This is a genomic window from Dechloromonas sp. TW-R-39-2, assembly GCF_016864195.1.
GTDB lineage: Bacteria > Pseudomonadota > Gammaproteobacteria > Burkholderiales > Rhodocyclaceae > Azonexus.
The window spans coordinates 676,141-790,686 of the sequence record NZ_CP045202.1 but is presented as its reverse complement, the minus strand read 5'-3'; the positions used below and the strand labels follow the sequence as shown (position 1 = coordinate 790,686).

Annotated in this window: 109 protein-coding genes and 4 tRNA genes (2 of these 113 cut by a window edge); 25 read left to right on the top strand and 88 right to left on the bottom strand. The window is 58.7% G+C overall.

From position 1 onward, the window contains the following. From rpsE to ilvD, 39 genes are all read right to left on the bottom strand, one after another. Nucleotides 1-94, bottom strand: partial view of a 30S ribosomal protein S5 gene (rpsE, locus tag GBK02_RS03895; protein WP_203468450.1) — the 5' end (the start) only. Its footprint begins 434 nt before the window's first position; only the first 94 of its 528 coding nucleotides appear in the window; the start codon lies at nt 92-94; its stop codon lies beyond the left edge, outside the window. Nucleotides 95-120: 26 nt separating this feature from the next. After that, complete coding sequence (rplR, locus tag GBK02_RS03890) at nt 121-477, bottom strand: 50S ribosomal protein L18 (RefSeq protein WP_203468449.1); 357 nt, start codon at nt 475-477, stop codon at nt 121-123. A gap of 9 nt (nt 478-486) precedes the next feature. Continuing rightward, a complete protein-coding gene (rplF, locus tag GBK02_RS03885) occupies nt 487-1,017 on the bottom strand; it encodes a 50S ribosomal protein L6 (protein WP_203468448.1) in 531 nt (176 codons plus the stop codon). A gap of 10 nt (nt 1,018-1,027) precedes the next feature. Further along, entirely contained in the window at nt 1,028-1,423 is a 396-nt protein-coding gene (gene rpsH / locus GBK02_RS03880) for a 30S ribosomal protein S8 (RefSeq protein WP_203468447.1), read from the bottom strand. Nucleotides 1,424-1,437: 14 nt separating this feature from the next. Further along, the gene (rpsN, locus tag GBK02_RS03875; RefSeq protein WP_203468446.1) at nt 1,438-1,743 is read right to left on the bottom strand and encodes a 30S ribosomal protein S14; all 306 of its coding nucleotides are present in this window, start codon (nt 1,741-1,743) and stop codon (nt 1,438-1,440) included. A 7-nt stretch (nt 1,744-1,750) separates the two neighbouring features. Then, nucleotides 1,751-2,290: a 50S ribosomal protein L5 gene (rplE, locus tag GBK02_RS03870; protein ID WP_203468445.1), complete on the bottom strand. Its 540-nt coding sequence runs from the start codon at nt 2,288-2,290 to the stop codon at nt 1,751-1,753. 9 nt (nt 2,291-2,299) lie between these two features. Beyond that, nucleotides 2,300-2,620 carry a 50S ribosomal protein L24 gene (rplX, locus tag GBK02_RS03865; protein ID WP_239003248.1) on the bottom strand — a complete coding sequence of 107 codons (321 nt, stop codon included), beginning with the start codon at nt 2,618-2,620 and terminating at the stop codon, nt 2,300-2,302. A gap of 8 nt (nt 2,621-2,628) precedes the next feature. After that, a complete protein-coding gene (gene rplN / locus GBK02_RS03860) occupies nt 2,629-2,997 on the bottom strand; it encodes a 50S ribosomal protein L14 (protein WP_028994194.1) in 369 nt (122 codons plus the stop codon). 152 nt (nt 2,998-3,149) lie between these two features. Continuing rightward, nucleotides 3,150-3,416, bottom strand: coding sequence for a 30S ribosomal protein S17 (rpsQ, locus tag GBK02_RS03855; RefSeq protein WP_203468443.1), 267 nt, complete (start codon nt 3,414-3,416; stop codon nt 3,150-3,152). Next, entirely contained in the window at nt 3,413-3,607 is a 195-nt protein-coding gene (gene rpmC, locus GBK02_RS03850) for a 50S ribosomal protein L29 (RefSeq protein ID WP_203468442.1), read from the bottom strand. The genes rpsQ and rpmC overlap by 4 nt, the downstream gene beginning before the upstream one ends. A 2-nt stretch (nt 3,608-3,609) precedes the next feature. Further along, nucleotides 3,610-4,023 carry a 50S ribosomal protein L16 gene (gene rplP / locus GBK02_RS03845; RefSeq protein ID WP_150429715.1) on the bottom strand — a complete coding sequence of 138 codons (414 nt, stop codon included), beginning with the start codon at nt 4,021-4,023 and terminating at the stop codon, nt 3,610-3,612. Further along, nucleotides 4,024-4,809 (bottom strand): 30S ribosomal protein S3, encoded by a 786-nt coding sequence (rpsC, locus tag GBK02_RS03840; protein ID WP_203468441.1) that lies wholly within the window; start codon nt 4,807-4,809, stop codon nt 4,024-4,026. It lies immediately after the preceding gene. A gap of 9 nt (nt 4,810-4,818) precedes the next feature. Beyond that, nucleotides 4,819-5,148, bottom strand: a complete 330-nt coding sequence (gene rplV / locus GBK02_RS03835) for a 50S ribosomal protein L22 (protein WP_203468440.1) — start codon at nt 5,146-5,148, stop codon at nt 4,819-4,821. 9 nt (nt 5,149-5,157) lie between these two features. Next, nucleotides 5,158-5,433 (bottom strand): 30S ribosomal protein S19, encoded by a 276-nt coding sequence (gene rpsS, locus GBK02_RS03830; protein ID WP_066879986.1) that lies wholly within the window; start codon nt 5,431-5,433, stop codon nt 5,158-5,160. 10 nt (nt 5,434-5,443) lie between these two features. Further along, nucleotides 5,444-6,271 (bottom strand): 50S ribosomal protein L2, encoded by an 828-nt coding sequence (rplB, locus tag GBK02_RS03825; protein WP_203468439.1) that lies wholly within the window; start codon nt 6,269-6,271, stop codon nt 5,444-5,446. Next, nucleotides 6,271-6,573, bottom strand: coding sequence for a 50S ribosomal protein L23 (gene rplW / locus GBK02_RS03820; RefSeq protein ID WP_203468438.1), 303 nt, complete (start codon nt 6,571-6,573; stop codon nt 6,271-6,273). Before rplW ends, rplB begins: the two co-directional genes overlap by 1 nt. Then, entirely contained in the window at nt 6,570-7,193 is a 624-nt protein-coding gene (gene rplD / locus GBK02_RS03815) for a 50S ribosomal protein L4 (protein WP_203468437.1), read from the bottom strand. Before rplD ends, rplW begins: the two co-directional genes overlap by 4 nt. 9 nt (nt 7,194-7,202) lie before the next feature. Beyond that, on the bottom strand, nt 7,203-7,841 hold the full coding sequence (gene rplC, locus GBK02_RS03810) for a 50S ribosomal protein L3 (protein WP_203468436.1): 639 nt from the start codon (nt 7,839-7,841) through the stop codon (nt 7,203-7,205). A gap of 110 nt (nt 7,842-7,951) precedes the next feature. Beyond that, nucleotides 7,952-8,263 (bottom strand): 30S ribosomal protein S10, encoded by a 312-nt coding sequence (rpsJ, locus tag GBK02_RS03805; protein ID WP_027456678.1) that lies wholly within the window; start codon nt 8,261-8,263, stop codon nt 7,952-7,954. A gap of 62 nt (nt 8,264-8,325) precedes the next feature. After that, a complete protein-coding gene (gene tuf, locus GBK02_RS03800) occupies nt 8,326-9,516 on the bottom strand; it encodes an elongation factor Tu (RefSeq protein ID WP_203468425.1) in 1,191 nt (396 codons plus the stop codon). Nucleotides 9,517-9,533: 17 nt separating this feature from the next. Next, entirely contained in the window at nt 9,534-11,627 is a 2,094-nt protein-coding gene (fusA, locus tag GBK02_RS03795) for an elongation factor G (RefSeq protein WP_203468435.1), read from the bottom strand. A gap of 18 nt (nt 11,628-11,645) precedes the next feature. Continuing rightward, nucleotides 11,646-12,116, bottom strand: a complete 471-nt coding sequence (gene rpsG / locus GBK02_RS03790) for a 30S ribosomal protein S7 (RefSeq protein ID WP_203468434.1) — start codon at nt 12,114-12,116, stop codon at nt 11,646-11,648. 111 nt (nt 12,117-12,227) lie between these two features. Continuing rightward, nucleotides 12,228-12,605, bottom strand: a complete 378-nt coding sequence (rpsL, locus tag GBK02_RS03785) for a 30S ribosomal protein S12 (RefSeq protein ID WP_066879509.1) — start codon at nt 12,603-12,605, stop codon at nt 12,228-12,230. Between the two features lie 159 nt (nt 12,606-12,764). Beyond that, entirely contained in the window at nt 12,765-16,976 is a 4,212-nt protein-coding gene (gene rpoC, locus GBK02_RS03780) for a DNA-directed RNA polymerase subunit beta' (protein WP_203468433.1), read from the bottom strand. A 22-nt stretch (nt 16,977-16,998) separates the two neighbouring features. Then, complete coding sequence (gene rpoB / locus GBK02_RS03775; protein WP_203468432.1) at nt 16,999-21,282, bottom strand: DNA-directed RNA polymerase subunit beta; 4,284 nt, start codon at nt 21,280-21,282, stop codon at nt 16,999-17,001. A 207-nt stretch (nt 21,283-21,489) separates the two neighbouring features. After that, nucleotides 21,490-21,861 carry a 50S ribosomal protein L7/L12 gene (rplL, locus tag GBK02_RS03770; protein ID WP_203468431.1) on the bottom strand — a complete coding sequence of 124 codons (372 nt, stop codon included), beginning with the start codon at nt 21,859-21,861 and terminating at the stop codon, nt 21,490-21,492. A 37-nt stretch (nt 21,862-21,898) separates the two neighbouring features. Next, nucleotides 21,899-22,396 (bottom strand): 50S ribosomal protein L10, encoded by a 498-nt coding sequence (rplJ, locus tag GBK02_RS03765; RefSeq protein WP_203468430.1) that lies wholly within the window; start codon nt 22,394-22,396, stop codon nt 21,899-21,901. Between the two features lie 227 nt (nt 22,397-22,623). After that, nucleotides 22,624-23,319 carry a 50S ribosomal protein L1 gene (rplA, locus tag GBK02_RS03760; protein WP_203468429.1) on the bottom strand — a complete coding sequence of 232 codons (696 nt, stop codon included), beginning with the start codon at nt 23,317-23,319 and terminating at the stop codon, nt 22,624-22,626. Nucleotides 23,320-23,321: 2 nt separating this feature from the next. Then, entirely contained in the window at nt 23,322-23,753 is a 432-nt protein-coding gene (gene rplK, locus GBK02_RS03755; RefSeq protein ID WP_203468428.1) for a 50S ribosomal protein L11, read from the bottom strand. Between the two features lie 108 nt (nt 23,754-23,861). Continuing rightward, nucleotides 23,862-24,395 (bottom strand): transcription termination/antitermination protein NusG, encoded by a 534-nt coding sequence (gene nusG / locus GBK02_RS03750; RefSeq protein ID WP_203468427.1) that lies wholly within the window; start codon nt 24,393-24,395, stop codon nt 23,862-23,864. Next, on the bottom strand, nt 24,392-24,745 hold the full coding sequence (secE, locus tag GBK02_RS03745) for a preprotein translocase subunit SecE (RefSeq protein WP_203468426.1): 354 nt from the start codon (nt 24,743-24,745) through the stop codon (nt 24,392-24,394). Before secE ends, nusG begins: the two co-directional genes overlap by 4 nt. Before the next feature lie 24 nt (nt 24,746-24,769). Then, nucleotides 24,770-24,845: transfer RNA gene (locus GBK02_RS03740), tRNA-Trp, on the bottom strand. Nucleotides 24,846-24,907: 62 nt separating this feature from the next. Next, complete coding sequence (tuf, locus tag GBK02_RS03735) at nt 24,908-26,098, bottom strand: elongation factor Tu (RefSeq protein ID WP_203468425.1); 1,191 nt, start codon at nt 26,096-26,098, stop codon at nt 24,908-24,910. Nucleotides 26,099-26,151: 53 nt separating this feature from the next. Beyond that, a tRNA-Thr gene (locus GBK02_RS03730) sits at nt 26,152-26,226 on the bottom strand. Between the two features lie 30 nt (nt 26,227-26,256). Beyond that, nucleotides 26,257-26,330 (bottom strand) — tRNA-Gly (locus GBK02_RS03725). A gap of 41 nt (nt 26,331-26,371) precedes the next feature. Continuing rightward, nucleotides 26,372-26,456, bottom strand: a tRNA-Tyr gene (locus tag GBK02_RS03720). Nucleotides 26,457-26,555: 99 nt separating this feature from the next. Then, entirely contained in the window at nt 26,556-26,864 is a 309-nt protein-coding gene (locus GBK02_RS03715; protein ID WP_203468424.1) for a c-type cytochrome, read from the bottom strand. A 124-nt stretch (nt 26,865-26,988) separates the two neighbouring features. Next, nucleotides 26,989-27,612: a LysE family transporter gene (locus tag GBK02_RS03710; protein WP_203468423.1), complete on the bottom strand. Its 624-nt coding sequence runs from the start codon at nt 27,610-27,612 to the stop codon at nt 26,989-26,991. Continuing rightward, entirely contained in the window at nt 27,609-29,465 is a 1,857-nt protein-coding gene (ilvD, locus tag GBK02_RS03705) for a dihydroxy-acid dehydratase (RefSeq protein ID WP_203468422.1), read from the bottom strand. The genes GBK02_RS03710 and ilvD overlap by 4 nt, the downstream gene beginning before the upstream one ends. A gap of 87 nt (nt 29,466-29,552) precedes the next feature. Between ilvD and lgt the strand changes: the two genes are divergently transcribed. The 3 genes from lgt (at nt 29,553) to GBK02_RS03690 (ending at nt 31,647) form a co-directional block, all read left to right on the top strand. Then, nucleotides 29,553-30,341 carry a prolipoprotein diacylglyceryl transferase gene (lgt, locus tag GBK02_RS03700; RefSeq protein WP_203468421.1) on the top strand — a complete coding sequence of 263 codons (789 nt, stop codon included), beginning with the start codon at nt 29,553-29,555 and terminating at the stop codon, nt 30,339-30,341. Nucleotides 30,342-30,415: 74 nt separating this feature from the next. After that, nucleotides 30,416-30,892, top strand: a complete 477-nt coding sequence (locus GBK02_RS03695; protein WP_203468420.1) for a VOC family protein — start codon at nt 30,416-30,418, stop codon at nt 30,890-30,892. An 8-nt stretch (nt 30,893-30,900) separates the two neighbouring features. Continuing rightward, on the top strand, nt 30,901-31,647 hold the full coding sequence (locus GBK02_RS03690) for a hypothetical protein (protein ID WP_203468419.1): 747 nt from the start codon (nt 30,901-30,903) through the stop codon (nt 31,645-31,647). 23 nt (nt 31,648-31,670) lie between these two features. Here GBK02_RS03690 and GBK02_RS03685 read toward each other — a convergent pair whose 3' ends face one another. The 5 genes from GBK02_RS03685 to htpX are packed head-to-tail and all read right to left on the bottom strand — an operon-like array spanning nt 31,671 to nt 38,426. Then, nucleotides 31,671-32,012: a P-II family nitrogen regulator gene (locus tag GBK02_RS03685; RefSeq protein ID WP_203468418.1), complete on the bottom strand. Its 342-nt coding sequence runs from the start codon at nt 32,010-32,012 to the stop codon at nt 31,671-31,673. After that, nucleotides 32,009-35,119: an efflux RND transporter permease subunit gene (locus GBK02_RS03680; protein WP_203468417.1), complete on the bottom strand. Its 3,111-nt coding sequence runs from the start codon at nt 35,117-35,119 to the stop codon at nt 32,009-32,011. The genes GBK02_RS03685 and GBK02_RS03680 overlap by 4 nt, the downstream gene beginning before the upstream one ends. Further along, nucleotides 35,116-36,255 (bottom strand): efflux RND transporter periplasmic adaptor subunit, encoded by a 1,140-nt coding sequence (locus GBK02_RS03675; RefSeq protein ID WP_203468416.1) that lies wholly within the window; start codon nt 36,253-36,255, stop codon nt 35,116-35,118. The genes GBK02_RS03680 and GBK02_RS03675 overlap by 4 nt, the downstream gene beginning before the upstream one ends. Next, a complete protein-coding gene (locus tag GBK02_RS03670; protein ID WP_203468415.1) occupies nt 36,252-37,490 on the bottom strand; it encodes a TolC family protein in 1,239 nt (412 codons plus the stop codon). The genes GBK02_RS03675 and GBK02_RS03670 overlap by 4 nt, the downstream gene beginning before the upstream one ends. Before the next feature lie 60 nt (nt 37,491-37,550). Continuing rightward, the gene (gene htpX / locus GBK02_RS03665) at nt 37,551-38,426 is read right to left on the bottom strand and encodes a protease HtpX (RefSeq protein ID WP_203468414.1); all 876 of its coding nucleotides are present in this window, start codon (nt 38,424-38,426) and stop codon (nt 37,551-37,553) included. 103 nt (nt 38,427-38,529) lie between these two features. Here htpX and GBK02_RS03660 point away from each other — a divergent pair, with 103 nt between their 5' ends. The 6 genes from GBK02_RS03660 to lipA are packed head-to-tail and all read left to right on the top strand — an operon-like array spanning nt 38,530 to nt 43,349. Continuing rightward, entirely contained in the window at nt 38,530-39,438 is a 909-nt protein-coding gene (locus GBK02_RS03660) for a LysR family transcriptional regulator (protein WP_203468413.1), read from the top strand. 39 nt (nt 39,439-39,477) lie between these two features. Continuing rightward, nucleotides 39,478-40,617 carry a D-alanyl-D-alanine carboxypeptidase family protein gene (locus GBK02_RS03655; protein ID WP_203468412.1) on the top strand — a complete coding sequence of 380 codons (1,140 nt, stop codon included), beginning with the start codon at nt 39,478-39,480 and terminating at the stop codon, nt 40,615-40,617. A 4-nt stretch (nt 40,618-40,621) separates the two neighbouring features. Further along, complete coding sequence (locus tag GBK02_RS03650; protein WP_203468411.1) at nt 40,622-41,497, top strand: D-amino acid aminotransferase; 876 nt, start codon at nt 40,622-40,624, stop codon at nt 41,495-41,497. Between the two features lies 1 nt (nt 41,498). After that, nucleotides 41,499-41,768 carry a YbeD family protein gene (locus tag GBK02_RS03645; RefSeq protein WP_203468410.1) on the top strand — a complete coding sequence of 90 codons (270 nt, stop codon included), beginning with the start codon at nt 41,499-41,501 and terminating at the stop codon, nt 41,766-41,768. A 2-nt stretch (nt 41,769-41,770) separates the two neighbouring features. Continuing rightward, complete coding sequence (lipB, locus tag GBK02_RS03640) at nt 41,771-42,382, top strand: lipoyl(octanoyl) transferase LipB (RefSeq protein ID WP_239003246.1); 612 nt, start codon at nt 41,771-41,773, stop codon at nt 42,380-42,382. After that, nucleotides 42,375-43,349: a lipoyl synthase gene (gene lipA, locus GBK02_RS03635; protein ID WP_203468408.1), complete on the top strand. Its 975-nt coding sequence runs from the start codon at nt 42,375-42,377 to the stop codon at nt 43,347-43,349. The genes lipB and lipA overlap by 8 nt, the downstream gene beginning before the upstream one ends. Before the next feature lie 33 nt (nt 43,350-43,382). Here the strand turns inward: lipA and GBK02_RS03630 are convergent, their stop codons facing one another. The 7 genes from GBK02_RS03630 to GBK02_RS03600 all read right to left on the bottom strand — a co-directional run bounded on the left by GBK02_RS03630 (nt 43,383) and on the right by GBK02_RS03600 (nt 49,374). Continuing rightward, nucleotides 43,383-44,306: a diguanylate cyclase domain-containing protein gene (locus GBK02_RS03630; protein WP_203468407.1), complete on the bottom strand. Its 924-nt coding sequence runs from the start codon at nt 44,304-44,306 to the stop codon at nt 43,383-43,385. A 95-nt stretch (nt 44,307-44,401) separates the two neighbouring features. Continuing rightward, a complete protein-coding gene (locus tag GBK02_RS03625; RefSeq protein WP_239003158.1) occupies nt 44,402-44,968 on the bottom strand; it encodes a YMGG-like glycine zipper-containing protein in 567 nt (188 codons plus the stop codon). A 1-nt stretch (nt 44,969) separates the two neighbouring features. After that, nucleotides 44,970-45,377: a hypothetical protein gene (locus GBK02_RS03620; RefSeq protein ID WP_203468406.1), complete on the bottom strand. Its 408-nt coding sequence runs from the start codon at nt 45,375-45,377 to the stop codon at nt 44,970-44,972. Between the two features lie 145 nt (nt 45,378-45,522). Continuing rightward, nucleotides 45,523-46,818, bottom strand: a complete 1,296-nt coding sequence (locus GBK02_RS03615; RefSeq protein WP_203468405.1) for an acetyl-CoA hydrolase/transferase family protein — start codon at nt 46,816-46,818, stop codon at nt 45,523-45,525. 119 nt (nt 46,819-46,937) lie between these two features. Continuing rightward, nucleotides 46,938-48,083 (bottom strand): class I SAM-dependent RNA methyltransferase, encoded by a 1,146-nt coding sequence (locus GBK02_RS03610; protein ID WP_203469289.1) that lies wholly within the window; start codon nt 48,081-48,083, stop codon nt 46,938-46,940. Further along, nucleotides 48,080-48,496, bottom strand: a complete 417-nt coding sequence (locus GBK02_RS03605) for a CopD family protein (protein WP_203468404.1) — start codon at nt 48,494-48,496, stop codon at nt 48,080-48,082. The genes GBK02_RS03610 and GBK02_RS03605 overlap by 4 nt, the downstream gene beginning before the upstream one ends. Further along, nucleotides 48,490-49,374: an SDR family oxidoreductase gene (locus tag GBK02_RS03600; RefSeq protein WP_203469288.1), complete on the bottom strand. Its 885-nt coding sequence runs from the start codon at nt 49,372-49,374 to the stop codon at nt 48,490-48,492. Before GBK02_RS03600 ends, GBK02_RS03605 begins: the two co-directional genes overlap by 7 nt. A gap of 33 nt (nt 49,375-49,407) precedes the next feature. On the opposite strand from GBK02_RS03600, the gene GBK02_RS03595 reads away from it, so the two are divergent. Then, a complete protein-coding gene (locus GBK02_RS03595) occupies nt 49,408-50,421 on the top strand; it encodes a CDP-6-deoxy-delta-3,4-glucoseen reductase (RefSeq protein ID WP_203468403.1) in 1,014 nt (337 codons plus the stop codon). On the opposite strand, the gene GBK02_RS03590 is transcribed toward GBK02_RS03595, so the two are convergent. The 6 genes from GBK02_RS03590 to GBK02_RS03565 form a co-directional block, all read right to left on the bottom strand. Beyond that, nucleotides 50,422-51,054 (bottom strand): COG3650 family protein, encoded by a 633-nt coding sequence (locus GBK02_RS03590; protein ID WP_203468402.1) that lies wholly within the window; start codon nt 51,052-51,054, stop codon nt 50,422-50,424. It abuts the gene before it with no gap. Between the two features lie 90 nt (nt 51,055-51,144). Beyond that, nucleotides 51,145-51,849 (bottom strand): ABC transporter ATP-binding protein, encoded by a 705-nt coding sequence (locus tag GBK02_RS03585; RefSeq protein ID WP_203468401.1) that lies wholly within the window; start codon nt 51,847-51,849, stop codon nt 51,145-51,147. Beyond that, nucleotides 51,842-52,603 carry an ABC transporter ATP-binding protein gene (locus GBK02_RS03580; protein WP_203469287.1) on the bottom strand — a complete coding sequence of 254 codons (762 nt, stop codon included), beginning with the start codon at nt 52,601-52,603 and terminating at the stop codon, nt 51,842-51,844. The genes GBK02_RS03585 and GBK02_RS03580 overlap by 8 nt, the downstream gene beginning before the upstream one ends. Further along, a complete protein-coding gene (locus GBK02_RS03575) occupies nt 52,603-53,661 on the bottom strand; it encodes an ABC transporter ATP-binding protein (protein WP_203468400.1) in 1,059 nt (352 codons plus the stop codon). Before GBK02_RS03575 ends, GBK02_RS03580 begins: the two co-directional genes overlap by 1 nt. Beyond that, a complete protein-coding gene (locus tag GBK02_RS03570; RefSeq protein WP_203468399.1) occupies nt 53,658-54,581 on the bottom strand; it encodes a branched-chain amino acid ABC transporter permease in 924 nt (307 codons plus the stop codon). Before GBK02_RS03570 ends, GBK02_RS03575 begins: the two co-directional genes overlap by 4 nt. A gap of 70 nt (nt 54,582-54,651) precedes the next feature. Continuing rightward, entirely contained in the window at nt 54,652-56,004 is a 1,353-nt protein-coding gene (locus tag GBK02_RS03565) for a branched-chain amino acid ABC transporter substrate-binding protein (RefSeq protein ID WP_203468398.1), read from the bottom strand. Nucleotides 56,005-56,117: 113 nt separating this feature from the next. Here GBK02_RS03565 and GBK02_RS03560 point away from each other — a divergent pair, with 113 nt between their 5' ends. The 5 genes from GBK02_RS03560 to GBK02_RS03540 all read left to right on the top strand — a co-directional run bounded on the left by GBK02_RS03560 (nt 56,118) and on the right by GBK02_RS03540 (nt 65,884). Continuing rightward, entirely contained in the window at nt 56,118-57,536 is a 1,419-nt protein-coding gene (locus tag GBK02_RS03560) for an FAD-binding oxidoreductase (protein ID WP_203468397.1), read from the top strand. Between the two features lie 30 nt (nt 57,537-57,566). Further along, entirely contained in the window at nt 57,567-59,435 is a 1,869-nt protein-coding gene (locus GBK02_RS03555) for an ATP-binding protein (protein WP_203468396.1), read from the top strand. Nucleotides 59,436-59,533: 98 nt separating this feature from the next. Further along, complete coding sequence (locus GBK02_RS03550) at nt 59,534-63,028, top strand: indolepyruvate ferredoxin oxidoreductase family protein (protein WP_203468395.1); 3,495 nt, start codon at nt 59,534-59,536, stop codon at nt 63,026-63,028. Between the two features lie 24 nt (nt 63,029-63,052). Continuing rightward, nucleotides 63,053-63,787, top strand: a complete 735-nt coding sequence (locus GBK02_RS03545) for a class I SAM-dependent methyltransferase (RefSeq protein WP_239003157.1) — start codon at nt 63,053-63,055, stop codon at nt 63,785-63,787. Nucleotides 63,788-63,793: 6 nt separating this feature from the next. Further along, nucleotides 63,794-65,884, top strand: a complete 2,091-nt coding sequence (locus GBK02_RS03540; RefSeq protein ID WP_203468393.1) for an ATP-binding protein — start codon at nt 63,794-63,796, stop codon at nt 65,882-65,884. Here GBK02_RS03540 and GBK02_RS03535 read toward each other — a convergent pair. Beyond that, nucleotides 65,854-66,516 (bottom strand): response regulator transcription factor, encoded by a 663-nt coding sequence (locus tag GBK02_RS03535; RefSeq protein ID WP_203468392.1) that lies wholly within the window; start codon nt 66,514-66,516, stop codon nt 65,854-65,856. The two genes, GBK02_RS03540 and GBK02_RS03535, sit on opposite strands and share 31 nt — an antisense overlap. Before the next feature lie 89 nt (nt 66,517-66,605). Here GBK02_RS03535 and GBK02_RS03530 point away from each other — a divergent pair, with 89 nt between their 5' ends. Then, nucleotides 66,606-67,061, top strand: a complete 456-nt coding sequence (locus GBK02_RS03530) for a PhaM family polyhydroxyalkanoate granule multifunctional regulatory protein (protein ID WP_203468391.1) — start codon at nt 66,606-66,608, stop codon at nt 67,059-67,061. On the opposite strand, the gene GBK02_RS03525 is transcribed toward GBK02_RS03530, so the two are convergent. The 10 genes from GBK02_RS03525 to GBK02_RS03480 form a co-directional block, all read right to left on the bottom strand. Further along, nucleotides 67,062-67,958, bottom strand: a complete 897-nt coding sequence (locus GBK02_RS03525) for an AEC family transporter (RefSeq protein WP_203468390.1) — start codon at nt 67,956-67,958, stop codon at nt 67,062-67,064. 53 nt (nt 67,959-68,011) lie between these two features. Continuing rightward, nucleotides 68,012-69,169: a CaiB/BaiF CoA-transferase family protein gene (locus GBK02_RS03520; protein ID WP_203468389.1), complete on the bottom strand. Its 1,158-nt coding sequence runs from the start codon at nt 69,167-69,169 to the stop codon at nt 68,012-68,014. Further along, nucleotides 69,166-69,666 carry a hypothetical protein gene (locus tag GBK02_RS03515; RefSeq protein WP_203468388.1) on the bottom strand — a complete coding sequence of 167 codons (501 nt, stop codon included), beginning with the start codon at nt 69,664-69,666 and terminating at the stop codon, nt 69,166-69,168. Before GBK02_RS03515 ends, GBK02_RS03520 begins: the two co-directional genes overlap by 4 nt. A gap of 14 nt (nt 69,667-69,680) precedes the next feature. Further along, complete coding sequence (locus GBK02_RS03510; protein WP_203469286.1) at nt 69,681-70,910, bottom strand: phenylacetate--CoA ligase family protein; 1,230 nt, start codon at nt 70,908-70,910, stop codon at nt 69,681-69,683. 155 nt (nt 70,911-71,065) lie between these two features. Then, nucleotides 71,066-71,896: an ABC transporter ATP-binding protein gene (locus tag GBK02_RS03505; protein ID WP_203468387.1), complete on the bottom strand. Its 831-nt coding sequence runs from the start codon at nt 71,894-71,896 to the stop codon at nt 71,066-71,068. A 69-nt stretch (nt 71,897-71,965) separates the two neighbouring features. Then, nucleotides 71,966-73,288, bottom strand: coding sequence for an ABC transporter substrate-binding protein (locus GBK02_RS03500; RefSeq protein ID WP_203468386.1), 1,323 nt, complete (start codon nt 73,286-73,288; stop codon nt 71,966-71,968). A gap of 45 nt (nt 73,289-73,333) precedes the next feature. Then, on the bottom strand, nt 73,334-74,410 hold the full coding sequence (locus tag GBK02_RS03495) for a branched-chain amino acid ABC transporter permease (protein WP_203468385.1): 1,077 nt from the start codon (nt 74,408-74,410) through the stop codon (nt 73,334-73,336). A 14-nt stretch (nt 74,411-74,424) separates the two neighbouring features. Continuing rightward, the gene (locus GBK02_RS03490) at nt 74,425-75,339 is read right to left on the bottom strand and encodes a branched-chain amino acid ABC transporter permease (RefSeq protein WP_203468384.1); all 915 of its coding nucleotides are present in this window, start codon (nt 75,337-75,339) and stop codon (nt 74,425-74,427) included. Nucleotides 75,340-75,351: 12 nt separating this feature from the next. Further along, complete coding sequence (locus GBK02_RS03485; protein ID WP_203468383.1) at nt 75,352-76,134, bottom strand: ABC transporter ATP-binding protein; 783 nt, start codon at nt 76,132-76,134, stop codon at nt 75,352-75,354. A gap of 1 nt (nt 76,135) precedes the next feature. Then, nucleotides 76,136-78,103: a long-chain fatty acid--CoA ligase gene (locus GBK02_RS03480; protein WP_203468382.1), complete on the bottom strand. Its 1,968-nt coding sequence runs from the start codon at nt 78,101-78,103 to the stop codon at nt 76,136-76,138. Nucleotides 78,104-78,288: 185 nt separating this feature from the next. On the opposite strand from GBK02_RS03480, the gene GBK02_RS03475 reads away from it, so the two are divergent. Further along, nucleotides 78,289-78,963, top strand: a complete 675-nt coding sequence (locus GBK02_RS03475; RefSeq protein WP_203468381.1) for a Crp/Fnr family transcriptional regulator — start codon at nt 78,289-78,291, stop codon at nt 78,961-78,963. 69 nt (nt 78,964-79,032) lie between these two features. Here GBK02_RS03475 and GBK02_RS03470 read toward each other — a convergent pair whose 3' ends face one another. The 3 genes from GBK02_RS03470 to icmF all read right to left on the bottom strand — a co-directional run bounded on the left by GBK02_RS03470 (nt 79,033) and on the right by icmF (nt 87,085). Next, complete coding sequence (locus GBK02_RS03470) at nt 79,033-82,215, bottom strand: cache domain-containing protein (protein ID WP_203468380.1); 3,183 nt, start codon at nt 82,213-82,215, stop codon at nt 79,033-79,035. Nucleotides 82,216-82,362: 147 nt separating this feature from the next. After that, on the bottom strand, nt 82,363-83,706 hold the full coding sequence (locus GBK02_RS03465) for a M48 family metalloprotease (RefSeq protein ID WP_203468379.1): 1,344 nt from the start codon (nt 83,704-83,706) through the stop codon (nt 82,363-82,365). A 115-nt stretch (nt 83,707-83,821) separates the two neighbouring features. Next, nucleotides 83,822-87,085: a fused isobutyryl-CoA mutase/GTPase IcmF gene (icmF, locus tag GBK02_RS03460; protein ID WP_203468378.1), complete on the bottom strand. Its 3,264-nt coding sequence runs from the start codon at nt 87,083-87,085 to the stop codon at nt 83,822-83,824. A gap of 140 nt (nt 87,086-87,225) precedes the next feature. Here icmF and GBK02_RS03455 point away from each other — a divergent pair, with 140 nt between their 5' ends. Further along, nucleotides 87,226-88,293, top strand: coding sequence for an AraC family transcriptional regulator (locus tag GBK02_RS03455; RefSeq protein WP_203468377.1), 1,068 nt, complete (start codon nt 87,226-87,228; stop codon nt 88,291-88,293). Between the two features lie 19 nt (nt 88,294-88,312). On the opposite strand, the gene GBK02_RS03450 is transcribed toward GBK02_RS03455, so the two are convergent. From GBK02_RS03450 to GBK02_RS03435, 4 genes are all read right to left on the bottom strand, one after another. Beyond that, entirely contained in the window at nt 88,313-89,071 is a 759-nt protein-coding gene (locus GBK02_RS03450; RefSeq protein ID WP_203468376.1) for a TerC family protein, read from the bottom strand. A 129-nt stretch (nt 89,072-89,200) separates the two neighbouring features. Further along, the gene (locus GBK02_RS03445; protein ID WP_203469285.1) at nt 89,201-89,953 is read right to left on the bottom strand and encodes an amino acid ABC transporter ATP-binding protein; all 753 of its coding nucleotides are present in this window, start codon (nt 89,951-89,953) and stop codon (nt 89,201-89,203) included. 4 nt (nt 89,954-89,957) lie between these two features. Next, a complete protein-coding gene (locus GBK02_RS03440; protein ID WP_203468375.1) occupies nt 89,958-90,611 on the bottom strand; it encodes an amino acid ABC transporter permease in 654 nt (217 codons plus the stop codon). A gap of 68 nt (nt 90,612-90,679) precedes the next feature. Beyond that, on the bottom strand, nt 90,680-91,477 hold the full coding sequence (locus GBK02_RS03435) for an amino acid ABC transporter substrate-binding protein (protein ID WP_203468374.1): 798 nt from the start codon (nt 91,475-91,477) through the stop codon (nt 90,680-90,682). On the opposite strand from GBK02_RS03435, the gene GBK02_RS03430 reads away from it, so the two are divergent. Further along, complete coding sequence (locus GBK02_RS03430) at nt 91,476-91,655, top strand: hypothetical protein (RefSeq protein WP_203468373.1); 180 nt, start codon at nt 91,476-91,478, stop codon at nt 91,653-91,655. The two genes, GBK02_RS03435 and GBK02_RS03430, sit on opposite strands and share 2 nt — an antisense overlap. A gap of 1 nt (nt 91,656) precedes the next feature. On the opposite strand, the gene gpmI is transcribed toward GBK02_RS03430, so the two are convergent. Next, nucleotides 91,657-93,297, bottom strand: a complete 1,641-nt coding sequence (gene gpmI / locus GBK02_RS03425; protein WP_203468372.1) for a 2,3-bisphosphoglycerate-independent phosphoglycerate mutase — start codon at nt 93,295-93,297, stop codon at nt 91,657-91,659. A gap of 187 nt (nt 93,298-93,484) precedes the next feature. On the opposite strand from gpmI, the gene GBK02_RS03420 reads away from it, so the two are divergent. Further along, complete coding sequence (locus GBK02_RS03420) at nt 93,485-94,309, top strand: ABC transporter substrate-binding protein (RefSeq protein WP_203468371.1); 825 nt, start codon at nt 93,485-93,487, stop codon at nt 94,307-94,309. Between the two features lie 24 nt (nt 94,310-94,333). On the opposite strand, the gene GBK02_RS03415 is transcribed toward GBK02_RS03420, so the two are convergent. Then, nucleotides 94,334-96,319: an ATP-binding protein gene (locus GBK02_RS03415; RefSeq protein ID WP_203468370.1), complete on the bottom strand. Its 1,986-nt coding sequence runs from the start codon at nt 96,317-96,319 to the stop codon at nt 94,334-94,336. Nucleotides 96,320-96,508: 189 nt separating this feature from the next. Between GBK02_RS03415 and minC the strand changes: the two genes are divergently transcribed. The 3 genes from minC to minE are packed head-to-tail and all read left to right on the top strand — an operon-like array spanning nt 96,509 to nt 98,405. Further along, nucleotides 96,509-97,297: a septum site-determining protein MinC gene (minC, locus tag GBK02_RS03410; RefSeq protein ID WP_203468369.1), complete on the top strand. Its 789-nt coding sequence runs from the start codon at nt 96,509-96,511 to the stop codon at nt 97,295-97,297. Nucleotides 97,298-97,330: 33 nt separating this feature from the next. Then, on the top strand, nt 97,331-98,146 hold the full coding sequence (gene minD / locus GBK02_RS03405) for a septum site-determining protein MinD (protein WP_203468368.1): 816 nt from the start codon (nt 97,331-97,333) through the stop codon (nt 98,144-98,146). A gap of 1 nt (nt 98,147) precedes the next feature. After that, nucleotides 98,148-98,405 (top strand): cell division topological specificity factor MinE, encoded by a 258-nt coding sequence (minE, locus tag GBK02_RS03400; protein ID WP_203468367.1) that lies wholly within the window; start codon nt 98,148-98,150, stop codon nt 98,403-98,405. A gap of 60 nt (nt 98,406-98,465) precedes the next feature. Here the strand turns inward: minE and GBK02_RS03395 are convergent, their stop codons facing one another. From GBK02_RS03395 to GBK02_RS03360, 8 genes are all read right to left on the bottom strand, one after another. Beyond that, nucleotides 98,466-99,536 (bottom strand): GGDEF domain-containing protein, encoded by a 1,071-nt coding sequence (locus GBK02_RS03395; RefSeq protein WP_203468366.1) that lies wholly within the window; start codon nt 99,534-99,536, stop codon nt 98,466-98,468. Between the two features lie 189 nt (nt 99,537-99,725). Next, nucleotides 99,726-101,393 carry a cation acetate symporter gene (locus tag GBK02_RS03390; RefSeq protein ID WP_203468365.1) on the bottom strand — a complete coding sequence of 556 codons (1,668 nt, stop codon included), beginning with the start codon at nt 101,391-101,393 and terminating at the stop codon, nt 99,726-99,728. After that, a complete protein-coding gene (locus GBK02_RS03385; protein ID WP_203468364.1) occupies nt 101,390-101,704 on the bottom strand; it encodes a DUF485 domain-containing protein in 315 nt (104 codons plus the stop codon). The genes GBK02_RS03390 and GBK02_RS03385 overlap by 4 nt, the downstream gene beginning before the upstream one ends. A gap of 98 nt (nt 101,705-101,802) precedes the next feature. Further along, nucleotides 101,803-103,446: an electron transfer flavoprotein-ubiquinone oxidoreductase gene (locus GBK02_RS03380; protein ID WP_203468363.1), complete on the bottom strand. Its 1,644-nt coding sequence runs from the start codon at nt 103,444-103,446 to the stop codon at nt 101,803-101,805. Nucleotides 103,447-103,448: 2 nt separating this feature from the next. Beyond that, entirely contained in the window at nt 103,449-105,227 is a 1,779-nt protein-coding gene (locus GBK02_RS03375) for an acyl-CoA dehydrogenase C-terminal domain-containing protein (RefSeq protein ID WP_203468362.1), read from the bottom strand. Nucleotides 105,228-105,252: 25 nt separating this feature from the next. Further along, a complete protein-coding gene (locus GBK02_RS03370; protein WP_203468361.1) occupies nt 105,253-106,182 on the bottom strand; it encodes an electron transfer flavoprotein subunit alpha/FixB family protein in 930 nt (309 codons plus the stop codon). Nucleotides 106,183-106,184: 2 nt separating this feature from the next. Further along, nucleotides 106,185-106,934: an electron transfer flavoprotein subunit beta/FixA family protein gene (locus GBK02_RS03365; RefSeq protein WP_203468360.1), complete on the bottom strand. Its 750-nt coding sequence runs from the start codon at nt 106,932-106,934 to the stop codon at nt 106,185-106,187. A gap of 57 nt (nt 106,935-106,991) precedes the next feature. Continuing rightward, nucleotides 106,992-108,632 carry an acyl-CoA synthetase gene (locus GBK02_RS03360; protein WP_203468359.1) on the bottom strand — a complete coding sequence of 547 codons (1,641 nt, stop codon included), beginning with the start codon at nt 108,630-108,632 and terminating at the stop codon, nt 106,992-106,994. 157 nt (nt 108,633-108,789) lie between these two features. Here GBK02_RS03360 and GBK02_RS03355 point away from each other — a divergent pair, with 157 nt between their 5' ends. After that, nucleotides 108,790-110,811: a PAS-domain containing protein gene (locus tag GBK02_RS03355; protein WP_203468358.1), complete on the top strand. Its 2,022-nt coding sequence runs from the start codon at nt 108,790-108,792 to the stop codon at nt 110,809-110,811. Beyond that, nucleotides 110,808-111,530: a response regulator transcription factor gene (locus tag GBK02_RS03350; RefSeq protein ID WP_203468357.1), complete on the top strand. Its 723-nt coding sequence runs from the start codon at nt 110,808-110,810 to the stop codon at nt 111,528-111,530. The genes GBK02_RS03355 and GBK02_RS03350 overlap by 4 nt, the downstream gene beginning before the upstream one ends. A gap of 21 nt (nt 111,531-111,551) precedes the next feature. Here GBK02_RS03350 and GBK02_RS03345 read toward each other — a convergent pair whose 3' ends face one another. The 3 genes in view from GBK02_RS03345 to GBK02_RS03335 are tightly spaced (at most 4 nt apart) and all read right to left on the bottom strand, a layout consistent with a single transcriptional unit that may run on beyond the window. Then, nucleotides 111,552-113,108, bottom strand: coding sequence for a response regulator (locus GBK02_RS03345; RefSeq protein ID WP_203468356.1), 1,557 nt, complete (start codon nt 113,106-113,108; stop codon nt 111,552-111,554). Continuing rightward, the gene (locus tag GBK02_RS03340; RefSeq protein ID WP_203468355.1) at nt 113,105-114,532 is read right to left on the bottom strand and encodes a hemerythrin domain-containing protein; all 1,428 of its coding nucleotides are present in this window, start codon (nt 114,530-114,532) and stop codon (nt 113,105-113,107) included. The genes GBK02_RS03345 and GBK02_RS03340 overlap by 4 nt, the downstream gene beginning before the upstream one ends. A 4-nt stretch (nt 114,533-114,536) precedes the next feature. Further along, nucleotides 114,537-114,546 carry the 3' portion of an ATP-binding protein gene (locus GBK02_RS03335; protein WP_203468354.1) on the bottom strand. The gene runs 1,520 nt beyond the window's last position, so the window shows 10 of its 1,530 coding nt (coding positions 1,521-1,530); the start codon falls outside the window, past its right edge; the stop codon is at nt 114,537-114,539.

The following is a 114,546-nucleotide window of genomic DNA, read 5'->3' as shown; positions in this document are numbered from 1 at the left end:
TGGTAACGCGATTGACCGCGACCATCTTCTCGCGCATGCCATCATCACGCTCTTCAGCTTGCTGCGGCTTCTTGTTTCTTTCAGGTTTAGCCATTTCTTAACCTATTCCTTTCGCGGCGATCAGAACTGCAGACCGGCTTCACGCGCGGCTTCCGCCAACGCCTGAACACGACCATGGTACTGAAGACCGGAACGATCAAAAGCCACCCGTTCGATACCGGCGGCCTTGGCACGCTCGGCGATCAACTTGCCAACGGAAGTGGCAGCAGCCTTGTTACCGCCGTTCGGGATGTCCTTGCGAACATCGACGTCAAGCGTGGAAGCCGAAGCCAGAACCTTACCGCCGCAAGGCGAAATGATCTGGGCGTAAATGTGGCAGTTCGTGCGATTAACGCACAGGCGCACAGCTTTGAGCTCGGCGATTTTTGCTCGCGTTTGGCGAGCACGGCGCAGACGCGCTTCTTTCCTGTTAAACATATGCCACCCTTACTTCTTCTTGGTTTCCTTGATAACCACCACTTCGTCGGCATAACGCACGCCCTTGCCCTTGTAGGGTTCCGGCTTACGATATGCACGAACTTCGGCGGCGACCTGGCCGACCTGCTGCTTGTCGGAACCCTTGATCAGGATTTCCGTCTGGGTCGGGCACTCAACTTTCACACCGGCCGGCATCTTGTGCGCAACCGGGTGGGAGAAGCCGAGGGACAGATTCAGGATTTCGCCCTGAGCCTGAGCGCGGTAACCCACGCCAACCAACTGCAGCTTCTTTTCAAAACCTTTGGAAACGCCGGTAACCATATTGTTCAGGTTAGCCCGCATGGTGCCCCACATGGCACCACCGGCGGAAGCGCCTTCAACTTTGGATACGACGACATTTTGTCCCTCAACGACCACCTTGACTGCCGGGTGAGCGGCAGCCTTCAGGGAACCCAGCGGGCCCTTGACGATGATTTGCTGGCCAACGGTGACTTCAACACCAGCCGGCAGGACAATCGGATTCTTACCAACACGAGACATGATTTCTCCCTTATGCCACGATGCACAGGACTTCGCCGCCGATCTTGCTGGCGCGAGCCTTGCGATCGGTCATGACACCCTTCGGCGTGGAAACAATCGCCACACCAAGACCGTTCATGACACGGGGAATATCTTCACAGCCCTTGTAGATACGCAGGCCAGGCTTGGAGACACGCTCGATGCGCTCAATAACCGGACGACCGGCGTAATACTTGAGCTCAATTTCGAGAGTGGCTTTGCCGTCGGCTTGACGCACTGCAAAGTTATCTACGTAGCCTTCGTCCTTCAGCACAGCGGCAATAGCCACTTTGACCTTGGAAGACGGCATGGAGACAGACGCCTTTTCAGCGAGCTGGGCGTTGCGGATGCGAGTCAGCATGTCCGCGATCGGATCGCTCATAGCCATTTCTGAATCTCCTCTTACCAGCTGGCCTTAACAACACCCGGAATTTCGCCATTGAAAGCGAGCTCACGGATCTTGTTACGGCACAGACCGAACTTACGGAAAACACCACGCGGACGACCTGTCAGCTGGCAACGATTGCGCAAACGCGACGGGCTGGAGTTGCGCGGAAGAGCCTGAATTTTCAGACGAGCTTCATAACGCTCCGCGTCCGAAAGGCCTTCGTTATTGATAATCGCCTCGAGGGCCGCACGCTTCTTGGCGTACTGCGCGACCAGCTTGCGGCGCTTCTCTTCACGGTTGATCAGAGCAAGTTTTGCCATGATTGCCTCAATTCTTGAACGGGAACTTGAACGCGGCGAGCAGCGCTTTTGCTTCTGCGTCGGTCTTCGCCGTGGTCGTGATGCTGATATTCATACCCCGAAGAGCATCGATCTTGTCATACTCGATTTCCGGGAAAATGATCTGCTCTTTGACACCCATATTGTAGTTACCCTGGCCGTCAAAACCCTTGCCAGAAATACCACGGAAGTCGCGAACACGCGGCAGGGCGATGGTAACCAAGCGATCCAGGAATTCGAACATGCGCGGACCACGCAGAGTAACCATACAACCGATCGGGTAGCCATCACGAATCTTGAAGCCAGCAATAGACTTGCGAGCCTTGGTCGTGACCGGTTTCTGACCTGCGATCTTCTGCATGTCGCCAACGGCGTTCTCGAGAACCTTCTTGTCAGCCACTGCCTCACCGACACCCATATTCAGAGTGATCTTGGTGATACGCGGCACTTCCATCACCGACTTGTAACCAAAGTTCTTGGTCATGTCGCCGACGACGGTTTCCTTGTAAAACTGCTGCAAACGCGCCATGACTGCTCCTTATGCGTTCACCAGTTCGCCGTTCGACTTGAACACGCGAACCTTGCGACCGTCTTCGAGCGACTTGATGCCGACACGGTCAGCCTTTTGAGTCGCAGGATTGAACAGCGCAACATTGGAGAGATGAATCGGCATGTCTTTATCAACAATGCCACCAGCCACACCCTTGACCGGGTTCGGCTTCACATGCTTCTTGGCGCGATTAACACCTTCGACCAGCACGTGATCTTCATCGACACGACGGAGCACGGTACCGCGCTTGCCCTTGTCTTTACCAGTGATAACGACGACTTCGTCGCCTTTACGAATCTTTTCCATCAGTCGCTCCTTTACAGCACTTCAGGCGCCAGGGACACGATCTTCATGAATCGCTCGGTACGCAGTTCGCGAGTTACCGGGCCAAAGATACGAGTGCCAATGGGCTCAAGTTTGTTGTTGAGAAGAACTGCGGCATTGCCATCAAAGCGAACGAGCGAGCCATCCGGACGACGAACACCTTTGGCGGTACGAACCACCACGGCATTGTATACATCACCCTTCTTGACGCGACCACGCGGAGCAGCATCCTTGATGCTGACCTTGATGATGTCGCCAATGCCAGCGTAACGGCGCTTGGATCCACCGAGCACTTTGATACACATTACTGAACGGGCGCCGGTATTATCGGCGACGTCCAGAGTTGTCTGCATCTGAATCATTTAAATTAACTCCAACTTAATCCGCATTGCGGTCAGTCTTGGAACCCGTACGGGTCGAACACCTTTGCATCAGCCAGAATGGCCAATAGCAAAAAAGAAGCCGGATTATACCGGCTTCTTTTAAGCTTGACAAGAACTGTCAAAGAATTTCGTCAAACGACGATAGCCTTTTCCAGAACACTGGTCACAGCCCAGGTCTTTGTACGGGAAACAGGACGGGTTTCGACGATCTCGACGAGATCACCGGTCTTGGCCGTGTTGCCTTCGTTGTGGGCATGGTACTTCTTGGAACGCACCATAACCTTGCCGTACATCGGGTGCTTGACCTTACGTTCGACGAGGACGGTAACCGTCTTCTCCATCTTGTCGCTAACAACGCGACCGACGAGAGTACGCTTGATGCTGGTGGTTTCGCTCATTGCTGCACCGCCTTTTCACGGATAAGCGTGCGAACGCGAGCAATGTCGCGACGCACCTTGGACATTTGGCTGGTATTGGACAACTGCTGGGTAGCAAGTTGCATACGCAGACCGAACTGGGCCCGCAACAGGTCCAGCAATTCCTTGTTGAGCTCGTCCACGCTCTTGGTTCTCAGTTCACTAGCTTTCATGATTACCCCAGATGACGAGTCACAAAGGTGGTAGCGATCGGCAGCTTCGCAGCAGCAAGGGCAAATGCCTCGCGAGCCAGCGCCTCGTTAACACCATCCATTTCGTAGAGCACTTTGCCCGGCTGGATTTCGGCAACCCAATACTCCGGATTACCCTTACCGTTACCCATACGAACTTCGGCCGGCTTCTTGGAAATCGGCTTGTCCGGGAAAATACGGATCCAGATACGGCCACCGCGCTTGATGTGACGGGTCATGGCACGACGAGCAGCTTCGATTTGGCGAGCAGTCAAACGACCACGACCAATGGCCTTGAGACCCCACTCACCGAAGGAAACCTTCGTACCACGGGTCGCCAGACCTTCATTACGGCCCTTGTGTTCCTTACGGAACTTGCGACGATTAGGTTGCAACATTTAGGCACCTGCCTTTCTTACTCGCTTGGCCGGCGCACCTTCGCCTTCAGGCTTCTTCACCGTACGGGTACGGGGCTTTTCGCCATCTGGACGAGCCGGCGCACGACGCGGGCGACGATCATCGGCAACCGGCTCTTCAACCGCCGGTTGTTCGTTGCGATCAAGCATGTCACCCTTGTAAACCCAGACCTTGATACCAATGATGCCGTAGGTGGTCAGTGCTTCCGAGGTTGCGTAATCGATATTGGCACGCAGCGTATGAAGGGGAACGCGACCTTCGCGATACCATTCGCTACGAGCAATTTCAGCACCGTTCAGACGACCTGCACTCATGACCTTGATACCCTGAGCACCCAGGCGCATTGCATTTTGCATTGCACGCTTCATGGCGCGGCGGAACATGATGCGCTTTTCCAGTTGCTGAGCAATGGAGTCGGCGATCAGTTGAGCATCAATTTCCGGCTTGCGAATTTCTTCGATCGAAACATGGACAGGAACGCCCATGATGCGCTGAAGATCGCTGCGAAGCTGCTCAATGTCCTCACCCTTTTTGCCGATAACAACACCCGGGCGAGCCGAGTAAATTGTTACGCGGGCATTTTTGGCCGGACGCTCGATCAGAACGCGACCAACAGATGCATGCGCCAGCTTGCGCTTAAGATACTCGCGGACCTTGATGTCTTCGTTGAGCATACCCGGAAAATCTTTGCTGGTAGCATACCAGCGAGAATTCCAGTTTTTGGTGACGGCCAGACGGAAGCCAGTCGGATGAATTTTCTGTCCCATGGCTCTTCCTTAGTTACCAACGGTCAGATAGATATGGCAGGTCGGCTTGACGATCCGATTGCCACGACCCTTGGCGCGAGCGGTGAAACGCTTGAGCACCATGCCTTTTTCAACGTAGATGATTTTGACCATCAGTTCGTCGATATCAGCGCCGTCATTGTGTTCCGCGTTGGCAATTGCCGACTCGAGAACTTTTTTAACGATACCGGCCCCTTTTTTAGGGGAGAAAGCCAGGATGTTGAGAGCCTGACCAACCGGCTTGCCACGCACCAGATCAGCAACGAGGCGACCTTTTTGCGCAGAGAGGCGTACGCCCCGCAGACTTGCACGAGTTTCCATGTCAGCTCCTTACTTCTTGGCCTTCTTGCCGGCGGTGTGACCCTTGAACGTACGGGTCAGCGAAAACTCGCCGAGCTTGTGACCGACCATATTCTCGGTGACGAACACCGGAATATGCTGCTTGCCGTTGTGAACAGCGATCGTCAAACCGATGAACTCGGGGAGGATCGTCGAACGACGTGACCAGGTCTTGATCGGGCGCTTGTCGCTTGTAGCGCGAACTGCTTCGACTTTGTCGATCAGATACGCATCAACAAACGGGCCCTTTTTCAGAGAACGTCCCATTTCCTACCCCTTAACGCTTGTAACGGCGCTGAACAATCATGCTGTTCGTGCGCTTGTTATTCCGGGTGCGATAACCCTTGGTCGGCTGACCCCAAGGATTGACTGGCACACGACCTTCGCCGGTACGGCCTTCGCCACCACCGTGCGGGTGATCAACCGGGTTCATGGCAACACCACGAACGGTCGGACGGATACCACGCCAACGCTGAGCACCGGCTTTACCGATCTTGCGCAGGCTGTGCTCTTCGTTACCCACTTCACCGATGGTTGCGCGACACTCGACGTGCACACGACGAACCTCACCGGAGCGCAGACGGATCTGAGCGTAGGTACCTTCACGAGCCAGCAACTGGACCGAAGCACCAGCGGAACGAGCCAGCTGAGCACCCTTGCCAGGCAGCATTTCGACACAGCAAATGGTCGTACCAACCGGAATGTTGCGGATCGGCAGAGCGTTACCCGACTTGATCGGCGCTTCTGAACCACTCATGATCGGCTGACCGACAACCATACCCTTGTTGGCAATAATGTAACGACGTTCGCCGTCGGCATAACACAGCAGAGCGATGTTTGCGGTACGGTTCGGGTCGTATTCAAGACGCTCGACTTTGGCCGGAACACCGTCCTTGGTACGCTTGAAATCGATCACGCGGTAGGATTGCTTATGGCCGCCACCTTGGTGACGAACAGTAATACGACCGTTGTTGTTACGGCCAGCCTGGCTGTTCTTGCTCTCGACGAGAGCAGCAAACGGCTTGCCCTTGTGCAGATTGGCATTGACAACCTGAACAACAGCGCGACGACCAGGGGAGGTCGGCTTGACTTTAACGAGCGCCATTAGACATTCCCCCCTTCAACGAAATTAATTTCCTGTCCCGGCTTCAGGCTTACATAAGCCTTTTTCCAGCCCTTGCGACGGCCAACGGCACCCTTGAAGCGCTTGACCTTGCCTTTGACGTTGGCGACCTGAACGGACTCAACTTCAACCTTGAACAGCAGCTCAACCGCAGCCTTGATTTCCGGCTTGGTCGCATCGGTTGCGACGCGGAAGATCACCTGCTCATGCTTTTCAGCAATGTAGGTGGCTTTTTCGGAGATCTGCGGTGCCAGCAGCACCTGCATCAGACGTTCTTGATTCATCCCCACATCTCCTCGAACTTAGCCACAGCAGCCTTGGTGACGAGCACCTTGGTGAAGCGAACCAGAGAAACCGGATCAGCCTCCTGGGCTTCGAGCACCAGGACATTGGGCAGGTTGCGCGACGAGAGGTACAGATTTTCGTTCAGCGCATCGGTGATGACCAACAGATTGCCTTCGAGACCCATGTCCTTCAGCTTCTGAGAGAACAACTTGGTCTTCGGAGCATCAACAGAGATGTCATCAACCACAACCAGACGATCCTGACGGGCCAACTCGGAGAGAATCGCAGCCATACCGGCGCGGAACATCTTCTTGTTAACCTTCTGGCTGTAGTTCTGCTCGGGCGAATTCGGGAAGATCCGACCGCCGCCACGCCACAACGGACTGCCATTCGAACCAGCACGAGCACGACCCGTACCCTTTTGGCGCCACGGCTTGGTGGTTGTGTGACGAACTTCAGAGCGATCCTTCTGCTGACTGTCGCCAGAGCGGGCATTTGCCTGATAAGCAACGACGATCTGGTGAACCAGCGCTTCGTTGAAGTCACGACCAAAAAGCACATCAGAAGCCTGCAGCGTCGCAGCTTCCTGACCTTGCTGATTAATTACCTTAAGTTCCATGTTGCCCCCTTATGCCTTGACTGCCGGACGCACAACGACGTCAGCACCCTTGGCGCCCGGTACGGCACCACGAACCAGAAGAAGCTGGCGCTCGGTATCGACGCGAACAACCGTCAGACCCTGCATCGTGGACTGCACATCACCCAAGTGACCAGCCATGCGCTTACCCGGGAAAACACGACCCGGATCCTGCGCCATACCAATAGAACCCGGCGCGTTATGCGACACCGAGTTACCGTGGGTAGCACGATTGGAACTGAAGTTATGACGCTTGATGCCGCCCTGAAAACCCTTACCGATCGAGGTACCGGTCACGTCAACCTTTTGCCCTTCGGCAAAAATGGTGACAGCAACCTGATCGCCAGCCTTGAAAGTGGCCAGCTGCTCGGAATCAATACGGAATTCCTTGAGGACATGCCCGGCTTCCACGCCCGCCTTGGCCAGATGGCCAGCGAGGGGCTTGGAGACGCGCGAGGCACGGCGCTTGCCGAATGCGACCTGAATGGCTGCGTAGCCATCGATCTCCGGCGTTTTGACTTGGGTCACGCGATTGTTGGACACGTCAAGCACAGTTACCGGAATGGACGCACCATCCTCAGCAAAAATGCGAGTCATGCCAACCTTGCGACCAACAAGGCCTAGACTCATGGTTATTCTCCTCATCGCCGGCTGCGATTGGCCGGTCGATGTAAAACAACAAATGGGCAGCCGAAATTGGCCACCCCCGAAAACAGCGGATTATATCCGCAAAACTACAATTACTGCAACTTGATCTCGACGTCCACACCAGCCGGCAGATCCAGCTTCATCAGTGCATCAACAGTTTTATCAGTCGGATCAACGATATCCATCAGACGCAGATGGGTACGAATTTCCAGCTGATCACGGGAAGCCTTGTTAACGTGCGGCGAACGCAGGATGTCGAAACGCTGCTTGCGGGTCGGCAACGGCACCGGACCACGAACGACAGCGCCGGTACGCTTGGCGGTTTCAACAATTTCCTGAGCCGATTGATCGATCAGGCGATAGTCGAAGGCCTTGAGGCGGATACGGATTTTCTGGTTTTGCATTTTTGGCTTCCAAAGAACGATGAGGCAGGTAATAACCTGCCTCGGATTTCACAAAGAACGAATTACTCGATGATTTTGGCAACGACACCGGCGCCGACGGTACGACCGCCTTCACGGATGGCGAAGCGCAGACCTTCTTCCATGGCGATCGGCGCGATCAGCTTAATGGTCATGGCGATGTTGTCACCCGGCATAACCATTTCAACGCCTTCCGGCAGATCGATTGCACCGGTCACATCGGTCGTGCGGAAGTAGAACTGCGGACGATAGCCGTTGAAGAACGGGGTGTGACGACCACCTTCATCCTTGGACAGGATGTACACTTCAGAGGAGAAGTGGGTGTGCGGCTTCACAGAACCCGGCTTACACAGAACCTGACCGCGCTCGACGTCTTCACGCTTCGTGCCGCGCAGCAGTGCGCCAACGTTGTCGCCAGCCTGACCTTGATCCAGCAGCTTACGGAACATTTCAACACCGGTACAGGTGGTCTTGACGGTCGGACGGATACCAACGATTTCGATTTCTTCGCCAACCTTGACCAGACCACGTTCGATACGACCAGTCACCACAGTACCGCGACCAGAGATCGAGAACACGTCTTCAACCGGCATCAGGAACGGCTGATCAACAGCGCGCTCAGGCGTCGGAATGTAGGAGTCCAGCGCATCTGCCAGGCGGAAGATGGACGGTTCGCCGATTTCCGACTGGTCGCCTTCAAGGGCCTTCAGTGCAGAACCGTGAACGATCGGGGTATCGTCGCCCGGGAAGTCGTACTTGGAGAGCAGCTCGCGCAGCTCCATTTCGACCAGCTCAAGCAGCTCGGCGTCGTCAACCATGTCGCACTTGTTCATGTACACCAGAACGTACGGCACACCAACCTGACGGGCCAGCAGGATGTGTTCGCGGGTCTGCGGCATCGGACCGTCAGCAGCGGAACAAACCAGGATTGCGCCGTCCATCTGGGCAGCACCGGTAATCATGTTCTTGACGTAGTCGGCGTGACCTGGGCAATCAACGTGGGCGTAGTGACGATTGGCGGTTTCGTATTCGACGTGCGCGGTATTGATCGTGATACCACGAGCCTTTTCTTCCGGCGCTGCGTCAATCTGGTCATACGCCTTGGCAGCGCCACCAAACTTGGCTGCCAGCACAGTCGTGATAGCAGCAGTCAGCGTGGTCTTGCCATGGTCAACGTGACCGATGGTGCCGACGTTTACGTGCGGCTTGGTACGGTTGAATTTTTCCTTAGCCATTATCAGTTCTCCAGCAATTACTTCTTGTTAATGACAGCCTCGGCGACGTTCTTCGGCGCTTCGGTGTAGTGTTTGAATTCCATCGAGTAGGTGGCACGACCTTGCGACAGCGAGCGCAGAGAGGTCGAATAACCAAACATCTCAGACAGCGGAACTTCAGCCTTGACGAGCTTGATGCCGCCAACCTGATCTTCCATGCCCTGAACGATGCCACGACGCGACGACAGATCGCCCATCACGTTACCCATGTAATCTTCCGGCGTTTCGACTTCGACAGCCATCATCGGCTCGAGCAGCGTCGGGCTAGCCTTCTTCATGCCTTCCTTGAAAGCCATGGAAGCAGCCATGCGGAACGCGTTTTCGTTCGAGTCAACATCGTGGTACGAACCGTCGAACAGCGTGAACTTGACGTCAACCACCGGGAAGCCAGCCAGAACGCCGCTAGTCACCGCATCGCGCAGACCCTTATCGACTGCCGGAATGAATTCGCGCGGAACCACGCCACCCTTGATGGCATCGACGAATTCGTAACCCTTGCCGGCTTCGTTCGGCTCGATCTTGAGCCAAACGTGACCGAACTGACCGCGACCACCAGACTGCTTGACGAACTTGCCTTCTTGCTCGACAGCCTTCTTGATGCATTCACGGTAAGCAACCTGCGGCGCGCCGACGGATGCTTCAACGTTGAATTCACGACGCATGCGATCGACGATGATTTCCAGGTGCAGTTCGCCCATACCGGAAATAATGGTCTGACCGGATTCTTCATCGGTACGGACACGGAAGGACGGATCTTCCTGAGCCAGACGACCCAGTGCCAGACCCATCTTTTCCTGGTCAGCCTTGGTCTTCGGCTCGACAGCAACGTGAATCACCGGCTCCGGGAAAACCATGCGTTCCAGGGTAATGACCTTTTGCGGATCACACAGCGTATCGCCGGTGGTCGCTTCTTTCAGGCCCACGGCAGCGGCGATGTCACCAGCGCGCACTTCCTTGATTTCTTCACGTTGATTAGCGTGCATCTGCAGAATGCGACCCAGACGCTCCTTACGACCCTTGACCGGGTTGTAAATGGTATCGCCAGAGTTAACCACACCGGAATAGACGCGGAAGAAGATCAGCTGACCCACGAACGGGTCGGTCATGATCTTGAATGCCAAAGCAGAGAATGCTTCGTCATCAGCGGCACGGCGCTCGCCTTCGGTTTCGTTCTCGAGAATACCCTTGACCGGCGGAATATCAACCGGCGACGGGAGCAGTTCGATCACGGCGTCAAGCATGCGCTGCACGCCCTTGTTCTTGAAGGCGGTGCCGCACAGCATCGGCTGGATTTCGCAAGCCAGGGTACGCATACGCAGGCCAAGAATGATGTCGGCTTCCGACAGCTCACCCTCTTCCAGGTACTTGTTCATCAGCTCTTCAGAGGCTTCGGCCGCAGCCTCAACCATCTGTTCGCGCCAGGTCTGTGCGTCATCTGCCAGCTCAGCCGGGATGTCGCGCGCATCGTACTTCATACCCTGGGAAGCTTCATCCCAGTAGATGGCCTTCATGCGAACCAGGTCAACAACGCCTTCGAACTTGTCTTCAGCACCGATAGGAATAACGATCGGCACCGGATTTGCCTTGAGGCGCAGCTTGAGCTGCTCGACGACGCGGAAGAAGTTGGCGCCGGAGCGGTCCATCTTGTTCACGAAGGCCAGACGCGGCACGCCGTACTTGTTGGCTTGACGCCAAACAGTTTCGGACTGCGGCTGCACGCCACCCACGGCGCAATACACCATACAGGCAGCATCCAGAACACGCATGGAACGCTCGACTTCGATGGTGAAGTCAACGTGACCCGGGGTGTCGATGATGTTGATGTGGTGCGACGGGAACTGCTTGTCCATCCCGCTCCAGAAACAGGTGGTAGCAGCCGAGGTAATGGTAATACCACGCTCTTGCTCCTGCTCCATCCAGTCCATGGTGGCGGCGCCGTCATGAACTTCACCGATCTTGTGATTAACACCGGTGTAATAGAGGATGCGTTCGGTCGTCGTCGTTTTACCGGCGTCGATGTGGGCGCTGATACCGATATTGCGGTAGCGCTCGATGGGTGTTTTACGTGCCACGATAGGTACCTTTGAAAATTAGAAGCGGAAGTGAGCAAAAGCCTTGTTGGCTTCAGCCATGCGGTGCACTTCGTCACGCTTCTTGACAGCGCCACCACGATTTTCAGCAGCTTCCATCATCTCGGCAGCCAGACGCTGACCCATGGATTTTTCCGAACGCTTGCGGGCAGACTCACGCAGCCAGCGCATGGCCAGCGCGGCGCGACGGGCCGGACGAACTTCAACCGGCACCTGGTAGTTAGCACCACCAACGCGACGGGACTTCACTTCAACCATTGGCTTGACATTGCCCATGGCAGAACCGAAAACTTCGAGCGGATCCTTGCCAGCCTTGGTGGTGATGATTTCGAAAGCACCGTACACGATGCGTTCAGCGACAGACTTCTTGCCGCTTTGCATGATGGCGTTAACGAACTTGGAAACTTCAACGCTACCGAACTTCGGATCCGGCAGGATGTCACGCTTGGGTACTTCACGACGACGGGGCATATTAACCTCTAAATAAACACGATTCAGTTGAAAAGCCGGGCTAGGGTTTTACCCTCCCGGCCTCTCCCGACCGCCCAAAAGGACGGCCACTTACTTAAGCAACCCAGTGGATCAGGCTGCCTTCGGACGCTTGGCCCCGTACTTGGAACGGGACTGCTTACGATCTTTGACGCCTTGGGTATCCAGGGAGCCACGCACGGTGTGGTAACGCACACCAGGCAAATCCTTGACACGACCACCACGAATCAGGACCACAGAGTGTTCCTGCAGGTTATGGCCTTCACCACCGATATAGGAGATGACTTCAAAGCCATTGGTCAGACGAACCTTGCAAACCTTACGCAGAGCGGAGTTTGGCTTCTTCGGGGTCGTCGTATAAACGCGGGTGCAGACACCACGCTTTTGCGGGCATTTCTCAAGAGCAGGAACCTTGCTCTTGGTAACCTCGGCCACACGCGGCTTGCGCACGAGCTGGTTGATGGTCGGCATATCAAACTTCCTTCAACGGCCGGGCACCGGATTAAAAGGTGCGCGACGGCTATTTTGTTATCCAAAGCAGAGACAATGATTAGCCTCTGCCGACAAAGACCATAGATTTTATGGTTGATCAACCCCCATGTCAACGAGACATGGGAGTCGGGTACAGCATCAGGATGCCTGATCAGCGTCCTGTACAACAGTTTCGACTGCCGGAGCTTCACTGACAGACGATGCAGAAGCATTGCCACCGGCAGACTGAGCCTTGCGACTGCGGTGGTAAGCCAAACCGGTACCTGCCGGAATGAGACGTCCGACGATAACGTTTTCCTTGAGACCACGCAGTTCGTCGCGCTTGCCCATGATGGCAGCCTCGGTAAGAACACGCGTTGTTTCCTGGAACGAAGCGGCAGAAATGAACGAGTCGGTCGACAACGATGCCTTGGTAATACCCAGCAGCATGTTGTCGAACGTAGCCGGCAGGCGACCTTCGGCATTGGCACGGTCATTCTCGGCCAGCAGTTCTGCACGCTCGACCTGCTCGGACTTGATGAACTTGGTATCACCCGGCTCAACGATGGTCACGCGGCGCAGCATCTGACGGACAATCACTTCAATGTGCTTGTCGTTGATCTTCACGCCTTGCAGACGATAAACGTCCTGGACTTCATCGGTGATGTAGCGAGCCAGCGCCTCGATACCCTGCAGACGCAGGATGTCGTGCGGATCCGGTGCGCCTTCGACAACCTTTTCACCCTTGTTGACCACTTGACCATCGTGCACCAGAACATGCTTGTCCTTGGAGATGAGGTTTTCGTGCTGCACACCTTCAAGATCGGTGATCACCAGACGCTGCTTGCCCTTCGTGTCCTTACCAAAGCTGATCGTGCCGGTGACTTCGGCCAGAACCGAAGCATCCTTCGGCGTACGGGCTTCGAACAGCTCCGCAACGCGCGGCAGACCGCCGGTAATGTCGCGGGTCTTGGCAGATTCCTGCGGCATACGAGCCAGCACATCACCCACACCAACCTGCTGACCATCAAGCACGGAAATAATCGAGCCGACCTGGAAAGCGATGGAAACTGGGTGGTCGCTGCCTGCAATCTTGACTTCCTGACCGCTCTGGTCAAGCAGCTTGACGACCGGACGAATGCCCTTGGTTGCAGCCTTGCCACCACGTTTGTTGTCGATAACCACCAGCGTGGACAGACCCGTTACATCATCAACCTGCTTGGCAACGGTAACGCCCTCTTCAACGTTTTCGAAGCGAACGGTACCGGCATATTCGGTGACGATCGGACGGGTGTGCGGATCCCACGTAGCCAGCTTGGCACCGGCCTTGACGGACTTGCCGTCATCAGCAGCCAGCGTTGCACCGTACGGTACCTTGTGACGCTCACGCTCACGACCATGGTCGTCGGTAATCAACACTTCGCCAGAACGGGAAATAACAACCTTCTCGCCCTTGGCGCTGGTGACGTAGCGCATGTTGGCGGTAAAGCGAACCGTACCGGCCGACTTGGACTCAACCTGCGAAGCAACTGCAGCACGGGATGCCGCACCACCGACGTGGAAGGTACGCATGGTCAGCTGGGTACCCGGCTCACCGATCGACTGTGCAGCGATAACGCCGACAGCTTCACCGGCATTGACCATCGTGCCGCGACCGAGGTCACGACCGTAACACTGGGCGCACAGACCGTAGCGGGTATCGCAGGTCAGCGGCGTACGAACCTTGACTTCGTCGATACCGAGCTTGTCTATCAGATCAACCAGGTCTTCGTCGAGCATGGTGCCGCCGAAAATAACGGTTTCCTGCGTTTCCGGGTCAATCAGGTCGTCGACCGTGACACGACCGAGAATACGCTCGCGCAACGGTTCGATAACCTCACCGCCTTCAACCAGTGCCTTGACGGCAAAGCCGTTGGTCGTACCGCAATCATCTTCGGTAATGACCAAATCCTGGGTCACGTCGACCAGACGGCGGGTCAGGTAGCCAGAGTTAGCGGTCTTCAACGCCGTATCGGCCAGACCCTTACGAGCACCGTGGGTCGAGATGAAGTACTGGAGAACGTTCAGACCTTCGCGGAAGTTGGTCGTGATCGGCGTTTCGATAATCGAGCCATCCGGCTTGGCCATCAGGCCGCGCATACCGGCCAGCTGACGAATCTGGGCTGCGGAGCCGCGAGCGCCGGAGTCGGCCATCATGTAGATCGAGTTGAACGAATCCTGCTTAACCTTCTTGCCGTGACGGTCAATGGTTTCCTCGTGGCCGAGTTCGTCCATCATCACCTTGGCGACCTGGTCGCCAGTGCGGCCCCAGATATCGACGACCTTGTTATAGCGTTCGCCGTTGGTCACCAGTCCGTTGGTGTATTGCGTTTCGATCTCCTTCACTTCCGCTTCCGCGGCAGCGATGATTTCGTATTTCTTGGCCGGAACCAGCATGTCGTCGGAACAGAAAGAGATGCCGGCGCGGGTCGCCAGGGCATAACCGTTCTGCATCAACTTGTCGGCGAAGACGACGGTTTCCTTGAGGCCACAACGACGGAAGGATTCGTCGATCAGCTTGGAGATTTCCTTCTTCTTCAGCGCGCGGTCCAACACCTTGAAAGGCAGGCCCTTCGGCAGAATCTTGGACAGCAGGGCACGACCGGCCGTGGTTTCGATCCGGACGATTTTCTCTTCCCATTCGCCGTCGACCGCAGAAATCTCGTATTGCGGCAGACGCACAGAGATGCGCGAGTGAACGTCCAACTCCTTGGCGGCCATGGCACGCTCGATTTCGTTGGTATCGGCGAAGTACATACCCTCGCCCTTACCATTGATCTTTTCGCGGGTGGCGTAGTACAGACCCAACACGATGTCCTGCGACGGCACGATGATCGGCTGGCCGTTGGCAGGCGACAGCACGTTGTTCGAGGCCAACATCAAGGTGCGGGCTTCCATCTGGGCTTCGAGCGACAACGGCACGTGGACGGCCATCTGGTCACCGTCGAAGTCGGCATTGAATGCCGCGCAAACCAGCGGGTGCAACTGGATGGCCTTGCCTTCGATCAGGGTCGGTTCGAATGCCTGGATACCGAGGCGGTGCAGCGTCGGTGCGCGGTTCAGCATGACCGGATGTTCGCGGATGACATCTTCGAGGATGTCCCAAACAACCGGTTCCTGACCTTCGACCATCTTCTTGGCTTGCTTGATGGTGGTGGCGTAACCGAGCACTTCCAGCTTGTGGAAGATGAAGGGCTTGAACAGTTCAAGCGCCATCAACTTCGGCAGGCCGCATTGATGCAATTTGAGCTGCGGACCAACCACGATGACCGAACGGCCCGAGTAGTCGACGCGCTTACCGAGCAAGTTCTGACGGAAACGACCGCCCTTGCCCTTGATCATGTCGGCCAGCGACTTGAGCGGACGCTTGTTGGCGCCGGTCATGGCCTTGCCGCGACGACCGTTGTCGAGCAGCGAGTCGACCGATTCCTGCAGCATGCGCTTTTCGTTGCGCACGATGATTTCCGGAGCCTTCAGCTCAAGCAGGCGCTTGAGACGATTATTCCGGTTGATCACGCGGCGATACAAGTCGTTCAGGTCGGACGTGGCGAAGCGGCCACCGTCGAGCGGAACCAGCGGACGCAGGTCCGGCGGCAGCACCGGCAGGACTTCGAGGATCATCCAGTCCGGCTTGATGCCCGACTTCATGAAACCTTCGAGAATCTTCAGACGCTTGGCCAGCTTCTTGTTCTTGGCTTCGGAACCGGTCACTTCCAGTTCGGCACGCAGCGATTCTACTTCGCTCGGCACGTCCAGATTGCGCAGCAATTCGCGAATACCTTCAGCGCCCATCAGCGCCTGGAATTCGTCGCCATGCTCTTCCATCATGTCCAGATACTGCTCTTCGGTCAGCAACTGGGCACGCTGGAGGCTGCTCACCATGCCAGGATCGCAAACGACATAGGCTTCGAAGTACAGGACGCGTTCGATATCGCGCAGCGTCATGTCGAGCACCATGCCGAGACGGGACGGCAGGGACTTCAGGAACCAGATGTGAGCGGTCGGCGAGGCCAGTTCGATGTGACCCATACGGTCACGACGAACCTTGGCCAGCGTCACTTCAACGCCGCACTTCTCGCAGATCACGCCGCGATGCTTGAGGCGCTTGTACTTGCCGCACAGGCACTCGTAATCCTTGATCGGGCCAAAGATCTTGGCACAGAACAGGCCATCACGCTCCGGCTTGAAGGTACGGTAATTGATCGTTTCCGGCTTCTTGACTTCGCCATACGACCAGGAACGGATCTTTTCGGGCGAGGCGAGACCAATGGTAATCGCGTCGAATTCCTCTTCGGCGGTTACCTGCTTGAATAGATCGAGCAATGCTTTCATCGTTTAACTCCTAAGCCCTGAATCAGTAACGTTCCAGATCGATATCGATCGCCAGCGAACGAATTTCCTTGACCAGCACATTGAAGGATTCCGGCATGCCGGCTTCGATCTTGTGCTCGCCCTTGACGATGTTTTCGTACACCTTGGTACGGCCATTCACATCGTCGGACTTCACGGTCAACATTTCCTGCAGCACATAAGATGCGCCGTAGGCTTCGAGTGCCCACACTTCCATTTCACCGAAGCGCTGACCACCGAACTGCGCCTTGCCGCCCAGCGGCTGCTGGGTAACGAGCGAGTACGGGCCGGTCGAACGAGCGTGCATCTTGTCATCGACCAAGTGATGCAGCTTCAGGTAGTGCATGTAGCCAACCGTCACCTGGCGCTCGAATGCTTCGCCGGTACGGCCATCAAACAGGGTCATCTGACCGGACGAAGGCATGCCAGCCAAAGCCAGCATGGCCTTGATTTCGCTGTCCTTGGCGCCATCGAAAACCGGCGTAGCGAACGGCACACCTGACGTCAGGTTACCGGCCATTTCGACGATTTCACCATCCGTCAGTTCTTCAAGGTTTTCAGCCTTGCCGCTGGCGTTGTAGATCTGATCCAGGAACGGACGCAGTTCCTTGGCGGTCGCCTGGGCACGCAGCATGGCACCGATCTTGTGGCCGAGGCCCTTGGCGGCAAGACCGAGGTGAACTTCGAGAATCTGACCGACGTTCATCCGCGACGGCACGCCAAGCGGGTTCAGCACGATGTCGACCGGACTGCCATCTTCCATGTGCGGCATGTCTTCGACCGGCAGAATGCGGGAAACCACACCCTTGTTACCGTGACGACCGGCCATCTTGTCACCCGGCTGCAGGCGACGCTTGACGGCGACATAGACCTTGACCATTTTCTGGACGCCCGGCGGCAGTTCGTCGCCTTGGGTCAGCTTCTTGCGCTTACCTTCGAAAGCCACGTCGAAGTCCTTGCGAGCCTGCTCGAGGCCTTCCTTGACCTGTTCGAGCTGCTGGGCAACTTCTTCATCGGCAACGCGGATGTCGAACCAGTGGTGCGGGTCCATGCCGTCCAGGTAGGACTGCTCGATCAACGAACCCTTGGCCAGCTTCTTCGGGCCGCCATTGGCCTTCTTGCCAACGATCAGACGACCGACACGCTCGAACGCATCGCGTTCGACAATACGCATCTGGTCAGCCAGGTCGAGCTTGTAGTGACGCAGATGCTCGTCGATGATCGACTGGGCACGCTTGTCACGCTCGATACCTTCGCGGGTGAACACCTGAACGTCGATGACGGTACCGGCGATACCCGACGGCACGCGCAGCGAGGTGTCCTTAACGTCCGAAGCCTTTTCACCGAAGATGGCGCGCAGCAGCTTTTCTTCCGGCGTCAGCTGGGTTTCGCCCTTCGGCGTGACCTTGCCAACCAGCACGTCAGCGGCAACCACTTCAGCACCGATGTAGACGATGCCTGATTCATCCAGGCGGGAGAGCTGGGTTTCACCAAGCGAGGCGATGTCGCGGGTAATTTCTTCAGGACCGAGCTTCGTGTCGCGAGCAACAACCGTCAGTTCCTCGATGTGGATCGAGGTGTAGCGGTCTTCGGCAACGACGCGTTCGGAGATCAGAATCGAGTCTTCGAAGTTGTAGCCGTTCCACGGCATGAAGGCGATCAACATGTTCTGACCCAGAGCCAGCTCGCCCTTGTCAGTCGATGCGCCGTCAGCCACGACATCGCCGCGAGCGATCTTGTCGCCGACGCGGACCAGCGGACGCTGATTGATGTTGGTGTTCTGGTTGGAACGGGTGTACTTGACCAGATTGTAGATGTCGACGCCGACTTCACCAGCAACGGTTTCGTTGTCGTTCACACGGACCACAACACGGCCGGCATCAACGTAATCAACCATACCGCCACGGCGGGCAACGACGGCCGTACCGGAGTCGACCGCAACAGTGCGTTCGATGCCGGTACCGACCAGCGCCTTTTCCGGACGCAGGCAAGGAACAGCCTGACGCTGCATGTTGGCGCCCATCAATGCGCGGTTCGCGTCATCGTGTTCAAGGAACGGAATCAGCGAGGCAGCAACGGAAACGATCTGACCCGGCGCAACGTCCATGTACTGGACGCGTGACGGTTCAGCCAGGATGGTTTCACCCTTTTCACGGCAAGTCACCAGATCATCGTTCAGACAGCCAGCATCATCGAGACCGGCATTGGCCTGGGCAACCACGTAGTTACCTTCTTCAATGGCCGAGAGGTACTCGATTTCGTTGGTCACCTTGGAATCGACCACCTTGCGGTAAGCCGTTTCGATGAAGCCGTAATCATTGACGCGGGCAAAGAGAGCCAGCGAATTGATCAGACCAATGTTCGGACCTTCCGGCGTTTCGATCGGGCAAACACGACCGTAGTGGGTCGGATGCACGTCGCGCACTTCGAAGCCGGCACGCTCACGGGTCAAACCGCCCGGGCCAAGTGCGGAAACACGACGCTTGTGCGTAATTTCCGACAGCGGGTTGGTCTGGTCCATAAACTGCGACAACTGGCTGGAGCCAAAGAATTCCTTGATTGCAGCACTGATCGGCTTGGCATTGATCAGGTCGTGCGGCATCAGGTTGTCGGATTCGGCTTGCGACAGGCGCTCCTTGACGGCGCGCTCAACGCGAACCAGACCGGCGCGGAACTGGTTTTCGGCCAGTTCGCCAACGGAACGGACACGGCGGTTGCCGAGGTGGTCGATGTCGTCGATTTCCCCGCGGCCATTGCGCAGTTCGACCAGGATCTTGATGACTTCAACGATATCGCGCGGCGACAACGTCAGTTGCTCGCGAACCTCGGCATTGGCGCCGAGCGGCTTGATCTTGGCAGCCAATGCATTGGCATCGGCTTCGGTCATGTTTTCGCACAGTGCACGAGCACCGTACGGCATCAGACTGACCAGATCCTGGATCGCCGGCAGCGAGAAGCCCGAGCCTTCGGCCAGGTTTTTCAATGCAGCTTCAGCCTTGGAGGCCAGGCTCTTGACCATGACCTTGAACTCGGTCACATCCTGACGCGACAAGCGGCGATTGAACTTCATCCGGCCGACGCCGGAGAGGTCGTAGCGTTCGTCAGAGTAGAACAAGCCGTTGAAGAGGATTTCGACAGACTCTTCGGTCGGTGGCTCACCCGGACGCATCATGCGGTAGATGGCTACGCGGGCGGCCTGGCGGGAAGCCGTTTCGTCGGCACGCAAGGTGTTGGAAATGAATGCACCGCGGTCGAGTTCGTTCGTGTAGAGCGTCTCAAGCGTGGTGATATCTGCTTCGCGCAGATTGGCCAACAGCGTTTCGGTGATTTCATCGTTGGCATTGGCAACAACTTCGCCGGTTGCCTTGTCGATGATGTTCTTGGCGATGACGCGGCCGAGAATGAACTCTTCCGGGACGGCGATCTGGTTCAGACCTGCTGCAGCGATATCGCGGATGTGCTTGGCGGTAATCCGCTTGTCCTTGGCGACAATGACCTTGCCATCCGGAGCGACGAAATCGAAGCGGGCGATTTCACCACGCAGACGCTCAGGAACGAGCGTGAACTCAACCTTCTCTTTGCCGAGCAGGAAGGTGTCAAAATCAAAGAATTGATCAAGAATTTCTTCCGAGCTCATGCCGATGGCCTTGAGCAGCGTGGTCACAGGCATCTTGCGACGACGGTCAACACGGAAGAACAGTGTGTCCTTCGGGTCGAATTCAAAGTCCAGCCACGAGCCGCGATACGGAATGATCCGTGCAGAGAAAAGCAGCTTGCCGGAACTGTGCGTCTTGCCCCGGTCGTGCTCGAAGAACACGCCTGGTGAACGATGCAACTGGGAAACGATAACGCGTTCCGTACCGTTGATCACGAAAGAGCCATTCGTGGTCATGAGCGGAATTTCGCCCATGTACACTTCCTGCTCCTTCACTTCCTTCACGGTATCAGGTGCCTCGCGATCCATGATGACCAAGCGCACTTTAGCGCGCAACGACGAGGCGTAGGTCAGGCCGCGCTGATGACATTCAGTAACATCGAATGCCGGCTCGCCAAGCATGAAGCTGACGAATTCAAGGCGGGCATTACCGGAATGGGAAACGATCGGGAAAATCGAGGTAAACGCAGCCTGCAGGCCCTCGTTCTTGCGCTTTTCGGCGGGCACGTCGGCTTGCAGGAAAGCAGTGAAGGACTCGAGCTGGGTCGCAAGCAGGAAAGGTACGTCGAGCACGTTGGCGCGCTTGGCGAAGCTTTTGCGGATGCGTTTCTTCTCGGTAAAGGAGTAAGTCATGGTAACTCCGGAAGGAAAAAATCAAAGGTTGAACCTGTCGAAACAGGCAAACGCAAACAGGCTCGCCTCCCTGAACGGGATACGGAGAGCACGGTTTGCGTTTGCCAGTTGGCGTTATTCAAGTTCGTTGCTAGGTTCTATCTGACCTGTAGTACAAAGCACAAAAGGGCTGGCGACATTGTCACCAGCCCACTCGCACTCAGTCGATTACTTAACTTCGACCTTGGCGCCTGCGTCTTCGAGTTGCTTCTTGAGGGCTTCTGCATCAGCCTTGGAAACACCTTCCTTGACCGGCTTCGGAGCACCATCAACCAGATCCTTGGCTTCCTTGAGGCCCAGACCGGTCACTGCGCGAACGACCTTGATGACTTCAACCTTCTTGTCGCCGGCACCAGCCAGGATCACGGTGAATTCGGTCTGCTCTTCAGCAGCGGCAGCAGCACCACCAGCCGGGCCAGCAACGGCGACGGCAGCAGCGGAAACACCAAACTTCTCTTCGAACGCCTTAACCAGGTCGTTCAGTTCCATAACGGTCAGGGCGCCAACGGCTTCCAGAATGTCTTCTTTGTTAATTGCCATTTCAAATAACTCCTAAATCAGTTCGTAAGCGGTACGGTTAAGCAGTGGCTTCTTCGCGCTGTGCAGCCAGTGCTGCCAGGCCACGGACAAAGCCGGCGACCGGAGCTTGCATGACGTACAGCAGCTTGGAGAGCAGCTCTTCGCGGCTCGGGACGGACGCGAGCGCCTGCACACCAGCCTTATCGAGCACTTGGCCAGCGTAAGAGCCAGCCTTGAGCACGAGCTTGTCGTTGGTTTTTGCGAAGTCGTTGAGAACTTTCGCAGCAGCGACCGGATCGGTAGAGACGCTGTAAATCAGCGGCCCGACCATTTGGTCAGCCAGGCCAGCGAACGAAGTGCCCGCGACCGCGCGACGTACCAAGGTATTCTTCAACACACGCAGGTAAACGCCAGATTCGCGTGCCTTTTTACGCAGTACGGTGAGGTCAGTGACCTCGATACCACGGTATTCGGCAATCACGATGGTCTGTGCGTTGGCCACTTGTGCCGACACCTCAGCTACAACCGCTTTTTTGTCGTTCAGATTGAGACCCACAGGTCTTTCCTCCTTTCAAGTCATAACACGACGGGAAAAATTCCCGCCGCACCTACGGCGACCTGAACCAGAAGCTATGCTTTGTGTTGCCACTCAGCAGAAAATCTTGTTCTGGGACACCGTCTGCGCAGGTTGCTTTCGCGATTAAGCACCGGAAACCGGGGCGCCTGCGGTCTTTGACGATCCGCCGACCCTGCCAAAGCAGGAATCAGCGGCCCAAAGTACTTTTAGCCAGCCAGCGTGGCCTGGTCGACGCGAACGCCGGGACCCATCGTGGAAGCAACGGCCACCTTGCGCAGGTATTGACCCTTGGAGGAGGCCGGCTTGGCCTTCGTCAGGGCTTCAACCAATGCCTTCAAGTTACGCTCGAGATCTTCAACAGCGAAGGAAGCGCGACCGATGGTAGCGTGAATGATACCGGCCTTGTCGGTGCGGTACTGCACCTGACCAGCCTTGGCGTTCTTGACGGCGGTAGTGACATCCATCGTCACGGTACCCACCTTCGGATTCGGCATCAAGCCGCGCGGACCAAGGATCTGGCCGAGTTGACCGACGATGCGCATTGCATCCGGCGTAGCGATGACGATATCGAAATCCATCTTGCCAGCCTTGATGTCGGCAGCCAGATCATCGAAACCGACGACTTCGGCACCAGCAGCCTTGGCGGCTTCAGCCTTTTCGCCCTGGGCAAAAACAGCAACGCGAACCGACTTACCGGTACCGGCCGGCAGAACGACGGAACCACGAACAACCTGATCGGATTTACGTGCATCAACGCCAAGGTTGACCGCGACGTCGATCGACTCGTCGAACTTGGCAGTTGCTGTTTCCTTGGCCAGCGTCAGCGCTTCCTGAACCGGATACGCCTTCTGGGCAACGATCTTGCCCTGCAGGGCTTTTTGTTTTTTGGTGAGCTTTGCCATGATTACAGACCCTCTACGGTGATACCCATCGAGCGGGCGGAACCAGCAATCGTGCGCACCGCTGCATCCATATCGGAAGCAGTCAGATCGGGCAACTTGGCCTTGGCGATGTCTTCAGCCTGGGCACGGGTGATTTTGCCAACCTTGTCGGTATGCGGCTTGGCCGAACCGGACTTGATACCGGCAGCCTTCTTGATCAGGATCGTTGCCGGCGGGGTCTTCATCACGAATGTGAAAGACTTGTCGGCAAACGCGGTGATCACAACCGGAATCGGCAGACCCGGCTCAACACCTTGAGTCTGGGCATTGAATGCCTTGCAGAACTCCATGATGTTCAGACCGCGCTGACCCAGGGCAGGACCAATCGGGGGTGACGGATTTGCTTTGCCGGCTGGCACTTGCAACTTGATGTAGCCAATAATTTTCTTGGCCATAGTAGCTCCTCAATGATGAGTATTAACGCGCCTTCGGAGGCCTAAGCGCCCTACCAACACTCCTCTTGCCGAAAAAATGGGTTTTCGGCTAACCCTTGAAACTCAAGCTCAGGCTTTTTCGACCTGGGCAAACTCCAGCTCAACCGGCGTTGCACGACCGAAGATGGTCACAGAAACGCGCAGGCGATTTTTTTCATAATTGACGTCTTCGACAGCACCATGAAAGTCGGTAAACGGACCTTCCTTGACACGAACCACCTCGCCAACTTCAAACAGCACTTTCGGACGCGGCTTTTCAACGCCCTCTTGCATTTGCTGCATGATTTTTTCGACTTCCTTTTCAGAAATCGGCGTCGGACGATTTGCCGTACCACCAACAAATCCCGTCACTTTCGGCGTGTTCTTGACAAGGTGCCAAGAGTCATCATCCATTTCCATTTCGCACAGGACATAGCCCGGGAAAAACTTGCGCTCGGAAATAGCCTTCTGACCACCCTTCATTTCAACCACTTCTTCGACCGGCACCAGAATGCGACCGAATTTTTCTTCCATCCCCAAACGCGTAATACGCTCCATGATGGCGCGCATTACACTTTTCTCGAAGCCGGAATAGGCATGTACGACGTACCAGCGTTTGCTCATGATTTCTTCCAGCCCAGCACGATATCGTAGAGAAGCCACTCAAGGCTCTTATCGGTCAAATAAAGGAAAATCGCCATAACCACAACAAACGCAAAAACAGCAGCGGTGGTTTGAACGGTTTCCTTGCGGGTCGGCCAAACAACTTTCTTGGCCTCAATCACCGCCTCATTTGCAAACGCAAAAAAGCGCTGACCCGGCTCAGTTTTCCAAGCCACAGTCACCGCAAGCGCAAACCCGACGAGAACCGCCAGGACACGCAAAATCATTGCCTGCTCGGATAGCAGGTAAAAACCAGCCACACCAGACACCAGAATCAGCAGTGCCAGCGTGAACTTGACCTTGTCAGCCATGACGTTCGCGATCTTTAAAGAGAGTGGCAGGGGCGGAGGGAATCGAACCCCCGACCTTCGGTTTTGGAAACCGGCGCTCTACCAATTGAGCTACACCCCTGCGGCAGAAACATCAAGGCGCCTCGGTTGCCCGCGGCGCCCCAACTACAAAACTACTTTCGATTACTCGATGATTTTGGCAACGACACCGGCGCCGACGGTACGACCGCCTTCACGGATGGCGAAGCGCAGACCTTCTTCCATGGCGATCGGTGCGATCAGCTTGATGGTCATGGCGATGTTGTCGCCCGGCATAACCATTTCAACGCCTTCCGGCAGATCGATTGCACCGGTCACGTCGGTCGTGCGGAAATAGAACTGCGGACGATAGCCGTTGAAGAACGGGGTGTGACGACCACCTTCATCCTTGGACAGGATGTACACTTCAGAGGAGAAGTGGGTGTGCGGCTTCACAGAACCCGGCTTACACAGAACCTGACCGCGCTCGACGTCTTCACGCTTCGTGCCGCGCAGCAGTGCGCCAACGTTGTCGCCAGCCTGACCTTGATCCAGCAGCTTACGGAACATTTCAACACCGGTACAGGTGGTCTTGACGGTCGGACGGATACCAACGATTTCGATTTCTTCGCCAACCTTGACCAGACCACGTTCGATACGACCAGTCACCACAGTACCGCGACCAGAGATCGAGAACACGTCTTCAACCGGCATCAGGAACGGCTGATCAACAGCGCGCTCAGGCGTCGGAATGTAGGAGTCCAGCGCATCTGCCAGGCGGAAGATGGACGGTTCGCCGATTTCCGACTGATCGCCTTCAAGGGCCTTCAGTGCGGAACCGTGAACGATCGGGGTGTCGTCGCCCGGGAAGTCGTACTTGGAGAGCAGCTCGCGCAGCTCCATTTCGACCAGCTCAAGCAGCTCGGCGTCGTCAACCATGTCGCACTTGTTCATGTACACCAGAACGTACGGCACACCAACCTGACGGGCCAGCAGGATGTGTTCGCGGGTCTGCGGCATCGGGCCGTCAGCAGCGGAACAAACCAGGATTGCGCCGTCCATCTGGGCAGCACCGGTAATCATGTTCTTGACGTAGTCGGCGTGACCCGGGCAATCAACGTGGGCGTAGTGACGATTGGCGGTTTCGTATTCGACGTGCGCGGTATTGATCGTGATACCACGAGCCTTTTCCTCCGGCGCCGCGTCAATCTGGTCATACGCCTTGGCAGCGCCACCAAACTTGGCTGCCAGCACAGTCGTGATGGCAGCAGTCAGCGTGGTCTTGCCATGGTCAACGTGACCGATGGTGCCGACGTTTACGTGCGGCTTGGTACGGTTGAATTTTTCCTTAGCCATTCCAGTTCCTCAATAATCAAATAAGCAAAAAAGCCAGAATCCAAGCTAATCGGTGGTGCCCATGGGCAGGATCGAACTGCCGACCTCTCCCTTACCAAGGGAGTGCTCTACCACTGAGCCACATGGGCCTACCTTAAAACTTCAGCCGTACCGCGTCGTGGAGCGGGTGAAGGGAATCGAACCCTCGTCTTAAGCTTGGAAGGCTTCAGCTCTACCATTGAGCTACACCCGCTTAACCCTTGCCCGCAGCACAGGCCGCTACAGCATTAAATCTGGTGGAGGGGGAAGGATTCGAACCTTCGAAGGCAGAGCCGACAGATTTACAGTCTGTTCCCGTTGACCGCTTGGGTACCCCTCCGGGAGAACGCAGGATTATCCACACTCCAAAGCAGACTGTCAACACCCTGACAAAGAAAAAGCCGACCAAAGTCGGCTTTTCTGTGCGGCAGCCAGCGAATTACTTCTGGGCCAGAATCCAGGCAACCAGTTTCTTGGCTTCGTCATCGGTGACATTGTTCGGCGGCATCGGGATTTCGCCCCAAGCGCCCTTGCCACCAGCCTTGACCTTTGCGGCAAGCATGGCCGGAGCCTTGGCATCGCCCTTGTACTTTGCAGCTACATCCTTATAAGCCGGGCCAACTACTTTTTTGTCGATGGTATGGCAGGCCATGCAATTCTTGGCCTTGGCAAGGGCTTCATCAGCCTGGGCCTGGCCGGCCATCACAATACCTGCAGCAGCCATCATGGCAACATAAACAGCTTTCATTATCTCGCTCCATTACGGGTTAGTGGACACATCAACGACAGATGATAAGACCGTTTTTCGTCGCACGCAAACGGCGGCCACGGGAAAAGCAAACGCACCGGCACTCCTTGCTGCAAGCGCCAAGTCATCTTGTCACACGGGAAGCAAAAGCCAGCAAGCCTCCCGCACAAACAAATAACGCGCCAAACAGTCGATTTTGATGCCGAAGCGCCCCGGGATCCTGCATCCAGCCACCCAGCCTGGCCGCCGCGATGGCATAAGCTGACATCACAAGAACATCTGTCAGGCACAGGGTCGCTGCAATCGTCAGATACTGGGGCAACTGCGCACTCGCCGGATCAATAAACTGGGGAACCAGTGCTCCGACAAAAATAACCGCTTTCGGGTTGGTCAAATTGACCAGCAACCCCTGCAGGAAGAGCCTGTCACCCCGAACATACTGCGCCATTTGGCCGACCGGCGCCGGTGGTGCGCGCCATTTCTGCACACCTAGCCAAACGAGATAGCCCGCCCCGACACTTTTGACCAGCCCGAACGCCAGTTCCGAACCTGCCAGCAGGGCACCAACACCAACAGCAATGACGGCAATATGCGTCAGGATCGCTACCTGCAAACCCAGAATCACAAGCAGCGCCCGCCGATACCCCAAAAGCATTCCCGTACTCATGCTGATCACAGCACCGGGGCCGGGCGTGACGGCGATCAGTATCGCCGCCAGCAAAAAACCGATCCAGACAGCGAAAGTCACTTCCGGCGCTGAATCTGTGTTACGTCACGCACCGCCCCCTTGTCGGCCGAGGTTGCCATCAGCGCATACGCCTGCAATGCAGCCGATACAACGCGCTGGCGGTCAGCCGGCTTCCAGGCAGCTTCGCCCCTGGCTTCCATTGCAGCACGACGCTCAGCCAACTCGCCATCGGAAACGAGCAACTGAATACGCCGATTCGGAATATCGATCTCGATGCGATCACCTTCCTCAACCAGGCCAATCGCACCACCATCCGCCGCTTCCGGCGAGGCATGGCCAATCGACAGACCTGACGTACCGCCAGAGAAACGACCATCAGTGAGCAATGCGCATTCCTTGCCCAACCCCATCGACTTCAGATAGGAGGTCGGGTAAAGCATTTCCTGCATACCCGGACCACCCTTGGGGCCTTCGTAGCGAATCACCACGACATCGCCGGCCACCACTTTGCCGGCCAGAATGTTGTCGACCGCGGCATCCTGGCTTTCAAAAACCCGTGCCCGACCATTGAATTTCCAGATCGATTCATCGACCCCTGCTGTTTTGACGATGCAGCCGTCCACTGCAATATTGCCGTAGAGCACCGCCAGGCCGCCATCTTGCGAATAGGCATTGGCCTTGTTGCGAATACAGCCCTTGGTCCGGTCCAGATCCAGCTCGTTGAAACGTCGATCCTGCGAAAAAGCCGTCTGGGTAGGAACGCCACCAGGCGCAGCCTTGAAAAACTCATGCACCTTGACATCGTGTTCGCGCACTACATCCCAGCGATCAATCGCCTCACCCAGCGTACGCGCATGGACATTCGGCACATCGCGATGAATCAGACCGGCACGGTCGAGCTCACCGAGAATCCCCATGATGCCACCGGCCCGATGCACATCTTCGATATGGTATTTATCCGTCATCGGCGCGACCTTGCACAAACAAGGCACGGAGCGGGAAATGCGATCAATGTCGGCCATCGTGAAATCGACGCCCGCTTCCTGTGCTGCGGCCAGGATATGTAACACGGTGTTGGTCGACCCGCCCATCGCCACATCAAGGGTCATGGCATTCTCAAAGGCGGCCTTCGGAGCGATCGAACGCGGCAGGACCGAAGCATCGTCCTGTTCGTAGTAGCGCTTGCACAACTCGACGATCTGACGACCGGCACGCAGGAACAGTTGTTTGCGATCGGCATGGGTAGCGACCACCGTGCCGTTGCCCGGCAGGCTGAAGCCCAGTGCCTCGGTCAGGCAATTCATCGAATTGGCAGTAAACATGCCGGAGCACGAACCGCAAGTCGGGCAAGCAGAGCGCTCGATCTCATCCAGATCGGCCTGGGACACGGAGCTGTCGGCAGCCTTGACCATGGCATCAACCAGATCAAGGTGAACCACCTGACCCTGCAGCTTGGTCTTGCCGGCTTCCATCGGGCCGCCGGACACGAAAATCACCGGAATATTGAGGCGCATGGCAGCCATCAGCATGCCCGGGGTAATCTTGTCGCAGTTGGAAATGCAAACCATCGCGTCGGCACAGTGGGCGTTAACCATGTACTCGACCGAGTCGGCGATCAAATCGCGGCTCGGCAGCGAGTAAAGCATGCCGCTGTGGCCCATGGCGATACCGTCGTCGATCGCAATGGTATTGAATTCCTTGGCCACGCCGCCCGCTGCTTCGATTTCGCGAGCCACCAGCTGCCCCATATCCTTCAGATGGACGTGACCCGGAACGAACTGGGTAAAGCTGTTGACCACGGCAATGATCGGCTTGCCGAAGTCACCGTCTTTCATGCCGGTTGCGCGCCACAGCGAGCGGGCACCAGCCATGTTGCGGCCGTGGGTGGAAGTGCGGGAACGATACTGGGGCATGAATCTCTCCGTCTAAAACTGTGCGCTGACTCGATGTCATGGCGCGCGAACTATAATCAGCTAATTCTAGCCCACTCTGCGCCTTCGATGCTTCTCCATCCCCAGTTCGACCCCGTCGCTTTTTCACTTGGGCCGCTCTCGGTACGCTGGTACGGTTTGATGTACCTCGTCGCCTTCGTTCAATTTATTTTGCTCGGTCGCTACCGAATCGGCACCCGTCGCTCGATTCTCACGGTCGACCAGCTCGACGACCTGCTTTTCTACGGCATGCTCGGCGTCATTCTGGGCGGCAGGCTCGGACAAGTCCTGTTTTACGAGCCGGGTTACTATTTTTCACACCCGCTTGAAATCATCGCCGTCTGGAAAGGTGGCATGAGTTTTCATGGTGGCTTCCTCGGCGTCGTCATCGCCCTGGGCTTATGGGCCCGCAAAAACTCGCTGGCCTGGCTGGCCGTGACCGACTTTGTCGCGCCCCTCGTCCCGCTCGGCCTCGCTGCGGGGCGCGTCGGCAATTTCATCAACGGCGAGCTTTGGGGCCGGGTGGCCGACCAAAGTCTGCCGTGGGCCATGGCCTTTCCACAATCCGGCGACTTGCAGCCCCGCCATCCCTCGCAGCTCTATCACGTGGGCCTGGAAGGCCTGGCACTCTTCATCATCCTGTGGGTCTTTGCCCGGCACGAACGGCCACGCGGCGCCCTGACCGGTGCAGGCCTGGCCGGCTACGGCTTTTTCCGTTTTATTACCGAATATTTCCGCGAACCGGATGCCGGCATCTTTGGCCAGTCCTACACCATCAGCATGGGCCAGTGGTTGTCGTTGCCGATGCTGGCCGTCGGCCTGCTCCTGCTTTGGAGCGCCTACCGCCGACGCACCTGAGGGGTGCGCAAGCATCCTGCGAAGGCTTTATAATTATGAATTACCTCGCTTAATCAATGACAGGAATCACGCTCATGCAACGTCCCTTCAAGGTTCTCGGTATTCAGCAAATCGCCATCGGCGGCCCATCCAAGGAAAAGCTGCGCACCCTGTGGGTCGAGAAATTCGGCCTCGAAATCACCAGCACCTTCGTCTCCGAACGCGAAAATGTGGACGAAGACATCTGCGCCATGGGCACCGGCCCGTTCAAGGTCGAAGTCGACCTGATGCAGCCGCTCGACCCGGAAAAGAAACCTGCTGTACACACCACGCCGCTCAACCACGTCGGCCTGTGGATCGACGACCTGCCCAAGGCGGTCGAATGGCTTTCAGCCAACGGCGTACGTTTTGCCCCGGGCGGCATCCGCAAGGGCGCCGCCGGTTTTGACATCACTTTCCTGCACCCGAAGGGCAATGAAGAATTTCCGATCGGTGGCGAGGGCGTGCTGATCGAACTGGTGCAAGCCCCGCCGGAAGTCGTTTCGGCTTTTGCAAAACTGGCTGCCCAGTAAGGTAGACCGTGGCGGACAACCCGGACGACAGTCTCGAGGAAACACGGGCAGCGCTTGCCCCGACACTGGATGCAACTGCTGCCATCCTGCCCTTGCTTGTCCGCCCGAAACCGCCACGCTTCGACCCCGGCCTGAACGAACGCTGGCAAGCCGCCTGCAAACGGCTGAGCAGCGCCTGGTCCGAGCGCCACACGGGCGACATGGATGCCATCCGCTCAGCCATCTTCTCACTGCTCGCAATTGCGCTCGAAAGCAAAGACACCAACGTTCTACGCCTGAGCGAAGCTCTGGCCAGCGCCTGCGACCGCCTTGAAGACCCAACGCCGCCCTTGCGCACGATTGCTGCCTTGAGCGCCTGCATCGAGTGCCTGGGGGACTACGGCGGACTGGAGCACGATGCCTTCATGGAGCGTGCCGCTCATTTCGCCGGACGCCTCGAGGCCAGTGCCGCAGCGGCGGTGTACACCCGCTCGGCCATCCTTGACCGGCTTTTTGTCAGCGAAGCCCGCGACAAGATCGAGCGCCTGCATGATGCGCTCTCAGCTTTACCGCCCGACGCCTACGCCCTGAAGACAGAAACCGAAGATCTGATCCAGCAGGCGGAGCATCTCGAACTATGGGGCATCGTGCAAATGGGCCACCAACTGCTGCGCCTGGTTACCGAACATAACGACCTGGACAATGATCAGACGCGTGCAGCAATCCTCGATCTGCTGCACGCACTCGACACGGCGATTGATGCGGTCGACGTCTGAAAACAGCGATATTCGATGCTGGATCAGGCGTCCGTCCCGGGCGTCGTCTTAAAAACAAACGCCGCCCGTTCGACATCGCAGACCCAGACCAGGCCATCGCCGTAATGCCCGGTTCTGGCCACTTCGGTAATGCAGTTGAACAAGCTTTCGGCAACCTCGTCGGGGGCCACGATTTCGACCCTGACCTTCGATGTGTAATCGGTCAGCTCATCCCGGATCTTGACCCGGGCCGAGACATGGCGGACCGGTGCGCTGCACCCTTCCACCTTGGTCACCGTCATGCCGGGAAAGCCGGGCATGGCCATCAGCGCATCGCGCAAAGCCGCCAGTTTATTGGGGCGAATCACCGCCTTGATCTCTTTCATGCTTCGATTTTCTCCTCGTCAAACCAGCGGTAAATGGTTGGCAGGACCAGCAAGGTCAGCAACGTACAGGTAATCAGGCCACCAATCACGACAATGGCCAGCGGCCGCTGAACTTCCGAGCCCGGCCCGCTCGAGAACAGGAAGGGAATCAGGCCGAGCATGGCGACGGTCGCCGTCATCATGACCGGACGGAAACGCAAGGTCGCCCCTTCGATCACGGCTTCCTGCACCGTTCGCCCGTCTTCCCGCAAACCGCGGATGTACGAAACCAGGACGACGCCGTTCAGCACGGCAATGCCCCACAGCGCAATAAAACCGACCGATGCCGGCACCGACAGGTACTCACCGGAAAGGAACAGGCCGATGATCCCGCCGATTGACGCAAAGGGCAGCACGGTGATGATCAGCGTGGCAAAGCGCAGCGAATTGAACAGCAGGAACAGCAGGAAGAAGATGGCAGCGATGGTGATCGGAATAATCACCGTCAAATGGCCGAGCGCCCGCTCCATGTTCTGGAACTGCCCACCCCATTCAAGGTAATAACCTTCCGGCAACTTGATCTGGGCCTCGACCTTCTGCTGCAACTCGGCCACAAAACTGCCCAGGTCGCGATCCTTGACGTTCACACCGATCACGATGCGACGCTTGCCCAACTCACGCGAGATCTGCGCCGGACCATCCTGGACCCGAATCCGGGCAACATCTGTGAGGCGCACCTGCGCGCCGTTCGGCGAGGTAATCAGAACATTCGAGATCGCTTCGACATTGTTGCGGAAACGCTCAGGCAAACGAACCACGCCGGGAAAACGTCGTTCTCCTTCAAAAATCTCGGTCACCACCTTGCCGCCGATGGCTGTTTCCAGCACATCGTTCACATCGGACACATTCAAGCCAAGCCGGGCAATCGCCTGGCGATCGATATCAACCGACAAATATTGCTGGCCGCTGACCCGCTCGATACGCAAATCCTGAGCGCCCTGCAAGGTCTGGGCAACCTTGCCGATCTGTCCGGCGACTTTCTTGAGTTGATCCAGGTCATCGCCAAAAACCTTGACGGCAATATCCGAACGTACCCCGGTGACCATTTCATCGACCCGGTCCGAAATCGGCTGGGCCATGACCACCTGCACACCGGGCAACACCTTCAGCTTTTCACGCATCGCATCCTGGATATCGTCCTGCGACCAGCCAGACGGCCACTCGCTGCGCGGCTTCAAACTGACAATCGGCGTCGACTCATTCGGCCCCTGCGGATCAGCCGGCGATTCGCCGCGCCCGACACCCGACACGGCCGATTTGACGCCAGGCACTTGCATGACCAGACGCATCGCCTCCATTTCCATCTTGATCGACTCTTCAAGCGAAATATTGGGAACGCGATTGATCCCCGGCACAACCGAACCTTCCTTCATTTCCGGAATAAATGCCGTACCGAGAAAAGGCAGGGTCGCCACCGTCAGGCCGAAGGCAACAACGGCCGCCGCAACGGTCTTGCGCTCATTGGCCAGCGTCCAGTGCAGCATTTTCAGATAGCGCTGCTTCATCGCGGCAATCAGACGAGTGTCATGGTCGCCATCATGGGCTGGCGGCTTGAGCAAGTAGGTCGACATGACCGGCGTCAACGTCAGCGACAGAACCAGCGAAATAGCCAGCGCAATCGCGATCGTATAAGCCAGCGGGGCAAACATCTTGCCTTCCATGCCCTGCAAGGTCATCAGCGGCAGGAACACCAGGATGATGATGCCAACGCCGAAAATAACCGGCGTCGCCACCTCGACCACAGCATGCAGAATGATGCGCAACTGGCTTTCTCCTGTCTTGGCCTTGCGGCCAAGTTGGAGGAAGGCGTTTTCGACAACGACCACGGAACCGTCCACCATCAAGCCGATGGCGATAGCCAAACCCCCGAGCGACATCAGGTTGGCCGAAATACCCAGCTTGTTCATCGCCACGAAGGTAAGCAACGGCGTCAGCACCAGTGTCGCGACAACAATCAGCGAAGAGCGCACATCGCCGAGAAACAGGAAAAGCACGACGACAACCAGCAACACGCCTTCGAGCAGCACCTTTGTCACGGTCCACAGTGCGGCATCGACCAATTCCGAACGATCATAGTAATCGACGATCTTCAGGCCATCCGGCAACATGCCCTTGGCGTTGATTTCAGCCACTCGCTCCTTGATCTTGCCGACGACCGCCTTGGCGTTTCCGCCGGAGAGCATCATCACTACGCCACCGACAGCCTCCGTCGTGCCGTTCTTGATCACCGCCCCCTGCCGTACCTCGTGCCCGATCTGAACTTCAGCCACATCACGCACGTAGACCGGGACACCGTCCTTCTCGCGCAAGACGATGACGCGCAAGTCTTCCAGATCCTTGACCAGACCGACACCGCGAATCAGATACTGCTCGGCATACTGCGGCAGCACGCCGCCGCCGGCATTGGCATTGTTGCGCCCGACCGCCTGATAAACATCGGCAATGCTCAAGCCGAAATGACGCAGCCGGTCAGGATTGACCAACACTTGATACTGTTTGGCAAAACCGCCCTGCGAATTGATCTCGGCAACCCCGGGAATCGAGCGCAACAGCGGACGTACGACCCAATCCTGAGCCGTCCGGCGCTGCATCAACTCTTCCTCGGTCAACGCCCGGTCACCATCATCGGGGCGCTCAAGCGTGTATTGGTAGACCTCGCCCAAGCCCGTCGATACCGGGCCCAACACCGGTGAAATACCGGGCGGCAAGCGCGTACCGACTTCAAGCAAGCGCTCCATGACCAGCTGGCGGGCAAAATACAAATCGGTCTTGTCAGTAAAAACCAGGGTAATCAGCGACAAACCCGGCTTGTTCAGCGAACGCATTTCCTCCAGGCCGGGCAAGCCCGTCATCGCCACTTCCAGCGGCACCGTGGCAAAACGTTCGACTTCCTCCGGCGAACGGCCCGGCGCTTCGGTAGCGATCTGAACCTGGATATTGGTCACATCCGGAAAAGCATCGACCGACAACTTGCGTGCCGCATCAAGGCCGAAAAACAGCATGACAGCCGCAATGACTGCCACAACCAGGCGCTGAGCCAGCGCTCCACGAACCAGGGATTCGATCACGAGCCCTCCATTTCCTTGCGATTACGCTCGTTGTTGAGGTGGAAGGCGCCATCGACGACGACTTTCTCCTCCCCCTTCAGGCCGGACGAAACAACTCGCTGGCCACCCTGTTCCGGGCCCAGTTTGACCTTGAGCAAGCGGAATGCGGCGTTGCCCTCGGCGACAAAGACATGATCCTCATCGTTTTCGCGCACAACGGCGCTGGCCGGCACAACAAGACGCTCAACCGACTTGGCTTCGATCAGCATGGTTGCCAGCATCGCCGGCTTCAAACGCCCATCCCGGTTATCCAGTTCGGTGCGAACCAGCACGGTGCGCGTTTCCGGGTTGATCGTCTGACCGACATAAATCAGCTTGCCAACCAGTTTTTCATTACCTAGCGCCGGCACTTCAATACTCACCGACTGACCTTCCCTGACCTGGCTGACCTGCTGTTCGGGCACCTGGGCCACTGCCCACAAGCGCGACAGATCGGCGACGACAAACAGGGCATCGGCCGGTTGCACCACCTGCCCCTGTGCCAGCTTGCGTTCAACCACCACGCCATTGAGCGTCGCCACGACAGGCGTCAGCGAGTTGACCGCGCCCTGCTTGCCAAGCCGGTCGATGGCTGCAGCCGTCACACCCAGCAACTGCAACTGGTCGGATGCCGCGCGCGTTTCGGCGACGGAAATCTGATATTCGCTTTCACGACGCTGCAACTCGGCCGCACCAATCACGTCGGCTTCGTAAAGCGCCTTGGCCCGCTCGGCATTGCGCCGATTCAGTTCCAGTTGCGCCCGCGCCCGGAGATAGGCCAGTTGCTGCGTGGACAATTCGCTGCTATTCAGGCGAGCCAGCACATCGCCCTTGCGGACAGTCTGCCCCAGCATTGCATCGATATCCGTCACCCGACCGGTGATGGTCGCACCAATACGCGCCAGACGCTGCTCATCAAAATCGATCCGCCCGGCCACACGCAGGGTTTCCGCCACAGGCTGCCGTTTCACCGGCTCAATCTTGAGCTGGGCCAGCAGTTCGCTGGCTGGAGAGACCAGCGCCGGATCGGCCGATGACTGAACAACCGCCTTGTCGCTTTCTTTATTGCAGCCGGCGAGCAATGCCGCGGTCAACAACAGACACAATACTTTTTTCATTCCTTGTTCCCTCCGGGAGCAGCCCGCAGTCGTTCAATATCCACCCAGGCCGCCGCCAGTTCATAGCGGGCCGCAATCAGTTCAGCCCGTGCCGCCCGAAAAACGCGCTGAGCATCGAGGACCTCAAGGAAGCCACGTTCTCCGAAGCGATAAGCCGCCTCGGCCACTTTCAAAGCCGCCTCGGACTGGCGGACGATGCCTGATTCAAGCGCCGTCACCTGCGTCAGCGCAATTTCATACTGCTGATAAGCAATCTCCAGCCCCTGCGACAGGGAAAACTGTTGCGCCTCAAGCTCGTTTTTTGCCCGTGCAAGCTGAGCTGCCGCTTCGCCAACCGGCCCGGAACGACGATCCCAAAGGGGAATCGACACGACCAGCCCCAACTTGGAAACACGTGTATCCGGGTCTTCATCCATGCCGGCCTTCAGGGCCAGGCCAGGCCAGCGCTGGGCACGCTCAAGCGCCAGTTGCCGTTCGGCTCGCACCACTTCAGCGCGTGAGCGCGCCAAATCGGGGCTGCCGCCATCCATTTGCTGACGCACGCTATCGAGCGGAATCAAGGCCGGTACGTCGCGCAAACGACTGGTCAGCTTGAATTCAGCCGGCAATGCCGCACCGACCACCTGCCGGAGCAGGGTTCGCGCCTGCTCAACCCGAAAACCGGCAGCCTGCGCTGTTTTCTGGGCATTCAGTGTCTCGGCTTCCGACTTGATCAATTCGAAACGGGCCGCTTCACCGGTCTGGACACGCAGGGCAATGCGCGAGCGCACACCTTCCATCAGCGCCGCATCTTCACGCGCATTCTTCAGTTCAGCCTCGCGCCTCAGCACATCGAAATAGCGCAGGCGCAGGCGGGCCAGCAAATCAGCCTCGAACATCCGCGATCCGGCAACCGCCGCATCCAGCCCGGCCTCCGCCGCACCGATCCGGGCCGAACGGCGCCACGGCAGATCGATCGGCTGAGTCAGCGCCACACTGCGCGCATCGCCGGGATTCCCGGCGGGACCGCGCGCCCGAGCCGTTCCGCTCAGATATTCAAGCTCAGGATTCGGGAAGGCAGCCGCACCGTCCACCGCGTAACGAGCGGCATTGACCTGCTCACGGGCCGCCTGAACAGAGCGACTCGATGACATGGCCAGGCTTTCCAGCGTCGGCAAGTCGAACTCGGGCTGGGCGAAGGCCAAAGTGGCACTCAAACCCAGGCCGAGAAAGGCAATTTTATGTAGTCGTATCATGGATATGATTCAGCAAAGGCCATGCCACGGAAATTTTGGACAATTCCCGTGGCACCGCGGTCAACGTCCGGCCAGGGCCGCAATTCGTTCTTCAAGCGGCGGATGTGATGAGAACAGGGCCATCCAGCCTTGTCCGCCGGCAATCCCGGAGGCTGCCATGGCTTGCGGCAGCGGTTCGGTATGCAGGCTTCCCAGGCGACGTAAGGCGTTCTGCATCGGCAGAGGCGAACGCATCAACTGGGCGGCACCGGCATCGGCCTTGAATTCACGCTGACGCGAGAACCACGCAACGATAATGCTGGCCAGCACGCCAAAGGCAATTTCACAAACGATGCTGGTAGCCATGTAGGCCATGCCCGGACCGCTCGATTCTTCATCGCCTTTTTTCAGGAAACTATCAACGGCATAGGCGATGACGCGCGACAGGAAGACGACGAAGGTATTGACCACACCCTGGATCAGCGTCAGCGTCACCATATCGCCATTGGCAATGTGGGCCACTTCATGCGCCAGCACGGCCTCGACCTCTTCACGCGTCATGCTCTGCAACAGACCGGTCGATACGGCCACCAGCGAACTGTTCTTGCTGGCCCCCGTGGCAAAAGCGTTCGGCTCGCCATCGTAGATCGCCACTTCCGGCATCGGCAGCGCAGCGCGTTCGGCCAGACGGGCCACCGTATCAACCAGCCAGACCTCGGTGGATGAACTCGGCGCCTCGATAACGCGGGCACCTGTACTCCATTTGGCCATTGGCTTGGACATGAGCAGCGAAATGAAGGCGCCACCGAAACCGATTACGCCGGCAAAGGCCAGCAACATGCCGAGATTCAGACCGTTGGCGGTGAGGAATTTATTGACCCCGAGCAGGCTGGTCACCAGCCCAAGCACAAACATGACCGCCAGGTTGGTCGCAAGGAAAAGCAGCACGCGTTTCATGATTAACTCCATGAGTTGAAAACGGCGCGAGTATATGGCCTTGTACAAATCAGAAAAACAGGAGCAAAATTGACCAATACTTCGGTTTTTTCTGAAAGATGACATGAGCACGCTGAATTACAAGCACCTTCATTATTTCTGGGTTGTTGCGCAGGAAGGCAGCATCACGCGAGCGGCCGAGCGGCTTGATGTCGCCGTCCAGACGATCAGCGGGCAACTTTCGCTGCTTGAACGACAACTCGGCAAGGCGTTGTTCAACAGCCAGGGACGCGGCCTGGTCCTGAGCGACGCAGGACGGCTGGCGCTCGGCTATGCCGACCAGATTTTCCAGCTCGGCGACGCCCTGGTCGACGCACTGGAAAGCAGCGACAGCGAATCAACCTTGCGTCTGCGGGCCGGCATTACCGACGGCATTCCGAAACTGCTGGCCTATCGTTTGTTGTCATCGGTCACCAGCATGCCAGCCGAAGTCCGGCTGATCTGCGAAGAAGGCGAATTCGAGCCATTGCTGGCCGATCTCGCACTGCATCGTCTCGATATCGTCCTGACCGACCGAGCCGCCCCCGTCGGCGGCAACCTCAAGGTTTTCAGCACTCGCCTGGGCGATTTCGAGACCGGGCTGTTCGGCAATTCCGCCTTGGTCGAGCGCTACAAGCAGGATTTTCCACACAGCCTGAACGGCGCACCGATGCTGCTGCCCACCCGGCACAATGCCCTGCGCGGACGCATCGATCGCTGGCTGGAACAAGGCAATATCCGGCCCAAAATCGTTGCCGAATTTGAAGACAGCGCACTGCTCACGACCTTTGGTCGCGGCGGCCTGGGCTTGTTTCCTGCCCCGCTGGCGCTAGCCGAACAGGTTGCCAGCCAGCTCGATGCCATACCGCTCGGTGCCATGCCCGGTGTCAGCGAACAAATCTACGCTATTTCGAATGAGCGCCGGATTCGTCACCCGGCCATCGAAGTCCTGTGCAATGCATCGCCGCAAGGCGCCGCAGAGCCAAGGGTATAATCCCGCCTCCCCAACGCCCATAAAAAAAGTATCCATTCCATGTTGCCGTTTCGCTATTTGCTTCTTTCCCTGCTGAGCCTGTTGATCGCCACCCAGGCCCTGGCCCAGCAACTTCCCGTCCCGCCAGCCCTGGCGGCGAAATCCTGGCTGCTGCTCGAAATGGGCTCCGGCCAAGTGTTGACCGCGGAAAAGCCGGACGATCGCCTCGAACCCGCCTCGCTGACCAAGCTGATGACGGCTTACCTGACTTTCAAGGCGATTCGCCAGAAAACCATCGGCTTGAACCAGCCTTTGCCGGTTTCGCAAAAAGCCTGGAAAACCGGTGGTTCGAAAATGTTCATCAAGGTCGACACGCAAGTGCCGGTTGAAGACCTGATCAAGGGCATGATTGTGCAATCCGGCAACGACGCCTGCGTTACGCTGGCCGAAGGCATCGCCGGCAGCGAGGAAAGCTTCGCCCAGTTGATGAACCGCGAAGCCCAGCGTCTCGGCATGAAATCGTCGAGCTTCCGCAACTCGACCGGCCTGCCGGACCCGGAACATTTCACCACGGCGCGCGATCTGTCGATTCTCGCTTCGGCCCTGATCCGCGACTTCCCCGAGGAATACAAGAAGTATTACTCGATGAAGGAGTTCCGCTACAACAACATCACCCAGCCGAATCGCAACCGCCTGCTGTTCATCGATGCCACGGTCGACGGCGTCAAGACCGGCCATACCGATGCCGCCGGTTACTGCCTGATTTCCTCGGCCCTGCGCGACAAGCGCCGCCTGCTTTCCGTGGTCCTCGGCACCGCCTCCGACTCGGCACGTGCCACCGAATCGCTCAAGCTGCTCAACTGGGGTTTCCTCTCTTACGACGCCGTGCCTCTGTTCAGCGCCAACCAGGCGGTCTCCACCTTGCGCGTCTGGAAGGGCAGCCAGAATCAGGTCAAGGCCGGCTTTACCGCCGATCTGAGCATTGCCGTGCCGCGCGGTTACAGCGACAAGGTGATGACCCAGTTCTTCCCGCAGGGACGCCTGATTGCACCGATCCAGGCCGGCCAGCACCTGGGTATGCTGAAAGTCACGGTCGACGGCAAACTTTATGGCGAATATCCCGTCGCCGCTCTTGAAACTGTCGAAATCGCCGGCATCTTTGGTCGTGCCATCGACACCGTCAAACTCTGGTTCAACTAAGCCCATGTCCCCCTACGTCGCCGATCCCGTTTACCTGAACGGCCAGTTCCTGCCTCTTGCCGAGGCCGGCATCTCGCCGCTCGACCGCGGGTTTCTCTACGGCGACGGGGTTTATGAACTGATCCCGGTCTATTCGCGACGCGCTTTCCGCATCGACGAACACCTGAACCGACTGGCCGCCACGCTGGCAGGCATCAAGCTGGCCAATCCGCTCGACCAGGCCGGCTGGAAAGCTGTCGTCGAAAAATTGATCGCCGATGCGCCGTGGGACGACCAGTCGATTTACCTGCAGGTGACGCGTGGCGCCGACAACAAGCGCGACCACGCCTTTCCGACAACGCCCGTACCGGCGACGGCCTTTGCCTTCGCCGGGCCGCTGGTCACTACGCCGCCCGATGTCCGGGCGCGTGGCGTCAGTGCGATCAGCGTCGCCGACCAGCGCTGGGCGCGCTGCGACCTCAAGGTGATTTCCCTGCTGGCCAACGTGCTGGCTCGCCAGCAGGCGGTCGAGGATGGTTGCGCCGAAGCGCTGTTGATCCGTGACGGCTGGCTCAAGGAAGGGGCCGCCTCGAATATTTTCGTCGTCAAGAACGGCGTGCTGCTGGCGCCGCCCAAGACGCAGCTGATGCTGCCCGGCATCACTTACGACATCATTCTCGAATTGGCCGAATCCCGCGGTCTACCGCTCGAAATCCGCGAAATTCACGAAACTGAACTTCGCAGCGCCGACGAGGTCTGGATGACCTCATCGACCAAGGAAGTCCTGGCGATCACGCAGATTGACGGCCAGCCTGTCGGCAATGGGCAACCCGGCCCGGTCGGCGAACAGATGTGGCAGTGGTACCAGGACTTCAAGCAATCCGTTATGCGCAAAGGCTGACATGGCTTCATACAAGGACACCCTCCTCGAATTTCCCTGCGATTTCCCGCTCAAGATCATGGGCAAGGCGGAAGAAACGCTGACTCAGGTCGTCGTTGAAATCGTCACCCGTCACGCGCCGGATTTCGACAGTGCAACCATGGAAATGCGCGCCAGTTCGGGCGGCAACTACCTGAGCCTGACGTGCACCGTGATCGCCACCTCGAAGCCGCAGCTCGATGCGCTCTATACCGACCTGAGTGGTCACCCGCTGATCAAAGTCGTGCTGTGAACCTGCACGTCAAACGTCTCGGCCGGGTCGAATACGAACCGACCTGGCAGGCCATGCAGGACTTCACTGCCGGCCGAACCCCGGATACGGCCGATGAAATCTGGATCGTCGAGCACCCGCCGGTGTTCACGCTCGGCCAGGCTGGCAAACCGGAACACCTGCTCAACGATGTCGGCATCCCTGTCGTCAAGATCGATCGCGGCGGCCAGGTCACCTACCACGGCCCCGGCCAGGTCGTGATCTACCTGCTGCTCGACCTGCATCGCCTGAAGATCAAGGTACGCGAACTGGTCACCACGATCGAGCAAGCCGTGATCGATGCACTGGCCGACTACGGCGTCAATGCCGAGCGGCACAGCGGCGCACCCGGTGTTTATGTCGGCGATGCCAAGATCGCCGCACTCGGCCTCAAGATCAAGAACGGCTGCAGCTACCACGGGCTGTCGCTCAATGTCGATATGGATCTTTCCCCCTTTGCCGCGATCAATCCCTGCGGCTATGCTGGCCTGAAAGTGATCCAGACCAAGGATCTGAACATTCCGCTCACCGCCCACGAGGCCGGCGAGCATCTCTGCAAACACTTGCTGCAGCAACTGGACAAACAACATGGCTGACAACGCGAACACCGCTGGCGCAAAGCAAAAAGGCGTCAAACAAAAGGGCGAACTGAAAACGGCGCGCATTCCAATCAAGATCGTGCCGGTCGACACCCCGCTCAAGAAACCGGACTGGATTCGCGTCAAGGCCGGCAACAGTGCCGGCCGCTTCGGCGAAATCAAGTCGATGCTGCGTGAAAAGAAGCTGCACACCGTCTGTGAAGAAGCGACCTGCCCGAACATCGGCGAATGCTTCGGTCGCGGCACGGCCACCTTCATGATCCTCGGCGACATCTGCACCCGCCGCTGCCCATTCTGCGACGTCGGCCACGGCCAGCCGCTGCCGCCCAATCCGGATGAGCCGCGCGAACTGGCCGACTCCGTGGCGGCCCTCAAGCTGCGTTATGTCGTGATTACCAGCGTTGACCGCGACGATCTACGCGACGGCGGTGCCCAGCATTTTGTCGATGTGATTGGCGCCGTTCGCGCATCGTCACCGACGACGACCATCGAGACACTGGTTCCCGACTTCCGCGGCCGCATGGATGTGGCGCTTGACGTGCTCGGACAAGCCCTGCCGGACGTCCTCAACCACAATATGGAAACCGTGCCGCGTCTCTACAAGCAGGCCCGCCCGGGTGCCGACTACGCGCATTCGCTTGAATTCCTCAAGCAATTCAAGCTGCGTTATCCGAAGGTTTCAAGCAAGTCCGGCCTGATGGTCGGCCTGGGCGAAACCGATGAGGAAATCCTCGAAGTGATGCGCGACCTGCGCGCCCACGGCGTCGAGATGCTGACCATCGGCCAGTATCTGGCACCGAGCGGCCACCATCTGCCGGTCTCGCGCTACGTTCATCCGGACACTTTCAAGATGTACGAGGAAGAAGCCAAGAAAATGGGCTTCAGCGGCGCGGCCTGTGCGCCGATGGTACGTTCCAGCTACTGGGCCGACCAGCAGGCCCACGCTGCCGGCGTCGAATCCTGAGTCGACTCAACCGCCTTTGACTGGCCGGACGGCTCAGTCAAAGGCCAGTTGATTGCGACCGGCTTCCTTGGCCCGATAGAGGGCAACGTCGGCCTGGCGGAACAGGGAAACGATCTTGCCGCTTGCCGATTTTTGCCAGGCTCCACCGACCGAAATCGTCACCACACCCCAGTCGGCATTCCGCTCATGCGGAATCTGCCGATGGCGAACAGCCTCGACCAGAACCTGAGCTATCGTCTGGCAGCTTGCCGCGTCGATGCCCGGCAGGACCAGCGCAAATTCCTCCCCGCCGTAACGGGCAAGAATGGCATCCGGACCGAGTTCATCACAGACCTCGCTCAGCGCCGCCGCGACCGAACGCAGGCAATCGTCGCCAGACTGATGGCCATAGTGATCGTTGTATTTTTTGAAATTATCGACATCGAGCATCAGCAATCCGAAGGCATGCCCCGAACGAATCGCCTCTTCCCAGGCAACGTCAGTCCGCAAATCCATGTGCCGCCGATTGAACAAGCCCGTCAAGCCATCACGGTTGGCCATTTCTTCAAGCTTGCGATTGGCCAGGGCAAGGCGCGCCCGCAATAGCGCAATCCGGCTGAGTGCCTTCATTTTGGCTTGCAGCACCGTTTCCGGAACGGTTTTGGCCAGAAAATCATCGCCCCCGGCCTCGATGGCGGTAACGATGTTTTCTGGCGTATCAGACGCCGTCAGGAAGATGATCGGCGTCCAGGCCCATTGCTGGGTGCTTTCAAATGCGCGGATACGGTTCGTCGCTTCAAACCCGTTCATCACCGGCATTTCGATATCCATCAGGACCAGATCAGGCGGTGCAGCCTGATACATCTCAACGGCAACCTGACCATTTTCGGCCAGCTGGACATCGTAACCAAACGCACTTAGCCGTGCTGCCATCAAGGCAGCCACGGCCTTGGCATCCTCCACCAGCAATATCTTCATCGAACCCCGCCCTCAAGAATCAAGTCACTATTACTTTAGGGATACGATAAGCGAGAACGACTCCGGCAGGAAGCTCAACGGGGTGAAAATGCCGATTATTTTGCCGATGGCGGTGGTGGCGGCGGAGAACCGGGCGGTGGCGGCGGAGGGGTACCCGGAGGAGGCGGCGGAATCCCCACATCGCTGTGCCTGACCGCCTTGCTCTGGGCCGTTGCCATACTAGCCGGCACAGGGACGCGATGCCCCTTGGCATACATGCACTGGATGAAAGCATCGTCGTATTGACGCTGCGTCCCGATACGCGAGGAACGTGCGCTGCCACTACCGGCTGCTGAACCAACAAGCAGTCCGGCGCCGGCACCGACCGCAGCGCCTTCGCGCCCACCGCCGATTGCCGCACCGGCGACAGCCCCGATGGCGGTCCCCACGGCGGCACTCGTTGCCAGAGACTCTCCCGAAGCCTGGCCCGGGGTTTTGCCACCAATCTGGATCAGCGAGAAATCACGGCAATAAGCATCATCCTGACGAAAACGCTCAATACTCTGCCCGGTCCCGGGCAAAACCATAACGCTGGGCCCGGTTGGCACGATGGCACACGCCCCCAGGGCCAGTGCCCCGACCAGAACACTCAGGCGCCGGAGAGAAAAATTTACCTTCGACATGTCATTTCCCCGGCGGCACAGGCAGCACTTTCTGCCAGCCACCCGGACATTCCTTGATATAGGGGTAATAGCCTTTGGCACTGGCGCAGAAATACCAGTACTGCTGGGCCGGAGCAGCTTGCGGCGCGGACTGTGGCGCAGAAGCGGGCTGGGGAGCCGGTTCTACCGGGACATCGGCTTGTTCGATATAAACCTGCGGCTCAGGCGGCGGCACGACGATGACCTGCGGCGGGTAATACACCGGTGGCGGGTAATAGTAGGGCGGCGGATAGTAATAACGATGCGATGGGTAGTAGCGCGGCCCCCAGACGGGTCCGACATAAACATCGAAATGGCCACCGGCCCAGACGTTGCCCAGGCCCGAGAAGAGCAGGACAAGTACTGCCAGTAATGTTTTTTTCAAATTCATGGGAAGCCATCCTGCAGAAGTGCACGGCCACCACGATAACGAAAAACCAGCCGCTTCGGCGCAGGAAATTGCTACAAGATGTAAGCCGAAACGGCACCCTGCACTGCTCCCCAAAAAACGAGGGGCAATGCAGGGAGTGAAGTGCTTAGAGGATACGCATCTTCTTGGCGGCTTCACGCAGCTCGCCACGGAAATTCGGGTGGGCGATGTTGATCAGCGCTTCGGCACGCTGTTTCGCCGTCTTGCCACGCAACTGGGCAACACCGAACTCAGTAACCACATAGTTGATGTCGTTCTTGCTGGTCGACACATGCGTTCCTGCGGTCAACGTCGGCACGATGCGCGAAATCGTGTCGTCCTTGGCAGTCGACGGCAACACGATGAACGCCTTGCCACCATTCGAACGGTTGGCCGCCCGAACGAAGTCGGATTGGCCGCCGGTCCCGGAGTACGGCGAGAAGCCCAGGCTTTCAGAACCGCACTGGCCCATGAAGTCGATCTGCATCGTTGCGTTGATCGCGTGCAGATTGTCGTTCTGACCCGCCAGATACGGGTCATTCGTGAAGTCGACCGGATGCATTTCGAGCGAGGGATTGCGATCCATGAACTGATACAGTTTTTTGGAGCCCAGTGCGAAAGTGGCCACCATCTTGCCCGGCAGGTAATTTTTCTTGCGGTTGGTCACCACGCCGGCTTCGACCAGCGTCATGATGCCGTCGCCGACCATCTCGGTGTGAATCCCCAGATCGTGTTTGTCGGTCAGTTGCATCACGACTGCATCGGGAATGCCGCCGTAGCCGATCTGCAAGGTTGCGCCATCGGGAATCATTTCGGCAACGTACTTGCCGATGGCCTGCTGCACAGGACCGATCTTCGGCAGACCGACTTCAAGAATCGGATCGTTGCTTTCGGTCAGTGCGGCAACCTGGGAAACGTGGATGTGGCAATTGCCATTGGCAAACGGCACGTTCGGGTTGACCTCAAGCACGACGGCGCGGGCCTTGGCGATCGCAGCCATGGTGTAGTCGGGACCGAGGGACAGCGAGAAGAAACCGTGGCTGTCCATCGGTGAAGCCATGGCAAAAACAATATCAGCCGGCGTCTGGCCGCGCTGGATCAGCACAGGCAGCTCGGAGAAGTAGGCCGGCACGAAATCGATCCAGCCTTCCTGACCGCCAGGACGCGTTGCGCCGCCGAAGAAATAGGCGGTGTGACGGACATTCTCGGTCGTTTCCGGATCGATGTAGCCGTATTTGCGCAAGGGAAGAATCTGCGAGATCTGGACACCGCGATATTCGCGGCGCACATCGGACAGCGCGGTAAGCAGCGCCGGCGGTTCACCCACACCCGTGGGAACCACGATGGTGTCGCCATTCTTGACGACACGAATGGCATCCAGTGGTGCCATTTTCTTCTGTTGATACAAGGCCTGTACTGACATTGCTTTCTCCTCTGACAATTTATTGTTTATAAAAAATCGGATGCTCTCATATTGGTCAGACCAAAAGGCTGACCGAGATCAAAAGACCATGCTTATTGCATTGCAGCAAAATCGGGGATTTACGGCTTGCGATTGCTCCCGGCCACCATCCGAATCTCGAACAGGCGGCACTCCAGCGGGCCGTTGAATAGCGGTGTTTTGCGACTTGGGCGCAAACCGACCAGCTTGGGCAGGCGCAGATCGGCGGTGAAGAAGAAACAATTCCAGCCCGCCCAGTTTTTCTTGAGGGCAGAACCCAGTTGCGGATAGAACTCGGCCAGTTCGTCCTGTTCGCCAATCCGCTCGCCATACGGCGGATTGGTCACCAGAATGCCATGTTCGGTCAGCGGCTCGGTTTCCAGCATATCGGCGCGGTCGACCGTGACAATGCCGCCAAAACCGGCTTCCTGCAGATTTTTGCGGGTTGCCCGCACGGCCTTGTCATCAATGTCGTAACCACGGATTTCAAGCGGCTCCGGGTCCTTGCAACGCGCTTCGGCGGCCTGCCGGATCTGCGCCCAGTTCATCGCTTCGAACTTGGCCAGCAGCTCAAAGGCAAAGCCGCGATCGAGACCCGGAGCACGATCAAGCGCCACCTGGATGGCCTCAAGGAGGAAGGTTCCGCTGCCGCACATCGGGTCGACCAGCGACATGCCTGGCTGCCAGCCGGAAAGCTTGAGAATGCCGGCGGCCAGATTTTCCTTGAGCGGCGCATCCACGCTGGCCTTGCGAAAACCGCGCTGCCACAACGGCTGACCGGAAGTGTCGAGATACAGCGTGCATTCGTTCTCAGTCAGGAAAACATGCACGCTGACATCGGGATTGCGCGTTTCGATATTCGGGCGCTCGCCGAGATCCTCGCGGAAACGGTCGCAGACGGCATCCTTGACGCGCAGCGTGACGAAATCGAGCGACTTGAGCGGACACTTGATCGCCGTTGTCACGACCCGCATGGTGCGCGAAACAGAAAAGTGATTCGGCCAGAGCTGACGCACGGCCAGTCGATAAATATCCTCTTCCTTCTGGTAAGGCCCCTTGACGATATGCCAGAGGATGCGCGTCGCGATGCGCGACTCCAGGTTGGCGCGGTAGCAGGTACTCCAGTCGCCGGAAAAGAAGACCCCGCCAGAAATCGGTTTGACCTCATCGGCACCGATGGCATTCAGTTCGTCAGCCAGCAGGGGTTCGAGGCCGCGTGGGCAAATAGCAAAATATTTATTCATCAGAAGGGCTTCAGGACAACGAGAAAGACCACGGCAAACAGAACCAGCACCGGCATTTCATTATAAAAACGGAACCAGACGTGGCTGCGCAGATTACCGCCCGTCTGAAAGGCTTTGAGCACCCGGCCACAGTGCCAGTGATAGGCAACCAGCAGCGCAACCAGCGTCGTCTTGGCATGCAGCCAGCCGCCGCTGAAACCATAACCCAACCACAGCCAGAGGCCAAGCAGGACGGCGAGTATGCCGAGCGGGGTCATGAAACGGAATAGCTTGTGCGCCATCAACAGCAGGCGCTCGCGCTCGGCCACGCTGTCAGCCGGCACCATGGCCAGATTGACGAAAATGCGCGGCAAATAGAACAGCCCGGCAAACCAGGCGACAACCAGCGAGATATGCAGGGCCTTGATGACTAGCATGCGTAACTTCCTTTCAGTGCGGCGCGAATACCGTCATCCACCGAAGGATAGGCCAGGCGCAGCTTGAGTTCTTGTTTCAGACGACGATTGCCGATGCGCCGCGACTCGCGCATGAAGGACATCTGCATCGGTGACAGGCGTTGCTCGGCCTCGGCCCGTGAAATCCGGGGCGGACGCGGCAAGGCAAAGGCATCGGCTACGCGGTCGAAATAATCGGCCATGCGCAGATCGGAATCATCGACCACATTGTAGGCGCGGTTGGCTGCACCATGCGTCATCGCAGCAACGCAGGCGGCCGCCAGATCATCGGCATGAATGTGGTTGGTAAACACATCGTCAGCTTCATTCAGGGCCGGCATGCCGCGTTGCAAACGTTCGACCGGCAGTCGATCCGCCGCATAAATGCCAGGCGCTCGCAGAATCGAGATGGCAACGCCGGTCTGTTTGCCCCAGGCGCGCAGAGACTGCTCGGCATCGACCCGACGCGCGGCACGCGGGCTTTCCGCGGCAAGATGGCGAGTCTCATCGATTTGCCGCCCCTGACAATCGCCATAAACGCCTGTCGTACTAACGTAAATCAGGCGCCGTGGTAGACTTTTGCCCTTGCCCAAAGCAGCCAGCAAATGGCGGGTTCGGGTGTCGAACTGCCCTTCGCCGGGCGGCGGCGCAAGGTGCAGGACGACATCGGCCAGACCGGCCAGGCGATCCAGACTAGCCCGATCATCGAGATCGGCGAGCAATGGAATCGCCCCGGCCTCGCGCCATTGCCCGGCACGACTGGCATCGCGCAGCAAGGCGTAGACGCGGTAGCGGCGGGCAAGACGGGAGAGGATGCGGCGGGCGACGTCCCCGCTGCCGACGATCAGTATATTTTGCACGGCGGCATTGTAGCCGACGATGAAGGGGAACTCATGAGCCACCAGATTACAGTCCAGCCGAGCGGCCGCCAATTTGCGGCTGAAACCGGCGAAACCATTCTCGATGCCGCACTGCGCCAGGGCCTGACGCTGCCCTATGGCTGCAAGGATGGCGCCTGTGGCGCCTGCAAGGGAAAAGTGCTGTGCGGCGAGGTCGACCACGGCAAAGCCCTGCCCCACGCTTTGAAAGACGAAGAGAAGGCTGGCGGACTCACGCTTTATTGCTGCGCAACGGCGCTCTCCGATCTGAGCATCGAATGCAAGCAGCTCGGCGCCATCACCGACATTCCGGTCAAGACGCTGCCTTCCCGGATCGAGAAACTCGAACGCCTGGCGCCCGACGTCATCGAACTCCAGTTGCGCCTGCCGGCCAACGAACGCCTGCAATTCCTGGCTGGTCAATACATCGACATCCTGCTCAAGGATGGCAAGAAACGTAGTTTCTCGCTGGCCAATGCACCACACGATGATGCCCTGCTGCAGTTGCATATCAGGCATGTCCCGGGCGGCGTGTTTACCGACCAGGTGTTCTCAAGCATGAAAGTGCGCGACATCCTGCGCTTCAATGGCCCGCACGGCAGCTTCTATCTGCGTGAAGAATCGAGCAAACCGATGATCCTGCTGGCCGGCGGAACCGGCTTTGCGCCGATCAAGGCCATCGTCGAGCACGCGCTGGCGACGAACAACCAGCGACCGATATACATCTATTGGGGAGCCAAGGCACGCGTCGACCTGTATCAACATGCCTTGCCGGCGCAATGGGCGGCCGAGCACCAGCATATTCATTACACACCCGTGCTTTCCGAAGCGGCAGCAGGTGACGAATGGCTCGGCCGAACGGGGCTGGTTCATCAGGCTGTCACGGTCGACTTCCCGAATCTGGCCGATTTCGAAGTTTACGCTTGCGGTTCGCCCGGCATGATCGAGGCCGCGAAACGTGACTTCATCAGCGCCGGCCTGCCCGAAGAAGCATTTTTTGCCGACGCTTTCACATTTGCAGCCCAGTAATCAACGCTGCCAGGCACACCCTTTCAGCACCTGACCGTTGCTGGTCACCGTGGCGCGCCAACCGAAAACCGAATCGGCCACTGCGTCACGGCACAAGCCCTGCTCGAAGCGCAGACTGAGCTTCTGGTTATCCTTGCTGACTTCGTAGCTGGCCACGCCCCCTTCGGCCTTGACCGGTGCTGCCGGTAAAATCACATCCGGCTTGCCTTGGCGCTTGAGCACGACATGCTCGTTGCCGACCGCCAGCAGCCAGCCCGGCTCCTTGCCTGCGGCACGCCAGCTTTCCTCGCTGCCACCAGGTAGCTGACAGCGTCCTTCGGTATGCGCCATGTTCAGGGCCGAAGCCTTGAGCATGCCATTCTCGATATAGCCGACCAGCTCGACATAAAGCTTTTTGCCACTATCCAGGCCGACCATGGACAGCGCCTTGCCGACGCCACGATCCGGCGAGACATCCTCGACCATCGCATAACTGCGGTCGCGACAAGGAGCGAAAACAAGCTTGTCGCCTTGTTTCATCATCTGGCCAAAGGTCAGCTTCGGCGTGGTATCGACCGGCTTGGCTTCCTGAGCGTTAGCACCTGCAACCGAAAAACCGGCAAGCAGCGCAAGGAGGGAGATCGTTTTTTTCATGGCCGGACACATTCGCTAGACGATAAGGACTGCATTCTCGCTGCCTGCCGGCACAAAGAGTTTGATGCAGTTGAAAAAGCGGGCAAGTATTCACTCACCCAGATAGGCCGCCCGCACCTTGGGATCATCCAGCAACTTGGCCGCTTCGCCATTCAGCGTAATCACGCCGCTCTCCATGACATAAGCACGCTGGCTGCTTTCGAGTGCCAGCTTGGCATTCTGCTCGATCAGCAAGATGGTCATGCCTTCCGCCGCCACGGCACGAATCACTTCGAAAATCTTCTGGACCATGATCGGGGCCAGGCCCATCGAAGGCTCATCCAGCAACAGCAACTTGGGACGGCTCATCAATGCCCGGCCAATCGCCAGCATCTGCTGTTCGCCACCGGACAAGGTCCCGGCCAACTGCGTCTCGCGCTCCTTGAGACGTGGGAAGTAGGCGTAGATCTTGGCCAGATCGGTGGCAATTTCAGGCTTGTCGTTGCGCAGGAAGGCACCCATGGCAAGATTCTCGGCCACGGTCAGGCGCGGAAAAACGCCGCGCCCTTCCGGCACCAGGGCAATGCCCTTGGAGATCATGTCGTGCGGTGCAATACGGGTAATTTTCTCGCCGCAAAAATGCACATCTCCCCCAGCCGCGTCGATGACCCGTGAAATCGCTTTCAGGGTGCTGGTCTTGCCGGCGCCGTTGGCACCGATCAGGGCGACCATTTCGCCTTCGTTGACGTGGAAGGTAATGCTGCGTACAGCCTGAATGCCGCCATAAGCGACGCGGAGTCCGGTAACTTCAAGCACCTAGGTATGCCTCAATAACGCGTTGATCTTTCTGGACGATGGCCGGTACATCTTCGATGACCAGCGCACCGTAATCGAGCACGGCGACGCGGTCGCACAAGCCCATCACCAGCTTTACATCATGCTCGATCAGCAGGATGGTCGTGCCGTCGGCCCGAATCCCCTCGATCAGCTCGCGCAAGCCTTCGGTTTCGGTGGCATTCATCCCGGCAGCCGGTTCGTCGAGACAAAGCAGTTTCGGATTGGTTGCCAGTGCCCGGGCAATTTCCAGGCGACGCTGATCGCCGTAGGAAAGATTGCGCGCCAGATCGTCGGCCCGCTCTTCGATACGAACGTAGTGCAGCAAATCAATCGCACGCTGGCGAATCGCCGCTTCTTCCGCCCGGGTGGCCCGGGTCTGCAGGACGGCGCCCAGCACGCCGGCTTTTGTCCGGACATGACAACCGACCATCACATTTTCCAGCGCCGTCATGTTGGAAAACAGACGAATGTTCTGGAATGTCCGGGCGATGCCGCGCTCGGCAGCCTGGTGCGGCGCATCGGCAACCAGCGGCACACCGTCAAAGACAAAACCACCGCCATCCGGCACATAAAGCCCGGTCATGCAGTTAAAGAACGTGGTCTTGCCGGCCCCATTCGGGCCGATCAAACCATAGACTTCACCTTTGCGGATGGTCAGCGAAACGTCGCGCAGCGCCTTGACGCCGCCAAAGTGCTTGGCCACCGCATTGGCCGCAAGCAGTACCTCAGCCATCATGCTTCTCCCGTCAGTTCACGTTTGCGCTCGGGCGAGGGCCACAGGCCCGCCGGCTTGAAGCGCATGACAAGCACGAGCGCCAGGCCGAACACCAGCATGCGCAAGCTTTCGGGATCGATCAGCATCTTTCCGAAAACAGCCATTTGCAGCGGCCCAACGCCGTAACGCAGGGCTTCCGGCAAAATCGAGAGCAGTACAGCCCCGAGAATGACGCCGGGAATATGTCCCATGCCGCCGAGCACAACCATCGCCAGGATCATGATCGACTCGATCAGCGAGAAGCTTTCCGGCGACACGAAGCCCTGCATGGCCGAGAAGATACCGCCGGCCACACCGCCAAAGCTGGCACCCATCGCAAACGCCAGCAACTTGACGTTGCGCGTATTGATGCCAACCGCCTTGGCGGCAATCTCGTCTTCACGGATCGCCTGCCAGGCGCGACCGATACGGGAGTTCTGCAGGCGCAGGTTGATGATGATGATCAGGATCGCCAGTGCGAGCAGCAGGAAGTAGTATTTCTGCGGTCCACTCAGCGAATAGCCCAGAATCTGCGTGGTCCCGGAAAACTTGAAATCACCGATGGCGACCGGATCGATCAGCGTGATGCCTTGTGCACCGTTGGTGATGTTGATCGGCGCATTCAGGTTGTTCATGAAAATGCGGACGATTTCGCCAAAGCCGAGCGTCACGATCGCCAGGTAATCGCCGCGCAACTTGAGCGTCGGTGAACCGAGCAGCACGCCAAAGACGCAAGCGACCATCGCCCCGATCGGCAGGATCACCCAGAACGGCAGGTGCAAGCCGAAATGCGGGCTGGCCAGCAAGGCATAGACGTAAGCACCGACCGCGTAGAACGCGATGTAGCCGAGATCGAGCAGGCCGGCAAAGCCGACGACGATGTTCAGGCCGAGCGCCAGGAAAACGTAAAGGATGGCGAAGTTGATGATCCGTACCCAAGCCTGGCCGCCCATTGCGGCAACGAACGGCAGGGCGATCAGGGCGGTCGAAATCAGGGCAATGCCCAGCGCCGAACGCGGATTAAGCCACTTGTTCATGCGCGATCTCCCGTCTTTTCACCAAACAAGCCGGACGGCTTGAACATCAGCACGACAATCAGCACGACAAAGGCAAAAATGTCCTGGTAGTGGCTACCGAGGAAACCGCCGGTCAGGTCGCCGATGTAGCCGGCGCCGAGCGCCTCGATCAGGCCAAGCAGCACACCGCCGAGCATCGCTCCGGCGAGGTTGCCGATACCGCCCAGCACCGCGGCCGTAAAGGCTTTCAGACCGAGCATGAAGCCCATCTGGTAATGGGCAATTTCGTAATAGGTACCGACCATCACGCCGGCGACCGCGCCCAGCGCCGAGCCGATGATGAAAGCCGAGGCGATGACGCGGTTGATATTCACCCCCATCAGGCTGGCGACCGCAGGATTCTGCGCCGTGGCACGCATTGCCATGCCGAGCTTGGTGCGATAGACGAGGAACAGCAGGCCACCCATGGTGATCGCTGAGGTCAGCACAATCACGATCTGAACCAGCGTGAAATTGGCCCCAGCGAATTCGAAATCGATTTTCGGCAGCAAGGGTGGGAAAGTCATGTAGTTGCGGCCCCAGATGATCATCGCCAGATTCTGCAGGACGATGGACATGCCGATGGCCGTAATCAGCGGCGTCAGCCGCGGCGCATTGCGCAAAGGACGGTAAGCGATGCGCTCGAGCCCCCAGCCCAGCGCCATGCAGACCAGCATCGAACAGATCAGGCCGCCCATCCCGGCGAGCATGACCGGCATGCCGGCCTTGAGTAAAAGACTGGAGACGGTAATGGTGACCAGCGTACCGATCATGACCACTTCACCATGGGCAAAATTGATCAGCCCCATGATGCCGTACACCATCGTGTAGCCCAGTGCGACCAGTGCATAAATGCTGCCCTGGACAAGGCCATTGATGATTTGTTGAAGAAAAATATCCATTACGACTAAACAACCTCAGCATGTAGAAACGGCACCTCTCGGTGCCGTTTTATCTCAGTCAAATGACTGCTTACTTCTTCTCGACAGCCGCCTTGGTGGCTTCGGCAGCATTCTTGACTGCATCCGCACCTGCCTTGACGGCCTCTTTACCTACTTCCGTTGCTGCACCGGCAACCGCCTTGGCAGCATCCTTCACTTCAGCCACAGCTTCCTTGACTTCAGCCTTGGCTGCAGCCACTGCACTGCCGCCGAGCGTCGAAACATACTCCAGTTTGCCGCCCTTGTACTGGTAGATCGAAATCGCGCCACCCTTGAGGTCGCCGAATTCATCAAACGCAATTTGAGCCGTCAAACCGTCGTAGTTGGTCTTGCCGATTTCAGCCAGGTACTTGGCCGGCTCGACCGAGTCGGCACGCTTCATCGAATCGGCCATAACCATCACCGCATCATAGACATACGGTGCGTAGAGCTGGATTTCAGCGCCGAACTTCTTGACGAACTTGTCCTTGAATTCCGGACCCTTGGCCAGTTTCTCAAGCGGCATGCCCGGCAGCGAGCAGTAGTGACCTTCGGTCGCTTCGCCACCCAGTTTCATGAACTCCGGCGTACAGACACCATCGCCACCAAGGAATTTGGCCTTGATGCCGAGTTCCTTCATCTGCTTGGCCATCGGGCCGCCCTGAGCGTCCATGCCGCCATAGAACACCAGATCGGCCTTGGTGGATTTGATCTTGGTCAGGATGGCCTTGAAATCGGTTGCCTTGTCGTTGGTGTATTCATTGGCAACGACTTTCAGACCGGCTGCTTCGGCGGCCTTCTTGAATTCATCGGCCAGCCCCTGGCCGTAGGCGGTGCGGTCATCGACGATGGCCACGGTCTTGACGCCCTGGGTCAAGGCAAACTCACCCAGCACCTTGCCCTGCTGGACGTCGTTGGCCATCACGCGGAAAGCCGTCTTGAAGCCTTGCTGGGTGTATTTCGGGTTGGTTGCCGAACCGGAAATCTGCGGAATGCCGGCGTCGGAATAAAGCTTGGAAGCCGGGATCGTGGTCCCGGAATTGAGGTGACCGATCACCCCGAGAACCTTGGCATCGACCAGCTTCTGGGCGACGATGGAACCCTGCTTCGGATCGGCCTGGTCATCTTCGCCGAGCAACTCGAACTTGACCTTGGCGCCACCGATTTCCAGGCCCTTGGCATTGAGTTCCTCAATCGCCAGACGGGCGCCGTTTTCATTATCCTTACCCAAATGCGCCTGCGGGCCGGTCATCGGTGCGACATGACCCAGCTTGACGACCATTTCCGGCTTGGCGGCTGGCGCGGCCGGTGCTGCAGCGGGTTTCGGTTCTTCCTTCTGACCGCAGGCGGACAGGGCGAAAGCAGCGGCAACGGAGAGAGCAACTACGGAAATCTTGGCTTGCATCGGTGATTCTCCTGATCTCTGGTGGGTAGAAACTAAGTGCCGCGATTCTCCGGATGCATGACGCATCCGTCAATAAGCCTGCGTTATAGTGCGGCCCATTCGAGGAGTATTTAATGCAAAACGACCTTTTTCCCTTGCCAGAGACGTTGACCGCAGCACTGAGCGGACAATTCGGCCCCCGTTTTTCCCAGGGCGAATCGACCCGGCTGCAACACGGCCGCGACGAGTCGGTTCACCAACCGATGCTGCCGCAAGGTGTCGTCATGGCCGAAAACAGCGAAGAAGTGGCGTTGACCGTGAAACTCTGCGCTGAACATGGCGTCGCCATTATTCCCTACGGCGTCGGCAGCTCGGTTGAAGGCCATGTGCTGGCACCGCACGGCGGCATTTCGCTCGACCTGTCCGGGATGAACCGGATTCTCGACATCCATGCCGAAGACGGCGATGCCACCGTACAAGCCGGCGTTACCCGCATGCAACTGAACAATGCGCTGAAAGGCACCGGGCTTTTCTTCCCGATCGACCCCGGTGCCGATGCGACGCTCGGCGGCATGGCCGCGACCCGGGCTTCGGGAACCAATGCCGTGCGTTACGGCACGATGCGTGACAACGTAATGGCCACGACAACCGTGCTGGCCGATGGTCGGATCATGAAAACCGGTGGCCGGGCCCGCAAGTCCTCGGCCGGTTACGACCTGACCCGGCTGCTGGTCGGCTCGGAAGGGACGCTCGGCATCATGACCGAACTGACCGTCAAGCTTTACCCGATCCCGGAAGCGATCACTGCGGCTGTCTGCACCTTCCCGGATATCGATTCGGCGGTCCAGACCGTCATCCAGACCATCCAGCTTGGCGTGCCGGTGGCGCGCATCGAATTGCTCGATCCCTTGTCGCTGTCGGCCATCAACCAGTTCAGCAAGACCTCGCTGGCGGAAGCGCCGACCCTCTTTTTCGAATTCCACGGCAGCCCCGCTTCGGCGGCCGAGCAGGCTGAAACGGTCCAGGCCATCGCCGGCGAGCTGGGCGGCACCGACTTCGCATGGGCGACCCGGCCGGAAGACCGCACCCGTCTCTGGCAAGCGCGGCATGATGCCTATTTCGCCTGCCTGCAACTCAAACCCGGCTGCCGCTGCTTCCCGACCGATGTCTGCGTCCCGATTTCACGCCTGGCCGAATGCATTGCCGCAACCAACGCGGACATCGCACAAGTCAGCATCCCGATCGCGCTGTTCGGCCACGTTGGCGATGGCAACTTCCATCTCGTTGTCCTGGTCGACCCCGAAAATCAGGCAGAAATGGACGAAGCCGCCTGGATCAGTTCACGCGTTGTCGAACGGGCAATCGCCATGGAAGGCACGTGTACCGGGGAACACGGTATTGGTCTCGGCAAGCGGAAATACCTGGTCCAGGAACATGGCGATGTCGCGGTCGACACGATGCGCGCCATCAAAATGGCCCTTGATCCGCACAACCTGCTCAACCCGGGAAAAATTCTCCCCGCCACCAAGGCCGGGTGTGCCGCATCGGCATAGAATTAAGCGAATTCCGCCCGACGTTCATTGATGCCCTCGCTCAGCCTTAAATTCAAACTGACCCTCAGCGCCATTTCAATGGCGCTGCTGCTCTTGCTCGTCCAGTCGATCAGCCAGTTCTACATGCTGCGCAGCGAACTTTCGGCCCGCATCGAAAGCGAGCAGTTCACCCTGCTCACCGAGCTGGCCGGTCACCTTGACGACAAGATGGAGGAGCGGCTCAACGCACTCAGTCACGCTACTGGCTCGATCCCCCAAAACAGGCTGGCCGACATCAAGGCGCTCGAAGAGCACCTCAAGGGCGAAACGGCCCTGCTGACGCTATTCGACGATCTCTACATCTTCGACGCACAAGGCATCCTGCTCGCCGACTGGCCTTTCAAGACAGGACGACGCGGCCTCGACATGGCCGCCCGGGACTACATCCAGGGCGTGCGCAAGACGCTCAAGCCAGTCATTTCGCAACCCATCCTCGGCAAGGCGACAAACCAGCCCATCGTCGTACTGGCTGCACCGGTCCTCAATCCGAAAGGCGAACTGGTCGCCATCGCCGGCGGCGTACTTAATCTCTACAAACCCAATTTGATCGGCTCGCTCGGTACCCGGCAAATCGGCGAAAACGGCTATTTCTATATTGTTTCGCAGGAACGCCTGGTCATTTCGCACCCGGACCGCACGCGAATCATGCAAAAGACGCCGCCCGCCAAGGACAGCCCAGCGCTGGAACGGGCGCTGCAGGGTTTCGAAGGGACGCTGGAAGGAACCAATAGCCGCGGCTTGCGGGGTTTGTTCACCTTCAAGCGGCTCGACAGTACCGGTTGGCTGCTCGCCTCGGTCATCCCCAGCGAAGAGGCTTTCCGTCCCGTTGCCCGCGTCCAGGAAAACATGGCCCTGCTCACCGTGCTGCTGATGATCCTCGTCACGCCGCTGCTCTGGTTCATATCCCGGCGCCTCGTCGAGCCACTCAGCGCGCTGGCTGGCACCATGCGCCAACGCGCCGCAGCGATGCAGCCCCAGCAGCCTGCCGAACCGGTTTCCGAACAGGGCAGCAGCGAGATCCGCACCGTTGCCGCAGCATTCAATGAGTTCCTCGACGCCCGCAACCAGGCCGAAACGGCACTTGCGGTCAGCGAACAGCAACGCTCGAAGATCATGGAAAACCTGGCACAGGCCAGGGATGAAGCCGAAGCTGCCAGCCGGGCAAAGAGTGAATTCCTGGCCAACATGAGCCATGAAATTCGTACGCCGATGAACGGCATCATCGGCATGATTGAGCTGGCCCAGATGAACCCGCTCGACGACGAGACGCGCGATCATTTGAGAATTGCCCATCAATCCGCCTTCAGCCTGCTCGGCATTCTCAACGACGTCCTCGACGTTTCAAAAATCGAAGCCGGCAAGCTGGAAATCGACCACACGCCTTTCGCTCCGCACGAGCTGATCAGCGAAATCCTGCACCTGATGGAACCGGGCATGCGGGAAAAAGGACTCAAGCACGCCTGCCATTTCCCGCCTGAGCTGCCGCCACTGCTGATCGGCGACCCGCTGCGCATCCGTCAGGTGCTGCTCAACCTGATCGGCAATGCGATCAAATTCACGCCGAGCGGGAGTATCGCGGTCGACATCGCCTGCACGACCATTTCGCCACAACAACTTGGCCTGACCATCGCGGTGACCGACACCGGCATTGGCATCCCGCAAGATCGCCAGGAAGCGATTTTCCATGCTTTCTCGCAGGCAGATGGCTCAACCACCCGCCACTACGGCGGCACAGGTCTGGGCCTGACCATCTCCAGCCAGCTGGTCGAACTGATGGGCGGCCGGCTGACGCTGCACAGCGAGCTTGGCGTCGGCAGCACCTTCCGCTTCACCCTCAAACTTTCCTTGCCGGAACAATAAGGCCGCGGCACACTCCAATCTCCCATCCACGCATCGCCACCACCCCCGGCGATGACGTGGCAAACAGCGCCCACAAAGCGCAATAACAGGAGACAAAAATGAGCGCATCCGCTCGACCGGCGTCACACGCCGAGCCGTCCATTGTTCTGGACGACAAATACACCCGCACGACTGGCCGCATTTTCCTGACCGGCACCCAGGCACTGATCCGCCTGCCGATGCTGCAACGCGAACGCGACCTTGCTGCCGGCCTGAACACCGCCGGCTTCATCTCAGGCTACCGCGGCAGCCCGCTCGGCAATCTCGATCTCGGCCTGTGGAAAGCCAAGGAACATCTCGCCAGCCACCACATCAGCTTCCAACCCGGCATCAACGAAGACATGGCCGCCACCGCCGTTTGGGGCAGCCAGCAGGTCGGCCTCTTCCCCGGTGCAAAATACGACGGCGTGTTCGGCCTGTGGTACGGCAAGGGGCCGGGCGTGGACCGCTGCGGCGACGTTTTTCGCCATGCCAACGCCGCCGGCACGGCTCAACACGGTGGCGTGCTAGTCATCGCTGGCGACGACCACGCCGCCAAGTCTTCCACGCTGCCGCACCAGACCGAGCACGTCTTCAAGGCGGTGATGATGCCGGTGCTCTACCCGGCCAACGTCCAGGAATACCTCGACTTCGGCCTGCACGGCTGGGCGATGAGCCGCTATTCCGGCTGCTGGGTGGCCTTCAAGGCGCTGGCCGACACGGTTGAAACCTCGGCCTCGGTGAATATCGACATGACTGCGGTCGACATCAGGATGCCGACCGATTTCACTTTGCCGCCCGACGGCCTCAACATCCGCTGGCCCGACCCGCCGCTGGTTCAGGAAGCGCGCCTGCTCAACCACAAACTTTACGCCGCGCTGGCTTATTGCCGAGCCAACCGGCTCGACCGTGTGATCATCGATTCGCCGGCACCCCGGCTCGGCATCCTCACGGCTGGCAAGAGTTACCTCGACGTGCGCCAGGCGCTGGACGAACTCGGCATCGACGAGGCGCTTGCCGCGCAGATCGGGCTGCGCCTGTACAAGGTCGGCATGGTCTGGCCGCTCGAGCCGGAAGGCGTGCGCCACTTCGCCGAAGGGCTGGAGGAAATCCTCGTCGTCGAGGAAAAGCGCCAGTTGCTCGAATACCAATTGAAGGAAGAGTTGTACAACTGGCGCGACGACGTTCGCCCACGCATCGTCGGCAAATTCGACGAAAAAGGCGAGTGGACCGCGGGTGATGCCGGCTACCTGGCGCACAGCGACTGGCTGTTGCCGGCCGCTGGCGAACTGCCGGTGGCGAGCATCGCGCGCGTCATCGCCCAACGCATCGGCCGTTTCTTCACCTCGCCGGCCATCGCGGCGCGACTGAAAATGCTGGAAGCCAAGCAACAGGCGGCAAAGATGCCCATCGTGCTGGCCGAGCGCAAACCGCATTTCTGCTCCGGCTGCCCGCACAACACGTCCACGAAAGTGCCGGACGGCTCGCGCGCCGTCGCCGGCATCGGCTGCCATTACATGGTGACCTGGATGGACCGCAGCACCTCGACCTTCACCCACATGGGCGGCGAAGGCGTGCCCTGGGTCGGGCAGGCACCGTTCACCGAGGAAAAGCACATCTTCGCCAACCTCGGTGACGGCACCTATTTCCACTCCGGCTTGCTCGCCATCCGCCAGTCAATCGCCGCCAAGGTACCGATCACCTACAAGATTCTCTACAACGACGCCGTCGCGATGACCGGCGGTCAGCCGGTAGACGGCATTTTGAGCGTCGCCCGAATCACCCGCCAGCTGGAAGCCGAAGGTGTCGGCAAGATGGTCATCGTCGCTGCCGAGCCGGAGAAATACGCCGAGATCACTGACCTCGCCCCCAACGTGCCGGTGCGTCATCGCGATGAGCTCGACGCCGTGCAGCGCGAACTGCGCACCTGGCCCGGCGTCTCGGTGCTGATCTACGATCAGGTCTGTGCGACGGAAGCTCGCCGCCGCCGTAAACGCGGCAAAATGCCGGCAATCCAGCGGCGCCTGGTGATCAACGAGGCCGTTTGCGAGGGCTGCGGCGATTGTTCAGTGCAATCCAACTGCCTTTCCATCGTGCCGGTCGAAACAGCTTTCGGCACCAAGCGCCAGATCGATCAGTCATCCTGCAACCAGGACTTTTCCTGCCTCAAAGGCTTCTGCCCGAGTTTTGTCAGCATCGAGGGAGGACAACTCAAAAAAGGCACGAAACTCGCGGTCGACCGCGACAACTGGCCGGTTTTGCCCGAACCGACGCTGCCGGCCACGCATCGCCCCTACAACCTGCTGCTCAACGGCGTCGGCGGCATGGGCGTCACCACGCTAGGCGCCCTGCTCGGCATGGCCGCCCATCTCGACGGCAAAGGCGTCTCGACGCTCGACATGACCGGTCTGGCGCAAAAGTACGGCGCCGTCTTTTCCCATCTGCGCATCGCTGACCGACCGGAGGACATTCACGCCGCCCGCATTGCAACCGGTGAAGCGCATGCCCTGATCGGCAGCGATCTGGTGGTCAGCGCCAGCAACGAAGCCCGATCGAAAATGCTGGAAGGACGAACCCGTGCCGTCGTCAGTTGCACGGCAACGCCGACCGCCGAGTTCACCCGCAATCGCGACTGGCAATTCCCGCAAAACGGCCTTGAGCAACAACTGCGCGACACGCTGGGTGAAAGTGCCGTCACCTTCATCGACGCGCAGCACCTGGCCACCGTCCTGATGGGTGATGCGCTCTACGCCAACATGCTGCTCCTCGGCCATGCCTGGCAACAAGGCCTGGTTCCGGTTTCAGCCGACGCGCTGGACAAGGCCATCGAACTGAACGGCACGACAGTCGAGGCCAATCGCCAGGCTTTCCTCTGGGGAAGACGCAGCGCCGTGCACGGCGAAGAGGTCAAGCGCGCGGTCGACGCCCGGAAAACTGCCGAAACGGGCCATATCAGCCAACCACAAACGCTGGACGAGCTGATTGCAAACCGCAGCGTCCACCTCGCGGCCTATCAGGATGAGAAGCTGGCCGCAGCCTACCGCCAGCGCATCAGCCGCATTCGTGCGCTGGGCGACGACACGCTGACCCGCAGCGTCGCCATCCAATATGCCCGACTCCTGGCACCGAAGGATGAGTACGAGGTGGCTCGCCTGTACACCGAGGGCGATTTCATTGAGCGACTGGGTGAAAAATTCGATGGTGACTTCCGGCTCAACTTCCATTTTTCACCGCCCATTTTTCAGCAACGCGGGCTGGATGGCCGCCCCGCCAAACGCAGCTTCGGCCCGCGTTGGATAGTTTTGCTGAAATGGCTGGCCAAGGCACGGACATGGCGCAACACCTGGCTCGATCCATTCCGTTTCAGCCCGGACAGGGCCGTCGACCGCGAACTGCTCAGGGACTATGAGGCCGACCTCGAACTGATCGCCAGCCATCACGGCAAAGCAAATACGCTGGCCCGCCAACTGGCCGACTGGCCGGCAGCCGTCCGCGGCTTCGGCTACGTTCGTCACCAGGCTGCCGAGCAGACTAAAAAACAACGAGAAAGCATCAGAAGTGAGCTAATGGCATAAAATCGGCGGATGTCAAAAACACCGATGCGACAGTTCGCCCTGCAAGGGGCGGCTGTCATTCTCGTTCTCTCGATCGCCTGGCCGTACTTCGGCTGGAAAGCCGAAGCCATGCCCTGGCTGCAAACCTGCCTGGCGATTGGCAGCGTTGCTCTGGTTTTCGCCACGCTTTCCCGCCAGCCGTGGTGGTGGCGCGTCATCCACGCAGCCTTCATGCCACTGATCTGGCTGACACACAGTTTTGCGATCGATCCGGGCTGGTTCCTGCTGGCTTTCGTGCTCCTGTTGCTGGTTTACCGCGGCGCACTCAGCGGCCAGGTGCCGCTCTACCTTTCGAACAAGCAAACCGTTGCCGCACTCGCCGAATTGCTGGCCGAACGCGAAGCGCCCCATTTTCTCGATCTGGGTGCCGGTGTGGGCAGTACCACGGTCCCGCTGGCCGACCTGTTGCCGGACGGCCATTTCACCGGCTATGAAAATGCGCCGCTGACCTGGCTGCTGGGCCGCATTCTCAGCCTCGGCCGCCACAATATCCGCTGGCGCTGGGAAGATCTCTGGCAAGCAAACCTGGCTGAATACGATGTGGTTTACGCCTTCCTCTCGCCCACCCCAATGCCGGATCTGTGGGCCAAGGTACAAGCTGAAATGCAGCCGGGCAGCCTGTTCGTCAGCAACAGCTTTCCGGTACCGGGGGCAACCCCGAGCCGCATCATCGAAGTTGGCTGCCAGCCGCCACGGCCGCTTTACTGCTATCAGATCTGACGACGGATGCTGAAAAGGAAGCCGGAAACCCTTGCCCTGTTCGTCGCGCTGATCAGTACGCTGACGGTGCTTGGGGGATTTCTGGCCGACCTGCTGGTTGCCCGGCATCGCGACATCGAGGCCGGCGAACAACGCTTGCAGCATTTCGGCATCATGATGGCCGAACACACGGCGCGCGCCTTCGAGGCGGTCGACGTCACCCTGCGCGAGATTTCCACCGACCTGGCCGGCAACCGACGCAATTGGGAAACCTGGGAGGCGAGCAGCGGCTGGGAATATGTCGCCCAGCGCCACTCGCGCGCCATGCCTCAGTTGCGCGACCTGATCGTTTTTGACCGCCAGGGCAACCAGCGATTCATTTCAACGCAATTCCCCCCGCCGCCGATCAACATCCGCGACCGCCCCTACTTCACCATCCTCGAAAATGGTGCCGAAGGAACGACCTACGGCCCCTATATCGACCGCAACAACGGTCGCTACAGCTATGCCATCGCCCGCCGCATCAGCAGCGATGGCAAACAGCTGTCGGGCATCACGCTCGGTGCGATCGAGCCGGGCTACCTGCAGGACTTCTGCTGGCCCAACCGCCTGGCCGATGATTTTGAAGCCGTCCTGATCAACGCAGCGGGCCAGATCGTCGCCTCCTGCCGGCCCACCGATCTGAGCCGGCAATCCCCCGTCCTCGGCATGCCCGCCAGCGACATCCTGTTCAACGGCAAGCTGCGCGGCCATTCATTCAGCAGCGGCCTGAGCACCGCTGACGGCTTGTTGCTTTCGGTCTCGCCGGTTCCCGGATTCCCCGACCTGCGCATTCTGACGGTCATTCCTGAAAGCACCTTGCTGGCCAACTGGCAAACCCGCCTGCTTGAACTCAGCATCCTCGGCCTGCTGGTCACCGTTGTCCTGCTGGTCGGTGCGCTGCTCGTGCGCCGGCAAGTCCGTGACATGACGACAATGACCGGCGCCCTGGCCGCCAGTCACGAAACCCTGGAAGAGCGCATCAAGGAAGCCACGCTCGAACTGGCAGCACAAAAAGACGAGGCGGAGCGCGCCAACAAGGCCAAAAGCCGCTTCCTGGCTGCTGCCAGCCACGATTTGCGCCAACCGCTGCACGCCCTTTCGCTTTTTGCCACCGATCTGCTGCGCCAGGTGCGTAGCGGCACCGCCCATGAATTACCCCGCCTGGCCGAGCAAATTGCCACCTCGACCAGCGTCCTCGGCGAACTGCTCGATTCCTTGCTCGACATCTCCCGCCTCGACGTGGCCGGCATCAAACCCGATGTTCGCAGTTTCCCACTCGGCCCGACATTTGAGCGCCTGGCCAACTCATATCGGCGTGCTGCGGTCGACCGCAAACTCAAGCTGCGTTTCAAAACGAACAATCTGTGGGTCGAGTCCGATCCGGTCATGGTCGAGCGAATACTGGCCAACCTGGTTTCCAATTCGTTGCGCTACACCCCGCCCGGAGGACGCATTCTGGTCACCGCCCGGAAACGTGGCACCCATGTCCTGGTTGAAGTGCGGGATAGCGGCATGGGCATTGCCCCGGAACATCAGGCCGCGATCTTTGCCGAGTTTTATCAGGTCGGCAATTCGGCTCGCGAACAAAACAAGGGATTGGGATTGGGACTGTCGATCGTTGACCGGCTGACGCGGGCGCTCGGCATCACCGTCAATCTGAAATCACGCCTCGGTGACGGCACCACCTTCGCCCTGCAACTCAAAGCCAGCCAGGCGCTGCAACACAAGGTATTGGAAGCTCCGCAGGCTTCACTCGGCAAGGTGCATCTGATCGGTGATTCGCAAGCCATCATCGATTGCGCCGAACAAATCAGGAGCTGGCACTACAGCGTGACGACCGACCCCGGCAACGGGACCGAATACCTGCCACACGGCAGTGTTCTCATCTGTGCCGGTACGGTTGCCACCAGCGTAGCATCCCGCCTGACGCAGGACACACCGCTGATCGTGGTCCACGAGGCAGGACAAAGCGAACTGCCACCGGGCGCCCACAGCCTGCAAACACCGATACGACCGGCCCGGCTGCGGGCTTTACTGACCCAGCTTCAAAAAACGCTTTCGAAATCGATCCCGTAACGGGCAACGGCGACCAGCGCCTGTGTCCGGCTATTGACGTCAAGCGCCCGAAAGATCGCCGTCACGTGAATCTTGACCGTACCTTCGGACAGCTGAAGCTGCTCGGCGATATCGCGATTCGACAGGCCGCGCACCATCAGGGCAAGCACCTGGGCCTGACGATCAGTCAAACCGACTTCTTCGGGCCTGACGCTGACCTTCGAAGGCACGACCGGAATCGCGTCATCGAGACGCGCACCGGGTTGGGCAACCGGCTTGAAGATATTGCCGGCCAGAATTTCACGGACGGCAGAGAGCAACTCCTCGCCGGAATAAGCCTTGGGAATGAAACCGGAAGCCCCCAGATTCAGTACCCGGGTAATCGTCGGCAGATCATCGAAGGCTGAAACAACCGCAACCGGCATGGCCGGATAGCGACGGCGCAGGATATCCAGGCCGGCAAAACCATCGATGCCCGGCAGGGCAAGGTCGAGCAGAACGAGATCGAATTCGCCTTCATTATCGAGCAGCGTCAAGGCCGACTCGAAATCTTCGCTTTCACAAACCCGGGTTCCTTCTTCGACCAATGCAAGCAGGCGAACCAAGCCTTCGCGCACCAGCCCATGGTCTTCAACCACAAGCAATTTCAGCATTCTCATCCCCTCTAAGACAGGGTGCTAATTTAGCACTTTGTACTATGGATTGGTTTAAGATGGAGCAATACAAACGAAGGAGACGAATCATGAGCGGCGATCAAGGCAACGATCCACTGAACTTTATGCGCAGCATGTGGGGCAACATGGGATTCTCTCTGCCTGGCATGGTTGCGCCAACGTTTGACATCGAGGAACTCGACAAACGCATCAAGGACATGAAGGCCGTCGAAGGCTGGTTGCGGATGAATCTTTCGATGCTCCAGATGACCATTCAGGGCCTGGAAATGCAGCGCACGACAGTTTCTGCCGTCCAGACCATGGGCAAGATGGCCAGCGAGGCCGCTCAATCCGCAGCACCCTCAAGCGAACCGGCTACGCCGGTCGACGCTGCTCCGGGCGCACTTTCCGAAGCGGCGATGTGGCCCTGGCAGATGATGCAGCAAATGCGCGAACAGCTTCAGCATGGTGCCGAAGCTGCAATGCAGGCAGCCGGCGAGAACACTCCGCCAGCAAAACCGTCCGCCCGTCGCAACAAGAAATAATCAGATGTGCAGCCACGCTGCCCAGAGCGGCAGCGTGAGCATCGACCCGAGCGTCGTTGCCGAAATCAGCCAGGCCACGCTCCGCCCATCGCCCCCCATGCGCATCGCCAGGATGTACGCCGACGATGCGGTCGGCAAGGCGGCAAACAACACCGCAATCTGATAATTGAGCCCACTCAGGCCCAACTGGTAGCCGACGACAGCTGCAATCAGCGGCAGGGCCAGCAGCTTGACACCCAGCAACCAGATGGAAACACCCCGGACGCCTGGTGCATTGTCGAGCCGCAATGCAGCACCGACCGTAATCAGGCCAAGCGCAATCGAAGCGTCGGCCAGCCGGCCAAGGAATGCCTGCAAAGGTGCCGGCGGAATGAATCCAGCCAGATTCAGCAGGAAACCGAGCGTCGTCCCCCAGATCAGGGGATTACGGGCCACTTCCCGCCACAAGCCGACCTCGCCATGCCGCGCCAGCATCCAGACGGATACCAGATTGGCCAGCGGCACGGCGGCACCGACAATGAGACCCATCGTTGCAATACCGGGCGACCCGAACAACATACCGGCGACAGCCAGTGCAATGTACGAGTTGAAGCGGTAGGCGCACTGGAATACAGAGGCGAAAGTCAGCGGCGGCAGGCGGACAAAAAGCCGGGGAAGCAAACCGAGCAACATGCCCCCAAGCATGGCGGTCAAGGCTGTTGCCAGGAGCGGCAGAGCCGCACCGAAATCAAGCCGGGTCTTGATGATGGCGTTGATCAGCAGGGCGGGGAAGAGGATGAAATAAACCAGCTTCTCGACGCCCTGCCAGAAGTGGTCGCCCAAATGCATCCAGCGGCGGATGGCGGCGCCAAGCAGAATGAGGGCAAAATCGGGAAGCAGCAGCCAGACTGTATTCATGGCTGCATTTTATGTCAGCCGGACCATCGGCCCAGTGCTCATGTCCGACAGGCTCAGCCCAGTGCGCCGCTTTCCTGCAAACGCTGGATATCGGCTGCGCCATAACCGGCCGCCTGGAGAATCGGGAGATTGTGCTCACCGGCAGCCGGCGCATTCTGCCGCACGTCAAACTGAAAACCGGACATTTTGAGCGGTGGCGCAAACTGGGTCAGCCCCTGCGATTCAATGACCATCCCGCGAGCCGTCAATTGCTCGTTCGACAAGGCTTCCTCTGGCGTCAGAATTGGCGTGACACAGCAGTCGACCGCAGCAAACAGGGTATGCCACTGATCACGCGAGCGCGTTGCAAACAGCGCCTCCATCTCGGCCCGCAAAGTGCTGTCCCATTGACGCTTGACCCACTCCGGCCGAGCCAGGACGGTGCAACAGGACTGCCAGAACTTGCCTTCGAGCGCACCGACGGCCATGTACTTGCCATCGGCACAGCGGTAGGTCGCATAGCAAGGCAGCCCGCCCGAAAGCAAATCGGTACCGCGTGGCGCCGAGCGGCCGGCATCGTTCAGCCGCAGCATGGCGAAATAGGTGTGCGCCAGAACACTGTCGGTCATCGAGACATCGATGTAACGCCCCTGCCCGGTTTTCCCGGCATCGATCACGGCCGCGAGAATCCCCATCACGCCGGTCAATGCACCGCCCAGCAGGTCGGCAATCTGGAAATTGGGAATCGCCGGCTTGCTGCCTTCCAGTCCGATTTGCTCAAGCACCCCGGCGTAGCCGAGATAGTTGATATCGTGGCCGGCCAGGTCCTTGTAGGGACCATCCTGACCGTAACCACTGATCGAGCAGTAGGTAATCTTAGGATTCAGGGCCGCAACGGTTGCGTAACCGATCCCCAGCTTGTCGACCACACCGGGGCGAAAGCTCTCGACAATCACATCGGCCTCGCGGGCCAGGCGGAGAAAGATTTCGACGCCCTCGGGCTTCTTCAGATCAAGCCGCAAGCCCTGCTTGTTGCGATTGATCATCTTGAAGTAGGCGCTATCCTCACCGGCCCCCGTCCCCAGCGTACGGGCGTAATCCCCCACCTGCGGATCTTCGATCTTGATGACTTCAGCCCCAAGATCGGCCAGATGCAAGGTCGCAACCGGCCCCGGTAGCAAGCGGGTCAAATCGAGAACGCGAATGCCGGTCAGCGGCGCAGGCCGGCTCATTGCTCGCACACGCCGAGCAAGTCGGCTTCCAGTTCGATATCCATATCTTTTTTCAATGCCTGATCGATGAACATGCCACGATAGAGACGCCCGGCATTCGCCGCTTTTCGTGCATGCGGTGTTTCCCATTGGCTGACACGCAGGCGGACGATGCCGATCTGCTCGTCGCGTTCCGGCACATCGGCGCTGACACAGGGGTATGCCAGCGCCTGCCGGTTGAATTCTTCACGACTGTATTGCTCGATATTCTTGCCCGGCACCACCGGGCATTTGCCGAGATGGCGCGTCCGGACCTCGGCCGCCACAACCTTGCCCTTCAGGTAATAAACCGGATCGGTCATGACCCAGCCACTGCCGCCTTCCTCGTAGACCACACATTGGCCTGCCTGCAACATCGCCGGATGTTTGAACACCAGACGAGCCGAAGGGCGCAGCACTGGCTCATCGGCTAGCACCGGCGCTGCCAGCGTGGCCAGAATCAACAGGAAAACTCGCATGAAAACAGTCCGGATCAATAGACCCGGCTATCTTCGATCACCTTGCCATCGTTGGGCAAGCCCCCCGGCGTGGTAAATGCCACATCGCCGCGCAGCTTGGTCACCTCACGCAAACTGGCCACCAGCGCCTTGTCGAGGGCCTCGCTGCCAGAGCCAATTTCACAATGCAGCACCATCCGATCCTGGCCGCCCGGATTGTCCACCACCAGACGCATGCGCTGGATTTCGGGGTGACGCCGGGCGATGTCGGCCACCTGCTCGGGATGCACGAACATCCCCTTGACCTTGGTTGTCTGGTCGGCTCGCCCCATCCAGCCTTTGAGGCGAATATTGCTGCGCCCGCAAGGCGAACGCCCGGCCATCACCGCCGACAGATCACCGGTTGCAAAGCGGATCAGCGGATAGTCGGGGTTGAAACTGGTCACGACAATCTCGCCAACCTCGCCGGGCTCAACCGGATCACCCGTTCCGGGCCGAACAATTTCGACCAGCAATTCTTCTTCGACAATCAATCCCTCTTCGGCATCCGTCTCATAACCGATCGCACCGATATCCGCCGTGGCGTAACACTGGCGCACCGTAATGCCGCGCTCCTTGAGCCAGTTACGCGTAATCCCCGGCAAGGCCTCACCGGAGACACAGGCTTTCTTCAGCGAACTGATATCGGCCCCCATTTCCTCGGCCTTCTCGACGATGATGCGCAAAAACGAAGGCGTACCGACATAGCCTTCCGGCTGCAAGTCGACGATGGCCTGCACCTGCTGCTCGGTCTGCCCGACGCCACCGGGGAAAACCGAGCAGCCCAACTTGCGCGCACCGCCTTCAAAAATAAAGGCACCCGGCGTGAAGTGGTAGGAAAAACAGTTATGCACCAGATCGCCACTTCTGAATCCGGCGGCATAGAGCACCCGGGCCATGCGCCACGGGTCGATTTCCTTGCCCTGCAACTCATAAATCGGGCCCGGCGACGAAAAAACCCGCTTGGCCTTGCTCCGCGGCAAGGCGTTCAAGCCGCCAAATGGCGGGGCTTTTTTCTGCAACTCGATCAGGTCGCGCTTGCGGGTCAGCGGCAATTTGGCCAGCGCCTCGCGCGTCACGCAATCGAATGGATTGATGCCGGCCAGTGCCTGGAAATAGTAATGCGTCGTTTCCTTGGCGTGCGCCATCTGACGCGCCAGCTTGTCCATCAGATCGGCCTCACGCTCATCCGGATCGCGGGTTTCGAGCGGATCGTAATAACTCATCTTGGTTTTCTCCGTTTTTGCGCGGTCGACCGTGGCAACGTTCATTTGCACCTCCCGGAATGGCAAAGTAGCCGCTCAGGGCAAGGCGGAGGCGAGCACCGTTGGCTCCTGCCAACAAGCTCGCCGACAACGCCGCCATGCGCGGCGCACTGCCATTACGACAGCCAGCGTTTGCGACGTCTGTAGTGTTTGACGTCCTTGAAGGATTTCCGCCCGGCCGAACTCAGCCCCAAATAGAACTCCTTGACGTCCTCGTTGGTCCGCAGATCCTCGGCCTCGCCTTCCATCACGACCCGGCCGTTTTCAAGGATGTAGCCAAAATCGGCATATTTCAGCGCGACCATGGTGTTCTGTTCGGCCAGCAAGAAACTAACGTTCTCGCGGGAATTCAGGTCTTTGACGATCTCGAAGATTTCCTCGACGATCTGTGGTGCCAGGCCCATCGATGGTTCGTCAAGCAGGATCATTTCCGGCTTGGCCATCAAGGCCCGGCCAATGGCGCACATCTGCTGCTCGCCGCCGGAGGTATAGCCGGCCTGCGAAGTGCGCCGTGTCTTGAGACGCGGGAAATAGTGATAAACCTTGTCGAGACTGTCCTTCAGCTCGGCACGCGAGATCGAGCGCGTATAGGCACCGGTCAGCAGGTTTTCCTCGATGGTCAGGTGACCGAAACAATGCCGGCCCTCCATGACCTGGATGACGCCGCGCTTGACCAGCTCGTTCGGCGTCAGCTGGTCGATGCGCTCGCCCTTGTATTCGACCGAACCCTTGGTGACATCGCCGCGTTCGGCATGCAGCAGGTTCGAAATGGCTTTCAGCGTGGTCGATTTACCCGCCCCGTTGGCGCCCAGCAGGGCAACGATCTTGCCCTTGGGGACGTTGAGCGAAACGCCCTTGAGCACCAGAATCACGTGGTCGTAGATGACCTCGATGTTATTGATGCTCAGATAGTGGTCGACCGCAGCAGCGGCAGTTTGTGTACTCATAGCTGTTCCTGAAGAATGGCCGGCGGCAAGGAACAGGAAGTCACCTTCCCGTTCCTGCGCTGTGGCTTCTTACTTTTCCTTGGAGCAATCGCGCGGCGTGATGCCCTTTTCCTTGGCGTACTGCTTGGCAGAGGCCTGGAAGAGCGGGTGGATCAATGCCTTGTTACCTTCGATCCAGTCAGAGGCAGAAACCCACTTGGCACCGTCCCACTGCTGAATCTTCACCTTGCCGGAACCTTCGTGGTTATCGCAGGAAGTCTTGATTTCCGGCAGCAGGTTGGTCGCACCCAGCGTCTTCAGGCGGGCTTCGGTAATGTTCAGGTTTTCCAGCGCCCAGCGCACCTGCTCACCGGTCATCGCTTTGCCCTTGCCATACTTTTCCTGCGCCTTGCGGATCGACTCGACCGACAGCACGGCAGCCGAAACACCACGGTTGTAAAGGATGGTGCCGATCTTGGCCTTGTCCTGCAGGTTGCCCTTGCCGGCGCCATAGACCACCTTTTCGATGTCGGCGATGACCGGCACATCCTTGCCGGCCACATTCCAGGTGGCTGCCATGTAACCCTTGGCGGCATCACCCGCTGGCACGACATCCTCTTCGGAACCGGTCCACCACGAACCGATCATCTTTTCACGCGGATAACCAACCTTCTGGGCAGCCTTCAGTGCGGTCTGGTTCATCACCCCCCAGCCCCAGAAAATCACGTAATCCGGCTTTTCCTGGCGAATTTTGAGCCACTGGGCACCTTGCTCGTTACCCGGATGAGCGACCGGAATCTGGACCAGTTCAAATTTGTTCAGACCGGCTTCGGCCTGCAGGGCAATGATGGCTTCCTTGCCATAGGCCGAGTCGTGATAGAGATAGACGATCTTCTTGCCGGCCAGATTGCCGCCGTTCTTTTCCTTGATGAACTTGACGATGGCAGACGCCTGCATCTGATAAGTCGTCACCAGCGGGAAGGCATACGGAAATACCGAGCCGTCGACCGCATCGGTCCGGCCATAGCCCATCATCGCCAGCGGCAACTTGTCCTGGGCCGACTTCTCGATCAGCGCATAGGAAATGCCGGTAGACATCGTGTGGATCGGACCGGAGGAAACCTTGGCCTTGGACTTCAGACGCTCGTAGCACTCGACGCCCTTGGCGTTGTTGTACTCGGTTTCGCACTCTTCGGAGGTCAGCTGGACGCCATTGACGCCCTTTTCCTTGATGTTGATGTAATTCAGGTAGTCGATGAAGCCACCGTAGAAAGACTGGCCATTCGCACCATAAGGACCAACGCGATAGCTGATCGTCGGAAAGAACTGCTCTTCTGCGGCCACAGCAGACTGCGACAGCATGGCCAGGGATACCGCAATCGCGGTCAGGGCGGGCTTGAAGCTTTTGATCATTTATGTCTCCTCTTTTTTATGAAAAACACCAATTCCGGACACGTATCAGTGCGGGAACGGCCACAGACGCAGTTTCTCCTTGGCGATTTGCCACAGACGGGCCAACCCGTGCGGCTCGACGATCAGGAAGAACATGATCAGCGCACCGAACACCGTAATCTGGATGTGCGACACGGTAGCGCTGGAAAACGGCAGGCCGAACAATCCGGCCAGGAACGGCAAGGCAATATCAAGGAAGACCGGGAGCAGCAGAATGAAAGCTGCACCGAGGAAGCTGCCCATGATCGAACCGACACCGCCGATGATGATCATGAACAGGATCTTGAACGACATTTCGAGCGAGAAACCATCCGGCTCGACCGAGCCAAGGTAACAGAAGGCGTACAACGCACCGGCCACACCGCAGTAGAAGGAACTGACGGCGAAGGCGAGCAGCTTGGTCGGCATCAGGCGGATACCGATGACCGAAGCCGCCACGTCCATGTCGCGTACCGCCATCCAGGCCCGGCCGGTTGTCGAGCGCACCATGTTCTTGGCCGCCAGGGCCAGGAAAACGACGATCGACAGGACAAGCAGGTACTTCTCGGTCGGCGTGGTCAGTTCGTGGCCGAAGATGATCAGTTTCTGGGTCGAGATCACGCCGGACGACGAGTTGTTCGACAACCAGGGAAACTTGGTCAAGCACCAGACGATGAAAAATTGCGCCGCCAGCGTCGCGACGGCCAAGTAGAAGCCCTTGATGCGCAAACTGGGCAAACCGAACAGGATACCGACCCCTGCTGCGGTCAACCCGCCACAGATGAAGGAAACGATCAGCGGAATGCCTTCGATGCGCAACTGGAAGTTGTACGCGGCATACGCCCCGACCGCCATGAAAGCAGCCGAACCGAGTGACAACTGGCCGGCATAGCCGGTCAGGATATTCAGGCCCAGTGCGGCCAGCGAAAAAATCAGGAAAGGAATCAGGATGGCCGAGAACCAGTATTCGCTGGCAAACAGCGGCACGCCGATGAAAGCGACGAACAGCAGGGCGATCACCCCGATGCGATCCTGGCGGATGGGAAAGAGCTGCTGGTCGGCAGCATAGGTCGTCTTGAACTGACCGGCTTCACGATAAAGCATGTTTTTATCCTCTCTTACACGCGGTCGATGTGTTTCTCGCCGAACAAGCCTTCCGGCCTGACGAGAAGGAACAGCAAGGCCAGCACGTAAGGGAACCAACCCTCGATGCCACCGAAATTGCCACCGAACAAATCCTGCATGACCGGCGGAATGTAGATTTCAGCCAGTTTCTCCGAGGCACCGATGATCAGGCCACCGACGATCGCCCCCGGTACCGAGGTGAATCCCCCGAGAATCAGAACCGGCAAAGCCTTCAATGCCGTGAAAGTGAGCGCAAACTGCACACCGTTACGCGCCCCCCACATCATGCCGGCAACCAGCGCGACGAACCCGGCCACACCCCAGACAATCGCCCAGATGTTCTGCAATGGAATACCGATCGACAGTGCGGCCTGGTGATCGTCCGCCACAGCGCGCAAGGCACGGCCAACACGGGTGTATTGGAAAAACAGGGCCAGCGTGGCGACCAGGATGGCACCGACACCGGAAGCCACCAGGTCGAACTTGGAAATGACCATGTTCCAGTTGTCCATCACCCAGGGAATCGGCTCATCGACGATACCGAGATCCAGCGCCCGCGGCTCGCTGCCGAAAATCATCGGGGCCAGACCTTCAATGAAGAAGGCCAGGCCGATGGTCGCCATGAACAAGGCGATCGGCGGCTGATTGACCAGCTTGCGCAGTACGTATTTTTCCGTGGCGATACCGAACAGCGTCATCACGACAAAGGCCAGGATAATCGCCAACCAGAGCGGCGCGCCCTTTTCCATACAGCCGACGACCGACAGCGCGGCCAGGTAAACCATCGCCCCCTGGGCAAAATTGAATACCCCGGATGCCTTGTAGATCATCACAAAACCCAGCGCAACGAGGGCATACATCACCCCCGAAAGCAGGCCGCCGATCAGGACTTCGAAAAAGAAATTCATGTCCCCGTCTCCTTAGTGACCAGCGCCCAGATAGGCTTTGATCACTTCTTCATTATTTTTGACATCATCCGGCACGCCATCGCCGATCTTCTTGCCGTAATCGAGCACCACGACGCGGTCGGAAATATCCATGACGACGCCCATGTCGTGTTCGATCAGCACGATCGTTGTCCCGAACTGGTCATTCACATCGAGAATGAAGCGGCACATGTCCTGCTTTTCTTCGACATTCATGCCGGCCATCGGCTCATCGAGCAGCAACATCGACGGCTCGGCAGCCAGCGCACGACCGAGTTCGACGCGCTTTTGCAGGCCGTAGGGCAGTCGACCGACCGGTGTCTTGCGGATGTGCTGGATTTCGAGGAAGTCGATCACTTCCTCGACCTTCTTGCGATGTTCCAGCTCTTCGTTCTTGGCCCGGCCGAACCACAGCGCATGTTCGATGAAGTTGGCCTTCATCTTGGTGATGCGCCCGGTCATGATGTTGTCGAGCACGCTCATGCCCTTGAACAGCGCGATGTTCTGGAAGGTCCGGGCAATGTTCTGCTGCGCCGCCATATGCGGCTCCATTTTCTGGCGCTCCTTGCCGTGCCAGAAAATCTTGCCGTCCTGCGGGTGGTAAACCCCGTTGATGACATTGAGCATCGAGCTCTTGCCGGCGCCGTTCGGGCCGATGATGGCGCGGATTTCGTGCTGGCGGACATTGAAGGAAATATCGGTCAGCGCCTTGACGCCGCCGAAGCGCAGGGAAATGTTTTGCAAGTCGAGAATGACGTCGCCTATTTTCTTGGACATGTCAGGCAGCCTTTTTCACGATCGGGAAGGTCTTGACGTCGATGATCCGGAGGTCGGCAGAAATCTTGCCGCGCCGGCCATCCTCGAACTTGACCTCGGTTTCAATGAACTGGTTTGACTTGCCGCCATAGAGCGCGTCGATCAGCACCTTGTATTTTTCGGCGACGAAATTGCGTCGTACCTTGCGCGTCCGGGTCAGTTCGTCGTCGTCCGGATCGAGTTCCTTGTGCAGTACCAGGAAGCGATGGATCTGGGAATCGGCCACCATCGTGTCGTGCACCAGCCCTTCGTTGATCTGTTCGATACATTCGCGGATCAGCTCAAGGACTTCCGGCTTGCCGGCCAGATCGGCGTAACCGGCATAGGAAATGCCGCGCCGCTCGGCCCAGTTGCCGACCGCACCGACGTCGATATTGACGAAGGCCGTCACCATGTCGCGGTCGTGGCCGAAACAGACCACTTCCTTGATGTGCTGGAAGAACTTGAGTTTGTTCTCGATGTAGTTGGGCGCGAACATCGCGCCGTTCGACAGCTTGCCGACGTCCTTGGCGCGGTCGATGATCTTGAGGTGACCGTCTTCGTCGAGGAAGCCGGCATCGCCGGTCATGAACCAGCCGTCGGCATTGATCGTTTCGGCCGTCGCATCCGGGCGCTTGTAGTATTCCTTGAGCAGCATCGGCCCCTTGACCAGCACTTCGCCGTTGTCGGCGATCTTGATTTCGACGCCTGGCGCAGGTTGACCGACGGAATCGAACTTGATTGCACCATCCGGCTGCATGCAGACATAGGCACAGGTTTCGGTCTGGCCATAGAACTGCTTGAGGTTGATGCCCATCGAGCGATAGAACTTGAACAGCTCCGGCCCGATCGCGGCACCGGCCGTATAGGCGACGCGCACCCGGCTCAAACCGAGCACATTGCGCAGGGGACCATAAATCAGCAGGTTGCCCAGCCAATACTGCATGCGATCACCGAGGCCAACCGGCTTGCCATCGAGAATATCCGTGCCGCACCGTTTGGCAACAGCCATGAAATGATGAAAAACCTTCTGCTTCAGCTTGCCGGCGTCTTCCATCCGGATCATTACCGAAGTCAGCAGGCTTTCAAAAACGCGCGGTGGGGCAAAGTAGTAAGTCGGCCCGATTTCACGCAGATCACTCATCACCGTATCGCCGGACTCCGGGCAATTGATCGTGAAACCGGCGACCAGCGCCTGGGCATAGGAGAACAGGTGATCGCCCACCCAGGCCATCGGCAGGTAGCAGAGGATGTCACCGTCGGCCTGCATGTTGTCGACCGCGACACCGCCCTGGGCTGCCGCGATAAAGGCAGCATGGGTCTGGCAGACGCCTTTCGGCTTGCCGGTCGTGCCCGAGGTGTACAACATCACCGAAACATCGTCGAAATGCCCCTGCTCGACCTCGGCATTGAGAAAGTCCGGGTGATTGCGGTCGTGAATCCGGCCCATTTCCATCAGCTCGTGGATGTCGTGCAGGAAAGGCTGGGTGTAATGCCGCATGCCGCGCGGATCGTCATACAGAATGTGTTCGAGCGCCCCGATCTGCTCCTTGACCTCAAGCAGCTTGTCGACCTGCTCCTGGTCTTCTACGATGGCAAAGCGGATCGATGCATCCTGCAGCACGAACAGCATTTCATTAGCCACGGCATCCTGATACAGCGGCACCGGAACGCCGCCCAGGCACTGGGCAGCCGTCATCATCATGTAAAGATGCGGGCGGTTATCGCCGATGATGGCCAGATTATCGCCACGCTTGAAGCCGAGTGCGGCAAGGCCGCAGGCCAGGGCGCGCACGCGCTCGCCAACTTCGGACCACGTCCACGTCTGCCAGATGCCGAGATATTTCTCGCGCATGGCCGGGGCATTCGGACGCGTACGGGCGTGATGGAAAAGCAGTCGCGGAAAGGTGTGCAACCCATCCAGCGACGAAAAATTCGCCTGCTCTGGCATTTCCTTAGTCTCCTCATTGCCGCGCTTTTAGGTACGCGGTCTAACGTTCGTTTGATGCATTGTGTCCATTGCCGAACGCCGCGTAAACCTTGCAGTGCAGCACAGGCAATGAGTCACTGTTGTAACAGAGTTTATTGTTCGCCCAGGCTTATAATTGTCGTCCGGCAGACAATCCAGGAAATAAATTGAAAACCGCAGAGGAACTGCTGCGCACCTCCCTTTGGGGCCAGGCGCTGACCGAAGAGGAAATGCTCAAGGCATTGAGCGGAACAACCGAGCGAACCTTTGCCGCAGGCGCCTTCATCTGCATGAAAGGCGAGCCGGTTGAATACTGGATGGGCATCATCGATGGCCTGGGCAAGATGGCCAGCCACTGGACGACGGGAAAAACCACATCGCTGACAGGCATCAGCACCGGCGCCTGGATCGGCGAAGGCTCGATGCTCAAGAAGGAACCGCGCCGCTACGATGTGATGGCGCTGCGCGAGACCCGCGTTGCCTTCATGAACCGCAACACGTTCAACTGGCTGCTCGATCACAGCATTCCCTTCAACCGCTACATGATTGCCCAGTTGAACGAACGCCTTGGGCAATTCATCGGGATGATCGAAAACGAGCGCATGCTCGATACCGATGCGCGGATTGCCCGCGGTCTCGCCGCCTTGTTCAATCCGGTGCTTTATCCCGGGACCAACCGGCTGCTACAGATTTCCCAGGAAGAGCTGGGCTACCTGGCGGGGGTTTCACGCCAGCGCGCCAACCAGGCACTCAAGGTGCTGGAAGATGCCGGCCTGGTGCGCAGCGAATACGGCGGCATCAATGTACTGGACCTGGAAGGGCTGCGCAGCTTCGGGGACTGACTTCGGTTGCTCGTTCCGGTTTTGGCCGCCCTGCTGCGGTCGACCGCGACAGCGGCCCAAATCGGCAACTCAGTGCCTGGCGGCCTGTTCAAGCCAGTGCAGCAAAGCGGCATACAGCCGATCCGGATCCACCGGCTTGCCAATATGGTCGTTCATACCGGCCGCCAGGCAAGCCAGCCGGTCTTCATCAAAGGCGTTGGCCGTCATGGCCAGAATCGGCAGCCCGGCCTTGTCCGGCATCTGGCGTATCGCCCGGGTGGCATCGATGCCGTTCATCACCGGCATCTGCATGTCCATCAAGATCAAGGCATAGTCGCCATGGCGGACGCGCTCAACCGCCTCGGCACCATCGGCGGCGACCTCGGCCACCAGACCGGCGATCGACAACAATTCGGTACCGACCTCCTGATTGATCGGTTCATCCTCGACCAGCAGAATTCGCGCCCCGCCAAAACGCTGAGCGATCTGCTCTTCAATCGGCAGGCTTGTTTTCTCGGCTTCGACCGGCGGCACCTGATCCTGCACGATTTCAAGACAGGCGGTCAGCCAGAAAGTGCTTCCGGCCCCCACGACACTTTCCACACCAACTTCGCCGCCCATCATCTGGGCCAGATGGCGATTGATCGCCAAACCCAGGCCCGTTCCGCCATATTTGCGGGTCGTCGAATTGTCTGCCTGGGCAAAAGCCTCGAACAGGCGCGCCTGCTGCTCCGCACTCATGCCGATACCCTGATCGCGGACTTCGAGACGCAGCAAAACCTGGCCAGCCTCAAGTGGTGTGGCGCTCATGGCAACGGTAATCACGCCATGCTCGGAGAACTTGATGGCGTTGCCGATGAAATTGAGCAGCGCCTGACCCAGCCGAACCGAGTCGCCACGCAGCAAGGAGGGAACACCGTCGGCTATCAGGCTTTTCAAGACCAGCCCCTTGGCGTGCGCTCGCTCCTCAAGAATGCTGATCGACTGGTCAAGCACTTCGGCCGGCACAAATTCACGTGACTCCAGCGCCAGCCGGCCGGCTTCGATCTTCGACAGGTCCAGGATATCGTTGATCACATTGAGCAGGTGGCGTGCCGAATCGCTGATTTTCAGCAATTGCCCGCTCGATTTCGGATCCGTGATGTCTTTTTTCAGCAAATGGGCCAAGCCGATGATCGCATTCATCGGCGTCCGGATTTCATGGCTCATGTTCGCCAGGAAGGTGCTCTTTGCGCGGCTGGCCGCCTCGGCCGCATCCTTGGCCTCAGCCAGTTCAGCCGTTCGCGACTGAACCAGCAGTTCCAGATGCTGGCGATAGTGTTCCAGCTCGGCCTCGGCCTGCTTGCGCGTTGAAATATCGGTCGAAATACCGCACAGGGCATAAATTTGCCCGTCCTTCTCGCGTAGCGGGATCTTGATCGAAAGAAAGGCGCTGCTCACCTTGCCATCAACCGTCGTATTGACCTCTTCCTCAACGACGCGCTGACCCTCTTCAAGCACACGACGATCATTCAGCCGGATATTCTCAGCCGTCGCGGCATCGAAGAATGCGGCATCCTCCTGCCCGACGATCTCTTCGAGCGGTCGGCCAAACAGTTCGCGCACCGGGCGATTGGCATACTGGTAGCGATAATCCAGCCCCTTGATATAGATATAGGCTTCGACGCTATCGAGAATGACACCCTGGCGGTACTCGTTTTCACGCAAGGTATCTTCCGCCAGCTTGCGCTCCGTGATGTCCTCCTTCACGGCCAGGAACTCGAGCAAGGTGCCGGAAGCATCGAGGATGGGTGAAATCGAAGCCTGCTCCCAGAATAAAGAGCCGTCCTTGCGCCGATTATGAAACACGCCATGCCAGGTTTTTCCGGCACTGATCGTTTCCCACAGATGCCGGTATTCTTCCGCCGATTTTTCTCCGGAACTGAGAATCCGCGAATTCTGGCCAATCACCTCCGCGCTCTGGTAGCCAGTAACCTGCTCGAACTTCGGATTCACATACTTGATCCGACCACTCGTGTCGGCGATCACAATCGACGCCGGACTCTGCTCGACGGCGCGTGACAAGACCCTCAGTTCTTCAGCCTGGCGCCGCAAGGCATTTTCCTGCAAACGGTTTTGCTGGTGATAGCTCTGGAATAGCCGATTGGACCAGCGCGAGAAAAAAAACGAACCGAGCAGACCGAGGGCCAGCGCCCCCAGGGTCACCAGAATCAGTTTCAGCAAGCGCCGGGTACTACCGGCCTCGTACTGCTCGTTTTCGGAGCCGATCACCGCCTGCAATTCATCGTTGAACATGGTTGCAACAAGAATCCAGCCCCAGGGTTCGACCGTTTTGACCAACGCAGTTTTGGTCGAGACGCTCCCGGTCCCGGGGCGCATCCATTCATAGCTGACCAAGCCACCGCCGTTCCTGGCCTGATCGAATATTTTCGCCAGACCTTCACGCTCCAGTGGCGGCATATCATTGAAGTGCAAGCCCTCCAGCCGGACATCGGCCGGCGCGAGCAGGCTGCGCCCCGATTTGTCCATCAAACCAAGATAGCCACTATTGCCGAAACGCAGGGCTCGGAGACGGGCGATCGCTTCTTTCTGCTGAAGCGCTTCCCATTTGTAGGTGTAATCCCCCGTCCCGATCAGCCAGCCGTAAGGCTCGAAATAGCGGACATAAGCCAGCTTGTCGGCCATTTGCTTCGGATTGTCCGGCATGTACCAGCGGTAGCGCGAGAATCCCTCGCCGCGAGGCTTGCCAGCGGCCTCGATCAAGCCACGCATGATGTAGTGACCGGTATCGTCCCGGTTGTCGAGATTGGTCTTGCCTTCGAGTTGCGGCGCCGTCGGCAACAGGATGAACTGGCCATTCATGTCATCGATGAAGTAATAACCGCGTCCATCGTAAAACCGTACCGGACGCAGGGCTTCGACGATCAGGCGCTTGACCTCCGCGGCGGGTAGTCGTTTTGATTCCTTGGCATGAATTGCCTCGACGATCTGCATCGCCGTATCCACCTGCTCGACGAGGCTTTTGCGCAGCACGTCTTCAGTGCGCGAACGGGTAAAGTCGATGAAACTGGCTGCGCTGGCCATTTCGGCATTCAGCCGGGCGGCCATCTGCTCACGAGCCACCTGCTCGATGCGCGCAAAGGAAGCACGCTGCTCCGCCAGATGCTGCCACGAAAAGAAAGCACCCAGACCCAGCGTCAATACCAGAACGACCAACAGCGTTCCCAGTAAATGGATGCGCGGTACAGTCTTCTCGTCAGCAGTCAGTTGCACCTTTTCCCCGCGACATTACTTTAGTCATAGTCGTTATGGATTGTATGCCCAATCCAGCGCAACAGAAATGATGAAAATAGCAATTTCTGCCGATTTTCGCGGTCGACTGCGAAAATCCAGCAAAATCCACGCCTTGCCCGGAATCGATTACCGGAGGTAACCCCAGCCCTGCAAACGGCTCTGGGCATACTCCGCCGCCTTGCCCTGGCGGGTCTGGCGCAAGTAGGTCGAATAGTGACGGGCGGCCTCCTGCTTGTTGCCCATGCCTTCGAGCGAAACGCCCTTGAGGAAGGTCACGCCAGCATCGCCCGGCATCAATCGGTCGTATTGGTCGAGATGGTTGTAAGCCGCTCCCGGATCACGCAAACCGAGCGAAAGAACACCCGCCAGCTTGTGCGACTGCGCTTCCTGCGGGTAAATTTTCTTCGCTGCCTCGGCGTAGCCCAGTGCATCACGGTTTTTATCCTGGGCCTGAAGACACTGGGCCATGCGCACATTCGCGGCATAGTCGCGCGGCGTTTGCTTCAACGCCGAACGAAATTGCTCCTCGGCCTTGCCGTATTGCTTGCCGCCCATCGCCGACTCGCCGTTCTGGCAGGCATCGATGGTCGGCTTGATACGCCGCAGGCTGGCCGTATTGTCCATGAACCGTTCGCGTCCGGGCGGCGCATTGCGGCTTGCCGCATAACGGTTTTCAGCCAGCTGGACGGCGGTATCACGTCGCTCGCGGCTCATCGGATGGGTCGAGAACATCGTCTGCAGCATGCTCGGCGAACTTTTTTCCTGATCGACCAGCAACTGGTGCAGACCGACCATGCCCGTTGCTGGATATCCAGCGCGCACCATGTATTCCTGCCCCAGCGCATCGGCTTCGCGCTCGTTGTCACGCGAATAGCTGGACAACAGCACACTGGCGCCGAACTGGCTGCCCATCGAAATCAGCCCACCCCATTCGGTCGCTGATCCGACCAGGCTGGCGCCAGCCACCGCCACCTGGGCGACCTTGGCCTGCCCCTGGCGTTGTGCGGCATGCCGTGCATTGACATGACCCAGCTCGTGACCGAGCAAGGCCGCCAGTTCTGCCTCGTTATCGAGATCGACGAGAATGCCGCGCGTCACGCCCATGGCCCCACCGGGAAAGGTGTAGGCGTTAACGTAATTGGCGTTGAGTACGCGGTAGGAGTACGGCATTTGGGGACGATGCGTATTGGCATCGAGGCGCTGGCCGATTTCACTGACATAGCGGTTGACCGCAGCATCCTGAATCGGCCCGAGGTCCTGTGAAAACTGCTGCGGAGAGACTTGCGCATCAACGCGCTTTTCCTCTTCCTCACTCATGCCGACCAGAATGGAGCCGCCCCCAACCGGCGAAGTGGCGCATCCGGAAAGACTGGTCAGGCCAATGCTCCCGGCGCCAAGCAGCCATAGCACCTGACGACGGCTGACCCGGTTGTGTTGCAGGCTGCAAGCCAGTTCATCGTGCTCGTTCATGACTTTTTCCTCGGTTGGCGAAAGAACAAAAATACCATCATCCTGAGATTTCCGGGCATGAAAAAGGCGGGGTACATAGCCCCGCCGTTCTTTTCTGCTCTCCTCCGGCCTTCAATTACATACTGCGCCGGTACTGCCCGCCCACTTCGTACAAGGCCGAACTGATCTGACCCAGCGAGCAATATTTGACGGCATCGACCAGCACCGCGAAAACGTTGCCGTCCTCGATGACAGTCTGCTTCAACTTGGCCAGCATGGCCGGCGCCTGGCCGGCATTGCGGGCTTGGAAGTCACGCAGGCGCTTGATCTGCGACTGCTTTTCTTCCTCGCTCGAACGGGCCAGCTCGATTTCCTGCTGGGCCATGCCTTTCGGATTCAGGAAGGTATTGACGCCGATGATCGGGTACGAGCCGTCGTGCTTCATGTGCTCGTAGTACATCGACTCTTCCTGGATCTTGCCGCGCTGGTAGCCGGTTTCCATGGCACCAAGCACGCCGCCGCGCGAGGCGATGGCTTCGAATTCCTTGAGCACGGCTTCCTCGACCAGATCGGTCAGTTCGTCGATGACGAAGGCGCCCTGGTTCGGGTTCTCGTTCTTGGCGACGCCCCACTCGCGGTTGATGATCAATTGGATGGCCATGGCGCGACGCACGGATTCCTCGGTCGGCGTGGTGATCGCTTCGTCGTAGGCGTTGGTGTGCAGCGAGTTGCAGTTGTCGTAGATGGCGATCAGCGCCTGCAGCGTCGTGCGGATGTCGTTGAAGTCCATTTCCTGGGCGTGCAGCGAACGGCCAGAAGTCTGGATGTGGTACTTCAGTTTCTGGCTACGCTCGTTGGCACCGTACTTGTTCTTCATCGCCACGGCCCAGATGCGGCGGGCGACGCGGCCAATCACCGAGTATTCCGGGTCCATGCCGTTGGAGAAGAAGAAGGACAAATTGGGCGCGAAATCGTCGATCTTCATGCCGCGCGCCAGGTAGCTCTCAACGTAGGTGAAGCCGTTGGACAGCGTGAAGGCAAGCTGGCTGATCGGGTTGGCCCCGGCTTCGGCGATGTGATAGCCGGAGATCGACACCGAGTAGAAGTTCTGCACCTGGTTATGGACGAAGAATTCCTGAATGTCGCCCATCATCTTGAGCGCGAATTCGGTCGAGAAGATGCAGGTGTTCTGGCCTTGATCTTCCTTCAGGATGTCGGCCTGCACGGTGCCGCGCACGGTTGCCAGCGCCCATTCACGAATCTTTTCAGCTTCGTCTTCGGTCGGACGACGACCGTTGTCTTTCTCGAACTTGGCCAGTTGCTGGTCGATCGCGGTGTTGAAGAAACAGGCGAGGATGATCGGCGCCGGGCCGTTGATCGTCATCGACACCGAGGTGGTCGGGGCGAGCAGATCGAAGCCGTCGTAAAGCACCTTGAGGTCGTCGAGCGTGGCAATCGACACGCCAGAGTTGCCGATCTTGCCGTAGATGTCCGGACGCTCGTCAGGGTCGCAGCCGTACAGCGTGACCGAGTCGAAAGCGGTGGAAAGACGATGCGCCGGCATGCCTTCGGAAACGCGCTTGAAGCGGCGGTTGGTGCGGAAAGCGTCGCCTTCGCCGGCGAACATGCGGGTCGGGTCTTCACCTTCGCGCTTGAAGGCAAACACGCCGGCGGTGTAGGGGAAAGAACCGGGCACATTCTCGCGCATCAGGAAACGCAGGGTTTCGCCATCGTCGCCGAACTTGGGCAGGATGACCTTGCGGATCTTGGTGCCGGACAGCGACTGGGAAACCAGCTTGGTACGGATTTCCTTGTCACGAATCTTGACGACGTATTCGTCGCCCGAGTAAGCGGCAACGGTATCCGGCCACATGTCGAGCAGCTTCTTGGCCTTCGGATCCTGCTCGCCATCCTTCCAGGCGATCAGTTCATCGAAATCCGCGGTCGACTTGTCGCACCCCTTGAAAATGGCCGACGAAACACGCAGCGACTGGCGCTCGCGGGCAATCTGCACCTGGGCATCGGTATGGGCATGGTAACCGCGCACGGCATCGGCAATTTCAGCCAGGTAACGGACACGGGCCGCCGGCACGATGGCGCGCTGGCTGGACGACTGCTTGACGGTGACCAGCGGCAGCTGGCCTTCCTTCAGCTTAAGGCCTTTTTCGAGCAACTGCGGAACCAGTGCCTGATACAGCGCGGTGACGCCATCGTCGTTAAAACGGGCGGCCATCGTGCCGTAGACCGGCATGTCGTCGGTCGGCTGGGTGAATAACTCACGGTTACGCTGGTATTGCTTGCGCACATCGCGCAGCGCATCTTCGGCGCCCTTGCGGTCGAACTTGTTGATTGCGACGAAATCGGCGAAGTCGAGCATGTCGATCTTTTCCAGCTGCGAAGCAGCGCCAAACTCCGGCGTCATGACATACAACGACAGATCGACAAACGGCACAATCGCCGCATTGCCCTGACCGATGCCGGAAGTTTCAACGATCACCAGATCGAAGCCGGCCAGCTTGCAGGCAGCGATGACTTCCGGCAAGGCAGCGGAAATTTCGCTGCCGGTATCGCGCGTCGCCAGCGAGCGCATAAAAATGTTCGGATGCTCGATGGCGTTCATCCGGATGCGGTCGCCGAGCAAGGCGCCACCGGTCCGCTTGCGCGACGGGTCGATCGAAACAAGGCCGATCTTGACGCTGTCGTCCTGATCGAGGCGGAAGCGGCGGACCAGTTCGTCGGTCAGCGACGACTTGCCGGCACCGCCGGTACCGGTAATACCGAGCACCGGCACGTTCAGTTCGGCCGCGGCCTTGAGAATCGGCTCCTTGAGTGCGGGCGCAACGCCATTTTCAAGCAACGTGATGACACGCGACAGCAAACGCTTGTCGCCAGCCTTCAATCCGGCCAGCACCTGCTCGACACTCGGCACGCCGTCAGCAGCGACATCGTAGTCGGCATTCTGGACAACTTCATTGATCATGCCCTGCAGGCCCATATGCACGCCATCTTCCGGGGCATAAATGCGGGTCACGCCGTAAGCATGCAGTTCCTTGATTTCCGAAGGAACGATCACGCCGCCACCGCCGCCGAAGACCTTGATGTTCTCGCCACCATTGGCCTTGAGCAGGTCGATCATGTACTTGAAGAACTCGACGTGACCGCCCTGGTAGGAAGTGATGCAGATGCCCTGGGCGTCTTCCTGCAATGCGGCATTGACGATCTCCTGCACCGAGCGGTTGTGACCGAGGTGGATCACTTCCGAACCGGTCGACTGCAGGATCCGGCGCATGATGTTGATCGAGGCGTCATGGCCGTCGAACAGCGAGGCGGCCGTCACAAAGCGGACCTTGTTCTTGGGCTTGTACGGGGACAATTTCTTGGCGACGGAAAGATCGGTCATGACAACAGCCTCATCGGGAAGATGGAAAGGCGCCTATCTTATGCCCCTTTAACCATTCGGCCATTGTGGCGAACGACGACAATCATGCAAATTCCGCCAAGGTGATACAGTACTGCGGTCGACTACCGAAAATAAGCAAAATGCTGCATCGCACCAATCAAAATTCAAACACCCGCACGCAAACCACTGTTGCGATGGGGTTTGTTACCGGGATGCTGGCCGGGCTGGCTCGTCATGACATCAACCCGGCGCCGCTACTGGCTGCACTGGAGATTGATATTGCAGACACCGCCAGTCGCATTCCGGTCGATCGTTATGCGGCACTTTACAACCGACTGAACCAGGAACTGGACGACGAAGGCTTCGGACTCTTTGCCCAGCCCATGCGCCTCGGCAGCTTCGAGTTTCTTTGCCGGGCCTGCCTCAGCGCACCAACCCTGGCCGAAGCGCTGACCCGGGCCTGTCGCTTCCTGCATATCGTGCTGCCCGATCTGGCGGTCAGCGTACGCCGCACCCAGGGACGTGCCGAGTTGGTCATCAGCGAAACCCGAAGGCTTTCCGACAATCCTGAAAATGCAGGTCGCATCTTTGCTTTCGAATGGCTGCTGCGTTTGCTGCACGGTCTTTCCTGCTGGCTGGCCGGACGCGGCATCGGTCTCGACAGCGTGATATTTCCCTACCGCAAGCCGGCCCACTTTGCCGACTACGCACTCATCTTCACCGAAGACTCCCGCTTTGCACCGACGCTTCCGGGCGGCAACGGCACGCTGGTCGCCAGCTTCAATGCCAATCTTCTCGACCTGCCGGTGCGGCGGGATGAAGCGGCACTGACCACCTTTCTCAACGGCGCACCGGGCAAAATCACGACGCTGTACCGCCGCGACCGTGAAATGGTCATTCGCGTTCGCGACCTGTTGCGTGCCGCGCTACCCGACACGCTGAGTCTGGAAAATATTGCGGATCGCCTGCATCTATCGCCACGCACCATTCACCGCCGACTGGACGAAGAAGGTTCCAGTTTCCGAGGCATCAAGGATGCGTTGCGCCGCGACATGGCACTGGCCCGCCTGACCAAGACCCGCGATTCGATTGCCCAGGTTGCCGCCGATCTGGGTTATGCCGACACCTCGGCGTTTTATCGTGCTTTTGTCGAGTGGACCGGGATGGCACCGGTCCACTATCGTCGGCACTGGGCCGGCCGCGACTAGGCTGCCGGCCGTTGCTGGCTCAGTGCTCGCCCGTCTGGCGGGCGTAAGGTTCGCGCAAATCAACCGGAGCAACGGTTTTCTTGCGCATCCGGATATTCAACATCTCGACACCCACCGAGAAAGCCATCGCGAAATAGATGTAACCCTTCGGTACGTGGTGCCCGAAACCATCGGCAATCAGCACGACGCCCACAACCACCAGGAAGGAAAGAGCCAGCATCTTGATGGTCGGGTGATTCGAGACGAATTCGCCAATCGAGCGGGCAAAAAGCATCATCAAGCCGACCGATGCGACCACGGCGGCAATCATCACCCCCACCTGGCTGACCATGCCGACGGCAGTGATGATCGAATCAAGTGAGAAGACCAGGTCGATGACCATGATCTGGGCAATCACGCCGGCAAAACTCGAAGCCACCTTGTGCGACTCGCTGCCCTCCTCACCCTCCAGCAACTGGTGCACTTCGCCGGTACTCTTCCAGATCAGGAACAGACCGCCGCCGACCAGAATCAGGTCGCGCCCGGAAAAACCGGTACCGAACAAGGTAAGCACCGGCTCGGTCAGGCCGACAATCCACGACAGCACCAGCAGCAATGCGATACGCATGAACATCGCCAGGAACAGACCGATACGTCGAGCCGTTTCCTGCTGCGCCTTGGGCAACTTGTCGACCAGGATGGAAATGAAAATGATGTTGTCGATGCCGAGCACCAGCTCCAGTGCGGTCAACGTCAAAAAAGCTATCCAGATTTCGGGCGAGAGCAGGAGTTCGAACATGGGATCAGTCCTGAAAACATTTGAAGATGGCGATTGTAGTCATGTAGACACACATCGTTACAGTCTGATTAATATCACCAAATTTTCGAAAAAACCGAAGTGTTGGCAGACCAAGCTGCGACAGAAATCTCAGCCGAGGTGATTGAGAAAAGCGCGGGTCCGTGCCTGCTGTGGATTGGCAAAAAACTCACCGGGCGGCCCCTGCTCGACGATATGGCCACCATCCATGAAGATCACCCGGCTCGACACATCGCGGGCGAAAGCCATTTCGTGCGTCACTACCAGCATCGTCATGTGCTCATCGGCCAGTTGCCGGATCGTACGCAGCACTTCCCCGGTCAACTCCGGATCCAGTGCCGAAGTCGGTTCGTCGAACAACATGATGTCCGGCTCCATCGCCAGCGCACGGGCAATCGCCACACGCTGCTTCTGGCCACCGGAAAGGCGCGAGGGATAACTGTCGCGCTTGTCGAGCAAACCAACCTTGCGCAGCAGCGCCTCGGCCAACGGAACGGCCGCATCGCGGGGCATGCCCTTGACGGTCAGTGGTGCTTCGATGATGTTCTGCAACACGGTCAGATGCGGAAAAAGGTTGAACTGCTGGAAAACCATGCCCATTTTGCGACAGATGCGTCGCGCCTCGGCTTCCGGAACATAGCGGCAAAGCCCTTGCGCATCCGTACTGGCCAGCATTTCGCCTTCGATGACCAGTTGACCGCGATCAATCGTCTCAAGTTGGTTCATGCAGCGCAGGAAAGTGCTTTTCCCCGAACCGGACGGGCCGATCACGGCAACGACTTCGCCCTTCCCCAACTCCAGCGAAACGCCCTTGAGCACCTCGACACCCGCAAACTGCTTGTGGATATCAAGCGCCGAAATCATCGGCTCAGTCGTCATAGACGGCATATTTTTTCTCCAGGCGCATGAAGCCCCAGGTCAGGATCAGCGTCATGACCAGATAAAAAGCAGCGGCGACGACGAAAGGCATGGTCGTGAAATCGCGCTGGACAATACCGCGCGCCGCACGCAGCAGATCATTCATGGCCAACACGTAAATCAGCGACGTATCCTTGACCAGCGTGATGGTCTCGTTGCTCATCGGCGGCAGGATGCGCTTGACCATCTGCGGCAGGATGATGCGCCGCATCGTCTGCCAGTAGGTCAGCCCGAGCACTTGCCCGGCCTCATACTGGCCGCGACCGATCGACTGGATGCCGGCACGGAAGATTTCCGCGAAATAAGCCGCGTAGTTCAGCACGAAGGCAACAATCGCAGCCGGAAAGTCAGGCAGACGAATGCCGACATAAGGCACGAAAGGCAAGGCGAAGTAGATGAACAACATCTGCAGCATCAGCGGCGTGCCGCGCATCAGCCAGATGTAACCGCTGACCAGGCCGCTGGCCATGCGCCAGTGCGACAGACGGATCAGGGCCAGCCCCAGACCGAGCGGAACGGCGAGCACCAGGGTCGCGAAGAAGACCTGGAGGGTCACTACCGTCCCCTGGAGCAGGGGGCCGAGAATTTGAATGATGTAGTCCATGGACCGGCCTTGTCATCGGGGCAGCCGACGGCCACCCCGAAAAAACCCTGCGTACGGCGGGTGAAAAATTACTTGACGATGTTCTTGCCGAACCACTGCGTCGAGATACGGGCGGCAGAACCGTCCTGCTTCATCTCGTTCATGGCTTTTTGCAGCTTGGCGAGCAAGTCGGCATCATCCTTGCGAACACCGACACCGTATTCTTCGGTACCAAAATGGTCGTCCAGCACCAGATAATCACCCGGCTTCTTGGCGGTGTAATAGCGACCGACGACTTCATCGACGACCAGCGCTTCGAGGCGACCCGCCGTCAGATCCATCAACGCCGTAACGTTGTCGCCGAATTTCTTCAGTTCCTTGACGGTTTTACCGGCGGCATCCTTCTCGATGGCTTCGACCGCACTGCTGCCTTCCTGGACGCCGACAATCTTGCCGGCCAGGTCAGCCTTGGTCTTGATCGGCGAATTGGCCACGACGACGATGATCTGGCGATTTTCCAGATAAGGCGCGGTGAAGGCGATCTGTTCCTTGCGCTTGTCGGTGATCGTCAAACCATTCCACAGCACATCGACGCGCTTGCCGCCCAACTCGGCTTCCTTGGCATTCCAGTCGATCGGCTTGAACTCAACTTCGGCGCCAAGGCGCTTGGCCGCTTCACGAGCCAGATCGATATCGAAACCGATCAAGGCATTTTTTTCGTCACGGAAGCCCATCGGCGGGAAGTTGTCATCCAGGCCGACCACAATCTTGCTCAGTGCCGGCGGCGCCGGAATGGCGGCCGGGGCGGCCTCTTCTTTCTTGCCGCAACCGACCAACAGGGCGCTGGCAGCGAAGGCCAGCATCAAACCGGAAATCTGCTTTTTCATGCTTTATCCACCCAAAAAGGACCTGAAAGCGCGGCAAAAACACCACAGACAGGCGAAGGGCGGAATTGTCACCCTAAAGCATGGCCAATTCAACCTGAAAAAGGTTTTTTTGCAGATGCAAAAACAAAAAGGGCGTGCGCCGCTCGGCCACACGCCCCTGATTGCTGCAAAAACCTGAATCAGCGCACGTCGAGCAAGCTTTCATCCCATGCGGCATGCTTTTCAAGCCCCAGCAGGTTGGCTACCGTTGCCGCAATATTCGACAAACCGGCCTTGTCCACCGGCTTAAGGCCCAGCTTGCCGCCCGTGGCATAGTCAGCCAGGATGAGCGGCACGGGGTTCAGGGTGTGCGCGGTCTTGGCCTGGAAGGAGCCATCGGGATTCTGCGCCGGCTGCTTGGTCTTTTTGTCGAGTTCGTACATTTCGTCGGCATTGCCGTGGTCAGCCGTAATCAACGCGACGCCCCCGGCCGCTTCAAGTGCTTGCAAAACACGCCCGAGCGCCAGGTCGACCGCCTCGACCGCCATGGTGGCCGCGCGGAAATTTCCGGTATGCCCAACCATGTCGCCATTGGCGAAATTGCACCGCAGGGTCCGGTACTGACCGGACTGGATCGCCGCCACCATGGCATCGGCAATTTCAGCGGCCTTCATCCACGGACGCTGTTCAAAGGGCACCACGTCGCTCGGCACTTCCAGCCAGGTTTCGCCGTCGAATTTGCCGGAGCGATTGCCGTTCCAGAAATAAGTCACATGGCCGAATTTCTGCGTTTCAGAGCAGGCGAACTGGCTGATTCCGGATTTGGCGAACCACTCGCCAGTGGTGTCCTTGATCGCTGGCGGCGCAACCAGGAAGCGAGCCGGCAACTTCAGGTCACCGTCATATTGCAGCATGCCGGCATAGGTCACCTTGGGCCAGCGGACACGGTCGAATTTATCGAAGGCAGCTTCTTCGAAGGCGCGGGTGATTTCAATCGCGCGGTCGCCGCGGAAATTGAAGAAAACCACCGAATCACCATCTTCGACACGACCGATTGGCTGGCCATTTTCACCGATGACAAAGGCCGGCAGATCCTGGTCGATCGTGCCCGGATTTTGCTCGCGCAGGCCGTTGACCGCAGCAAGCGCGTTGGTGAACTGCTGGCCCTCGCCCAGCACATGCGTTTTCCAGCCAGCCTCGACCATCGCCCAATTGGCATCGTAACGATCCATCGTGATGTGCTGACGTCCGCCGCCAGAAGCAATGCGCGCATCGAAATCGGCGCCATTCAGGCCGGCCAGGAAACTTTCGAAGGGAACGACGTAGTCCAGCGCACTGGTTTCCGGCACATCGCGCCCATCAAGCAGGGCATGGATACGAACCGTACGCACACCTTCGGCCCGGGCTTGCACGACCATCGCCTTGAGGTGGTCGATATGGCTGTGTACGTTGCCATCCGAAAACAGGCCGATCATATGGACCACGCCACGCCCAGCCTTGGCACCGGCGATGATCTGTTGCCACGCCTCACCCTGCCAGATGGCACCGGAAGCAATCGCCCCGGCAACCAGTGCCGCCCCCTGGCTGTACACCTGACCGGCGCCGATCGCGTTGTGGCCGACTTCGGAATTCCCCATGTCATCATCGGACGGCATGCCGACGGCGGTGCCGTGTGCCCGCAAGCTGATATTCGGGCAGGTGGCGAACAGGCGATCGAGCACCGGCTTGCGTGCCGCGGCGATGGCACTACCGACTTCAGATTTCGGGATGCCGTAACCATCCATCACGATAGTCACGACTGGACCTTGAACACCGGCGAACGAGGAGAGCTTTTGTAGCATGGGGAAATTCCAGCAAGAATTGACAGAAACCAGGGCTGACTCGTCGTCAAATCCGAGAAGACTGGTGAATTTTTGATTAATTTGACATTTTACCTGCGATCGTCCAACAATCGAACAACACCGCTGCGTGGCTAGTCGGCAAGCATTTCCCCAGAACAAACCCAGATCCAACCCAGAGCAGGACACCATGGCACTCCGCCCGTCCGGATTCATCCCCTTCGTTTTGGCCTGCTCGCTGGTGTCGACCGCAGCTACAGGCGCGCCCTGCGGCAAAAACATCAGCCTTGCCTACTACGAGCTGGGTGCGCTCTATCAACGGACGCCCAATGGTGAGCACACAGGCATCGACAAAGATGTCGTCGATGAACTGGCCAAACGCAGCGGGTGCGCCTTCGACACCCGTCTTGAATCACGGGTCCGCATCTGGACCCAGCTTGAAACCGGCAAGCTTGATGCCACCGTGTCCGGTATCGCCAGCCCGGAACGGCTCAAATTCGCCCAGTTCATTCCTTATTTCACGGCACGCAACCGCCTCATCCTGCATCGCGAACAAGCAGCAGGAATCGTCGATTTGAATGCATTCCTGAACGATCCTGCACTCAGGATCGGGGTCGTCAAGGGATTCAGGCACGGCCCGACCTATGATGCCTGGCTGGATCGCCTGCGAGCCATGGGACGGGTCCAGGAAATTGCCGACATCGATGATGTGTACCGTCTTTTCCGGCACCAGCGCATCGACGCCATGCTTTCCCTGCCCACCGCCTTTGTCCCCTTGCTCAAACGCTATGCGCTTGAAGACAAGGTGGTCACCCTGGACTGGGTCCCCAACGAACAATTGGTCCATGGACTGGTACTGTCCCGCAGCCAGATCTCACCCCAGACCTTCCAGCTACTGAATGCGACACTGCGTAAAATGCGCAGCGACGGAACGCTGCTCCGCATCTACAACCGACATATTGGCGCAGACTACGCCCGCCAGATGCTCAACGACCTGCCAGACTCGCCCCAGTAAGCCAGAGCCGGGCCTTGCTGCGGTCTACAGGCTGCAATCGCTCGTTTCCTGCCCGATACGCTGCAACTGCAGGGTGAATGTGGTTCCAACGGTGGGGATACTGCTCACTGAAATGCTGCCGCGCAAAGGTCCGCTGACCAGATTATGGACAATGTTCAGCCCCAATCCACTGCCGCCCTGACCAAGCCGGGTAGTAAAAAATGGATCGAAAATTCGCGGCAGGTCCTGCTCGGCGATTCCCTTGCCATCATCGCTCACCGTAATCCGGATATGTTCCGCGTCGATTGCTTGTGCCGCAATCAGGACATGTCCCTCACCTTGACCTTCAAAAGCGTGCACCAGGGCATTGTTGACCAAGTTGATCAGCACTTGCCCGAGATGTCCGGGAAAACTGTCAAGCACGATATCGGCTGGAATATCGCTGCTCACGGTAAACGGGGTCTTGCGAATGCTCGGCCCGAGCGTCAGCACGATTTCGTGGACCAGCTCAGCCAGCTTGAAAACCCGGCGCTGGGCGCTGGTCTGGTCAACGGCAACCTGCTTGAAACTGCTGATCAGCTCAGCCGCACGTCCCAGGCTGCGCATCAGCAAATCGCTCGCCGTGCGCGTCTTGTCGACAAACTGATTCAGCCTTGAACGGCTCAAGCCTTCGTTTGCCGCACGGGCAAAGGCAAGACTATCTTCCTGCAGTGTACTGGCCACGGTGACGCCGATGCCGATCGGCGTATTCAACTCATGCGCCACACCGGCCACCAACGACCCAAGCGCCGCCAGCTTTTCGGAGCGCAGCAACTCGCCCTGAGCCCGCTGCAAGGTCTGCAATGTTTCACTCAGTTCATCGTTGGCTTTCTGCAAAGCCTGCGTCCGTTCGGCTACCCGGTCCTCAAGGCGCGCGTTCAGCATGCGTACCTCAAGCTCGTTGCGACGTTTTTCTGTGATGTCCTCAACGGCCAGAATCAGAAGCACATCGTCAACGATCTCGATTTTCCGGCCAGAGATCGAGCACAGCCGATAATCATCCTCATCGGCTCGGCGCAACATGGCTTCGTGATCGTGCACCTCGTTGTGCTGCTCGATTTGCACCATGACCGCCTGGCGCTCATCCGGCTCCTGCCACAAGGCCCGCCACTGGGCGGCCTGCACCCCGGCATCGTCGCGCTGCCAGTGAAACTGCCTGAGCCAGGCATCGTTCACATCCACCTTGGTATAGTCATCAGATGCTCTGGCAACCAGGATAGGCACCGGCGAGGACTGGAAAATAACAGCAAATTTGGCCTGGCTGACCCGCAGTTCATCTTCCACCCGCTGTCGCTCTGCCAATTCTCTTTGCAGCGCAAGGTTCTGTATCTGGCGCTCGGAAAAAAGACCACCCAGTTTTTCCCGCATATCGTCCAGCCCCTTGGCCAGCACCCCGAGTTCATCGGGGCGCTGCCAGACAACCGGCTGATCAAGTTCGCCACGCGCCAGGCGTGCAGCCCCTCGGAGCAACTCACGCAGCGGCGCCATCATTCGGTGCTCGAACAACAGGAGAATAAAGACAAAGGAAAAGGCAATCTGGGCAAATACGGCGAAAGCAAAACGCAGCGCATCCTCCAGCAATTGCGCTTCGATTCGACTGGTGGTCAATTCGATTCTCACCTGGCCGATTACTTTGTCGTTGTGCATCACATCGCGCTTGGCCTGCACACTTCCGCCACTCCGCCTTTCCGGATGTTCGCTATGAACGAAATAACCAAGTGCCTGGTCATCTACCGAAATGCTGACCACATCCTGATTACTCAGAATGGCATTGACCAGCGGTAGTGCAGAAGGAGCATCGACATTCCACAACGGGCCACTCATCGCATGCGAGAGCATGTCGGCATACTGAGCCAACGGCGCATGAATACGCAGTTCGAGTTCTTGATGGTAGCGGTTATGAACCAGCCATGGGGCGAGGAAAAGCACCGGCAAGAAAATGCCGAGACCGACCCCCAGAATCATCACCTGCCGCAACGACAGCTTGCTCACCGGATCATCCCTGCCCTGTACGATAAGATCATTCTGCCTTATTTTGAAATGTGACAACCGAGAATCTGGCAATGCCGGCAGGTCGTTTTTGGCAGACTGCTGCGGTCGACCGCGGGGATCAGCCAATTTTCATTATTCGGTGCGCTGCTGTGGGATAATTTCGCCCCATTCGAACCCCCTTCGCAAGGCATGGCAAAAGACTCACCGATTCAGTTCAAGGGCACATCGCTCAAGATCATTCAGACCCTTCTGCGGACCACCGATCCGGCGGATATTCACGCCGCGTTGGAAGAACTTACGGGCAACGCCCCAGACTTCTTCGAAAACGAACTGGCCATTCTCGACTTCAGCCAGGCCGGCGAGCTTCCGGATAACGCAGACTGGGACCACATCCGCCGCCTGTTGCGCGGCTCCGGCCTGCATGCCGTAGCGACCCGCGGCTTGCCGGATGCCCAGGCTGCCGCTGCGGCCAGCGCCGGCCTGCCGACACTGGCCGGCGACGCACTGGGGCGAGCCTCGCGGCCAGCCAAGGTCGAACCCGAAGCCACGCCCCCGGCACCTGTTTCTGCGCCGGCACCTGCAGTTGAGACACCTGCAGCCGCCACTGTCAGCGAGGCAGCCCCGGCCATCCGTACCATCATTCTCGACAAACCCTTGCGCTCGGGACAACGTTATTACGCACGCGGCTGCGATCTGGTCATCATGGCCATGGTCAGCGCCGGTGCCGAAGTCATTGCCGATGGCAACATCCACGTCTATGCGCCATTGCGCGGACGCGCCCTGGCCGGCGCCAGCGGCGACAAGGATGCCCGTATTTTCACGACCAGCCTGGAAGCCGAACTGGTTTCCGTCGCCGGTCTGTACCGCACTTTCGAAGCCGGCGTTCCAGCTGAACTGGCACGTCAGCCCGCCACTGTCAGCCTGGTCGGCGAAGGCAACGAATCACGACTCAATATCGCCCCACTGGCGCTCCGATAAACCCATTCCAACAAAACCCAGCGAGAAATCACCGTGACCAGAATCGTCGTCGTAACTTCCGGCAAAGGCGGGGTCGGCAAGACCACCACCAGCGCCAGCTTTTCCACCGGCCTCGCCATGCGCGGCTTCAAGACCGCCGTGATCGACTTCGACGTCGGCCTGCGCAACCTCGACCTGATCATGGGCTGCGAACGCCGCGTCGTCTATGACCTGATCAACGTCATCAACGGCGAAGCGACGCTGACCCAGGCGCTGATCAAGGACAAGCACTGCGACAACCTCTACGTGCTGCCCGCCTCGCAAACGCGAGACAAGGATGCGCTGAGCGAAGAAGGCGTCGAGAAGGTCATCAAGGAACTGACCCATCAGGGCTTCGATTACATCGTCTGCGATTCGCCGGCCGGGATCGAATCCGGCGCCGTGATGGCGCTGACCTTTGCCGACGAAGCGCTGGTCGTGACCAACCCGGAAGTCTCCTCCGTGCGCGACTCCGACCGCATCCTTGGCATCCTGCAGGCCAAATCGCGCCGCGCCATCGAAGGTCGCGAGCCGGTCAAAGAGCACCTGCTGATCACCCGCTACAACCCGAACCGCGTTGAAGCCGGCGAAATGCTGTCGTACAAGGACATCCAGGAAATCCTGCGCGTGCCGATCATCGGTGTCATTCCTGAATCCGAAGAAGTCCTGCAGGCCTCCAACCAGGGCTCGCCGGTCATTCACCAGAAGGAAACCGACGCTGCCGAAGCTTACAACGACGTGATCGCCCGCTTCCTGGGCGAAGACAAGCCGCTGCGCTTCGTCGATTACGTCAAGCCGGGCCTGCTGAAGCGCCTGTTCGGAGGCAAGTAAGATGTCCTGGCTCCAGAAACTGTTCGGCAACCAGCCGAAAACGGCTCAGGTAGCCAAGGAGCGTCTGCAACTGATCATCGCCCATGAACGCGATGGCGGCGGCAGCAGCGCCAACTTCCTGCCCGATCTGCAGCGTGAACTGGTCGCGGTCATTTCAAAGTACGTCAAGGTGAACACCGACGACATTCGTGTTTCGCTCGAAAAGCAGGGCAATTACGAGGTGCTTGAAGTGAATATCGTGTTGCCCGAAAAGGCCTGAGCGCTGCAATCCCCAAGAAAAAAGGCATCCATCCGGATGCCTTTTTGCATTGGGCCTGGCTCAGAAGAATTCGGCCTCGCTATACACCGTTTCAGTAAATATCCCGGCCGCCAGCAGTTCCTGGTGATCGTAAATCCTGTTTCGTCCATCCTGCTTAGCCCGATACAAACTGCGATCAGCACGGCTCAGCACCTCTTGCGGCAAGATATTCGGATCCGCCCGGCAATAACCGATGCTGATCGTCAACCCGCCAATCCGCGGGAAGGAATGCGCCTCGATCGCCAAGCGGAGGCGCTCAAAGATGTTGCGGGCAATTTTTTCGTTCTCGGCAGCGGCAATCGCGACGAACTCCTCTCCACCGTAGCGGTAAAGCAGGTCGGAGCCGCGGAAAGTGGCCGACATCAGGCGGGAAACAAGCAACAGGATTTCATCCCCGACCATATGGCCGTGCGTATCGTTAACCTGCTTGAAGTGATCGATATCAATCAGTGCCAGATAGTATTGGCCACCGGGGATGCTCCGCCGTCCCTCCAGTTTTTCGGTAAAACTGTCGGGCTGACCAAGCAGGCTCCAGATACGATCAAAGCTGTTTTCCAGCGCCTGCCGGTTGAACAAGCCCGTCAGGCGATCGCGCAGGCTGATATCAAGCAGGGCGTAGTAGTTGGAGAAGACCTCCAGAACCCCGCGTATCGTCGCATCCTCGACCGGAGAAACCTCGCGGTCACGCTGAAATACGAAATAGCCACAAACTTCATTTCCGCCGAACAGGGGATAAGCCACCAGCACCTCGTTGCCCAGTGTCCGCGTGCAAGGTTTGGCCAGCAGGCGAACATTTTCGGTCAATGCAATGACTTCTTTCGGCAACTCGGCCAGGTTGAGCACTTCTTCAACCCGCTCGACCATTCGCGCCTCACCATCGGACTCGACCACCTTGGAGCGGTGGTAGTGCAGTACGCGGGCCAGCACCTGCTTTTCATCTGTCCGGTACAACGAGGTATTCAGAATCCCAAGCAGGGGGCCCAGCGAACGCAACAGACTTTGCTCGAGCAATTCCGTATCGCGGATCGAAGTCATCTTGCCCAGTTTGCCCAGCAAACCCGGCAACTGGCTCTGGTTTAACTCTTTCGCCATTTTGCTCTCCAAGGCTCTCTGCCTTTAGTAATACTTTTATTGCGTTTCGATCATATCCCATGAAAACATCGAATTTGCTAATTTTTGTAAAGACACACTATTCGATGAATAAAAAAAGGGGCCCGAAGGCCCCCAAAAAGGATGAGATCATCAGGTTGCTGTTCTCCCTGAGTCTCTCCCGCAGAGTGTTTAGTGAGCCGATGCGGCAGATGCACCCAGCCCGGTCTGGGCGCGGATGTACTGCTCTTCGAATGCCTCAGCTTCCTTAGCGGCACGCTCGCTCTTGTCGGTCACCGAGCCCAGCCAGGTCACCAGGAAGGCTGCGGTCATCGAGATGATGGCCGGATGGTCGTACGGGAAGATTGCTTGGGCATTGCCCAGCACCTTGACCCAGACGGCCGGAGAAAGAATGACCAGACCAACGGCAGAAACCAGACCGGCAATGCCGCCCCAGAGCGCGCCACGCGTCGTCAAACCCTTCCAGTACATCGACAGAATCAGAATCGGGAAATTGACCGATGCAGCCACGCCGAAAGTCAGCGCAACAAGGAAGGCAATGTTCTGATCCTTGAAGAGCAGACCGAGCAGAATGGCGACGATACCGATACCGACCGAAGCGATCTTGGTAACGCGCATTTCTTCTGCACTGGTCGCCTGGTTCTTCTTGATCACGCGGGCATACAGGTCATGGGCGATGGCCGAAGCACCGGCCAGTGCCAGCCCCGAAACCACAGCCAGAATGGTGGCGAAAGCAACGGCAGAAAGGAAGCCGAGGAAGATATCGCCGCCCACCGACTTGGCCAAGTGCATGACCGGCATGTTGCCACCGCCGATGATCTTGCCGCCAACCACGCCACCCTCGAAGAATTGCGGATCCTGACCAACGATGACGATGGCCGAAATACCGAGGATGATCACGACGAGGAAGAAGAAACCGATGAAACCGGTTGCGTAGAAAACCGATTTACGGGCTTCCTTGGCATTCGGCACAGTGAAGAAACGCATCATGATGTGCGGCAGGCCGGCGGTACCGAAAAGCAGGGCCAGCGACAGGGACACGGCAGAGATCGGGTCAGCCATCAGCGAACCCGGCGCCATGATCTTGATACCGGCTTTATGAACGGCAACGGCCTGGTTGAACATCGCATCGAACGAGAAACCGAACTTGGCGAAAGACAGGACCATCAGCAACGTACCGCCGCCAAGCAGCAGGCATGCCTTGATGATCTGCACCCAGGTCGTTGCGACCATGCCGCCGAAGGTGACATACACCATCATCAGCAGACCGACGCAGATCACGGCCATGGTGTAGTCCAGCCCGAACAGCAACTGGATCAGCTGACCGGCACCGACCATCTGGACGATCAGGTAGAAGCACACCACGGTCAACGAGCCAAAAGCAGCAAAAGTGCGGATCCGGTTCTGGTCGAGGCGATAGGAAGCGATATCGGCAAAGGTGAACTTGCCGAGATTACGCAGCCGTTCAGCCATCAGGAACAGGATGATCGGCCAGCCGACAAAGAAGCTGATGGTGTAGATGAAACCATCGAACCCCTTGGAATAAACCAGGGAAGTCAGACCCAGCAAGGTGGCAGCCGACATGTAGTCACCAGCAATCGCCAGACCGTTCTGGAAACCGGTGATGCCACCGCCAGCCGTGTAGAAATCGGAAGTCGACTTGGTACGGGCCGAGGCCCAGTAAGTAATACCCAGCGTGGCCAGCACGAAGACCATGAACATGGCGATGGCGCTGACATTGACCGGCTGCTTCTGGACGCCTTCGATGGCGCCCGGCGCGGCAACGGCAGCAAAGGCAATAAGGCCACCGGCGATAAGTGCAATCAGGGAACGCTTCATTTGGCTGACTCCTTGAGAATCTGCTCGTTCAGCGTATCGAATTCGCCATTGGCACGGCTGATGTAGATACCGGTGGTCAGCCAGGAGCCGACGACGAGAATCACACCGATCGGCCAACCGATGGTGATGATGTTGCCTTCGCTGATCGGCTGAGCCAGGAAGCCCGGATTGAAAGCGGTGAGCATCATGAAGGTGTAGTAAGGCACCAGCACGGTAAGCGAAAGAATGATCGCGAAGCGCGTGCGCTTGCTGACCATTTCGGCAAATTTCGGATTGCTCCGGATTCTTGCCTGAATATTGTTTTGAGACATGACCCCTCCTGGGAACATAGATGGATGAAACTGCTGTGTGCTGTTCTCTATTTTTTTTCGCCGGTGCAGTCATTGCCGCACCGGTCGTGGTAATTCACTTACATGTTTGGATAGGTTGGGCCGCCGCCCCCTTCCGGAACCGTCCAGGTGATGTTCTGGGTCGGATCCTTGATATCGCAGGTCTTGCAGTGCAGGCAGTTCTGACCGTTGATCTGGAGCCGTGGCGAGCCTTCCTCTTCGCCGACGATTTCATAGACGCCCGCCGGGCAGTAGCGCGTTTCCGGCGCACCGTAGCGGGCATAGTTCACGCTGATCGCCACGCTTTCATTCTTCAATTGAAGATGACAACGCTGGTTTTCCTCATGGTTGGTCCCCGACAGGAAAACTGACGACAGACGGTCGAAAGTCAGCTTGCCGTCCGGCTTGGGATAGTCGATCTTTGGCTGGCTGTTCTTGTCCGCCAATTGGCTGTGATCGTCGTGATGACGCATGGTCCATGGCGCATTTCCGCGGAAAAGGAAGGTGTCGACCGCGCCATAAGCCAGCGCACCCCACAGCCCCCACTTGAAGGCCGGGCGAATGTTGCGCACCTTGTACAGTTCGCTCCACAGCCAGCTTTGCTTGATCTGCTCACCGTATTCGGTCGCTTCCGGCCCGGCATTTTCCTTGCCGAGATGCTCGAAAATCGCCTCGGCAGCGATCATCCCGGACTTCATGGCCATGTGCGTGCCCTTGATCTTCGGCACATTCAGGAAACCTGCCGTATCACCAACCAGCACGCCACCCGGGAAATTCAGCTTGGGCACTGACTGGTAGCCACCTTCCGACAACGCACGGGCACCATAGGAAATACGCCGGCCGCCTTCGAAATAACCGCGAATCGACGGATGCGTCTTGTAGCGCTGGAATTCCTCGTAAGGCGACAGCCACGGATTCTTGTAATCCAGACCGACAACCATACCGACCGCCACCAGATTGTTTTCAAGGTGGTAAAGGAAGGAACCGCCGTAGGTATCGCTCTGTAGCGGCCAGCCCACCGTGTGCACGATCAGGCCGGGTTGATGCTTGGCCGGGTCGATTTCCCACAGTTCCTTGATGCCGATACCGTAGGTTTGCGGGTCGACGCCATCGCGCAAGTTGAATTTTGCCCACAGTTCCTTGGTCAGCGAACCACGGCAGCCTTCGGCAAAAATCGTCTGTCGGGCATGGAGTTCCATACCCGGCTGGAAGTTGTGCGTTTGCTCGCCGTTCTTGCCGATACCGAGGTCACCGGTAGCAACGCCCTTGACCGAACCATCTTCGTGATAAAGCAGTTCAGCTGCAGCGAAACCGGGATAGATCTCTACACCCAGCGCTTCTGCCTGTTCACCCAGCCAGCGACAAAGGTTACCCAGGCTGATGATGTAATTGCCGTGGTTGCCCATCTGTGGCGGCGTCGGCAACTTGTGCGAACCACCTTCAGTCAGGAAAAGCAGGCGATCCTCACCCGCCGGGGTATTCAGGGGCGCGCCACGCTCTTTCCAGTCGGGAAAAAGTTCGGCCAGCGCATGCGGCTCCAGCACGGCACCGGACAGAATGTGCGCCCCGATTTCGCCCCCTTTTTCGAGCAGGCAAACCGACACATCCCGACCGGCCTGCTCGGCCAGCTGCTTGACGCGGATCGCCGCCGACAGCCCCGAAGGGCCGCCGCCGATGATAACGACGTCGTATTCCATCGCATCGCGATCTGTACGCATGTTCATGCTCAGAACAGGTTTTCAGGCAGGCCGAAGACCGAATCCGCACCGCCGATGATTTCAGCAGCGTAAGCAGCGGCAAACGGCAGCTGGTGAGCGGCGAAGTAATTCGCCGTGGCCAGCTTGGCCTTGTAGAAGTCGTCGGTCGTGCCGGCAGCAATGTGCTGAGCGGCGATGCCGGCCGATTTGGCCATCAGCCAGCCGCCAACCACGATGCCGGTTAGCTTGAGGAAAGGCACGGAGCCAGCATGTACCGCCTGCGGAGCGCTCTCGTAGTTGGCGAGAATCCACTCTGCTGCGGTCGACAAGGCGGCAATGCCGTTTTTCAGATTGGCAGCGATACCGGCCAATTGTGCATTGCCAGCCAGTTCGTCGGCCGTGGCGGTCATTTCGGCGATCAGCGCCTTCATCCCGGCACCCGGCACTTTTTCACGGGCCAGCTTGCGACCGACCAGATCATTCGCCTGGATGGCCGTCGTGCCTTCGTAAATGGTGGTGATGCGCGAATCGCGGTAGTACTGCGCAGCGCCCGTTTCTTCGACGAAACCGACGCCACCGAAGACCTGCAGCGCGGTGGACGACAGTTCGACACCCTGTTCGGTGCTCCAGCCCTTGACGACCGGGGTCAGCAAGTCGATCCGTGCCTGGGCAGCGGCATCACCGGCATGCGCCTTGTCGATCTGGGCGGCGGCGTAATAGGCCAGCGTGCGCATGGCTTCGGTACGCGACTTCACTTCCATCAGCAGACGACGGACATCCGGGTGGTGCAGGATGGTCTTCTTCTCATCGGACTTGTCACCGATGATCTTGCCCTGGACGCGTTCGCGGGCATACCACAGCGCGTGCTGGTAAGCACGTTCGGCAATGCCGACGCCTTCCAGGCCGACATTGACGCGGGCATGGTTCATCATCGTGAACATGTAGCCAACGCCCTTGTTTTCCTCGCCGATCAGGTAGCCAACGCAGTTGTCGTTGTCGCCGTAGGACATGACGGCGGTTGGGCTGCCATGGATACCAAGCTTGTGTTCGATCGAGGAGCAGATCAGGTCGTTGCGCTTGCCGAGTGAACCATCTTCATTGACCAGGAACTTCGGCACGAGGAACAGCGAAATGCCCTTCAGGCCGGCCGGTGCGTCCGGCAGACGAGCCAGGACGAGGTGGATGATGTTTTCGGCGCAGTCGTTTTCACCCCAGGTGATGAAAATCTTGGTGCCGGAAACCAGGTAGGTACCGTCGCCCACTGCCTTGGCCTTCGAGCTGATCGCGGCCAGATCGGAACCGGCATTCGGCTCGGTCAGGTTCATCGTGCCGGACCAGACGCCTTCGACCATCTTCGGCAGGTATTTCTGCTTCAGTTCGTCGGAAGCGTGGTGAGCAATGGCTTCGATGGCGCCGCCGGTCAGCATCGGGCACAGGGCGAAAGCCATGTTGGACGACTTCCACATTTCATTGACGGCCATCGTGACGACAGCCGGCAAGCCCTGACCGCCGAACTCCGGCGAGAAAGGCATGGCGTTCCAGCCGGTTTCACAGAACAGCTTGTAGGCTTCCTGGAAGCCCGGCGCCGTCGTCACAACACCGTCCTTGCAGGAAGAGCCGACGGTGTCGCCACCGCGGTTGATCGGGTCGAGTACGCCGCTGGCGAACTTGGAGGCTTCGTCGAGAATGGACTCGACGAGATCGACGGAACATTCCTCATTGCCCGGCAGGGCACAAACGTCAGCCAGGCCGGCCACTTCGTTGAGGACGAACTGCATGTCGCGAATCGGTGCGATGTAATTACTCATGTTTTATCTCCGGAATGTTTTTGATTTAAATGGCTGCAGCAAGGGCGGGAACGGTTTCGAACAAATCGGCCACCAGGCCGTAATCGGCGATCTGGAAGATCGGCGCATCCGGATCCTTGTTGATCGCAACGATCACCTTGGAATCCTTCATCCCGGCCAGATGCTGGATCGCACCGGAAATACCGACCGCCAGGTAGAGCTGCGGCGCGACAATCTTGCCGGTCTGGCCAACCTGATAGTCATTCGGCACAAAACCGGCGTCGACCGCAGCACGGCTGGCGCCGAGTGCGGCACCGAGCTTGTCGGCGAGTGGCTCGAGCAGTTGCTGATAGTTTTCACCGCTGCCCAGACCACGACCGCCGGAGACGATGATCTTGGCGGCGCCGAGTTCGGGGCGGGCCGACTTGGTCAGTTCGCGGTGGGTCAGCGTGCTTTGGGCGGTGTCAGCAGCGGCGCCGAGCGTTTCGATTTCGGCATTGTTGCCGGCGTCGACCGCGTCAAAGGCGGTGGTGCGCACGGTGATGACCTTGACGGCGTCGGCGCTCTTGACCGTGGCCAGCGCATTGCCGGCGTAGATCGGGCGAACGAAGGTGTCCGGGCTTTCAACGCCGGTGATTTCGGAAATCTGGGCGACGTCGAGCAGTGCGGCGACGCGCGGCAGCAGGTTCTTGCCGAAGGTCGTGGCCGGGGCCAGGATGTGGCTGTAGCCGGCGGCATTGGCGATGACCAGCGCAGTCAGATTTTCTGCGGTCTGGCTTTGGTAGTGGCCGGCATCAGCCACTTTGACTTTGCTCACGCCTTGCAGGCCGGCGGCTTGCTGGGCGGCGCCGCTGCAGGCGGTACCGGCAACGAGGACGTGAATGTCGCCACCGATTTTCGCGGCTGCAGCCACGGTGTTGAGCGTAGCGGCCTTGAGGCTGGCGTGGTCGTGTTCTGCGATAACGAGGATGGTCATGATCAGATCACCTTGGCTTCGTTTTTGAGTTTATTGACGAGTTCGGCCACATCCGCGACCTTGACGCCGGCGGAGCGCTTGGCGGGTTCGGCGACTTTCAGCGTGCTCAGGCGCGGGGCAACGTCAACGCCGAGATCGGCCGGCTTGACGGTGTCGAGCGGCTTCTTCTTGGCTTTCATGATGTTCGGCAGTGTGGCGTAGCGCGGTTCGTTCAGGCGCAGGTCGGTCGAGACAACGGCCGGCAGGCTGATCGCCAGGGTTTCCAGACCCCCGTCGATTTCGCGGGTGACTTCTGCCTTGCCGCCGGCGATGACAACCTTGGAGGCGAAGGTGGCTTGCGGCCAGTTCTGCAGCGCGGCCAGCATCTGGCCGGTCTGGTTGGCATCGTCGTCAATCGCTTGCTTGCCGCAGATGACGAGTTGCGGTTGTTCCTTGTCGCACAACGCCTTGAGCAACTTGGCGACAGCCAGCGGCTGAAGTTCAACGTCGGTTTCAACCAGGATGCCGCGGTCGGCACCAATCGCCATCGCGGTGCGCAGGGTTTCCTGGCAGGCGGCCACGCCGCAGGAAACAGCGATCACTTCAGTCGCAATGCCGGCTTCCTTCAGGCGTACCGCTTCTTCAACCGCGATTTCGTCGAACGGGTTCATGCTCATCTTGACGTTGGCCAGGTCTACCCCTGAACCATCCGCCTTCACGCGTACCTTGACGTTGTAGTCCACTACCCGCTTCACGGGGACGAGAATTTTCATGTTTGTTTCCTTTGAAAAACGAAGCCCCCACCGGCATCAGCACGGCAGGGGCTGCGATCATTCGATGGCGAGCGCCGAATTGGCGTGCTGACGCAGGACGTATTTCTGGATCTTGCCGGTCGAGGTCTTGGGTAATTCGCCAAAGACAATGACCTTCGGTACCTTGAAGCGGGCCAGATGGCTGCGGCAGTGTTCGATGATCTCGGTTTCTGTCGTTTTCACCCCATCCTTCAACTCGATGAAGGCGGCCGGCACCTCGCCCCACTTTTCGTCAGGCTTGGCCACCACGGCGGCAGCAATCACGGACGGATGGCGATACAGCACATCCTCGACCTCAAGCGATGAAATGTTCTCGCCGCCGGAAATGATGATGTCCTTGGAACGATCCTTGATCTTGACGTAACCATCGCTATGCACGACGGCCAGGTCGCCAGTGTGGAACCAGCCGCCGGCAAAAGCTTCTTCCGTCGCTTTCGGGTTTTTCAGGTAGCCCTTCATCACCAGATTGCCGCGGAACATGATCTCGCCCATCGTTTCACCATCCCAGGGCACCGGCTGCATGGTCACCGGGTCGAGCACGGTGATCGCTTCCTGCATGTGGTAATTGACGCCCTGGCGGCCATTGCGGGCGGCCCGCAGATCGATCGGCAACTTGTCCCATTCCGGGTGCTTGGCACAGACGGCAGCCGGACCGTATGTCTCGGTCAACCCGTAAACATGGGTGATATTGAACCCCATCTGTTCCGCCCCCTCGATAATCGCGGCAGGTGGCGCAGCGCCGGCGATCAGGCCGTTGACCTGATGCGTGATGCCTTCCTTGAGCGCGGCCGGGGCATTGATCATCATGCCGTACACGATGGGCGCGCCGCACATGTGGCTGACCTTGTGTTCCTTGATCAGGCCGAAGATCAGTGCCGGGTCGACCTTGCGCAGACAGACGCTGGTCCCGGCATTGGCTGCCAGCGTCCAGGGGAAACACCAGCCGTTGCAATGGAACATCGGCAGCGTCCAGAGATAGACCGCGTGCGGCGGCATGCCCCAGGAAATGATGTTGCTGGCCGAATTGAGATAGGCACCACGATGGTGATACACCACGCCCTTCGGATTACCTGTCGTACCCGAGGTGTAGTTCAGGGCAATGGCATCCCATTCGCTGTCCGGCAACTGCCAGACGAAATCGGGATCGCCTTCATTGATGAAGGCCTCGTAGTCTTTTTCACCGAGCCGTTCAGCGCCCGGATAGTCGGCATCGACGATATCGATGACCAGCGGCTTCGGGCCCTCGATCAAGGCCAGCGCTGCCTTGACCGTCTTGAGGAACTCAGGATCGGTGATCAGCACCTTGGCTTCGCCGTGTTGCAGCATGAAGGCAATGGCTTCGGCGTCAAGACGGGTATTCAGGGTATTGAGTACGGCACCGGTCATCGGCACGCCGAAATGACACTCGAACATCGGCGCCGTATTCGGCAGCATGACGGCGACGGTATCGCCCTTGCCGATACCACGCACCTTGAGTGCCGAGGCCAGTTGGCGACAACGGTCGTAGCTTTCTTTCCAGGTATATTGACGCTCGCCCTGGATGACGGAAATACGCTTCGGGTAAACGAAGGCTGACCGCTCGATAAAACTCAGCGGTGAAAGCGCAACGTAGTTCGCCGGGTTCTGATCGAGCCCGACGGCATAGGGATGACTTGCCACAAATATCTCCTCACGATTCTTTCGAAAAGCGCTGTTCTCTTTTTGGGCTTCTAATTTTTTAGTGAGGATGTCAAAACACTCTTGCACAACTATTGGCAGAATGTAACGAATCGTTACACGCCCGAAGCCGACCAACCGTCTGCACTAGAATCGCCCCATGGACAGTTCGCTCCCCTCCCCCGACACCACCCAGCGCTACGAAATGCTGCAAGCTGGCCTGGACCTGCTCGACCAGGGAATTACCGTCTTCGACGCCAACCTGCGTCTTGTCGCATGGAACGAGCCCTTTCTCCGCCTGCTTGACTTTCCGGAGGATCTGGCTCAGGTCGGCACACCGTTCGAACGCTTCATTCGCTTCAATGCCGAACGCGGCGAATACGGCCCCGGCGATCTTGAAAGCCAGATCACCGAGCGCGTAAGCGCAGCGGCAAGTTTTGCGCCGCACATCACGGAGCGCCAGCGACCAAACGGCCGGGTTCTGCTGTTACGCGGGGAGCCGCTGCTCGACAAGGGTTTCGTCACCCTGTACAGCGACGTGACCGAGCAGCGGTACATCGAGAACCTGACCGAACACCAGAACATCCAGCTCGAAGAGCGTGTTCGCCGCCGTACCGCCCAGCTCGAAAATGCCAATGCCAACCTGACCCGCGCCAACACCGAGAACACGCGCATCGCTGCCGCCCTGAGGCGCAGCGAGGAACGCCTGCGCCTGATCAACGACACCATTCCCATCCTGATCGGTTACGTCGACAAGCATGAGGTTTACCGTTACGCCAACAAGGGCTACTCCGACTGGTTCGGTTTGCCGGAAGGCTCGGTCATCGGCAGCGCCGTCCCCGATGTGATCGGGGCCAAGGTCTATGGCGCCGTGCGCGACTCGGTCAAGAAAGCGCTTTCCGGCCATCAGGTTACTTACGAATATCAGGTCGACCGTCACGGAAAGGCCTTCTTTGCCCGCAGCACACTGGTTCCCGAAATCAGCCCGGAAGGCGAAACACTCGGTTTCTTTGTCTTTTCTTACGACATCACCGAACAAAAACGGATGCAGGCAGCACTCGTCCAGGCCCAGAAAATGGAGGCAATCGGACAGTTGACCGGGGGATTGGCCCACGACTTCAACAACCTGCTGACCGTCATTATCGGCAATCTGGCAGCCCTCCAGGACCATCGCCCGGACGATGCCGGCGTCAACGAATTCGTCGAGCCCGCGCTGCAATCCGCCCGGCGCGGCGTGCAGTTGATCAAGCGGCTGCTGACCTTTTCGCGCCAGCAACCGCTTGAGCCGCAAGCGGTGGACATCGGCCACCTGATCGGCAACCTCGGCAAGCTGGTTCGTCGCTCACTGCCGGAGTCGGTCGCCGTCTCGACCGACCTGTCGAGTATTTCGGTCCACGCGCTGGTCGACCCGGGGCAACTTGAAAGCGCCCTGCTCAATTTCGCGCTCAATGCGCGCGATGCCATGCCGGATGGCGGCCGGCTGCACATTGCTGCCCGCCCAGTCGAGCTAACCACCGATGCGGCCGCTTTCGATGTCACGCCTGGCCGCTACGCCATGATCGAAGTGGCCGACAACGGTACAGGCATGGATGCAGCGACGCTGGCGCGTGTGTTCGAACCGTTTTTCACGACCAAACGCTTTGGTCTGGGCAGCGGGCTGGGCTTGTCGATGGCTTATGGCTTCGTCAAGCAGTCCGGCGGCGGCATTTCGATCCAGAGCCAGCCCGGCCAGGGAACGACGGTCCTGATGGTCCTGCCACTAACCACGCCGGAAGAGGAACTCGATCTGCCGGACGACGATGTACCGCTGACGCATGGCGGAGAACTGGTGCTGCTCGTTGAAGATGAACCGAATGTCCGGCGCGTCGTTCGCCAGCAGTTGATCGATCTCGGCTACCCGGTGATTGAAGCCGAAAACGGTGAGCAAGCCCTTGAAATGATCACCCACATTCCCGACATCGCCATCGTCGTCAGCGACGTCATCATGCCCGGCGGTCTCAATGGCCGGCAACTGGCAAGCCGTATCGGAGCGGATCATCCATGGATACGCATTGTGCTGATGAGTGGCTATACCGATGAAATCGACGAAGCCGCCGACAGCACCATCCCCCTGCTCGGCAAACCCTTTGTCCGTCAGGATCTGGCTCGGGCACTGCAACGCATCAATAAAGGCAAGTCATGAAAGAGGCAGAATCCCCAAAGCTGATCGCCATTGTCGAAGATGACCCGGACGTCGCCCGGATCATCGAGCAGGTCCTTGGCGATTTCTCGTTTCGCACCGTCTGGTGCCGCAGCGCCAGCGATCTGTTGCGTCGCCTGCGCACCCTGCAGCCCGACCTGTGCATCATCGATCTCGGGCTGCCCGACATGGATGGTCTGGAGGTCATGCAGCGCGTCCGGGCGATTACGGCCTGCGGCATTGTCATCCTGACCGGCCGCGCCCACGTCAGCGACCGGGTGATGGGGCTCGAACTCGGGGCCGATGATTATGTTCTCAAGCCTTTCGAACCACGCGAACTGGTTGCCCGCGTTCGCAGCATTCTGCGCCGGCGGGAAACCGGTGGTCAGGAAAACGGCACGGGCCGGCAGATTGCCGAATTCGGTGGCTGGCGCTTCAACCTGGCCAACAATGCACTGCTTTCACCGAATGGCGAGGAGCAACTGCTCAGCACGACCGAAGCCGAATTGCTCAAGGTTTTCATCAACCATCCGAACCGCATCCTGCAACGCGAGCAACTGATGGGCATGCGCGATCTGTCACCGACCGACCGCAGCATCGACGTACGGATTTCCCGTCTGCGACGCAAACTGGAGCCCAATGCCGAAAGCCCGGCCTTCATCAAGACGGTCTACGGGGCCGGCTATCTTTTTCTGGCCAGCATCAACTGGCTGACCAGCTGAGCGAGCGATCCGGATCAGCGGCTAGTGCCCGGAACCACTCTCGTTATCGGCATGCACCGAAGCGATCAGTTCGGCCAGATCACCTTGGCGCAACAGCTTGAGAAAAGCCGCCACCACCGTCGGATCGAACTGCTGCCCTGCCGCTGCCTCGATATTGGCCGCCGCCTCTTCGAGCGACCACGGCGCCTTGTAGGGACGACGGCTGATCAGGGCATCGAAGACATCGACAACCGAGACTATGCGGGTGAGCAGCGACGCCTCGCGTGAGGGCTTGCCGGCGGGATAACCGCTGCCATCCCAGCGTTCGTGGTGCGACTGGGCAACTTCGCGCGCCATGGCCAGCGACTTGTCGTGCGACAAAATGCTGGCGCCGATCGTCACATGGGTTTTCATGACCTCGAACTCTTCCGCGGTCAACTTGCCTCTTTTGCGCAAAATCTCATCCGGAATCCCGATTTTCCCGACATCGTGCAGTCGGCTGGCCTTGCCATAAAGGGCGGCCTCATCTTCCGCCACGCCCAACTCGACGGCGACCAGCCGGGTATAACTGTCAATGCGCTGAATGTGCTGGCCGGTGGTTTTGTCCTTGAACTCGGCAATTTCAGCCAGCATGTCGATGGCGTTATCGTAGGCGGTCCGCAAATCGAGATGCAGGCGCAGATTTTCCAGCGCGCTCGAACATTGCTGTGCCATGACCTTGAGCAGATCGAGATCGCTGCTCGACAACTCGCGCGTCGGCTCGACATAGACAAAGCCAACCGGCTGGACACCGACAGTCAGGGGAATGACGATGCCGCGCTGGCGGATTTTCTCGGGAACGTTACCGTGCGTCACGGCCTGGATGCACTGCTGGCGAATCTCGTCAAAACGCTGCTGGTCGCTGACTGGCCCGGTGGTTGCCTGGATCATCACCTCACGCCCGTCGAAGGTGGCAATCAGGCCATCGATCGTCGAGATGAAGCTCATGTCGGCCAGGTGGCACAGGCCGACGATCTGGGTCAGCACCCCTTCGAAGAAATTGTTCAGTGACGAACTGGAAATCCGGTACAACTCGGGCGCTGCCGCAAGCACCTGCGCCAGACCAACCCGGTTGAGGTCGATGGTCTTGAGATCGCGATAGGCTTTGATCGACGAACGCACCGTGGTGTACAGGCGTGTCGCGGTCAACTCGGTTTTATCCTTGTAATCGTCGATATCGAAGTTGTCGATGACATAGCGCTCAGGCGCCACACCCGGCTGACCGGTACGAATGACCAGCCGGATCATGGCGTTGTTCAGCGTCTTGCGGATGTATTCGACCAGTTTCAGACCGGCATCGTCGGTTTCCATGACCACGTCGATCAAGGCAATCGCAATATCGTCATGGGCCTCAAGAAGCTGCCGAGCTTCGTACGCCGAAGCCGCTTCGAGGAACTCGATTTCGCGTCCGTCAAAGCTGAAGCCCTTCAGGTTGAGCCGGGTCAGGGTCCGGATATCGGCCTCATCGTCGACCACCAGGACTTTCCATGAATGCCTCGGATTACCCGGCTCTCTGGCCGGTTGCACATCATCCACCGCCTTGCTGCGAATCAGTTTCATTTTTTTGTCTCCCCCGTGGCGACAGGCAATACCACTTGAATGGTGGTTCCCTGCCCTTGCACGCTGGCGCAATCGATGGTTCCGCCAAGCCGCGACACCGTCAGGTTATAGCACAAATACATCCCCAGCCCGAGGCGACCATGCGCCCGCTGGGTGGTAAAAAACGGCTCAAAAACATGAGCCAGCACATCGGGCGGCATGCCGACGCCATTATCAATACAACAGAGCTGCAACTGGCCATCGCCGCGAAGCATGGCAGAAACCCGCAGCGTCGCCGGGCGGCCCTCGATCGGGAACGCATGGCGCAAGGCATTGCCCACCAGCGTTGTCAGCAACTGCTCAAAGAATCCGGGAATGCCGTCCAGCAGCAGGTCGACCGCGCAATCGACGCTGACGCTGACTTGGCCCAGCTCAATCCGCTCTTTCATCCCGAGCAGCACGTCGTCAATCACTTCCCGCAAGCGGAAGGCGCGACGCTCCATGACCTCCAGATCGATTGAGCTGCGCTTCAAGCGGCTCACCAGATCGGCGGCCCGCTGCAGATTATTCAGCGCCAGGCGGCTGCCCTCGCGGAGCTGGGCAAAATTGGCCAGCAAGGCATCGGCACTGACTTCCTCGGCATCCAGTAAATGTTCGGTGGCCGAAATGACTTGCTCGCTGTTGCTCACGGCACCGATGGCGATGCCGACCGGCGTATTCAGCTGATGGGCAAAACCGGCCACCATCCGGCCGAACGAGGCCATTTTTTCGCTGCTCAGCAATTGCTCCTGCGTCGCTTCGAGATGAGCCAGGGCATGGCGCAGATCATCCTGTTCCTTCTGCAGACAGGCATTGCTTTGGGCCAGCATCCGGGTGCGCTCGGCCACCTTGTCTTCGAGCGATTGATTGGCATCCGCCAGTTCACGGTTCTGGACTGAAAGAACGTGATAAAGCTTGTGCAGGGCATCAAGCAGGGCCGAAACACTGTGGTCGCGCGACTCGGCCTGGGCTTCAAAAGCCGTTGCCGGGTCGTCCCCCTGGCTGATCGACTCGATCATCCGGGCCATGACCTGATCTTCGCCCAGGATATGCACCGTCAACCATGAGGCCAGATAGCCGTGCAGCATCGCCGCCGGGTCAGCCGTCCGGGCGCGCCGCCCCCACATGCTGACCAGTTGCCGGACAAAGTCCTGATGATGTCGGGCATGTCGCTCGCGATGGCGGACGTCGACACCCGCTTCGGCCATCAAGCGCTCCTCTTCAGCAAAATGCTCACGGGCGTAATCGGCCAGCTCAGCAAAAACGCTTTCCAGTCGCGCCTCATTCCCCGAGCTGAAAAGCAGGTAATCACCTACCTGGTTGACCAGTTCAACCAGATGGCGGTGCTGACGATCAACCGTTGCCAGGCCGGTTTCAAAACGTGCATCCCAGACAAAAGCATCCATGGCGTTACTCCACG

Bases quoted from the DNA above. Each gene is read 5' to 3' on its own strand.
- GBK02_RS03485 (WP_203468383.1), bottom strand. From the start codon at position 76,134: ATGTCCAAGAAAATAGGCGACGTCATTCTCGACTTGCAAAACATTTCC.
- rpsC (WP_203468441.1), bottom strand. From the start codon at position 4,809: ATGGGACAGAAAATTCATCCGACTGGCTTCCGTCTGGCCGTCACCAAA.
- GBK02_RS03440 (WP_203468375.1), bottom strand. From the start codon at position 90,611: ATGGACTACATCATTCAAATTCTCGGCCCCCTGCTCCAGGGGACGGTA.
- rpsJ (WP_027456678.1), bottom strand. From the start codon at position 8,263: ATGCAAAACCAGAAAATCCGTATCCGCCTCAAGGCCTTCGACTATCGC.
- GBK02_RS03695 (WP_203468420.1), top strand. From the start codon at position 30,416: ATGCAACGTCCCTTCAAGGTTCTCGGTATTCAGCAAATCGCCATCGGC.
- GBK02_RS03525 (WP_203468390.1), bottom strand. From the start codon at position 67,958: ATGAATACAGTCTGGCTGCTGCTTCCCGATTTTGCCCTCATTCTGCTT.
- rpsQ (WP_203468443.1), bottom strand. From the start codon at position 3,416: ATGAGCGAAACCACCAGCATCAAGCGTACTCTCGTCGGTCGCGTTGTT.
- gpmI (WP_203468372.1), bottom strand. From the start codon at position 93,297: ATGCTACAAAAGCTCTCCTCGTTCGCCGGTGTTCAAGGTCCAGTCGTG.
- GBK02_RS03340 (WP_203468355.1), bottom strand. From the start codon at position 114,532: ATGGATGCTTTTGTCTGGGATGCACGTTTTGAAACCGGCCTGGCAACG.
- rpsG (WP_203468434.1), bottom strand. From the start codon at position 12,116: ATGCCCCGTCGTCGTGAAGTACCCAAGCGTGACATCCTGCCGGATCCG.
- rpsH (WP_203468447.1), bottom strand. From the start codon at position 1,423: ATGGCTATGAGCGATCCGATCGCGGACATGCTGACTCGCATCCGCAAC.
- rpsL (WP_066879509.1), bottom strand. From the start codon at position 12,605: ATGCCGACCATCAACCAGCTCGTGCGCAAGCCGCGTGTGGCCGAGGTT.
- GBK02_RS03545 (WP_239003157.1), top strand. From the start codon at position 63,053: ATGCGACAGTTCGCCCTGCAAGGGGCGGCTGTCATTCTCGTTCTCTCG.
- icmF (WP_203468378.1), bottom strand. From the start codon at position 87,085: ATGACCGATCTTTCCGTCGCCAAGAAATTGTCCCCGTACAAGCCCAAG.
- rpoB (WP_203468432.1), bottom strand. From the start codon at position 21,282: ATGACTTACTCCTTTACCGAGAAGAAACGCATCCGCAAAAGCTTCGCC.
- GBK02_RS03615 (WP_203468405.1), bottom strand. From the start codon at position 46,818: ATGTCAGTACAGGCCTTGTATCAACAGAAGAAAATGGCACCACTGGAT.
- GBK02_RS03490 (WP_203468384.1), bottom strand. From the start codon at position 75,339: ATGAATTTCTTTTTCGAAGTCCTGATCGGCGGCCTGCTTTCGGGGGTG.
- GBK02_RS03515 (WP_203468388.1), bottom strand. From the start codon at position 69,666: ATGCGAGTTTTCCTGTTGATTCTGGCCACGCTGGCAGCGCCGGTGCTA.
- nusG (WP_203468427.1), bottom strand. From the start codon at position 24,395: ATGAGCAAACGCTGGTACGTCGTACATGCCTATTCCGGCTTCGAGAAA.
- GBK02_RS03495 (WP_203468385.1), bottom strand. From the start codon at position 74,410: ATGCTTTATCGTGAAGCCGGTCAGTTCAAGACGACCTATGCTGCCGAC.
- minC (WP_203468369.1), top strand. From the start codon at position 96,509: ATGGCAAAAGACTCACCGATTCAGTTCAAGGGCACATCGCTCAAGATC.
- GBK02_RS03560 (WP_203468397.1), top strand. From the start codon at position 56,118: ATGCAAAACGACCTTTTTCCCTTGCCAGAGACGTTGACCGCAGCACTG.
- rpmC (WP_203468442.1), bottom strand. From the start codon at position 3,607: ATGAAAGCTAGTGAACTGAGAACCAAGAGCGTGGACGAGCTCAACAAG.
- lipA (WP_203468408.1), top strand. From the start codon at position 42,375: ATGGCTGACAACGCGAACACCGCTGGCGCAAAGCAAAAAGGCGTCAAA.
- GBK02_RS03430 (WP_203468373.1), top strand. From the start codon at position 91,476: ATGCTTTATCCACCCAAAAAGGACCTGAAAGCGCGGCAAAAACACCAC.
- tuf (WP_203468425.1), bottom strand. From the start codon at position 9,516: ATGGCTAAGGAAAAATTCAACCGTACCAAGCCGCACGTAAACGTCGGC.
- rplA (WP_203468429.1), bottom strand. From the start codon at position 23,319: ATGGCAAAGCTCACCAAAAAACAAAAAGCCCTGCAGGGCAAGATCGTT.
- GBK02_RS03565 (WP_203468398.1), bottom strand. From the start codon at position 56,004: ATGCAAGCCAAGATTTCCGTAGTTGCTCTCTCCGTTGCCGCTGCTTTC.
- GBK02_RS03535 (WP_203468392.1), bottom strand. From the start codon at position 66,516: ATGCTGAAATTGCTTGTGGTTGAAGACCATGGGCTGGTGCGCGAAGGC.
- GBK02_RS03675 (WP_203468416.1), bottom strand. From the start codon at position 36,255: ATGAAAAAAGTATTGTGTCTGTTGTTGACCGCGGCATTGCTCGCCGGC.
- GBK02_RS03645 (WP_203468410.1), top strand. From the start codon at position 41,499: ATGGCTTCATACAAGGACACCCTCCTCGAATTTCCCTGCGATTTCCCG.
- rplC (WP_203468436.1), bottom strand. From the start codon at position 7,841: ATGAGTCTAGGCCTTGTTGGTCGCAAGGTTGGCATGACTCGCATTTTT.
- rplW (WP_203468438.1), bottom strand. From the start codon at position 6,573: ATGAATCAAGAACGTCTGATGCAGGTGCTGCTGGCACCGCAGATCTCC.
- GBK02_RS03655 (WP_203468412.1), top strand. From the start codon at position 39,478: ATGTTGCCGTTTCGCTATTTGCTTCTTTCCCTGCTGAGCCTGTTGATC.
- GBK02_RS03570 (WP_203468399.1), bottom strand. From the start codon at position 54,581: ATGGATATTTTTCTTCAACAAATCATCAATGGCCTTGTCCAGGGCAGC.
- GBK02_RS03715 (WP_203468424.1), bottom strand. From the start codon at position 26,864: ATGAAAGCTGTTTATGTTGCCATGATGGCTGCTGCAGGTATTGTGATG.
- GBK02_RS03395 (WP_203468366.1), bottom strand. From the start codon at position 99,536: ATGGCGAAAGAGTTAAACCAGAGCCAGTTGCCGGGTTTGCTGGGCAAA.
- GBK02_RS03390 (WP_203468365.1), bottom strand. From the start codon at position 101,393: ATGAAGCGTTCCCTGATTGCACTTATCGCCGGTGGCCTTATTGCCTTT.
- rpsS (WP_066879986.1), bottom strand. From the start codon at position 5,433: ATGGGACGTTCTCTGAAAAAGGGCCCGTTTGTTGATGCGTATCTGATC.
- GBK02_RS03505 (WP_203468387.1), bottom strand. From the start codon at position 71,896: ATGAGTACACAAACTGCCGCTGCTGCGGTCGACCACTATCTGAGCATC.
- GBK02_RS03650 (WP_203468411.1), top strand. From the start codon at position 40,622: ATGTCCCCCTACGTCGCCGATCCCGTTTACCTGAACGGCCAGTTCCTG.
- GBK02_RS03605 (WP_203468404.1), bottom strand. From the start codon at position 48,496: ATGCTAGTCATCAAGGCCCTGCATATCTCGCTGGTTGTCGCCTGGTTT.
- GBK02_RS03595 (WP_203468403.1), top strand. From the start codon at position 49,408: ATGAGCCACCAGATTACAGTCCAGCCGAGCGGCCGCCAATTTGCGGCT.
- rplL (WP_203468431.1), bottom strand. From the start codon at position 21,861: ATGGCAATTAACAAAGAAGACATTCTGGAAGCCGTTGGCGCCCTGACC.
- GBK02_RS03445 (WP_203469285.1), bottom strand. From the start codon at position 89,953: ATGATTTCGGCGCTTGATATCCACAAGCAGTTTGCGGGTGTCGAGGTG.
- GBK02_RS03625 (WP_239003158.1), bottom strand. From the start codon at position 44,968: ATGTCGAAGGTAAATTTTTCTCTCCGGCGCCTGAGTGTTCTGGTCGGG.
- GBK02_RS03580 (WP_203469287.1), bottom strand. From the start codon at position 52,603: ATGGCTGAGGTACTGCTTGCGGCCAATGCGGTGGCCAAGCACTTTGGC.
- GBK02_RS03660 (WP_203468413.1), top strand. From the start codon at position 38,530: ATGAGCACGCTGAATTACAAGCACCTTCATTATTTCTGGGTTGTTGCG.
- GBK02_RS03520 (WP_203468389.1), bottom strand. From the start codon at position 69,169: ATGAGCCGGCCTGCGCCGCTGACCGGCATTCGCGTTCTCGATTTGACC.
- GBK02_RS03555 (WP_203468396.1), top strand. From the start codon at position 57,567: ATGCCCTCGCTCAGCCTTAAATTCAAACTGACCCTCAGCGCCATTTCA.
- rpsN (WP_203468446.1), bottom strand. From the start codon at position 1,743: ATGGCAAAACTTGCTCTGATCAACCGTGAAGAGAAGCGCCGCAAGCTG.
- GBK02_RS03590 (WP_203468402.1), bottom strand. From the start codon at position 51,054: ATGAAAAAAACGATCTCCCTCCTTGCGCTGCTTGCCGGTTTTTCGGTT.
- minE (WP_203468367.1), top strand. From the start codon at position 98,148: ATGTCCTGGCTCCAGAAACTGTTCGGCAACCAGCCGAAAACGGCTCAG.
- GBK02_RS03370 (WP_203468361.1), bottom strand. From the start codon at position 106,182: ATGACCATCCTCGTTATCGCAGAACACGACCACGCCAGCCTCAAGGCC.
- ilvD (WP_203468422.1), bottom strand. From the start codon at position 29,465: ATGCCCCAGTATCGTTCCCGCACTTCCACCCACGGCCGCAACATGGCT.
- GBK02_RS03575 (WP_203468400.1), bottom strand. From the start codon at position 53,661: ATGAACAAGTGGCTTAATCCGCGTTCGGCGCTGGGCATTGCCCTGATT.
- rplR (WP_203468449.1), bottom strand. From the start codon at position 477: ATGTTTAACAGGAAAGAAGCGCGTCTGCGCCGTGCTCGCCAAACGCGA.
- rplF (WP_203468448.1), bottom strand. From the start codon at position 1,017: ATGTCTCGTGTTGGTAAGAATCCGATTGTCCTGCCGGCTGGTGTTGAA.
- GBK02_RS03540 (WP_203468393.1), top strand. From the start codon at position 63,794: ATGCTGAAAAGGAAGCCGGAAACCCTTGCCCTGTTCGTCGCGCTGATC.
- GBK02_RS03510 (WP_203469286.1), bottom strand. From the start codon at position 70,910: ATGAGTTATTACGATCCGCTCGAAACCCGCGATCCGGATGAGCGTGAG.
- GBK02_RS03480 (WP_203468382.1), bottom strand. From the start codon at position 78,103: ATGCCAGAGCAGGCGAATTTTTCGTCGCTGGATGGGTTGCACACCTTT.
- rplK (WP_203468428.1), bottom strand. From the start codon at position 23,753: ATGGCCAAGAAAATTATTGGCTACATCAAGTTGCAAGTGCCAGCCGGC.
- GBK02_RS03620 (WP_203468406.1), bottom strand. From the start codon at position 45,377: ATGAATTTGAAAAAAACATTACTGGCAGTACTTGTCCTGCTCTTCTCG.
- GBK02_RS03465 (WP_203468379.1), bottom strand. From the start codon at position 83,706: ATGAACGAGCACGATGAACTGGCTTGCAGCCTGCAACACAACCGGGTC.
- GBK02_RS03380 (WP_203468363.1), bottom strand. From the start codon at position 103,446: ATGAACATGCGTACAGATCGCGATGCGATGGAATACGACGTCGTTATC.
- lgt (WP_203468421.1), top strand. From the start codon at position 29,553: ATGCTTCTCCATCCCCAGTTCGACCCCGTCGCTTTTTCACTTGGGCCG.
- rpoC (WP_203468433.1), bottom strand. From the start codon at position 16,976: ATGAAAGCATTGCTCGATCTATTCAAGCAGGTAACCGCCGAAGAGGAA.
- GBK02_RS03345 (WP_203468356.1), bottom strand. From the start codon at position 113,108: ATGAAACTGATTCGCAGCAAGGCGGTGGATGATGTGCAACCGGCCAGA.
- tuf (WP_203468425.1), bottom strand. From the start codon at position 26,098: ATGGCTAAGGAAAAATTCAACCGTACCAAGCCGCACGTAAACGTCGGC.
- GBK02_RS03530 (WP_203468391.1), top strand. From the start codon at position 66,606: ATGAGCGGCGATCAAGGCAACGATCCACTGAACTTTATGCGCAGCATG.
- rplN (WP_028994194.1), bottom strand. From the start codon at position 2,997: ATGATTCAGATGCAGACAACTCTGGACGTCGCCGATAATACCGGCGCC.
- GBK02_RS03550 (WP_203468395.1), top strand. From the start codon at position 59,534: ATGAGCGCATCCGCTCGACCGGCGTCACACGCCGAGCCGTCCATTGTT.
- GBK02_RS03365 (WP_203468360.1), bottom strand. From the start codon at position 106,934: ATGAAAATTCTCGTCCCCGTGAAGCGGGTAGTGGACTACAACGTCAAG.
- GBK02_RS03435 (WP_203468374.1), bottom strand. From the start codon at position 91,477: ATGAAAAAGCAGATTTCCGGTTTGATGCTGGCCTTCGCTGCCAGCGCC.
- GBK02_RS03350 (WP_203468357.1), top strand. From the start codon at position 110,808: ATGAAAGAGGCAGAATCCCCAAAGCTGATCGCCATTGTCGAAGATGAC.
- GBK02_RS03355 (WP_203468358.1), top strand. From the start codon at position 108,790: ATGGACAGTTCGCTCCCCTCCCCCGACACCACCCAGCGCTACGAAATG.
- secE (WP_203468426.1), bottom strand. From the start codon at position 24,745: ATGGCTGACAAGGTCAAGTTCACGCTGGCACTGCTGATTCTGGTGTCT.
- htpX (WP_203468414.1), bottom strand. From the start codon at position 38,426: ATGAAACGCGTGCTGCTTTTCCTTGCGACCAACCTGGCGGTCATGTTT.
- GBK02_RS03670 (WP_203468415.1), bottom strand. From the start codon at position 37,490: ATGATACGACTACATAAAATTGCCTTTCTCGGCCTGGGTTTGAGTGCC.
- GBK02_RS03420 (WP_203468371.1), top strand. From the start codon at position 93,485: ATGGCACTCCGCCCGTCCGGATTCATCCCCTTCGTTTTGGCCTGCTCG.
- GBK02_RS03385 (WP_203468364.1), bottom strand. From the start codon at position 101,704: ATGTCTCAAAACAATATTCAGGCAAGAATCCGGAGCAATCCGAAATTT.
- GBK02_RS03375 (WP_203468362.1), bottom strand. From the start codon at position 105,227: ATGAGTAATTACATCGCACCGATTCGCGACATGCAGTTCGTCCTCAAC.
- GBK02_RS03450 (WP_203468376.1), bottom strand. From the start codon at position 89,071: ATGTTCGAACTCCTGCTCTCGCCCGAAATCTGGATAGCTTTTTTGACG.
- GBK02_RS03455 (WP_203468377.1), top strand. From the start codon at position 87,226: ATGCTGCATCGCACCAATCAAAATTCAAACACCCGCACGCAAACCACT.
- GBK02_RS03685 (WP_203468418.1), bottom strand. From the start codon at position 32,012: ATGAAAGAGATCAAGGCGGTGATTCGCCCCAATAAACTGGCGGCTTTG.
- GBK02_RS03630 (WP_203468407.1), bottom strand. From the start codon at position 44,306: ATGAAGATATTGCTGGTGGAGGATGCCAAGGCCGTGGCTGCCTTGATG.
- rplD (WP_203468437.1), bottom strand. From the start codon at position 7,193: ATGGAACTTAAGGTAATTAATCAGCAAGGTCAGGAAGCTGCGACGCTG.
- rplB (WP_203468439.1), bottom strand. From the start codon at position 6,271: ATGGCGCTCGTTAAAGTCAAGCCGACCTCCCCTGGTCGTCGCGCTGTT.
- rplP (WP_150429715.1), bottom strand. From the start codon at position 4,023: ATGTTGCAACCTAATCGTCGCAAGTTCCGTAAGGAACACAAGGGCCGT.
- GBK02_RS03500 (WP_203468386.1), bottom strand. From the start codon at position 73,288: ATGATCAAAAGCTTCAAGCCCGCCCTGACCGCGATTGCGGTATCCCTG.
- rplE (WP_203468445.1), bottom strand. From the start codon at position 2,290: ATGGCGCGTTTGCAGCAGTTTTACAAGGAAACCGTCGTCGGCGACATG.
- rplV (WP_203468440.1), bottom strand. From the start codon at position 5,148: ATGGAAACTCGTGCAAGTCTGCGGGGCGTACGCCTCTCTGCGCAAAAA.